Source organism: Bartonella sp. MR168JLCBS, assembly GCF_042194175.1.
In genome coordinates this window covers 173,015-288,357 of record NZ_JBHIMP010000001.1, presented here as the reverse complement: position 1 = coordinate 288,357, position 115,343 = coordinate 173,015, and the positions used below count along the sequence as shown (strand labels likewise).

The 115,343-nt window shown below is 37.8% G+C and carries 99 protein-coding genes, 1 tRNA gene and 1 pseudogene (1 of these 101 cut by a window edge); 37 read left to right on the top strand and 64 right to left on the bottom strand.

Going from position 1 to position 115,343, the window contains the following annotated elements; translation table 11 throughout:
- Positions 1–973, top strand: the 3' portion of a protein-coding gene (cobS, locus tag ACFIK8_RS01100; protein WP_375635300.1) for a cobaltochelatase subunit CobS. It extends 8 nt beyond the left edge of the window; only the last 973 of its 981 coding nucleotides appear in the window; the start codon falls outside the window, past its left edge; its stop codon occupies positions 971–973.
- A gap of 14 nt (positions 974–987) precedes the next feature.
- On the top strand, positions 988–2,883 hold the full coding sequence (gene cobT / locus ACFIK8_RS01095; RefSeq protein ID WP_375635301.1) for a cobaltochelatase subunit CobT: 1,896 nt from the start codon (positions 988–990) through the stop codon (positions 2,881–2,883).
- A gap of 50 nt (positions 2,884–2,933) precedes the next feature.
- On the opposite strand, the pseudogene ACFIK8_RS01090 reads toward cobT, so the two are convergent.
- The 8 genes and pseudogenes from ACFIK8_RS01090 to rpmB all read right to left on the bottom strand — a co-directional run bounded on the left by ACFIK8_RS01090 (position 2,934) and on the right by rpmB (position 6,369).
- Positions 2,934–3,470, bottom strand: a pseudogene (locus ACFIK8_RS01090) (HaeIII family restriction endonuclease).
- Positions 3,457–3,630: a HaeIII family restriction endonuclease gene (locus ACFIK8_RS01085; protein WP_375661622.1), complete on the bottom strand. Its 174-nt coding sequence runs from the start codon at positions 3,628–3,630 to the stop codon at positions 3,457–3,459. Before ACFIK8_RS01085 ends, ACFIK8_RS01090 begins: the two are co-directional and overlap by 14 nt.
- 50 nt (positions 3,631–3,680) lie before the next feature.
- Complete coding sequence (locus tag ACFIK8_RS01080; RefSeq protein WP_375635302.1) at positions 3,681–3,830, bottom strand: hypothetical protein; 150 nt, start codon at positions 3,828–3,830, stop codon at positions 3,681–3,683.
- A gap of 8 nt (positions 3,831–3,838) precedes the next feature.
- Positions 3,839–4,279 carry a DNA adenine methylase gene (locus ACFIK8_RS01075; RefSeq protein WP_375661614.1) on the bottom strand — a complete coding sequence of 147 codons (441 nt, stop codon included), beginning with the start codon at positions 4,277–4,279 and terminating at the stop codon, positions 3,839–3,841.
- Positions 4,280–4,388: 109 nt separating this feature from the next.
- A complete protein-coding gene (locus tag ACFIK8_RS01070) occupies positions 4,389–4,691 on the bottom strand; it encodes a DNA adenine methylase (RefSeq protein WP_375635304.1) in 303 nt (100 codons plus the stop codon).
- A gap of 41 nt (positions 4,692–4,732) precedes the next feature.
- On the bottom strand, positions 4,733–4,900 hold the full coding sequence (locus ACFIK8_RS01065; protein WP_375661621.1) for a transposase: 168 nt from the start codon (positions 4,898–4,900) through the stop codon (positions 4,733–4,735).
- Between the two features lie 349 nt (positions 4,901–5,249).
- Positions 5,250–5,933: a VUT family protein gene (locus ACFIK8_RS01060; RefSeq protein ID WP_375635305.1), complete on the bottom strand. Its 684-nt coding sequence runs from the start codon at positions 5,931–5,933 to the stop codon at positions 5,250–5,252.
- A gap of 118 nt (positions 5,934–6,051) precedes the next feature.
- Positions 6,052–6,369 (bottom strand): 50S ribosomal protein L28, encoded by a 318-nt coding sequence (gene rpmB / locus ACFIK8_RS01055; RefSeq protein ID WP_273787609.1) that lies wholly within the window; start codon positions 6,367–6,369, stop codon positions 6,052–6,054.
- A 297-nt stretch (positions 6,370–6,666) separates the two neighbouring features.
- On the opposite strand from rpmB, the gene ACFIK8_RS01050 reads away from it, so the two are divergent.
- The 3 genes from ACFIK8_RS01050 to ACFIK8_RS01040 all read left to right on the top strand — a co-directional run bounded on the left by ACFIK8_RS01050 (position 6,667) and on the right by ACFIK8_RS01040 (position 10,297).
- Positions 6,667–7,449 (top strand): SURF1 family protein, encoded by a 783-nt coding sequence (locus ACFIK8_RS01050; RefSeq protein ID WP_375661613.1) that lies wholly within the window; start codon positions 6,667–6,669, stop codon positions 7,447–7,449.
- Positions 7,450–8,175: 726 nt separating this feature from the next.
- Positions 8,176–9,795, top strand: a complete 1,620-nt coding sequence (gene purH, locus ACFIK8_RS01045; protein ID WP_375644321.1) for a bifunctional phosphoribosylaminoimidazolecarboxamide formyltransferase/IMP cyclohydrolase — start codon at positions 8,176–8,178, stop codon at positions 9,793–9,795.
- A gap of 349 nt (positions 9,796–10,144) precedes the next feature.
- Positions 10,145–10,297, top strand: a complete 153-nt coding sequence (locus tag ACFIK8_RS01040; RefSeq protein WP_375635308.1) for a DUF1127 domain-containing protein — start codon at positions 10,145–10,147, stop codon at positions 10,295–10,297.
- A 910-nt stretch (positions 10,298–11,207) separates the two neighbouring features.
- Here ACFIK8_RS01040 and ACFIK8_RS01035 read toward each other — a convergent pair.
- The 3 genes from ACFIK8_RS01035 to htpX all read right to left on the bottom strand — a co-directional run bounded on the left by ACFIK8_RS01035 (position 11,208) and on the right by htpX (position 15,476).
- Entirely contained in the window at positions 11,208–12,953 is a 1,746-nt protein-coding gene (locus ACFIK8_RS01035) for a heparinase II/III family protein (RefSeq protein ID WP_375655529.1), read from the bottom strand.
- A 64-nt stretch (positions 12,954–13,017) separates the two neighbouring features.
- Positions 13,018–14,382, bottom strand: coding sequence for an RsmB/NOP family class I SAM-dependent RNA methyltransferase (locus ACFIK8_RS01030; RefSeq protein WP_015857053.1), 1,365 nt, complete (start codon positions 14,380–14,382; stop codon positions 13,018–13,020).
- Between the two features lie 47 nt (positions 14,383–14,429).
- Positions 14,430–15,476 (bottom strand): zinc metalloprotease HtpX, encoded by a 1,047-nt coding sequence (gene htpX / locus ACFIK8_RS01025; protein WP_375644323.1) that lies wholly within the window; start codon positions 15,474–15,476, stop codon positions 14,430–14,432.
- An 83-nt stretch (positions 15,477–15,559) separates the two neighbouring features.
- Here htpX and ACFIK8_RS01020 point away from each other — a divergent pair, with 83 nt between their 5' ends.
- Complete coding sequence (locus ACFIK8_RS01020; RefSeq protein WP_375644324.1) at positions 15,560–15,775, top strand: DUF1674 domain-containing protein; 216 nt, start codon at positions 15,560–15,562, stop codon at positions 15,773–15,775.
- Between the two features lie 136 nt (positions 15,776–15,911).
- Here the strand turns inward: ACFIK8_RS01020 and rpsP are convergent, their stop codons facing one another.
- The 4 genes from rpsP to ACFIK8_RS01000 all read right to left on the bottom strand — a co-directional run bounded on the left by rpsP (position 15,912) and on the right by ACFIK8_RS01000 (position 19,112).
- Positions 15,912–16,286, bottom strand: coding sequence for a 30S ribosomal protein S16 (rpsP, locus tag ACFIK8_RS01015; RefSeq protein ID WP_273787601.1), 375 nt, complete (start codon positions 16,284–16,286; stop codon positions 15,912–15,914).
- 16 nt (positions 16,287–16,302) lie between these two features.
- Complete coding sequence (locus ACFIK8_RS01010) at positions 16,303–16,632, bottom strand: chorismate mutase (RefSeq protein ID WP_273787741.1); 330 nt, start codon at positions 16,630–16,632, stop codon at positions 16,303–16,305.
- Positions 16,633–16,656: 24 nt separating this feature from the next.
- A complete protein-coding gene (gene ffh / locus ACFIK8_RS01005; protein ID WP_375635463.1) occupies positions 16,657–18,225 on the bottom strand; it encodes a signal recognition particle protein in 1,569 nt (522 codons plus the stop codon).
- A 230-nt stretch (positions 18,226–18,455) separates the two neighbouring features.
- A complete protein-coding gene (locus ACFIK8_RS01000; protein WP_375635309.1) occupies positions 18,456–19,112 on the bottom strand; it encodes a carbonic anhydrase in 657 nt (218 codons plus the stop codon).
- Between the two features lie 275 nt (positions 19,113–19,387).
- On the opposite strand from ACFIK8_RS01000, the gene ACFIK8_RS00995 reads away from it, so the two are divergent.
- Positions 19,388–24,097: an NAD-glutamate dehydrogenase gene (locus ACFIK8_RS00995; protein WP_375646898.1), complete on the top strand. Its 4,710-nt coding sequence runs from the start codon at positions 19,388–19,390 to the stop codon at positions 24,095–24,097.
- A gap of 861 nt (positions 24,098–24,958) precedes the next feature.
- On the opposite strand, the gene ACFIK8_RS00990 is transcribed toward ACFIK8_RS00995, so the two are convergent.
- From ACFIK8_RS00990 to ACFIK8_RS00975, 4 genes are all read right to left on the bottom strand, one after another.
- Entirely contained in the window at positions 24,959–26,014 is a 1,056-nt protein-coding gene (locus ACFIK8_RS00990; protein ID WP_375635464.1) for a DUF2125 domain-containing protein, read from the bottom strand.
- Positions 26,015–26,436: 422 nt separating this feature from the next.
- A complete protein-coding gene (locus tag ACFIK8_RS00985; RefSeq protein WP_375635311.1) occupies positions 26,437–27,183 on the bottom strand; it encodes a glutamine amidotransferase in 747 nt (248 codons plus the stop codon).
- A 145-nt stretch (positions 27,184–27,328) separates the two neighbouring features.
- Positions 27,329–28,888: a heme biosynthesis protein HemY gene (locus tag ACFIK8_RS00980; RefSeq protein ID WP_375635312.1), complete on the bottom strand. Its 1,560-nt coding sequence runs from the start codon at positions 28,886–28,888 to the stop codon at positions 27,329–27,331.
- Positions 28,889–28,899: 11 nt separating this feature from the next.
- Positions 28,900–30,084, bottom strand: a complete 1,185-nt coding sequence (locus ACFIK8_RS00975) for a mitofilin family membrane protein (RefSeq protein WP_375635313.1) — start codon at positions 30,082–30,084, stop codon at positions 28,900–28,902.
- A gap of 385 nt (positions 30,085–30,469) precedes the next feature.
- Between ACFIK8_RS00975 and tsaD the strand changes: the two genes are divergently transcribed.
- The 3 genes from tsaD (at position 30,470) to ACFIK8_RS00960 (ending at position 34,082) form a co-directional block, all read left to right on the top strand.
- Positions 30,470–31,564, top strand: coding sequence for a tRNA (adenosine(37)-N6)-threonylcarbamoyltransferase complex transferase subunit TsaD (gene tsaD, locus ACFIK8_RS00970; protein WP_375668855.1), 1,095 nt, complete (start codon positions 30,470–30,472; stop codon positions 31,562–31,564).
- Positions 31,565–32,173: 609 nt separating this feature from the next.
- Entirely contained in the window at positions 32,174–32,608 is a 435-nt protein-coding gene (locus ACFIK8_RS00965; RefSeq protein ID WP_375635314.1) for an EVE domain-containing protein, read from the top strand.
- A gap of 793 nt (positions 32,609–33,401) precedes the next feature.
- Positions 33,402–34,082, top strand: coding sequence for a response regulator transcription factor (locus ACFIK8_RS00960; protein ID WP_375668854.1), 681 nt, complete (start codon positions 33,402–33,404; stop codon positions 34,080–34,082).
- A gap of 143 nt (positions 34,083–34,225) precedes the next feature.
- On the opposite strand, the gene ACFIK8_RS00955 is transcribed toward ACFIK8_RS00960, so the two are convergent.
- From ACFIK8_RS00955 to argH, 5 genes are all read right to left on the bottom strand, one after another.
- On the bottom strand, positions 34,226–34,996 hold the full coding sequence (locus ACFIK8_RS00955; protein ID WP_375646904.1) for a class I SAM-dependent methyltransferase: 771 nt from the start codon (positions 34,994–34,996) through the stop codon (positions 34,226–34,228).
- Between the two features lie 222 nt (positions 34,997–35,218).
- Positions 35,219–37,648 (bottom strand): TIGR02302 family protein, encoded by a 2,430-nt coding sequence (locus ACFIK8_RS00950; RefSeq protein WP_375646906.1) that lies wholly within the window; start codon positions 37,646–37,648, stop codon positions 35,219–35,221.
- 116 nt (positions 37,649–37,764) lie between these two features.
- The gene (gene lysA / locus ACFIK8_RS00945; RefSeq protein ID WP_375635318.1) at positions 37,765–39,039 is read right to left on the bottom strand and encodes a diaminopimelate decarboxylase; all 1,275 of its coding nucleotides are present in this window, start codon (positions 39,037–39,039) and stop codon (positions 37,765–37,767) included.
- 9 nt (positions 39,040–39,048) lie between these two features.
- Positions 39,049–39,228 (bottom strand): LPS translocon maturation chaperone LptM, encoded by a 180-nt coding sequence (locus ACFIK8_RS00940; RefSeq protein WP_375635319.1) that lies wholly within the window; start codon positions 39,226–39,228, stop codon positions 39,049–39,051.
- A 51-nt stretch (positions 39,229–39,279) separates the two neighbouring features.
- A complete protein-coding gene (gene argH, locus ACFIK8_RS00935) occupies positions 39,280–40,680 on the bottom strand; it encodes an argininosuccinate lyase (RefSeq protein ID WP_375668853.1) in 1,401 nt (466 codons plus the stop codon).
- Between the two features lie 32 nt (positions 40,681–40,712).
- Here argH and ACFIK8_RS00930 point away from each other — a divergent pair, with 32 nt between their 5' ends.
- Positions 40,713–41,408, top strand: a complete 696-nt coding sequence (locus ACFIK8_RS00930; protein WP_375635321.1) for a TlpA disulfide reductase family protein — start codon at positions 40,713–40,715, stop codon at positions 41,406–41,408.
- Between the two features lies 1 nt (position 41,409).
- Here the strand turns inward: ACFIK8_RS00930 and ACFIK8_RS00925 are convergent, their stop codons facing one another.
- From ACFIK8_RS00925 to ACFIK8_RS00895, 7 genes are all read right to left on the bottom strand, one after another.
- Positions 41,410–41,886 (bottom strand): YaiI/YqxD family protein, encoded by a 477-nt coding sequence (locus tag ACFIK8_RS00925; RefSeq protein ID WP_375635465.1) that lies wholly within the window; start codon positions 41,884–41,886, stop codon positions 41,410–41,412.
- A gap of 31 nt (positions 41,887–41,917) precedes the next feature.
- Complete coding sequence (locus tag ACFIK8_RS00920; RefSeq protein WP_375635322.1) at positions 41,918–42,772, bottom strand: YihY/virulence factor BrkB family protein; 855 nt, start codon at positions 42,770–42,772, stop codon at positions 41,918–41,920.
- Between the two features lie 410 nt (positions 42,773–43,182).
- Positions 43,183–44,112, bottom strand: coding sequence for a prephenate/arogenate dehydrogenase family protein (locus tag ACFIK8_RS00915; RefSeq protein WP_375635323.1), 930 nt, complete (start codon positions 44,110–44,112; stop codon positions 43,183–43,185).
- A gap of 1,782 nt (positions 44,113–45,894) precedes the next feature.
- Complete coding sequence (gene holA / locus ACFIK8_RS00910; RefSeq protein ID WP_375668852.1) at positions 45,895–46,935, bottom strand: DNA polymerase III subunit delta; 1,041 nt, start codon at positions 46,933–46,935, stop codon at positions 45,895–45,897.
- 4 nt (positions 46,936–46,939) lie between these two features.
- Positions 46,940–47,734, bottom strand: a complete 795-nt coding sequence (locus ACFIK8_RS00905) for an ABC transporter ATP-binding protein (protein ID WP_015857078.1) — start codon at positions 47,732–47,734, stop codon at positions 46,940–46,942.
- Positions 47,727–48,623, bottom strand: a complete 897-nt coding sequence (locus tag ACFIK8_RS00900) for an ABC transporter permease (RefSeq protein WP_375635326.1) — start codon at positions 48,621–48,623, stop codon at positions 47,727–47,729. Before ACFIK8_RS00900 ends, ACFIK8_RS00905 begins: the two co-directional genes overlap by 8 nt.
- Positions 48,624–48,681: 58 nt before the next feature.
- The gene (locus ACFIK8_RS00895; RefSeq protein ID WP_375635327.1) at positions 48,682–49,659 is read right to left on the bottom strand and encodes an ABC transporter substrate-binding protein; all 978 of its coding nucleotides are present in this window, start codon (positions 49,657–49,659) and stop codon (positions 48,682–48,684) included.
- Positions 49,660–49,844: 185 nt separating this feature from the next.
- Here ACFIK8_RS00895 and ACFIK8_RS00890 point away from each other — a divergent pair.
- Positions 49,845–49,919: transfer RNA gene (locus ACFIK8_RS00890), tRNA-Gly, on the top strand.
- A gap of 553 nt (positions 49,920–50,472) precedes the next feature.
- Here ACFIK8_RS00890 and ACFIK8_RS00885 read toward each other — a convergent pair.
- On the bottom strand, positions 50,473–50,601 hold the full coding sequence (locus tag ACFIK8_RS00885) for a hypothetical protein (RefSeq protein ID WP_375668851.1): 129 nt from the start codon (positions 50,599–50,601) through the stop codon (positions 50,473–50,475).
- Positions 50,602–50,725: 124 nt separating this feature from the next.
- Here ACFIK8_RS00885 and ACFIK8_RS00880 point away from each other — a divergent pair, with 124 nt between their 5' ends.
- Positions 50,726–51,208 carry a GNAT family N-acetyltransferase gene (locus tag ACFIK8_RS00880; RefSeq protein WP_375668850.1) on the top strand — a complete coding sequence of 161 codons (483 nt, stop codon included), beginning with the start codon at positions 50,726–50,728 and terminating at the stop codon, positions 51,206–51,208.
- A gap of 1,330 nt (positions 51,209–52,538) precedes the next feature.
- On the opposite strand, the gene thiD is transcribed toward ACFIK8_RS00880, so the two are convergent.
- Complete coding sequence (gene thiD, locus ACFIK8_RS00875) at positions 52,539–53,393, bottom strand: bifunctional hydroxymethylpyrimidine kinase/phosphomethylpyrimidine kinase (protein WP_375635329.1); 855 nt, start codon at positions 53,391–53,393, stop codon at positions 52,539–52,541.
- Between the two features lie 129 nt (positions 53,394–53,522).
- Between thiD and ACFIK8_RS00870 the strand changes: the two genes are divergently transcribed.
- From ACFIK8_RS00870 to ACFIK8_RS00860, 3 genes are all read left to right on the top strand, one after another.
- Entirely contained in the window at positions 53,523–54,320 is a 798-nt protein-coding gene (locus tag ACFIK8_RS00870) for a 1-acyl-sn-glycerol-3-phosphate acyltransferase (protein WP_015857082.1), read from the top strand.
- A gap of 706 nt (positions 54,321–55,026) precedes the next feature.
- Positions 55,027–56,118, top strand: a complete 1,092-nt coding sequence (locus ACFIK8_RS00865; protein ID WP_375635330.1) for a D-alanyl-D-alanine carboxypeptidase family protein — start codon at positions 55,027–55,029, stop codon at positions 56,116–56,118.
- A gap of 416 nt (positions 56,119–56,534) precedes the next feature.
- Positions 56,535–57,596, top strand: a complete 1,062-nt coding sequence (locus tag ACFIK8_RS00860; RefSeq protein WP_375635331.1) for a CobW family GTP-binding protein — start codon at positions 56,535–56,537, stop codon at positions 57,594–57,596.
- A gap of 878 nt (positions 57,597–58,474) precedes the next feature.
- Here the strand turns inward: ACFIK8_RS00860 and ACFIK8_RS00855 are convergent.
- The 3 genes from ACFIK8_RS00855 to ACFIK8_RS00845 form a co-directional block, all read right to left on the bottom strand.
- On the bottom strand, positions 58,475–59,224 hold the full coding sequence (locus ACFIK8_RS00855) for a L,D-transpeptidase family protein (protein WP_375635332.1): 750 nt from the start codon (positions 59,222–59,224) through the stop codon (positions 58,475–58,477).
- Positions 59,225–59,264: 40 nt separating this feature from the next.
- Entirely contained in the window at positions 59,265–60,221 is a 957-nt protein-coding gene (locus tag ACFIK8_RS00850) for an acetyl-CoA carboxylase carboxyltransferase subunit alpha (protein WP_375635466.1), read from the bottom strand.
- 78 nt (positions 60,222–60,299) lie between these two features.
- Complete coding sequence (locus tag ACFIK8_RS00845; RefSeq protein WP_375652534.1) at positions 60,300–61,238, bottom strand: site-specific tyrosine recombinase XerD; 939 nt, start codon at positions 61,236–61,238, stop codon at positions 60,300–60,302.
- 259 nt (positions 61,239–61,497) lie between these two features.
- Here ACFIK8_RS00845 and ACFIK8_RS00840 point away from each other — a divergent pair, with 259 nt between their 5' ends.
- The 4 genes from ACFIK8_RS00840 to ACFIK8_RS00825 all read left to right on the top strand — a co-directional run bounded on the left by ACFIK8_RS00840 (position 61,498) and on the right by ACFIK8_RS00825 (position 64,465).
- A complete protein-coding gene (locus ACFIK8_RS00840; protein ID WP_375647004.1) occupies positions 61,498–62,130 on the top strand; it encodes a shikimate kinase in 633 nt (210 codons plus the stop codon).
- Positions 62,105–63,238: a 3-dehydroquinate synthase gene (aroB, locus tag ACFIK8_RS00835; protein ID WP_375644335.1), complete on the top strand. Its 1,134-nt coding sequence runs from the start codon at positions 62,105–62,107 to the stop codon at positions 63,236–63,238. Before ACFIK8_RS00840 ends, aroB begins: the two co-directional genes overlap by 26 nt.
- Before the next feature lie 424 nt (positions 63,239–63,662).
- Positions 63,663–64,058 (top strand): MliC family protein, encoded by a 396-nt coding sequence (locus tag ACFIK8_RS00830; RefSeq protein ID WP_375635334.1) that lies wholly within the window; start codon positions 63,663–63,665, stop codon positions 64,056–64,058.
- A 17-nt stretch (positions 64,059–64,075) separates the two neighbouring features.
- Positions 64,076–64,465, top strand: a complete 390-nt coding sequence (locus tag ACFIK8_RS00825; protein WP_375635335.1) for an MliC family protein — start codon at positions 64,076–64,078, stop codon at positions 64,463–64,465.
- Positions 64,466–64,481: 16 nt separating this feature from the next.
- Here the strand turns inward: ACFIK8_RS00825 and mnhG are convergent, their stop codons facing one another.
- The 7 genes from mnhG to ACFIK8_RS00790 all read right to left on the bottom strand — a co-directional run bounded on the left by mnhG (position 64,482) and on the right by ACFIK8_RS00790 (position 71,262).
- Positions 64,482–64,892: a monovalent cation/H(+) antiporter subunit G gene (gene mnhG, locus ACFIK8_RS00820; RefSeq protein ID WP_375644336.1), complete on the bottom strand. Its 411-nt coding sequence runs from the start codon at positions 64,890–64,892 to the stop codon at positions 64,482–64,484.
- Complete coding sequence (locus ACFIK8_RS00815) at positions 64,889–65,170, bottom strand: K+/H+ antiporter subunit F (RefSeq protein WP_375635337.1); 282 nt, start codon at positions 65,168–65,170, stop codon at positions 64,889–64,891. The genes mnhG and ACFIK8_RS00815 overlap by 4 nt, the downstream gene beginning before the upstream one ends.
- Positions 65,167–65,652 (bottom strand): Na+/H+ antiporter subunit E, encoded by a 486-nt coding sequence (locus ACFIK8_RS00810; protein WP_375644337.1) that lies wholly within the window; start codon positions 65,650–65,652, stop codon positions 65,167–65,169. Before ACFIK8_RS00810 ends, ACFIK8_RS00815 begins: the two co-directional genes overlap by 4 nt.
- Positions 65,649–67,271, bottom strand: coding sequence for a monovalent cation/H+ antiporter subunit D (locus tag ACFIK8_RS00805; RefSeq protein ID WP_375635339.1), 1,623 nt, complete (start codon positions 67,269–67,271; stop codon positions 65,649–65,651). The genes ACFIK8_RS00810 and ACFIK8_RS00805 overlap by 4 nt, the downstream gene beginning before the upstream one ends.
- Positions 67,271–67,612, bottom strand: coding sequence for a Na+/H+ antiporter subunit C (locus ACFIK8_RS00800; protein ID WP_015857096.1), 342 nt, complete (start codon positions 67,610–67,612; stop codon positions 67,271–67,273). Before ACFIK8_RS00800 ends, ACFIK8_RS00805 begins: the two co-directional genes overlap by 1 nt.
- Positions 67,612–70,533, bottom strand: a complete 2,922-nt coding sequence (locus ACFIK8_RS00795) for a monovalent cation/H+ antiporter subunit A (protein ID WP_375646923.1) — start codon at positions 70,531–70,533, stop codon at positions 67,612–67,614. The genes ACFIK8_RS00800 and ACFIK8_RS00795 overlap by 1 nt, the downstream gene beginning before the upstream one ends.
- Positions 70,534–70,764: 231 nt before the next feature.
- On the bottom strand, positions 70,765–71,262 hold the full coding sequence (locus tag ACFIK8_RS00790; RefSeq protein WP_375644339.1) for a BA14K family protein: 498 nt from the start codon (positions 71,260–71,262) through the stop codon (positions 70,765–70,767).
- Positions 71,263–71,429: 167 nt separating this feature from the next.
- Here ACFIK8_RS00790 and ACFIK8_RS00785 point away from each other — a divergent pair, with 167 nt between their 5' ends.
- A complete protein-coding gene (locus ACFIK8_RS00785) occupies positions 71,430–72,527 on the top strand; it encodes a carboxynorspermidine decarboxylase (RefSeq protein WP_375644418.1) in 1,098 nt (365 codons plus the stop codon).
- Positions 72,528–72,580: 53 nt separating this feature from the next.
- Positions 72,581–73,819 carry a saccharopine dehydrogenase NADP-binding domain-containing protein gene (locus tag ACFIK8_RS00780; RefSeq protein WP_375644340.1) on the top strand — a complete coding sequence of 413 codons (1,239 nt, stop codon included), beginning with the start codon at positions 72,581–72,583 and terminating at the stop codon, positions 73,817–73,819.
- A gap of 1,142 nt (positions 73,820–74,961) precedes the next feature.
- Here ACFIK8_RS00780 and lpdA read toward each other — a convergent pair.
- From lpdA to ACFIK8_RS00740, 8 genes are all read right to left on the bottom strand, one after another.
- Complete coding sequence (gene lpdA, locus ACFIK8_RS00775; protein WP_015857101.1) at positions 74,962–76,368, bottom strand: dihydrolipoyl dehydrogenase; 1,407 nt, start codon at positions 76,366–76,368, stop codon at positions 74,962–74,964.
- A 31-nt stretch (positions 76,369–76,399) separates the two neighbouring features.
- Complete coding sequence (odhB, locus tag ACFIK8_RS00770; protein WP_375644341.1) at positions 76,400–77,611, bottom strand: 2-oxoglutarate dehydrogenase complex dihydrolipoyllysine-residue succinyltransferase; 1,212 nt, start codon at positions 77,609–77,611, stop codon at positions 76,400–76,402.
- A gap of 32 nt (positions 77,612–77,643) precedes the next feature.
- On the bottom strand, positions 77,644–80,643 hold the full coding sequence (locus ACFIK8_RS00765) for a 2-oxoglutarate dehydrogenase E1 component (protein WP_375652541.1): 3,000 nt from the start codon (positions 80,641–80,643) through the stop codon (positions 77,644–77,646).
- A 164-nt stretch (positions 80,644–80,807) separates the two neighbouring features.
- The gene (gene sucD / locus ACFIK8_RS00760; protein WP_375635345.1) at positions 80,808–81,710 is read right to left on the bottom strand and encodes a succinate--CoA ligase subunit alpha; all 903 of its coding nucleotides are present in this window, start codon (positions 81,708–81,710) and stop codon (positions 80,808–80,810) included.
- A 3-nt stretch (positions 81,711–81,713) separates the two neighbouring features.
- Complete coding sequence (sucC, locus tag ACFIK8_RS00755; protein ID WP_375635346.1) at positions 81,714–82,910, bottom strand: ADP-forming succinate--CoA ligase subunit beta; 1,197 nt, start codon at positions 82,908–82,910, stop codon at positions 81,714–81,716.
- 90 nt (positions 82,911–83,000) lie between these two features.
- Complete coding sequence (gene mdh, locus ACFIK8_RS00750; protein ID WP_375635347.1) at positions 83,001–83,963, bottom strand: malate dehydrogenase; 963 nt, start codon at positions 83,961–83,963, stop codon at positions 83,001–83,003.
- A 288-nt stretch (positions 83,964–84,251) separates the two neighbouring features.
- A complete protein-coding gene (gene zapE / locus ACFIK8_RS00745) occupies positions 84,252–85,451 on the bottom strand; it encodes a cell division protein ZapE (protein ID WP_375635470.1) in 1,200 nt (399 codons plus the stop codon).
- 98 nt (positions 85,452–85,549) lie between these two features.
- Positions 85,550–86,095 carry an AprI/Inh family metalloprotease inhibitor gene (locus tag ACFIK8_RS00740; protein ID WP_015857108.1) on the bottom strand — a complete coding sequence of 182 codons (546 nt, stop codon included), beginning with the start codon at positions 86,093–86,095 and terminating at the stop codon, positions 85,550–85,552.
- A 227-nt stretch (positions 86,096–86,322) separates the two neighbouring features.
- Here ACFIK8_RS00740 and dapF point away from each other — a divergent pair, with 227 nt between their 5' ends.
- From dapF to ACFIK8_RS00710, 6 genes are all read left to right on the top strand, one after another.
- A complete protein-coding gene (gene dapF / locus ACFIK8_RS00735; protein WP_375635348.1) occupies positions 86,323–87,174 on the top strand; it encodes a diaminopimelate epimerase in 852 nt (283 codons plus the stop codon).
- Entirely contained in the window at positions 87,174–88,457 is a 1,284-nt protein-coding gene (mtaB, locus tag ACFIK8_RS00730; protein WP_375644345.1) for a tRNA (N(6)-L-threonylcarbamoyladenosine(37)-C(2))-methylthiotransferase MtaB, read from the top strand. The genes dapF and mtaB overlap by 1 nt, the downstream gene beginning before the upstream one ends.
- 14 nt (positions 88,458–88,471) lie before the next feature.
- A complete protein-coding gene (gene ftsY, locus ACFIK8_RS00725; RefSeq protein ID WP_375635350.1) occupies positions 88,472–89,725 on the top strand; it encodes a signal recognition particle-docking protein FtsY in 1,254 nt (417 codons plus the stop codon).
- Positions 89,722–90,408, top strand: a complete 687-nt coding sequence (locus ACFIK8_RS00720; RefSeq protein ID WP_375635351.1) for a septation protein A — start codon at positions 89,722–89,724, stop codon at positions 90,406–90,408. The genes ftsY and ACFIK8_RS00720 overlap by 4 nt, the downstream gene beginning before the upstream one ends.
- Before the next feature lie 62 nt (positions 90,409–90,470).
- Complete coding sequence (gene gloB, locus ACFIK8_RS00715) at positions 90,471–91,232, top strand: hydroxyacylglutathione hydrolase (protein WP_375644346.1); 762 nt, start codon at positions 90,471–90,473, stop codon at positions 91,230–91,232.
- A 65-nt stretch (positions 91,233–91,297) separates the two neighbouring features.
- Complete coding sequence (locus ACFIK8_RS00710) at positions 91,298–92,137, top strand: hypothetical protein (protein ID WP_375644347.1); 840 nt, start codon at positions 91,298–91,300, stop codon at positions 92,135–92,137.
- Between the two features lie 558 nt (positions 92,138–92,695).
- Here the strand turns inward: ACFIK8_RS00710 and ACFIK8_RS00705 are convergent.
- The 6 genes from ACFIK8_RS00705 to rho form a co-directional block, all read right to left on the bottom strand.
- Positions 92,696–93,601: a ParB/RepB/Spo0J family partition protein gene (locus tag ACFIK8_RS00705; RefSeq protein WP_375644348.1), complete on the bottom strand. Its 906-nt coding sequence runs from the start codon at positions 93,599–93,601 to the stop codon at positions 92,696–92,698.
- A gap of 32 nt (positions 93,602–93,633) precedes the next feature.
- Positions 93,634–94,431, bottom strand: coding sequence for a ParA family protein (locus tag ACFIK8_RS00700; protein ID WP_375644349.1), 798 nt, complete (start codon positions 94,429–94,431; stop codon positions 93,634–93,636).
- Positions 94,432–94,437: 6 nt separating this feature from the next.
- Entirely contained in the window at positions 94,438–95,085 is a 648-nt protein-coding gene (rsmG, locus tag ACFIK8_RS00695; RefSeq protein ID WP_375635355.1) for a 16S rRNA (guanine(527)-N(7))-methyltransferase RsmG, read from the bottom strand.
- Positions 95,085–96,953: a tRNA uridine-5-carboxymethylaminomethyl(34) synthesis enzyme MnmG gene (gene mnmG, locus ACFIK8_RS00690; RefSeq protein WP_375661332.1), complete on the bottom strand. Its 1,869-nt coding sequence runs from the start codon at positions 96,951–96,953 to the stop codon at positions 95,085–95,087. Before mnmG ends, rsmG begins: the two co-directional genes overlap by 1 nt.
- Positions 96,954–97,059: 106 nt before the next feature.
- A complete protein-coding gene (gene mnmE / locus ACFIK8_RS00685; protein ID WP_273787546.1) occupies positions 97,060–98,367 on the bottom strand; it encodes a tRNA uridine-5-carboxymethylaminomethyl(34) synthesis GTPase MnmE in 1,308 nt (435 codons plus the stop codon).
- Positions 98,368–98,398: 31 nt separating this feature from the next.
- On the bottom strand, positions 98,399–99,664 hold the full coding sequence (gene rho / locus ACFIK8_RS00680; RefSeq protein WP_015857121.1) for a transcription termination factor Rho: 1,266 nt from the start codon (positions 99,662–99,664) through the stop codon (positions 98,399–98,401).
- Positions 99,665–100,218: 554 nt separating this feature from the next.
- Here rho and ACFIK8_RS00675 point away from each other — a divergent pair.
- The 6 genes from ACFIK8_RS00675 (at position 100,219) to polA (ending at position 107,042) form a co-directional block, all read left to right on the top strand.
- Positions 100,219–101,043, top strand: coding sequence for a pyruvate, water dikinase regulatory protein (locus tag ACFIK8_RS00675; RefSeq protein ID WP_375644351.1), 825 nt, complete (start codon positions 100,219–100,221; stop codon positions 101,041–101,043).
- Between the two features lie 12 nt (positions 101,044–101,055).
- Complete coding sequence (locus ACFIK8_RS00670) at positions 101,056–101,652, top strand: Maf family nucleotide pyrophosphatase (RefSeq protein WP_375668849.1); 597 nt, start codon at positions 101,056–101,058, stop codon at positions 101,650–101,652.
- Positions 101,645–102,517 (top strand): shikimate dehydrogenase, encoded by an 873-nt coding sequence (locus ACFIK8_RS00665; RefSeq protein WP_375668848.1) that lies wholly within the window; start codon positions 101,645–101,647, stop codon positions 102,515–102,517. Before ACFIK8_RS00670 ends, ACFIK8_RS00665 begins: the two co-directional genes overlap by 8 nt.
- A complete protein-coding gene (gene coaE, locus ACFIK8_RS00660) occupies positions 102,514–103,098 on the top strand; it encodes a dephospho-CoA kinase (RefSeq protein ID WP_012754436.1) in 585 nt (194 codons plus the stop codon). Before ACFIK8_RS00665 ends, coaE begins: the two co-directional genes overlap by 4 nt.
- A gap of 4 nt (positions 103,099–103,102) precedes the next feature.
- Positions 103,103–103,810: a DNA polymerase III subunit epsilon gene (gene dnaQ, locus ACFIK8_RS00655; RefSeq protein ID WP_375644354.1), complete on the top strand. Its 708-nt coding sequence runs from the start codon at positions 103,103–103,105 to the stop codon at positions 103,808–103,810.
- Between the two features lie 322 nt (positions 103,811–104,132).
- The gene (gene polA, locus ACFIK8_RS00650; RefSeq protein WP_375668847.1) at positions 104,133–107,042 is read left to right on the top strand and encodes a DNA polymerase I; all 2,910 of its coding nucleotides are present in this window, start codon (positions 104,133–104,135) and stop codon (positions 107,040–107,042) included.
- A 5-nt stretch (positions 107,043–107,047) separates the two neighbouring features.
- On the opposite strand, the gene ACFIK8_RS00645 is transcribed toward polA, so the two are convergent.
- From ACFIK8_RS00645 to ihfB, 7 genes are all read right to left on the bottom strand, one after another.
- Positions 107,048–107,911, bottom strand: a complete 864-nt coding sequence (locus ACFIK8_RS00645) for an endonuclease/exonuclease/phosphatase family protein (RefSeq protein WP_208439356.1) — start codon at positions 107,909–107,911, stop codon at positions 107,048–107,050.
- Between the two features lie 112 nt (positions 107,912–108,023).
- Positions 108,024–108,797 (bottom strand): Bax inhibitor-1/YccA family protein, encoded by a 774-nt coding sequence (locus tag ACFIK8_RS00640; protein WP_012754440.1) that lies wholly within the window; start codon positions 108,795–108,797, stop codon positions 108,024–108,026.
- Positions 108,798–109,801: 1,004 nt separating this feature from the next.
- Positions 109,802–110,305 (bottom strand): signal peptidase II, encoded by a 504-nt coding sequence (gene lspA / locus ACFIK8_RS00635; RefSeq protein ID WP_375635362.1) that lies wholly within the window; start codon positions 110,303–110,305, stop codon positions 109,802–109,804.
- Positions 110,295–111,149 carry an RNA methyltransferase gene (locus ACFIK8_RS00630; RefSeq protein WP_273787537.1) on the bottom strand — a complete coding sequence of 285 codons (855 nt, stop codon included), beginning with the start codon at positions 111,147–111,149 and terminating at the stop codon, positions 110,295–110,297. The genes lspA and ACFIK8_RS00630 overlap by 11 nt, the downstream gene beginning before the upstream one ends.
- Positions 111,150–111,151: 2 nt before the next feature.
- Positions 111,152–112,084 carry a class I SAM-dependent methyltransferase gene (locus ACFIK8_RS00625; RefSeq protein ID WP_375635363.1) on the bottom strand — a complete coding sequence of 311 codons (933 nt, stop codon included), beginning with the start codon at positions 112,082–112,084 and terminating at the stop codon, positions 111,152–111,154.
- A gap of 172 nt (positions 112,085–112,256) precedes the next feature.
- Complete coding sequence (locus ACFIK8_RS00620) at positions 112,257–112,553, bottom strand: lipopolysaccharide assembly protein LapA domain-containing protein (protein ID WP_375635364.1); 297 nt, start codon at positions 112,551–112,553, stop codon at positions 112,257–112,259.
- A gap of 7 nt (positions 112,554–112,560) precedes the next feature.
- Entirely contained in the window at positions 112,561–112,839 is a 279-nt protein-coding gene (gene ihfB, locus ACFIK8_RS00615) for an integration host factor subunit beta (protein ID WP_012754445.1), read from the bottom strand.
- Positions 112,840–113,023: 184 nt separating this feature from the next.
- Here ihfB and lptC point away from each other — a divergent pair, with 184 nt between their 5' ends.
- From lptC to lptB, 3 genes are all read left to right on the top strand, one after another.
- Positions 113,024–113,668: an LPS export ABC transporter periplasmic protein LptC gene (lptC, locus tag ACFIK8_RS00610; RefSeq protein ID WP_375644358.1), complete on the top strand. Its 645-nt coding sequence runs from the start codon at positions 113,024–113,026 to the stop codon at positions 113,666–113,668.
- A 76-nt stretch (positions 113,669–113,744) separates the two neighbouring features.
- Positions 113,745–114,341, top strand: a complete 597-nt coding sequence (locus tag ACFIK8_RS00605) for an LptA/OstA family protein (protein WP_375635366.1) — start codon at positions 113,745–113,747, stop codon at positions 114,339–114,341.
- A 6-nt stretch (positions 114,342–114,347) separates the two neighbouring features.
- Entirely contained in the window at positions 114,348–115,142 is a 795-nt protein-coding gene (gene lptB / locus ACFIK8_RS00600; RefSeq protein WP_375635367.1) for an LPS export ABC transporter ATP-binding protein, read from the top strand.
- The last annotated feature ends 201 nt before the right edge of the window (positions 115,143–115,343 follow it).

Here is a 115,343-nt window from a genome sequence, read left to right as displayed (position 1 = left end):
TCTTACCGTTGAAAATTTGCCCGATATTACACTTTGTGCTCGCGATCTATTTCATATTGAAACAGATATGGAAATCCCTGCTTTTAGCACAAAAAGTTCCCATGTTCCTGATATCGATCCTGATTATCTTTTTGATCAGCAAACAACTTTAGCGATTCTCGCAGGTTTTACCTTTAACCGTCGTGTAATGGTTTCTGGCTATCACGGTACAGGGAAATCAACGCATATTGAACAAGTTGCTGCACGTCTCAACTGGCCTTGTCTTCGCATTAATCTCGATAGTCATGTAAGTCGTATCGATCTTGTAGGAAAAGACGCTATCGTTTTAAAAGATGGTTTACAAATCACTGAATTTAAAGAAGGCATTTTGCCATGGGCTTATCAAAATAATATTGCTCTTGTTTTCGACGAATATGACGCGGGGCGTCCCGATGTTATGTTTGTTATCCAACGCGTTCTTGAAACTTCTGGAAAACTAAGCTTACTTGATCAAAGCCGTGTCATCTCTCCACATCCAGCCTTTCGTCTTTTTGCAACAGCAAACACCATTGGTCTTGGTGATACAACCGGTCTCTATCATGGTACCCAACAGATCAATCAAGCTCAAATGGACCGCTGGTCTATTGTTACGATACTCAATTATTTACCCCATGATAAAGAGGTTGATATCATTTGTTCAAAGGTCAAATCTTTTCAAACGGCTGAGGGGAAAAAGACAATTTCACAAATGGTTTATGTTGCTGATATGGTACGCCAATCTTTTATCAATGGAGATCTTTCAACTGTCATGAGTCCACGTACCGTTATTACTTGGGCAGAAAATACAACAATTTTTCAAGATGTCGGCTTTGCCTTCCGATTAACCTTTCTCAATAAATGTGATGAACTCGAACGTGCCACTGTTGCAGAATTTTATCAACGCGCCTTTGGACAAGAGCTTCCCGAATCACTCATTCATGGTGTTTCGCCTTAAGGAATTTGTCACTCATGGCTACCAATATTGGCGACAACAAAAATCCGGTAAAGGACTCTTCCAACAACACTCTTAATGCTGAAGCTTTTAAAAAAGCACTTTCCACCTGTATGCGTGCAATTGCAGGCACAAACAACCTTGAAGTTTCCTTCAGTCATAACCGACCATCTTTAAGCGAAAGTTGTGCACGTTTACCAGAATTACCTCAATACGCAACGAATAAAGACATCACCATTACTCGCGGATTAGGTGATTCCATGGCTCTACGCAAAGCATGGCATGATAACCGTATTCACATGCAATTTGCTCCACTAGAATCAGAAGCACGTGCTGTCTTTGATGCCCTCGAACAAACACGTGTTGAAGCAATTGGCACTTTAGCCATGGAGGGACTTGCAAAAAATCTTGATATCATGCTCGCCGATAAATACAAAAGAGCCCATTATGATAAAATTAGCAACCAAAGTGAAGCCCCCATCCAAGAAGCGATTGCACTTTTATTACGTGAAAAAGTAACAAAGCGCACAGCTCCAAGAGAAGCAGGTCCTGTCTTAGAATTGTGGCGTCAAGAACTCGAACAAAAAGCAGCGGCAGAACTCAATGAGCTCCCACATCATATTTACAACCAACAAGCTTTTGCGCAGATTGTTCGCCAAATGCTTGTTACACTCAAAATGACAGTGCAACAAGCTGAAGCTTCTAACAGTAAAAACAATAAAAAATTAAAAAACGAATGTGCACCTCAAGACCAAGCAGAAGAAGAGAGTAAAAACAAAAAACACGCTCAAAGTGAAGAACAAACCAGCACTGAACAAGAAAGTGATGTGCAAGACGACGGAAAAACACAAGCGACACAATCAAACAACAATGATCAAGCTGACGGCGAGCAAAAAAATGGACCTTGGCAAGAAAAGCCGAGCAGACCCAAACACCTTTTTTCCGATTCGGAACAAATGGAAAGACTTGGCAATTATAAAATCTTCACCCATCAATTTGATGAAATTTTGGAAGCAACAGATTTTTGTTCTGAAAACGAGTTAGATCACTTACGCCGTTATCTTGATAAGCAAATCAATCATCTTCAAAACATCGTTGGACGTTTAGCAAACCGTCTCCAGCGCCGCTTGATGGCGCAACAAAATCGCAACTGGAACTTTGACCTTGAAGAAGGATATCTTGATACAGCACGGCTTCCACGTCTAATTATTGACCCCATGCAACCCCTTTCTTTTAAAATGGAAAGCAACACCCAATTTCGGGACACGGTTGTTTCACTCCTCATTGATAATTCGGGCTCAATGCGCGGACGCCCCATTAGCGTTGCCGCAAGTTGTGCTGATATTTTGGCACAAACTCTTGAACGTTGTGGTGTCAAAGTTGAAATTTTAGGTTTTACCACTAAAACTTGGAAAGGAGGAAAATCGCGCGAACAATGGCTTACCCAAAACAAACTCCATAATCCTGGACGCCTTAATGATTTATGCCATATCATCTATAAAAGTGCTGATACCCCATGGCGTCGCGCACGACGCAATTTAGGTTTGATGATGCAAGAAGGATTATTAAAAGAAAATATCGACGGAGAAGCTTTAATTTGGGCTCATCAACGCCTTTTATCGCGGCGTGAACAACGTCGCATCCTCATGGTCATTTCTGATGGTGCTCCTGTTGATGATTCGACACTATCGGTCAACGCCAGCAATTATCTAGAAAAACACTTACGCGCAGTGATTCAAGAAATTCAAACACATTCCCCCATCGAACTCATTGCCATTGGAATTGGTCATGATGTCACACGTTATTATCAGCGTGCTGTAACAATTATGAATGCTGAAGAACTCGCCGACGCCATAACAAAACAATTAGAAATACTTTTTAGTGATAAAATGCCTCATATTCATAAGAAATAAACCTAACTTGAAACAGCCAACAGTTACATCTTAAAAAATTATTTCTATCATTAAACCATCGGAATTTGATGACTAACAACCTGGGAAGATAATTCCACAAATTGAACATCAAACTTTAAAGAAGTTTCTACTTTACTGGATGCATTATGAATTCTAAAAGAAATGCTCTAACCATCTTCAAAAATTATAATGAGTTTGTTTTTACTTTCTGGTTTTAGTGCAACTGATAAAATTTTGCTTGGAATTTTCCATTTACGATCATATCCCAGAGTGCCATTTAAATTAAAAGACTGAATAATAACCCGTTTTTGTTTAGATCTTGTATCTATCATAATCTTATAAAAATCATAAGAACCTATAACATACTAAAACAATAGCTTCACAAATTTATCTTGATAATCTAAACAAAGCCTTTAAAGTTCTTTAGAAAAAGCTTCCAGGATTGGAAGATAAACTCTGCTGTCTTTATCCTCTATATATCTAAAAAACATCTTCTTATCTCTGAGCTCTGCTAAATAATCAAAAATAGGTCTAACTTCATTGAAATAAAGGCTGCTACAGGGGGTAACCTGTCTATTCTTTACCAAAATCTATTTTACCGGAAAGGTGAGGATGTTTGATAGCGCTATGATTATGTTTTGCAGAAATACCAATGTGATTTTCAGGAACTTTTAAAATAATATCACGGACATCTCCTTTGATCCCAACAAAATCTTCCTGAAGAACAATAGTTTTCGTGTTTCTAATATTTTTATCATGTAACTGTAAGAAAACAACTGCTTCAATAGAAGCAAGATTTAAAAGCCTTTTTCAGTATCATTAAATAAATTATAAAAAGACTCGACTATTTGAAAGGACGAGTTAAACTCTATAGAAGCCTTTGTTGCTTTTTTAAAACCCATAGCCAAAGCATATTCAAAGGCTTTTCCATTTTCTACCTGATTCATGCAATTTCCTAAAGATCCTTACTTAAAGTTACGAGTTCATTTGATTTTTTATTGTTTCCCATACCGTCAGTCCATTCAGGGTTAAGTATTGTATGTCCTTTATAAAGTTCTCTAACTTCCACACAATCATTATAAGATAAAACCCATCTGTGATGCTTTCTTAAAAGTTCAGCAAGAGATTGATGATCAAAAGAATTATGTTTATCGCCTTTTTGACCATAAAGTTTTTGATTAATAAGATATGGAGGATCACAATAAAGAAAATCGTTAAAGTGTTTAGGAATACTTTCTGTAAAATCTCTATGTTCCACTGTGAAATTTTCAATCTTAAAATCTTTAAGCCGTTCAATAGAACGATAATTGAATCGAAGATGTCTTGGAGACATACCGCCAGAAAGTGTTGTTCCTGAAAAAGAAGAGCGATTAAGAGTAAGAAAAAACGACAGCAATTTCTAATTGATTTTTAATATTCCCAAAAGTTTTTTGGAGATTATAAAACATTACGGGAGTCATATCTTCATATTCTCTCACTTTTTCTGCAAGAGCTAAAGCATCTCTCTAAAGCATCTGCCAAAAAATAACAAGCGGCTTAAAAGCATCATAAGCATAAACCTTTGTTCCTCTTTTTGCTAAGGTTAATTCAATTGCCCCTCCTCCTACAAAAGAAGAACATAAAGTTTTTTGTTTCCTTATATAGTTATTAATAATCATAGGAACAGCACGACTTTTCCCTCCCGGATAACGAAGAGGTGATTTTACAATAGGCAACTCCCTAGTCTCTCTCTGTTTTTTCGAGGAAGTTAATACCAAATTATCCAATAAAGCCTTTGTATGATCTCTTTGATTTATCATTTTGTTCATATTATCAGCTCCAAGTATCGCATTTTCTAACCTACAATTATCTAAAATAAATACTTGAAGCGTTTGCCAAATTCTACAGAGATCGCATTATAACGAATTGTAAATTCATTAACATATCTGCACAAACATTTGTTACTAAAATAATGATAAATAGCAGTATAGCCAAATTTTAAAACTGTCAAAAAGGACTTGATACCATTGGTATTTATTTTTCTATTTATATACTACCCAAATGTATATCGAAATGTTTTTTCCTATATAAGAACCAAGTTTCTTATAGCTCAAATAATCATAAGTAAGACATCACAATTCTTAACAAGACATTTTTTGGCCTTCATAAGAGCTTTATTACCTGTTTTTAATACTGATAAGATGCTCTTATCTCATACTGAATCAGTCAAAAATATCTCCTTACACATCATAAGCATAGATGATGTATGGATAAATACAACTTGAGAAAAGAAGCAAAATCCCTTTTTTGAATCCACTCAAATTCTATTCTTAGAAGACATAACGCACAACCTTTTCTTCTTTAGCAAAACAAAAGGACAAAGATCATTATTTGTTACAAACAAAAGAAGAATCATCCTTTGAATGACTTTGATAAAGAGGAAGCTTTACAATATTAAGAATTGTTCCATAGGGAATCAACATAAACAGGCTCATAACAATTTTTACCGAAAAATCACCAAAAGCAAGCGAGAGCCAAACTGGCATGCCTACCCCTCCCAAAACAGTACTCTCCACCAGTGAACTATCAGCATAGCCTGTTATCTTATCAAGAACAGTAAAAGAGCTAGAAAAAGCAAGAGCAAAAAACAGTACTGTATCCAAAGCCGAACCAACCAACGCTGCTGCTAAAGGTGCTTTCCACCATGTTTTACGTCGCAAAGGAGTAAAAACAACAATATCAATGAGTTGCCCAAATAAAAATGCAAAACTAGAAGCAAGTGCAAGCCGTGGTGTCGCCAATATCCAAGAAACAAAGACACCCGCAAAAAAACCAGCATAAACCACACGCCGCGCAGCAGATGGACCATAAAAACGATTGGTCAAATCATTGATCAGAAAAGCAAATGGATAGGTAAAAGCCCCATAAGTCAACAGCTCATTTAAATCAAACCAGTAGACAGGATATTGAACAAAAATATTAGAAGCAGTGACAGCAAGGCACATTGCTAAAATAGAAAAAACAATGTACCTCTTCTTTTGCTGTTCTCGTAAAGGACTGCTTGAGGGCATTTTTTTAACCTATGATACGGAACCAATAAAATTAAACGATCAACCTGAAAAAACTTAACTTCTAGAACAGAAAACCGGAATAAAAGCGTCAATAAACCAAAAAGAATGGCGCTAACAATTACGCTGCTTGTTCAGCCTTTTGCTCACCTTCTTGCTCAGCTTTTTTCTTAATGATTTGTCGTTTTAGCAAACGCGCACGTTGCGACAACTCTTTATCATCTGCTTTGACCAAAAAACCATCAAGGCCACCACGATGCTCAACAGAACGCAACGCACTTGCTGAAATGCGCAAGCGGTAACTTTGCTGTAACACTTCTGAAATCAATGTCACATTGCAAAGATTTGGTAAAAAACGACGCCGAGTCTTATTATTCGCATGGCTAACATTATTACCATACAGAACCGTCTTCCCTGTCAATTCACATGCACGAGACATAAACTTCACCCTTAAACTCTAAGAAACTTTCAAATCCCCATACCCAAAGGACACAATGAACGCAAAACACGCACAATGCAACCTTGAACGGGCATCATTAGGAAGTCTCTTTCTAATAGGGGGTCGACAACAAAAGGTCAAGTCTTTTATAAAACCTTTTTCATATCTTACTAGCTCATTCTTCATCTTTTTCCTCAACAAGGCGTGCAAATTCCACCAAAAAGCGTACAAAATGTTTTTTTTAAATACATACCATGTTAGAATGAAAACTTATTGTCCCGAAAGGAAGCATAAATCATGAACAAAAAAGAGCCCCCCATGACAAAGCTTCAAGAAGATTCTTGCCGTTTTTCTTCTTTTTTGTTTGGGACTTTATGTATTTGTTTTTTTCTTCTCTTCAGTGCATTAGGTATATGGCAAGTACAACGGTTAAACTGGAAAACAAATCTCATCACCAGTGCCAATCAGCGCATTCATTTGCCCCCCATAAAAGCCCCCCCAAAAAATCAATGGTCAGATGTTACTTTTGAAAAAAACGAATATCAACCTGTTGTTACCACAGGAAAATTTTTAACAGATAAAAATATTTTAGTCACTGCTGCCGCTCAAAATACTACAGGCTATTGGGTTTTGACCCCTTTACAAACTGCTGATAATACACTGATCTTTATCAACCGTGGCTTTATCCCTATGGATGAACGTAACAATTTTCAAAACTCAGAGCAATCGCATACAAATGCCTCATCTCAGCAAAATTCTACCACAGACACAGAACAAACAACAATTATAGGTTTATTACGCATGAGTGAAAAAAATGGATTTTTCCCGCGTAAAAATAATCCGGACAAGAATTTATGGTATACGCGCGATCTCCCTGCTATGGCACAAAAACTTGGTTTGTCCACTGTTGCCCCTTATTTCATTGATGCCAGCAAAACATCTCCACAAGCAAACCTTCCTGTCGTTGGTCTTACGATTATCCATTTTCGAAATAATCATCTCGTTTATGCAATCACGTGGTTTATTTTAGCTGCTGGTGTATTAGGAGCTTTTCTTTTTCTGCTACGGCAAAAAAACTAAAAAAAGACCTCTTCCATCTCAAGTAACAAAAATTTTTAGAATCTTGAAAACTGATAAAGATAACAGAATCTACTAACTTGCGCCTTTGTTAAATAAAGATCATAGGCATACAATGGACTTTATACCATCCACAAAGGATTTACGCGATACTCTTCAAAAAACCATCATAAAACGAGGGCTTTAACAGGTTAATTCATTAAAAATTGTAATGCACAAAAATGTGAAGCAATGCATTATCTCCACTCTTAAAAAAATTCACTCTAAAACATTATCATAAACGCTTTTGAAAAACATACAGCCAAATTTAAAAATGATAGGAAAGATGAGCACTCATTTTTGCCTTTATAATTTTATATTCTTGCTTCGTTAGGTTGTTTCCCATTTCAGAGATTACTCCAATTGATATACGCAATACTTTCGCCTTCATCTAGCATAAAAGCTAATATAGCAGAGAACATACGGATGCGTTTTTTGTTTCAAAACTGCTATGAAGATGAAATATTGAGTTATAAGCAACAAAAAAACATTTAATGTCTCAATGAGACTTTTACACCTACCACAACACCTCAAATGAGAGTGTTTTTACAGGATAATAAAAAAGGTGAGGCATCCCATATTCTAAAAAGACAGTTTATCCTTTCAGTGTATTTTGCTAAAGGCTTATGCTATAAATCTATAAGCGTGTTTTACTAGAATTTTAACTCTTTCATTTTTAAGGCTTCTGTTATGGGTGTTGTTGCCAAAAATTTTCCCATACCTGATCTTCATCGGGTTCGTCGTGTTCTCTTTTCTGTGTCTGATAAAACGGGTGTGGTTGCTTTTGCACAAGCCCTTCATGCTACTTACAATGTTGAATTGATTTCAACAGGGGGAACAGCCAAAACCCTCATAGCAGCTGGTTTACCCGTAAAAGATGTTGCTGAAGTTACCGGATTTCCTGAGATAATGGATGGGCGTGTAAAAACACTCCATCCTTTGATTCATGGTGCTTTGTTAGGGGTAAGAGAAGATCCTAGCCATAGGGAAGCTATGGAAAAGAACAGCATTCATGGAATTGATCTTTTGGTGGTGAATCTTTATCCTTTTGAAGAGACGATCCTATCGGGAGCCGATGGGCAAACGATTCTTGAAAATATTGATATCGGTGGACCGGCGATGATTCGCGCCGCGGCAAAAAATTATGCTTATACTGGTGTTGTAACAACGATAAAAGATTATGATTCGATTCTAGCTGAATTAAAGCAGCATAATGGATGTTTAAGCTTATCTATGCGTCATCAGCTAGCAATGCGCGCTTATGCACACACCGCCGCTTATGATACGGCAATAGCATCGTGGTTTGCACGGGATTTAAAAATTGAAATTCCATCGTGGCAGAGTTTTTCTGGTCATCTTGAGAGTGTTATGCGCTATGGGGAAAATCCACATCAACAGGCAGCATTTTATCGCAATAATGAAAAACGTTTTGGTATTGCAACAGCAAAACTTTTACAAGGCAAAGCGCTTTCTTATAACAATCTGAATGATACAGATGCAGCCTTTGAGCTTGTGGCAGAATTTGATCCGCAAAAAACCGCTGCTGTCGCTCTTATTAAACATGCCAATCCTTGTGGTGTTGCGGAAGGAGAAAATTTGAAAGAAGCTTATTTGAAAGCTCTTATGTGTGATAATGTATCGGCATTTGGTGGAATTGTTGCTTTAAATCAAACCCTTGATGAGGAATGTGCTGAAGAGATTGTTAAAATTTTCACAGAAGTGATTATTGCTCCTGATGCCACAATGGCGGCACGTGAAATTATTGCCAAGAAAAAAAATCTTCGTTTGCTCATTACAGGTGGAGTTCCTGATCCACGCTGTGGAGGACTTCTTGCGAAAACACTTGCAGGAGGCATTTTAGTGCAATCGCGTGATAACGTAGTGGTTGATGATCTTAAATTGCAAGTAGTGACAAAGCGGGCACCAACTCAAGATGAAATGCGTGATCTTCAATTTGCTTTTCGTGTAGCAAAACACGTTAAATCAAATGCTATTGTGTACGCGAAAAATAGCGCAACAGTTGGAATTGGAGCCGGACAAATGAGCCGCATCGATTCAGCAAAAATTGCTGCAAGTAAAGCAGCAGAAAGTGCGCAAAGAGCAGGCTTAACAGAAACTCTCACAAAAGGATCGGTTGTTGCATCAGATGCATTTTTTCCTTTTGCAGATGGTTTATTAGCAGCAGCTGAAGCAGGAGCAACAGCAGTTATTCAACCAGGAGGCTCCATGCGTGATGAAGAAGTTATCACGGCTGCTGATGCACAGGGTTTAGCGATGGTTTTCACAGGAACACGACACTTCCGCCATTAATAATTTTGCTGATTCTCTCTATTATATGAGACAAATGTTTCAAGGAATTTTTCATAATCATCGTATGACTATTGATCACTATTGAAATGGAAGCAGTTATTCAATCCAAAGAATCTACTTGTGAAGACGTTTATCACCACAGAAAATGCACATAATTTAACCATTATTTAGGGATAAGATATCGTTGTTGTTAATACTTTAATGGCTTCCCTTTCACATGAGCAAAATGTTAAAGGGATATTATCTTGTATGTAGATGCATACCTGTTATGATATTATAACACAACTCTTTTTAGTAATATGCTCTATTCTTAAACCAAAGAGTGAAATGAAAAGTTTGAGTAGAGGATATGAATATTCTACGTTTTTATAGTAATTGGCGCCGTTATCGTCGAACCGTTAATGCATTAAGGTGTCTTTCAACATATGAACTCAGCGATCTTGGAATTTGTCGCGGTGATATTAATTTGATTGCACGACGTTATTCGCGTAAATCTTTATAAACGTTGTTTGAAGCATTTGAGAGAGTGCTTTGCTGTGAAAAAACGTGCATTTTGTGGCTTGTTATTATGACTTCATTTATAATAACAAAGAGCAGAAGGATTGTTTTTCTCGGGCGTTGCTATGTGTTGTTTCTTGAATTCTCAGTGCTTCTATGATGTAAAACATTTGATTTATAATGATAATTTAGCGTTATTCATATTGAATTAGAACCCCGAATACCGTAAGATTCTCCCATTTAAAATCTATGTATGTTGAATACAAAAACCATTCGCTTGCACGTTACAAGCGGGGGATCCTGTGTGGATAAAAACTATTAAGAAAAGGCTAAAAATGCCTCTTATGAATCATCTCTAGTGCCAAGAGCTGTTACAAAAATTGGGCACTAATAAATAGTGTGATGGTGCTAAATTGCTCCTTGCGTAAAGATGGGGTGCTTCATGGATTTACCGTTATACCCATCACAGACATCATCACGAAATAGGCTTGGAAGTATTAAGGGATTTTTCTTTAATATACGTCCGTGAATACGCAATAAATAGCGCTCTGTTTTTCGTGAGGAGCGTAACCCTATTAATGCAACTCTCTCAGAGAGAAATATTGATCCCAACAGCACACTTAAGAACTTATCGAAGATAAGCAACAGCTTTATTTTCTCTCCACATCTTTAAAGAATGAAGATCCTTAACCAGTACTCATCTATCAACAGTGGTCTGTCAAAAACTCTTTTTTCGGGAGCCAATCCCTCTTAGCATCACCTCATGAGATTCTATGAGCAAACCTTGCCTAAAAACATCCAACCTATACTCTAATAAAATGCTTCATGTATAAAATTTATATGATCTTCAAATTTTGAGAATATTACCACAATAAACGATGATGTTTTGCGACACGAAGATAAAACGCAATATACTATGGGTTGGAATAATGTTCTGATTTTTTATCAAACGCTTTACGGATAAAACGCCAACGAACTTTTTCCTGAAATGCAGGACGAAAATATAAAACAATCTGTTGTGTCCGCTGTGGACCTGTTAATTCTGCAAAATCAATCGAATCTTCAAGACAAATATCTGCGTCAGGCGATATAAAATACCATACTTGTTCGCTCTTCACGTTCTCGTTCTTTACAGCTAAACACACACGTTTGCCATCATAGTTAACTTCAACTTGTGGATGAAGATGAAACCGAACAGCAACATGATCTTGTTCATTTTGCACACTCTTGTGTCTCTTTCCCCCTTTATTTGGCATAAAAAAGCGATCAAAACCTTCGATCATATCTCCATTTGTTGCCAAAATAAGACCACGCTCATGAATAAAATTAAAGGGTCGCACATAACCATTATGACTCGCAATAAAACCCGTCTTCTCTGAATCCTCTATACGGCGCACTTGAACATCCGTTGGTCCATCAAACAAAAATGGCGCGCCATTTTTCTTTTTCTGATAAAAAGCACCCACTGAACAATCATTAAGCGTAGCTGTTGAATGTGCTGCAGTAACACGCCCTAAATGTCGATAATCTTCCCGCCCATCAGGATTAACACCGGTATTGATAATAAAACGGTGCCCTTGTGAAGACATTTCAAAAGACAAACACCCCGAACAAGCCTGCTGTGCTACAAAGCGGGGTGGAAACTTTCCTGTATCTGCAAGCACTGTTGTTTGATTGGCTTTTAAGCGCTGAAATCCTGAATAACGGGCATAACTAAAAGGATGCCCTCCTGTTTCATCAAGCTCCAAAAGGGACGATAACCGTTCCGACACAAGGGGACCAACCCCATTAAAATGAGCCAACGTTTGATCCTCATGGATAAAGAATCGTAAAGCCGGCAACATACGCTCAACAGAATCAATCAAAATACGTGGTGCTGTTTCATTGCTACGCATAAAAAGATGCCGTAACGACAATAAATCCGATAACAAATTCAGCAAAATAACAGGACTACGAGAAATATGCCCACCATCAACTAGGATTTGACGGGAAAGCTCTTTTATAAGTGTGGTTTGTACCTTTTTTTTCACTGCCACAGAAACAGGCAAAGCAAGAGATGCGAACGTCAAAGCCGCTGCTGCTTGTAAACGTCGGTCATCATGCTCCATACTGCAAATTGTTACGCGCAAATAACGAAATTGCAAACCAAGCGCACGTAAAAAGCGTTTTTCAAACCGCTCACTTGCTCCTTCTAACAACATTTTCGAATGACAAATCCATGAAATCAAGCGCCGCGCCACAACAGGACCACTCCAAGCAAGCCCTTTTACCTTCTTGCCAGCATGGTCAAACCAATCTTCTAAAAGAGAGCGTGCATGTGCAGAAGCTAAATCACTTCCTGCTGCCTCCATATGGCGCAACCAATGAAAATCATGTAGAGCTGCTTCCCATTCTAGCGTTGGTGGAACCAATGCAAACGGCGAAACAGCACCAGAATGAACAATGTGACCAGCAAAAGCAAAACGACCATGATAAAATTCATGCGCCATCATAGGATCAGCCACATGCAAATCCATGGGATGCGCTAAAATTTTATGAGGACGAAACCCTGAAAACCGCCAACGAAACAATGGTCCAACCCATAAACGCCGCATAACATTCTGTATCGTATCGATACAGGCTGCCACTTTTACCTGAGGAGCTTTTACCGCAACCGCCAAAATTTCATCTCCATTTATGCTGATTCAAATACAATTTCGACCATTTTTGTAAATGAAGCGTTAATTAAGCAATTTTTCGTAAGCGCGCAGCGAAAAAACCATCCATTCCTAAAAATGCGGTTTTCTCAGCATCAAAATTTTTATGACAAAAATCCGCAGGCGTTGTACGTAACATCCCCCCACAAAGCAAATGTGCCAGTGCTCCCATTTCCTCTGGATAAATAGGTTCTAAAACAATGTCATTGCGTGTCGATAAAATTTTTTCAATAAGATCTTCACCTTCTTCTCTTGCCAATGAACAATTGGAAAAAACAATCCGTCCCCCCACCTTTACCAAAGAAATTGCTGCGACAAGCAAATCATGTTGCAACGCCGCTAACTTGACGATATCATCCCTCGATTTCGTCCATAAAATATCTGGATGACGACGGATCGTTCCAGTAGAAGAACAAGGAGCATCGAGAAGAACCGCATCAAAAAGCTGTGTGGGATGGAAATTTCTCACATCGCCCTGCCAAATGTGAACTGAAAAATGAAGCCGTTCCATATTTTCTTTTAAACGCTTTACGCGGTTAGCAGAAAGCTCAATTGCTGTCACCTGCGCTCCTTGCAAAGCCAATTGTGCTGTTTTTCCCCCAGGGCTTGCACAAAGGTCAGCAACTCGCTTACCCCGAAGTGTTCCTAGTAAACAAGCAGGCAACGCTGCAGCAAAATCTTGAACCCACCAAGTTCCTTCACTATAGCCTGGTAAATCAGAAACAGAACACTCCAGACGATTCAATCGAACAGAACCATTGGGCAACACCAAACCGCCAAGCCTTTCAGCCCATCCAACACTATCAGATTTCACTGTCAAATCAAAAGGGGGTTCTACACTTTGAATTGCTATAATCTGATGCGCCTTTTCTGTTCCATAAGCTGACATTAAAAGCTGTCCAAACCACGCTGGCACACCTTCAATGGAAGGAATTTGTTGGCGTAAAGACACCGCCTCACGTGCAATATTGCGTAAAAGAGCATTCACCACCCCTGAAAAACGGCGCATTCGAGGGTCAAGTTTCGCCACACGCACAGCTAAATCAATAGCCGCATGATCTGGAATATCAAGATAAAGAATTTGTGCAACACTGATATGCAAAAGATGCTGGAGTGAAAGTGCTTGTGAAGGCAAAGGACGCGCTAAAAGGCGTGAGAGAGCTGCCGTAATCTGCCCTCGATGACGCAATGAAGCTGTTAAAATAGCCCGACATAACAAACGATCTCGTTGTGAAAGCTTTAAATATTGTGGATGTCCGTGTTCATTATCCGTCAAACCAGACAGAGGCGTGTGCTTATCAACTACCGCCCCCAAAAGACGCACACACACCTGTCGAACAGCTAATCCTGGAACATTTTTTTCAGACACATGCCCCGCTTTTTTGTGTTTCAAAACACCACCTTTATATCACTGTTTCCTTAAAAACTCCCTCAGTAACTCTATGAACGAGATCTTTTTGAATTTTCATAACGAAGCCAAGAAGGACGTTTTGTAACACGCTGAAAAGAACTGTTTTCTTGCTCACCTAATGCATGAGCCCGACCACTATGAAAATCTCCATAGTTCATCCCGTTGCTTTTTTCATGTATAGTATCTTCTTTATTCCATCCCACACTTTTGGCAAGAGCCCCTTTCATCTCTTCTGCTTGCTGATAAAGAGCAGCAATACGGTTTGCAGTTGCTGGATGTGTAGAAAAAAGACTATCCGCTCCCTCACCGCTCAAAGGATTAATAATAAACAGATGCGCGGTTGCTGGATTATGCTCTGCTTCTTCATTATATACCCCACGTCCCCCATCAGCAATCTTACGCAATGCCGAAGCCAACCATAAAGGATTACCACATATTTCAGCCCCTCTCCGATCCGCAGCATATTCCCGCGTACGACTAATCGCCATTTGCACCAGCATTGCTGCAAAAGGTGCCACGAGCAGTGCAATAAATCCTCCAATTGCCCCAGCGCCATGAGAATCTTCTGAAGAGTTACGCGGTCCTCCCATAAAGAAAGCAAAATTACCAAGCATTGAAATTGCCCCTGCAATCGTTGCGGTTAGAGTCATTGTTAAGGTATCACGATGCTCAATGTGTGCGAGCTCATGCGCCATAACACCGGCAATTTCCTCTGAACTCAACCGCTCTAACAACCCAGTACTTGCAGCAACAGCAGCATTTTGCGGATTACGTCCCGTCGCAAAAGCATTTGGCTGTGCATTCTCAATAACATAAACCTTTGGTTGAGGAAGAGAAGCCCTTTGTGCTAAATCGCTTACAATCTTATAATAAACTGGTGCTGAATGCTGATCAACTTCACGCGCCCCGTACATGCGTAAAACGATTTTATCCGAATTCCAATAAGAAAAAAAGTTTAAACCACTTGCCATCAAAAGAGCAATGACCATGCCACCACCCCCTCCAACAAGATAACCAACTCCCATAAAGAGAGCAGTTAAAAAAGCCAAAAGCATGGCTGTACGCATTATATTCATTACTCAAAAAACTCCATGATAAAAGCCAATCAATATTATATGATGGTGTTTTCTTTCTGCTTCTTCAATGGAATAGGTGTAAAATGAATAAAAAAGATGAGAAAACAAGCAAAAAAAATGCAACTGTTGTTAAACAGCAATCTCTTTCTCCCGCAGCACAACGCGCCCTTAAAGAAGCTGAAGAAAGGCGAAAAAACGCAGCCAAAAAAGAACAACCTTTAGAAAACGGCGGACGCGGCGGCAAAGACCCTTCCCGCTATGGAGACTGGGAAATTAAAGGCCGCGCTATTGACTTTTAAAACCATTGATTTTTATAAAACCAGCGCTGTTTAAACAAGCAGCTTTTTAAAGAAAATCCGTTTTTGATAGACAAAAACGGATAATATTTATTTTTCTAAAGCTTTTAAAGACACGTTGATTAAACAATCATGCTTCTCATGCTGAAGCAGATTCTGCTTCAGCCGCTGCCGCTGCTTCTTCTGCCGCTTGCTTTGCTGCTGCTATACGTTCTTGTGCTTTTTTACCCGGTTCACCTTTATGTGGATTATTACGGGTTGGACGCTTTTTCAAGCCAGCTGCATCTAAAAACCGTAAAACGCGATCTGTTGGTTGAGCCCCTTGTCCAAGCCAATATTGGATACGTTCTTCATTAAGTTTTACCCTCGGTCCATCTTTAGGCAACATTGGATCCCATGCACCAACACGTTCAAGAAACCGCCCATCGCGCGGACTACGAACATCTGCAACGACGATATGATAGTAAGGACGTTTTTTTGAACCTCCACGGGACAAACGAATTTTCAATGCCATATTTTATCTCCTATTGTCAGCTCTGGCTTTCGTTTAAATTAACTTTTTTTGTTTTTTGCTCTTCAGCAATAACTTCATGATGACGCACAACTTCTTTAATAATAAATTTTAAAAATCTTTCAGCAAAATCAGGATCAAGATGACTATCTATAGCCAATTGCCGCAAACGCTCTACCTGATATTGCTCACGCAGAGGATCTACTTTAGGCAAATCATAACGCGCTTTTAAGCGCCCAACAGCTTTCGTACAACGAAAACGCTCTGCTAAGATATGAATCAAAGTTGCATCAAAATTATCAATAGATGCTCGTAAATGTGCCAATTCGTTTAATACTGTTTCCTGCATCATATTCCTTTCCCTCTTTACATCTTATTTTTTCTTAGGATGCTGAGGAAATTTTCCCCTATCAGCAATGTCATTGGAAAGACCAGGAAATGTAGGTCCACGCTTGGGAAGTCCGGGCAAGAGCTTCCCTCCATTACCATTTTCAATTTGCTTTTGAAGTGTTGAGAATTGCTTTAGATCCAATCCCGACAAATCAGGCATAGCTGGAGAATCCCCCCCCAAATTTCCCATACCACCAAAACCCATTTTGGAACCAAGTCCTCCCAACATTTTTCCCATAAAACCACTTTTTCCTTTACCACCCATAGCTTTCATCATATCAGCCATTTGGCGATACATTTTCAAAAGTTTATTAATATCAGCTGCCGTTGTACCAGATCCCTTAGCAATTCGTTGTTTGCGGCTATGTTTTAAAAGCTCTGGATTCGCCCGCTCTTGCGGTGTCATAGATGAAATAATGGCCAATTGACGATCAAACAAACGATCATCAAGCCCCGCGGCCGCAATCTGCTCTTTGACCTTCCCCATTCCTGGCAACATGCCCATAATACCGCCCATTCCACCCAGTTTTTTCATTTTCTGCAACTGTTCTGCAAGATCATTCAGATCAAATTTTCCGGCTTGCATTTTTTTTGCAAAAGCAGCAGCTTTCTCATGATCCATTGTTTCAGCAGCTTTTTCAACCAAAGAAACAATATCCCCCATTCCGAGAATACGATCAGCAATACGGCTGGGATGAAACTCTTCTAAAGCATCTATTTTTTCACCAGTTCCAATTGCTTTGATTGGTTTACCTGTAACCGCACGCATAGAAAGAGCAGCACCACCACGCCCATCACTATCCATACGTGTTAAAATAATCCCTGTAATCCCTACACGCTCATCAAAAGAACGAGCAAGATGAACGGCATCTTGCCCTGTCAAACTATCAGCCACCAACATAATTTCATGAGGAAGGGAACATGCTTTAATTTCAGCCAATTCGAGCATCAAAGCTTCATCAATATGATTACGTCCTGCTGTGTCAAGAAGAAGCACGTCATAACCACCCAATTTAGCAGCCTGCACGGCACGTGATGCAATATCAACGGGCAGCTGTCCCGCAATAATAGGCAAGCTTGCAAGTTTCGCCTGTTCTCCCAATTGGCGCAACTGCTCCTGTGCAGCGGGACGACGTGTATCTAATGACGCCATAAGAACTTTTTTATTGTGCTTATCAGTGAACCGTTTCGCAAGCTTTGCTGTTGTAGTTGTTTTTCCGGAACCTTGCAAACCAATCATCATGATAACAACTGGAGCTGGTGCATTTAAATCACTCAGAACGCTTTCATTTCCAAGAATATGAACCAATTCATCATGAACAATTTTAACCACCATCTGGCCTGGTTTAATTGATTTAACGATTTCGGCCCCAACGGCTTTTTCCCGAACCCTATCGGTAAAAGAGCGTACAACATCAAGAGCAACATCAGCTTCCAATAAAGCGCGACGAATTTCACGCAGCGCCTCTACAACATCCTGATCCGATAAAGCGCCACGTCCCGTCAAATGAGACAGGATAGAACCAAGTCGCTCTTGCAAGGATTCAAACATCATTTACCTCATTGTTGCATAACAAACAAACCAAAATAGCATCCGAGAACGCATCGCGCCGTCGGATGTTGACCTCTGAGATCTCTTTATACCCTTAAACTGGGGTCTCAGTCGGTGGCTCCAAGTTAATTTTGTCACTGAAAGCTTGCTCCTTCAAACAATAAAACCCCAGCTTTGTCAAGTTTTATCATAAAATGTCTTTTTATACGAAGAAATAAAAACAGCAAATACTATACTTCAAAACTTTCAACTTCAACACGCATAAAACAACCTGTTTCCTGTTCCATACTCCATAATTTCCCGCTAGAGATATCAAACCAAACCCCGTGTAATGTCAAAAAACCTTGATCTTTGCGAAGCTTTATCCACGGAAACGTCTCTAAATTTCTCAACGAATGGCGAATAGAAAGCTGCTCTAATGCCGTCTGTTTTTCTGGCCAAGACAGCGACTTATTATTCAAAACGATTTCTGCTGCTGGTGCTAAGAGACTTATCCATTGACCAATAAAATCATTTGATGATAAAGATTTACATGTCTCTTTAAGAGCAGTACGAATGCCTCCACAATGGGCATGACCAAAAACGACAATATGTTTCACCTCGAGCAATTGCACAGCATATTCAAGAGCTGCTGATGTTGCGTGATATTGATCATCAGGAGAAAAAGGAGGAACCACATTTGCCACGTTGCGCAAAGTGAAGATTTCCCCTGGCTTAGCATCAAAAATCATTTCTGGCACTGCACGCGAATCACAACAAGCAATGACCAAAACTTCAGGTTTCTGCCCTTCAATCACCAATTGCTGATAATGTGCTATTTTATATAAAAAATGATTGTTTATAAAATTTTGGTAACCACTTAAAAGTCTTGCTGGTAAACGCGCCATTCTCTCTTTACTTCTGCTTCTTTTTTTACTTTACATTTTGTATATTTAAAAAAACAAACTATTAACATACAAAAATACTAAAAATGCCCTTTCTCTGACGCAAAATATTTCTTTAAAGTACAAACTATTACTAAAAAATAGCAAAAACAAACTCATTCTTTCCAAATAAAGAGCTGTTTTCTTCAGGAAGAAGGTGTTACAGTATACGAAAATATGATGGTCAGCTTTCAATAAAGAGAAGAGAAGACCCCTAAGAGCAAAAAGGGAGAGTGGATGTGTTGCAACCAAAAAAAACAGAAACAAAAAACACCCAAGATAAAATAGAACAAATCCTTTTTGCTCAAACCGATGAAGAAGATATTGTTTATTACGAAAATAAAGAACTTCAAAAAGCCGCAGCCGTCGCAGTAAAAGCTTTTAATCTCCATCAGACGGGAAAAAATACTATCTACTTTGAACAAAATTTGACCCGTAATAACAAGCCTATAACCGCTATCACGCTTGTCAATGATAACAAACCCTTCCTTCTCGATTCTATTTTAAATGTTTTCAATCAACACAAAAACCATATCTATTTGATTGCGCATCCTATTCTTGATTGTGCTTCTGGAAAACGCATCAGTCTGATGCAAATTCACATCGAGTCATTAAACAAACAGCAAATACAAAAACTTGAAAATGAACTCACCTTAGTTCTTGAACAGGTGAATGCTGCTGTACAAGACTGGAAGCCTATGCTTGAAGAAGTTAAAAAGCATATTCATGCCTACCAAATAAGTCTTCCCCCGCACTACAAACAAGAAGGCGAAAAAGCTATTGAATTTCTTCACTGGCTAATGGACGATAATTTCATTTTCCTTGGTATGCGCACCTACAACTTCATCAAAGACCAAAAACCCCTAAAATCCTTTACAGCGAGTAATATTGAACTTGGTATACTCACGGATGCTTCTATTCATATTGTTGACGATGAAAGTATGAAAGAACCTCCTCAAGAAGTTTTATCCTTCATGGAAAGCGATAATCTGTTTATCGTGACAAAAGCTAACAGCCGCTCCAAAATTCACCGTTCTGTTTGGCTCGACTATATTGGTCTTAAAATCTTTGATAAAAAAAACCAACTCTGTGGAGAATTACGCATTGTAGGGCTTTTTACCTCCTCAGCTTATACACGTTCTATTTTGCAAATTCCTTTCTTAAAAGAAAAAGCCCAAACTATTATTCAACGTCTTGGACACAATCACGCCGATTATTCAGGAAAAGCACTTATCAGTGCTTTAGAAACCTATCCAAGAGATGAAATGTTTCGCTCTGATGTTGATACATTGACAGAAAACACCAAACTTATTCTACAATTAGATGAGCGCCCACGTTTACGGGTTCTTGCCCACACTGATTCTTTTGGGCGCTTTGTTTCTATACTTGTCTACGTACCGCGTGACCAATATAGCAGCAGCCTGCGTGAAAAAGTTGGCGAACATTTTGTTGAGCTCTATAAAGGCGACTTTTTTGAATCTTATCCGCTATTTTTGGAAAGCACCCTTATACGTGTCTATTATATCATCCATCGCAAAGGAAACGAAACTGTTCCCCTTCACGAGCGCTCCACACTTGAACAACATGTACGTTCGATTGCACGAAGTTGGGAAGACAGCGTTCAAGCCATCGCTCTTGCCCAGAAAACAACAGAGCAACAAACACGTCTAGCCAGCGAATTTCCCAACAGTTATCGTGATTTATTTTCAGCTGAAGACGCTATTAACGATGCCGGACATATTTTAAATCTTCATGATGAGAAGCCCCTTTTCGTGAACTTTTATCACGCACAAAACAAAGAAAAACGTACCATTTCTCTTCGGCTTTTTCACCGCCATGAAGCTCTTGCCCTTTCCAAACGTGTACCACTCCTTGAAAATATGGGATTTCGCGTTATCGCTGAACAAACCCTTGAATTACCAGATGGCTATGGGCACTCTGTGTATCTTCATGATATGCAGCTAGAAAGCACTTTCCAACTCTGTATCGATTTTGAAAAAAACGGTCAAAAACACGCCGAAACCTTTGAGGCCATTTGGGCACAAAATGCTGATAATGACGCTTTTAACGCGCTCACCCAAACAGCTGAACTTGATTGGTATGAAATTGTTATTTTGCGCCATTATGGGCGCTATCTCCAGCAAGCTGGTATTCCTTATTCGCAAGATCGCGTTGCCCAAACTTTAAATGCTTATCCTGACATTACCCAAGATCTTTATACTTTATTTCATTTAAAATTTCACCAAAGCCATACAGAAAAAGAACGGGAAAAAAGCCAACAGGTTATTCAAAAGCGTATTGGAGAAAAATTACGGAAAGTATCTGGTTTAGATGATGATCTCATCTTACGCCGTTATTGCAACCTTATCGATGCGAGTTTACGAACAAATGCCTTTACGCCTCTTGACGATGGAAGTCCACGGCGTATTTTAGCCACCAAATTAAATCCGCGCCAAATTGAGGGTTTGCCTGAACCACGCCCTTACCGAGAAATTTTTGTTTATGGACCGGAAGTTGAAGGGGTGCATTTGCGTTTTGGACCTATCGCTCGTGGCGGAATCCGTTGGTCTGACCGTGCATTAGATTATCGCACCGAAGTCCTCAGCTTAGTCAAAGCCCAACAAGTTAAAAATGCGGTTATCGTTCCTGCAGGTGCAAAAGGTGGTTTCTATCCCCATCGGCTTCCCCAAACAAATGACCGTGCTCTCATCGTAGAAGCAGCACGACAAGCTTATACAGACTTTATCACAGCTTTGCTCTCCATTACAGACAATCTGATTAACGGCAAAATAAGTTCTCCCCCCAATGTCATCTGTCATGATGACCCTGACCCCTATTTTGTTGTCGCAGCAGACAAAGGAACAGCAACTTTTTCTGATACCGCCAACGCCATCAGCCAAGCAAATCACTTTTGGCTCGATGATGCTTTTGCCTCTGGAGGCTCAGCAGGTTACGACCACAAAGCCATTGGTATTACAGCCAAAGGTGCATGGGAAGCTGTCAAAAGACATTTTAGAGAAACATTTGATCAGGATATTCAAACAACGTCCTTCACCTGTGTCGGTGTTGGAGACATGTCTGGCGATGTCTTTGGTAATGGGATGCTGCTTTCCAAACAAACAAAATTGATTGCCGCTTTTGATCACCGCGATATCTTTATTGATCCAGATCCAAGCATAGACGAAAGCTATGCAGAGCGTATGCGCCTTTTTAAACTTCCTCGCTCCAGCTGGCAAGATTACGATCAAAGCAAATTATCAAAGGGCGGTGGCATCTTCTCACGAAAAGAAAAAACCATTACTCTCTCACCTGAAGCAGCACAAGCCATTGGTTTTGAAAAACAAACAGGAACACCCTTTGAAATTATTTCTGCTCTTCTCAAAGCCCCTGTTGATCTTTTATGGTTCGGCGGCATTGGTACTTATATCCGCGCAGCAACAGAAAATGATGCCCAAGTAGGTGATCGTGCAAATGATGCGATACGCATTACCGGAGAGCAAGTGCGTGCAAAAATTATTGGCGAAGGGGCTAATCTTGGTGTTACACAACGTGGACGGATTGAATATGTCTTAAATGGTGGTCGATGCAATACGGATGCCATTGATAATTCTGCTGGTGTGAATTGTTCTGATATTGAGGTCAATCTCAAAATTGTTCTTGCATCAGCACTACGCGCCAAAACATTAACCCGCGAAGAACGCAATAAGCTCTTGAAAAAAATGACACCTCAAGTCGAGCAACTCGTCTTGCGCAACAATTATCTACAACCCCTTGCTCTTTCTTTGGCGGAAAATCAAAGCACTACTGATTTGCCCTATCAAATACGCTTTATGCACGATTTAGAACAAAAAAAGCTTCTAGATCGTAGAGTTGAAATACTCCCTGATGAGCAAATTTTACGACAAAGAACAACCCAAGGCAAAGGTCTTCTCCGTCCAGAACTCGCTGTTATTTTTGCGTATGCTAAATTAACCTTAAAAGAAGAAATTGCTAATAGCCCCATTGTTGATAATCACTATTTCAATACAACCTTGCTGAACTATTTTCCAACACAAATTCAAGAAAATTTTAAGAAGGAAGTCATTAACCATCAATTGCGTCGTAATATTATAGCAACGCTGATTGCCAACGATATTGTAAATCGTGGAGGCCCCACTTTTGTTAATAGACTACACGATGCAACAGAACAAAAAGCTGAAAATATTATTCGCGTTTTCATTGCCATTCGCGATGGTTTTGAAATTCCTCAATTGTCTGAGCAAATTGATAAGCTTGATAATAAAATACCCGGTCTTGTCCAAAACAAATTCTACGCAGCAATGACCCCAATGCTCTTTGAAACAACCAATTGGGGTTTACACAACATAGATCTCTCACGTCCATTAGAAGAAATTGTAAAAACAATAAAGCAAGCCCGTAGCGTTATTGAACAAGAGCTTATGCATTCTCACGACAACGATATTAAGCAAAAAATTGAAGAAAAAGCATTACACTACAGCGAAGAGGGAGCACCAAAAGCATTAGCGAAACAATTAGCTCTCTTAGAAGCTGCTTCAACAATCTGTGATATTTCTTTAATTGCAAAAAAAAGCAACAGTGATCTTATTAAAACCGCAGAGATCTATTTTTCACTTGCGCAAATCATTCGTATAAACCGCATTAACGAAGCAAGTCGTATAATTCCTGTAGTAGATTATTATGATAGTATGGCTTTAAGCCAAGCAAAAGAAAATGTTTCTGAAAGCTTACGGCAAATCGTTATGAAAATCCTCAAAAATTATGGAAAGAAAAAAGATCCTTTTGACACTTGGAAAAAAACAGAAGAAGATCATATTCACAAAATTACAAACCACATTAGTGCCCTTATTGAAAATGATCTCAATATTTCTCGTTTTACTTTTGCAGCAGGATTGATTTCTCAACTACAAAATACCGGCTTTCAAACCTAAAGCAAATACAAAACGACCCACTCAATCTCCCGTTCTATCCATCCATGACTAATCAGTAAGGAAAGAACGGAAGCGCTATCCCGCATTTTTAGACAAAGCACTTAAAATAAAAAATAAATTCAAATTTTACTGTCAAACATCCTTCAACATAAAAATATAATATATTGATTTACAATCATAATTTTATTATTTTTATGTTGAAGGAGAAGCTGATATTCTAAGTTTGTCTCATTTCAAATCTGTTTATATTCAATCAACTAAACGCATTTCCCCTTGCATATTGCAAATGGGAAAACCGTATAGATAAAAAATATTAAAGAAAGAACTAAATGCCCCTCATAAACCACCTCAAATGCCAAAAGCTGTATAAACATTAGGAGTGGGAAAATATAAATATGATGGTGCCCCCCTTAGCTTCTTACTCCATAAATGAAAAGATGGACGTCCATTTTCCCCTTTACAACTTCATATTCTCATCCAACTAGGCTGTTTTACCTATTTCAAAGGTCACCCTAAACAGACATATGCAATATACTCAAATTCCATACATAAAGAAAAAAGGTTCCTAACACGGCACCACACTACCTGTATAAAAAGGCAATTCAGCATACTTTAAAATGCCACTTTTTCCACACAAACACTGTTGCTATATGTAGTTTGACATAAGATTTTGTACTAAGTGAAAAGAGGTGGGATTAGTTAGGAGTAAGTGGTAATTTTTTATTTTTACAGCTATTTTTTTACCATTAAATACGCATTTTGTTAAAATAGATTTTGACACTCTAAAATTGCAAAAAAGTGTGAAAATCAGAAAAAATCGAAATTTGGTGGTAAAAATGAAAAAAGGCTTGGGTATAAAACCTAAAGTGGAGCGAGACGACCAAGTTTTAAAAAACCTAATTTTACCCACCCATTGTTAATGAGCAAGGGGAGAACGGGAGCGCCATCGGCATTTTTAGGCAGTGCACCCAAAATAAAAAATAACGCTTGAAGATTATTGTCCTGCGCGGGAAATAAGCGCTGCAAAGTGTTAAGAAGCTTCATGGGCTGAATATGGACAAGTTCGAATTCTGCTGTCAAATATCCTTCTTCATCAAAAGAAAAAGGTCCACTAATACGTAACCCACCGCCTGTATGAAAAGTCAATTCACCTTGCTTTAAAAGCCCACTTTTTCCATACAGTCGCTGTTGCCAATTTTTTCCTTCATCTTCAGACAAAAAAGAGATGTCATTTAAAATCACTTTCAAGTTACCATCAATTTTTGGGACATCAACAAAAGAAGATGTAAAAACCAGAGAAACATCAAAACCGTCAAAAGTTATATTTCCCAATAAATCATTATTTTCATGTTTCAGATCAAAGCGCAAAAATTCTGCCGTTATTTTTTGAGGCGTATCTTTTGTCTCTAACGGCTGAGTAATCATGTCATGCGTATTTTGCAAAGATGCCTGATCTTCTACATTTTCCTGTGTCGTTTTTTTATCTGTTGTTTGTGCTCCTAATGCTTCTTGAGGTTTTTTATCTTCAAGGGAAGAGGAAAGTGGTGAAATTTCAAGCCCTTCAGCTATAAACTTCAATGTTTTACCCGTTTTCCAATAAGGTTCTGTTTCAATAACCAAATTGCGCCAACGCGATACTATAGAAGTTTGTCCGGAAAAAACAATGGATGCAGGAGAATGAACATTAAACTCGACCAAATGAGGTGCATAAATTGGTGCACCAGCCGTCAAACGCCCCGTCGATAAAGAAACCCCATGTAAAGGCCAAGAAAATTGAAAATTGTCGCAAACAACACCGATACGTAAAGGATAACCATCCTTGCGCACATTCTCACATACCGCCGCCATATTATAGGAAGACGCTTTTGCAAATATATCAGAAACTTGCTCTTCTATTTTACGTGAAAAAAAAACCAGAGTGCGCTATAAATAAATATCAGAGCAAGACAAACGAGCCCACAAATTAAATAGCTCAAAGAAAATCTCTTTTGTGATGACGGTATTTGAAAGGATTTAGACAACATTAAAACTTTCTTTATCTCTTAACTTCCTCCCCACCCTAAAAAGGACAAAGATTCTTAACCACAGTCAGTTTATAAACAATACAACTTCTTAATCGACCGGATTTTATCTACTGATCACTTCAAGGAGTTCCTATACATCGTTCTAAAGTACAGTATCTCATAAGCCTAATCAGCAAGATCTTTTTAAGAAAATCCGTTACACTTTCTAACAAAAAATACCTCATGTGTAAAGTTTTACATGAGTTTTCTATCTCTACCTTAAACGATACTGTTTTACAGCACAACAAGAACGATAATGAATAGTGTTTCTAACACTCACACAAATGCGGGCGGTACACAAAAAATCTGTCGTAATGCACCTTCAAACCATTGGCTTAAAGCTTGATCATAAATTAAACGACCTTTCAAATGTGCACAAGCAGGTTGAGCACCTTTTTCAGTCAATTTATGTGCCGAACGCACGACCAAACGCCGCATCATAGCACGTGTAAACTCAGCATGAAATTGCAAACCCCATGCATTGTTTCCATAACGAAAAGCTTGTGTAGGATATGTATGCCCTGTTGCCAAAAGCATTGCCTCTTTCGGTAAATCATAAATACCTTCCTCATGGAAATGGTAGACCATTTCTGGCCAATTCATCAATTCCTTCCCTTGAGGGGTTGCTTCTAGTGGATACCAGCCGACTTCAACAGTCCCATCACTTCTTGTACCAACGCGCCCCCCTAGATTTCGCGCTAACATTTGTGCTCCAAGACAAATACCCAAAAAAGGCTTATTTTCCTTTAGTGATAACGAAATCCAATCAATTTCCTCACCAATATAGGCTTCGCTGTCATTCACACTCATCGGTCCCCCTAAAATAACAACACCGGCATAATGCTCTAATGTATCAGGGAGTTTTTGTCCAAAAATAGGACGATAAATATCAAGAACAAAACCATTTTGTTGTAAAAATTTTCCTAAACGACCAGTATAGGTAGACCGCCGATGAATAACAACAGCAATCCTTGGTTTGTTATTTTTTTGTTTTTTATCAAGACATCTCTGATTTAAAAACATTTTTTAACCAATCACCTCTGCAACTAAGCAAAACTTCATTTTTAAAGCATAAGAGAATAATTTTATTGGACAAGACTAATGATGTTTTTTCTTCTAGGTTAATTATTTCTTCTTAGAAAACACTCATATATCACATTGGCGCAATTTAAAATAAACGAAATTTTTTCCTCGATAAAGATGTTTCTTCTTCTGTTTTCACCCCTGGATCATCAACATTTAAGTGAGTTTGACTGAACATTTTTACATCTTGTTCTTTTATATCTTGTTTCTCCACCTGCACATTATGCAAAAGAGAATCGTCTATGGGTGTTAATTTTTCAAGCTTCTTATCTTCAACACCATCACTTTTTCCCATAACATACTCTTTGCCTTGCTTTTTCGGCACAATATTGTCCGCCTCTAATGTGAGAGAAGGCATACAGGGAGGCGCCTTCCATTCAAAACCGCCCAAACGTCCACTGATTGGAGAAACCGCTGACCAAGAAGAAAAAATGGACCCATCACACATCCATACTGGATCACGTTCAGCACGAAGTGCTAAAGAAAGCCATTGACGCACAGCACCTTGATTGTTTCCCTGTGCCTCTTCAATATCTGCCAACAATAAATAAACACTTTCCCGTGGATGACATTGTAATGCTTTTTTTGCCTGCTCTCTCGCTAATGCTGTTTCACCAGCATCTAAAGCTGCTTTAGCAATAAGGAAAGCCGATTCAAATGCATCTTTATTATAAGAAGCAAGTGTCCTAGCCCTTTTCAATCGCCCAATAGCTCCTTCTTCTCTTTCGAGATAAAGCGCCGCCAAATCAGGATGAGGATCCTTTTGCCAAGCCGCTATAATCATTTTATCCGCTTTACGCGTTTCATTTAACTTATAAAGAATATCAGCAGCAATAACTATTATTGGAACAAAATCAGGTGCCAATTTATGGGCTTTCAAAATGGCTTCACGTGCGTGTACAGGATGTGTATCAAACAAAGAAAGTGCCTGCCCACTTAATAGTAAAACCTGTATATGCTGCCGCTCTGGAGTCGCGCGAACAGAACGCGGAAGAGCTTTTTGCGCTCTTTCAAAAATAGTAAGTGCCTTATCCCATTTACCCTCAGTACTTAACCGATCAAGCACCGCCTGATGCGCCCATAAAAGTGCTGGCGATAAAGTCAGCGCCTCTTCGGCATATTGTTGCGCTGCCTCATAAGCTTTACTCTTCATCGCTTCACGAAACAAACCATAAAGTCCAACCAATTTTGTCGAATCTTCCTTTCTCATCCCCTCATAAAGACCGATGGCGCGAACAGAGTTATTTTGTAAAGACAAGGTTTGCGCTTGTAAGAGTTTTACCAATGGCTCTTGTTTTCCTGCAAGATATTTAGCAACCTGTGCTTCCATTTTTTGCGCAACCATACTATCACCAGCAAAAGTTGCAAGAATCCCCTTTGAAAGAGCTTCATAACCGCGCTTTTGATTGCGTTTATACAAATAATTGGAAAGAGCACGCGGTAAGGAAAAAAAGAAAGACAATAACCACCATAAAAGCACCAGCGTTACAAAAAGCAAAATAAGCACACTTAACACTGTAAGCAATGAAGCAGAAAATCTGAAATGCAAAAATGTAAGAACAAAAATACCATTGTGATTAGCAACCCACGCGAAAGCTAAACCGAGGATACAAACAACAAAAATATAAATAAAAACACGTATCATCTTGGGCCTATTTACATCTTTGTTGCCTTAAAAGATCCTTGTTGCACAGACAATAACAATTGCTGCAACAACTGTTGAATAGCAATATGTCTTTCAAGCTGCTTAACAAAATCCATTGAAACATCTTTTGCACTTTGAGGCAATGATTGCCATTCGCTCAAAGCCTTTTCGTAATCACCAGCTTGAATGGCAACTTCCATGCGTGCCGCAATAGCCCCCAGCGTCGTCCCTTCAACATTGCCAATCGGTCGCGAAACAATGAGCCCTTTTATCCACGCTAAAATTCGGTCAAAAAAACCAGCATCTGACGCAACAATATTTTGCGTACCAACAATTGCATCGGCAACATGAGAAAAATCAACAGAAAGTTGTGCTGAACTTGGAAGACCCACAGTAGCTGTTTTTTGCAACACATCAAGTCTATCAATCGAAGGCGATAATTGCTGTAACAGCTTTAATTCATTATTATAAGATCCACCACGCTCTATAGCATTTTTTAATGAACTAATTGCAGTAAAGAGCGCGGTATCTATTTCTTTTTTCTCACTATTTTTAACAGCAGTTTCTTCCTGTATAGCTTCTAACTGTTGTTTTAACGCAGCAAGATCATTTGCATTGCTCTGCCCAACAGACAAAGCCGTCTCTATCTCTTTCGACTCTCTAACAAAAGTTTGTATAGTTTCTTCAAGAGCTTTTACTTTTTCCTCTAAAATCGCAAAAGCTTTTTTGATTTCTTCTTTCGATAGTTCATCGTTTTTCGTTGTTTTAAACTGTTGTGATGAAAAAGAAGAAAACTCTGTTTTTAACGCATCGATTTCTTGAAACACCCGTCTCAATTGTTCCTTTGTGTCTTCACCTTGACTTTTTGCGGCTTCAGCAATCTGCAAAGCTTTTTCCCCTCCAGCAGAATTTTCCACAAAAGAAGAAGGAAAAAAACCAGCCCATTGAAGCCCCATAAAAATTCCCAAAGCAATGAATCCCCCCAAAATCCCAGAAAAGGACAAGAAAAACCAAGTTGTACGAGAGCTACTTTTATCCTGACCTTGCATATTCTGTTTTTCTCGCGCATGAGACTCTACAGAATCGTGGATTTTTTCCTCTGAATCATGGGGAACAGCTTCATGTTCAATAACTGGTTTCTTACGGCGCGTACCAGCATAATGTGGTTTAACTTTTGGTTTTGAAGAATCGACCATCTCTGTCACTTTTTGTGCACACTTTTTTTAATGATAAAATAATAAAATGAAAAAAGTTTTAAAAATGAAGCTTTTCTCAAATATCTTCGTTTGTTTTACATTCTTTTTATAAAGAGTATAACTTTATAGAGATTTTCCAAATCTCATTTTTTTCAATAATATTTACAATTATAGACTTTAATAGACAAGTTTTAAAAAACACATTTGCATTTTATACTCAAAAATACAGCTTTATTTTTTAATCAACAATATCATGAAATTCAAAGAAAATGCCAAAACACATATTTTTTCATAGAAAAATCAATTCTGAGAGAAATACTTTGCATCTTTTTCTGTTCATGGTACGCACGCAGAAAAGAAGCTTCAATATAAGGTTTTGTTTAAAATGCGTCTGCTGGGAATAGAAACAAGTTGTGATGAAACGGCAGCGGCTGTCATTGAATATAACAATGAATCAAACAGCCGAATTCTTTCCAATGTTGTTTGGAGCCAAATTGATCACCATGCACCTTACGGCGGTGTTGTTCCTGAAATTGCTGCTCGTGCCCATGTTGAAGTTCTTGATCATTTAATTCTGCAAGCACTAACAGAAGCAAACACAAAATTAAAAGATATTGATGGCATTGCAGCCACCAGTGGACCAGGCTTGATAGGAGGATTGTTGGTAGGCGTTATGAGCGCAAAAGCACTCTCTCTTGCCACTGGCAAACCATTTGTTGCGGTAAATCACTTAGAGGGACATGCTTTAACAGCTGTGTTAACGCACAACGTCAGCTTTCCTTATTTATTACTTTTAGTTTCAGGGGGTCATACACAAACAATCATTGTTCATGGAGTAGGTAACTACCAACGTTTAGGAACCACCATTGATGATGCATTAGGAGAAGCCTTTGATAAAACTGCAAAACTTTTAGGTCTTCCTTATCCTGGTGGACCAGCACTTGAAAAAGCAGCTTTATTTGGTGATAAAAATCGCATCCCCCTTCCACGCCCTTTAAAAGGTGAAAAACGGTTAGATTTTTCTTTTTCAGGACTCAAAACTGCTGTTCGACAAGCCGCAACAGCCATAGCTCCTCTTACGGAAAATGATATTGCTGACATTGCCGCAAGTTTTCAAGCCGCCGTGACCGATACAGTACATGATCGTATTCACCTAGCCCTACAACACTTTACCCACCAATATCCTCTCTCTCATGATCAAGGAAAGCGTTCTCCTGCTTTGGTTGTCGCAGGCGGTGTTGCTGCAAACCAAGCCATTCGTTCTACGTTGCAAGAACTTGCCTATCAACATGGTTTTGAATTTATAGCTCCTCCTCTTTCCTTGTGTACCGATAATGCTGCAATGATTGCTTTTGCCGGTGCACAAAAACTCGCACGAGGAGAAACAAGCTCTCTTGACATTGCACCCCGTTCACGCTGGCCATTAGATGAAAAAGCCACGCCCTTGATCGGGATGGGACGCCGTGGAACAAAAGCATAATAACACTGACGCCCCACACACATCTTAAAGAACGAAGATTTCTACTCAATCCGGTCTGTAGATAGTCCGAATTCCCTATCGAGCGGATTCCACCTGCTTCCCACTCACACAATTCACTTAATCCAAAGCTCGACACGCAAACCTAAATATGCACCACACATTCTAAAAAATTTCATGTTTCAAAAAACTGCCTTATATCATTACACTTCAAATGACGGTATTTTACGGCATAATAAGATCTATTCTCTCCCACGAAGTATAGATATGAAAACCATTCTTTGACCTCATCATCTTTGATCATCTATTCGTTTCATTGCCGTTGTAATCTTGAAGCTTTTTAGAATCAATTTTCTTAATTTTCTCCAAAAAACTCTTATAGTGACCGCATTTCAAACCATAGCTGAAAAGATAAACAAAGAGCAAAATACCTTTATACAACATGAAATATCAATGAATCGCGTTTCTCTGCTACACGTTATTTTGAAACAAGAAAAAACAGATAATGCCCGTTCTTTACCCCATTTTAAAAATCATCGTTGATGGTGTTACAAAGATGCTTATAAAAATGCACATGATGAATGCATAACAGTCTATGAAAAAGGAGAACTCATGGCTTATTGGCTTTTTAAATCTGAACCCCATAAATGGTCATGGGAGATGCAAAAGAAAAAAGGAGCTGATGGCGAACAATGGGATGGTGTACGCAATTATCAAGCCCGTAATAATATGCGCGCCATGAAATATGGCGATAAAGGTTTTTTTTATCACTCAAATAAAGGTTTAGAAATTGTAGGCATTGTAGAAATATGTGCTGAAGCACACCCTGATTCTACAAGCTCTGATCCACGCTGGGAATGTGTGGATATCCGCGCACTTTGTGACATGCCAACACCTGTTTCATTAAAACAAATTAAAGCCAATCCCAAGCTAGCAAATATGGTACTGGTTAATGCCAGCCGCTTATCAGTGCAACCCGTGACAGAAGATGAATGGAAAGAAGTTTGTTTGATGGGCAACCTTAAGATGGAAATGCTTTTATCTTAAAACAATAATTTTTATTCATTAGCTCATATAAAAAGATGCTTCATAGCATTGCATAAAAAACCTCTTTATGATGCATCTTTTCGGCATTGCTAAAGGCAAAGCTTACTCAACGATTATAATAAGCAACACCACAAACATCACACACAGACCCCTTCGCACACAAATGCAACGAAAAAACAAAACTGAACGTGGATAAAAAACAATAAAAATAACCGTGAAATTCTCCTAAACAGTGCATATGTGTAAGGTGTTGCACAGTTATCTTCACGCTTAAAAAACGCATCATATTGAGTGTTCATTGTTTTACATGTTGGATGAGAGCCCCTCATACCGCAGGATTCTCTCATTCCCAACCTGTTTATATTAAATCAATCAAAAGCTATTTTCTTGCACATTACAAGCAGGAAAAGTCCCGTATGGATAAAAAACGTGAAAGAAAGGACTAAAAATTCCTCTTATGAAGAGTCTCAAGTGCCAAGGTCTATCCGCAACACCCACGAGCTGGCAAAGTGTATGATAGTGCCGGCTTTATTTCTCCATAAGCGTAAAGATGATAACACTCAATAGCTAAAACACGTTCTAGAGCATAAACAAACGCTTCCAACCAATACGTAAAATACTCTGCAGACGGAAATACCTTCTTTTCGGCAAGCAACCATAGAAATTATAAAAGTTTATTTTTTAGAAACGCTCTTTTTTAATTTTCCTGTTTTAATTTTTCTTGCATGAAATCTCATTTTTCATGAAACTACTCTTTACCAATCAGTGCCTCAACATGCCTATAAGGAAAAACATGAACCACTATACTCTTTTAATTGTTGAAGACGATAATCTACGCCCCATTTTAGTAGAACAATTGCAAATGCATCAAGAGTTTGAAATTTTCCAAGCAAAAACAGCAGAAGAGGGAATGAAAATAATCCAAGAAGAAAATATTGATCTCGCTATTTTGGGACTTGAACTTCCTGATCTTGATGGTTTCAAAGCCGTGAAAAAATTACGCATCCAAGGATTTCGTGCCCCCATTATCATGATAACAAATCATGATACAGACTGCGATAATATTTTAGATCTTGAAACAGGCGCCAATGATTATGTGACAAAACCCTTTCGCTTTGCGGTGTTATTAGCGAGAATTCGAGCACAGTTGCGCCAATATGAACAAAATGAAGACGCAACCTTTCATATTGGCCCCTATACTTTTAAACTAAGACAAAAACTTCTTCTTGATCAATGCAACAATAAAATCTGTCTCACAGAAAAAGAAGCAGCAATTCTTAAATGTCTCTATTATGCTAATGATAAAATTGTCAGCCGTGAAACATTGTTAGAACAAGTTTGGGGTTATAATGAAAATATTGTTACCCATACTTTAGAAACCCATATCTATCGTTTGCGACAAAAAATCGAAAAAGATCCCTCCAATGCACAAATTCTCATTACGGATCAGAACGGATATCGTCTTAATCTTTAATTCGAGATTTACTATTTCAAAAACAATTTTAATATCTTAAATGAAAACAAAAACGAGATGAAAAAACCTTCACATATAATGTGCAAAAATTGAAATAAGGGAAGCCTTCTATATTTGCGGTTCTTATGCCAATGGCAGAATGATTAATTATCTTTATAAATTAAAATATTTCGCACTTGTGGTGATAAAGCAGGAATAAAAACACGTCGCGATTGACGACGCTGTACCAGCAAACCTTGATAAACACGTTTTTGTGCCTGACACATTAAGAGTCCACCAAAATAAGGCAAAAGATAGCGTGCAAATGGCTCATAAAAAAATGAGAACAACCGCGAAACATAACCCGTAGAGGGCATATAATGTACAATTTCTTGTATTGGCCCAGAAACAAAATTTGTTTTTTCGAACAAACGTGTAATTTGTTGCCGACTATAAGGCTCGCCATAACCAAAGGGCGTAGCAATACTGCGCGCCCAAAAGCCAGAGCGATTAGGTACAATAACGATCAAGTGGCCATTGGGTGCTAAAACACGCCATATTTCATTCAACGTTTCAAATGAATTTTCTGTATATTCTAATGCATGTACCAATAAAATACAATCAACTGACGCATCAGGAAGCGGCAAATCTTCTTCAAAAACAAGCGCTGTAGCAACTTGCTCAGCACAAGGCCAAGGCGAAGCACCCTGGGAAGCTGGCATAAAAGCAAAACATTGTTGGGCACGTTCACGCAATGTAGAAAGATAAGGAAGTGCATAACCCAACCCCATAATCCGTTTATCCGTAAGATTAGGCCACCATAAATTCAATTGGTCACACAGCGTCTTTTGCACACGCAGCCCAAGTGCAGAAGCATAAAAATCTTTCAGCGTAACGATATCCAATTCAACATACCATGTAGAAACAAATTCCAAACATTACAGATTTTCATATACCCAAATTATATGGACTTCTGCTCTTTTTCCGCAATAGCGAATATTTCAATATTTCATATTTTAAACTTAAATGATTAAAAAATCAGTACAGCAGGATGATTATTGCGTTACAAGCGCTTTAATCATTTTCTTGGAGATGAACCCCATAGAGGTTCTTCATACACTGTTTCTGACATCAATTAAGAAAAAAGCCAACACTGGTTAATTAAAATGAAGCAATCTTTCAAGATAGTTTTTTTCTTCTTCTGGAATATGCTCTTTACCAAGACGTTTGCGAATTTCATCCAAAATCTGCCGCGTACGCATTTGATCACTTTTTTGTGGTAGTGCCTCACCTTCTTGTCCTTCATCTGTTTTTGAAGAAAGTGGACGTCCTAACGGATCTTTAGGACCAGAATCAGCATTTTGATCATTTCCCGTTTCTTTGAGTGTCTCGCGCATTTTTTTCAAAACATTTTGTGCACCTTGCCTCAAAGATTCCAAAGCGTCAGACTGATTTTGTATAGATACCTGATGATTTCCATTATCAAGAGCATTTTCCGCAGAATTCATTTTTTCTTCTGCCCTTTTCAATGCGCCTCCTGTTTCAAATCCTTGTTCTGATAATTCTTTTTCTAATGTTGATAATTCAGACTGCAATTCAGCTTGACGTTTTTTTAAAGATTTTTTCTGTGTTTCCGGCACATTTTCTCCGCGTTTTTGTTCCATCTCTAACTGATGTGTTTCATTGAGAATTTCTTGCTGACGACGCATTAAATCTCCAAGCTGGTCCATCTTTTCTTTCATTTGTGCAGATTGGCTTTTTTCTCCCTCATTTTGATTGCCTTTTTGCACATGCAAATGATCAAGCGTCTGTTCAACTTCCGCCAAGAGTTGTTCAGCTGCTAAAGAAGAGCCCGTTTTAGCCATTTCCTCAATTAAATTTAGCTTTTCTTGTAGTGTAGCTTCAGAAAGATTGGTGCTTTTTGAGCTTTTAGAATTTTTAGAAACTTGAGTATCTGGTGCTTTTTCAGCCAAAGCACGAATATACTCATCCATAGCTTGACGTAAATCTGCCATAAGGCGTTCAATTTCTGCCGCTGAAGCACCGTAACGCAATGCATCACGTAAAGCAGCTTGTGCTTGTTTTAAATTTTTTTGCACGGATTCAAGCTGATTGTCTTCAATACCCAAAGCAATTTGCCATAAATAATCCACCACACCACGCAAATCCTCTTCTGTTTGTGCTAAAGAAAGTCTTGTCCACGCACTTTGTAGAACAAGAAAATGCATTACATTTTGCACCCCCCTTTCTGGACGCACAAGCAAAGCAGAAAGCATATCCAATACACGCTCTCTCGCAGAAGCATCAAGCGCTAATAAACGACGCGTTTCACTCACCGCACGCGCGACAGGATTTGAAAAAACGTGTTGCGGTAATGTCATAACAAAAGTTTTGCTACGCCCTTTCTGCCCCGCACCATCTTCTGCCACCAAAGTAATTTTGACTTGCGAACCCGCCCATGGATGCGCTGATATATCTTGCACCATCCGCATTTTCCCCTTTCCACCACGCGGAAGAAGAAGCTCTATTTCCGGAGCATTATAAAGAGAAGAAGCACTTTTATTCTGAGGAAGAAAAGGCTCTATTTCAACAAAAGCCTTTGTCACACCATAATCATCATCCACCACATATCGTAACTCTAACGATCCCGTTAAAATCCGCCCTGGTTTTTCCAGCCAATGAATTGTCGGAAGCGTGTCCTTGATCATCTGCAAATGCCACTGCTGTTTTTTACGACGTGATGATACAAATAAATTCATTGAATGATTTAAATGTGTTTCAAAATGAGCGATTGGATCATTCAAAGCTGTTTGTTCCGTTTTCTCTGAAAACGAAATTTCCCTCCCATCTTCTACAGACTTTGCTTTTACTGTAACGCCAGCCCCATTGACAACACGCACAACAACATTACTCCCTTCAGGGATTTCTAGTTGTGTTTTCTCATCTTTTGTCAAATAAATCGGTGCCACACCGGTATAAGCAGGTGGTGTTACCCAAGCATCAATCCGCATGAATTTTTCATCAACAACAGGACGAAAATCAAAGGCATCAGCCAAACGCCCCCCTTGTGAACCAAAAGAAAAACTAAAAGCGCAAACAAAAAGAAGAACACACAAAGCCCTCAAAGCCAAAGGATCATAATCCGCACTATTAAGAGAGATAAATCCAGTTTTTAAATGGTATAATTGTTTTGCCATTCGGCGTTGATGTTCACGCCAAATAACAGCACTAAAATCTTCATCATTTTCAGAACATAAACGATCTGTCTGAATATTCAAAGGCTGATGTCTAAGATCATTGACGCGTTCAAGACGGCAATTCACTTCCCGTATTGTGGGAAACCGAAAACGAACAAGAAAAAATAAACTCGCTCCAGCACAAACAAGTATAACCCCAAGTAAGAGCAAATGTGACCAATAGCCCAAAATGCCAAAAAGTCCCAACCAGCTAAACGAACAAAAGAGACTAACAACGAGGAAAAATGGCAACAACCGTACCCACATCCGTTCAAATGAAAGGATTCCCCACATCAAAATGCGCACACACAAAAGCTTCATTGCAAAGCCTTTGATGTTTTTATTTTTCATAAACAAGCATTTATCCCCTTTTATCGTGGTGCATTAAGATCATAAACCCCATACAAGACAATTTCTAGAAAATAAATTGTTTCATCAAAGTTTAGTAAAAATAAGACCAAAAACACTTAAGAATTCTCAACCCAATCAGGAATATGATCACATCCCATCAATTGAGCATAATCAAGACGTGGACGAATAACCGCATAACACGTATCTTGAACGAGAACTTCTGGGACCAAAAGTCGGCTATTATAAGTACTCGCCATCACAGCACCATAAGCTCCAGCTTGCGTAATTGCTAAAAGATCACCGGGTGCCAAAATCGGCAAGTAACGATCTAATGCTAAATAATCGCCAGTCTCACAAACAGAACCAACAATATCTGCACGAATAAGGGGAGCGTCTTTTGCTGCTTTTTTCACAAGGACGACATTTTGCCAAGCATCATAAAGCGTTGGACGCATCAGATCATTCATCGCCGCATCTACAATAACAAAATTCCGCCCTTGTCCCCTTTTTAAATAGAGAACAGATGTCATCAGTACACCAGCTTGACCCACAATGCTCCGCCCCGGCTCCACAACAATATTAATCCCTAAAGGAGCAATATATTTCTTTACCAGCGCAGCATAATCAAAAGGAGAAGGTACAGTATGTTGTTCACAACCATAGGCAATACCAAGCCCACCACCGATATCTATATGCGTTATTGCATAGCCATCGCTCCACAATTGACGCACACAATCTGCAATAAGAAGGAATGCCTCTTCAAATGGCTTTAAGTCACAAATCTGACTGCCAATATGCATATCAATACCGCAAACCTGCAATCCAGGTAAAGAGTCCGCTTTTTTATAAGCCTCTCTTGCCAACAACAATGGAATACCAAATTTATTTTCAGATTTTCCTGTTGTAATTTTCTTATGGGTCTTCGCATCAACATCTGGATTAATGCGCAATGAAACACGTGCTATCTTTGAAAGCGCAACAGCACGTTGAGATAACTGTTCAAGTTCCGGCTCTGATTCAACGTTAAAACAATAAATATCCTGAGCAAGAGCAAAATCTATCTCTCTCATGGTTTTACCAACACCAGAATAAACAATACGATGTGCCGGAATACCAACAGCAAGGGCGCGCCGTAATTCCCCTTCTGAAACCACATCAGCTCCCGCTCCATTGTTCGCTAAAAGCCGTAAAACTGCTTGATTAGAATTGGCTTTAACCGCATAAGCAAGCAGACTAGGCATCCCTTGAAATGCCTTTTTATAGTCTTTAAAACGTGTAACCAATGCATTGGCGGAATAACAATAAAAAGGAGTCCCCACCTCCTGCGCAAGAACAGCAAGTGAACAACCCTCAGCATGAAGCATACCTTGATGGTAAGAGAAAAAATCCACACTTTCCTCCTACTTTATCAAACGATCAAGAATAAAAGGTTTATCACCTTCACTTTGAGTAACAGATGTTCCTTGCACAGACTTTTCCACACTTGTAAGAGGCATTTCCAATGACCCTTTACGCCCACACCCAGCGACACAAACGCCTCCTAAAAGGACAATCATCAACCCCTTTAATATAATTTTCATCTGTCCTCTTTCCTCATCTCGATCTCTTTTTTACCTTTAAAATACAATCACTCAAGCGCTCACAAGACGCTTTTTCCAATACGTAATTTGCCGAAGAACCTCTGAAGGTGCTGTTCCCCCAAAGCTTTTGCGACTTTCAACAGATTTTTCAACGGTCAAAACATCAAAAAGTGTCGCATTGATATTAGGACAAATTGCTTGAAGTTCATCCAATGATAAATCCTGAAGGCGACACTGTTTTTTTTCTGCTAATGCCACAGCACGCCCTGTAATATGATGTGCTTCGCGAAAAGGAATCCCTGATTCGCGTACAAGCCAATCAGCAAAATCGGTTGCAGTTGCATAGCCAGAATCAGCGGCTTTTTTCATAGCTTCTTTATTAACTTTCAAATCAGCAATCATCCCTGTCATTGCTGCTAGTGATAATTCCAAACTCAAAGCCCCATCAAAGACATATTCCTTATCTTCTTGCATATCCTTCGAATAAGCAAGGGGTAACCCTTTCATCACCGTTAACAGCCCCATTAATGCGCCATTCAACCGTCCTACTTTAGCCCGCACAAGTTCGGCAGCATCAGGATTTCGCTTTTGCGGCATGATAGACGAACCAGTTGAAAAAGCATCTGATAAACGAATAAAATAAAACTGTTCACTTGACCAAAGAATTATTTCTTCTGCTAAACGTGAAAGATGTGTTGCACAAAGAGCGCCAGCGCTTAAAAATTCCAATGCAAAATCACGATCTGAAACACTATCAATCGAATTGCGTGTTGGTTCTCGAAAGCCTAGCGCTTTTGCTGTCATAAAACGGTCAATTGGAAAGCCTGTCCCTGCTAAAGCAGCCGCCCCTAAAGGCGATTCATTCATTCGCTCAAGAGCATCACGCATCCGCGATAAATCTCGACCAAACATTTCAACATAAGCCATCATATAATGGCCAAATGTTACCGGTTGTGCTGATTGTAAATGCGTAAAGCCTGGCATAAAGATATCAACATGTTGTTCTGCTCGAATAAGCAATTGCTCTATCAATCCTTTTAAAGCTTGTGCTATCTTTTGCGTTGCTTCACGCACCCACAAGCGAAAATCAACAGCAACTTGATCATTGCGTGAACGCGCCGTATGCAAACGCCCTGCTACAGGACCAATCAATTCGCTCAGCCGCGCTTCAATATTCATATGAATATCTTCAAGCTTTCGTGAAAAAACAAATTTACCGTCTTCAATTTCTTGGCAAATAAGTTTCAAACCATGAACAATTTTTTTATAATCTGATTGTGAAATGATTTTCGTTTGCGCTAACATAGCCGCATGAGAAAGGGAACCTTCAATATCTTGTCGATAAAGTTTTTGATCAAAATCAATTGAGGCATTAATTTCTTCCATAATTGCAGAAGGACCTGCCGCGAACCGACCACTCCACATTTGGTTCTTTAACTTCTCATCTGTCATATTCTGAAAACACCCATACAAAGGACAAAATTATGATTTCTCAAATTTTCACCAGCGAAAAAAACAATAAAAAAAGGCAATTCTCCCTTGCATTCTTTATCATTGCATTGAGTTTATACGCAACCACAAACTACGATAACAAAAGAGAGTCTTTCCTTTTCAATTTCATTTCAGCAGCAAAAGCACAAAAAATAAACATTGATAAAACACGAGAAGAAAAAATGATGGCAATCCGAAAAGCAGCAAAAGGCTTTTTTAGCCACATACGATTTGCTGATACGCCCTCAGATATGAAGAAACTCTCTTTCAAGGATATTCAAGGAAAAGAGCACACACTCAGCGAATTTATTGGAAAACCGATGCTGATCAATCTATGGGCTATTTGGTGTGCACCTTGCCGCACAGAAATGCCCGAACTTGCGCAATTAAAACACGAATTAGGTGGAGAAAACTTTGATGTCATAGCTATTAATATCGATAAAACTGCTTCTCCTGAAAAAATTCAGCAATTTTTACAGAATATTCATGCGAATAATTTGCTTTACTATCGCGATGAAACAATGGATATTTTCAACAATGTTAGAAAACAGGGGCTTGCTTTAGGACTCCCCATTACATTTCTCATCGATAAAGAGGGATATCTCATTGCTTCCTTCAATGGTGCAGCTCCATGGGCCAATGACGATGCCAAAGCACTTATAAAAGCTGTTATAAAAGAAGCCCTATAACCTAATAACCGCGTCTTTTTAAACGTTGTATAACGAGATCCAGTGCTGATAAAAAAGCAGAACGGTCTTTACGACAAAAAGGACGGAGACCACCCGTTATACTGCCCTGTCCCCGCAAATCTTCCATCAAATTGCGCATCGCCAAAGCCTGACCAATTGAATTTACATCAAAAATACGCCCCGTTGGCGAAAGACAAAAACCCCCAGCTTGCACAACCCGTGCTGCTAAAGGAATATCACTGGTAATAACAATACTTGCCTCATGCACATGTTCTACGATCCAATCATCAGCACCATTGAATTCACCAGCAACGACCACTCTTTCAATGAGTGCTTCATCCGGAAGGGACAAAAAACGATTTGCCACAACAAATGTCTTAAGCTGATAACGATTCATCACACGATAAACTTCATCTTTTACAGGACAAGCATCCGCATCAATCAACAAAGTGATAGCAGGCTTTATTGGGATATTCATACCTTGGCTTTCACGCAATAGTTAGGTTCTTTCATTCATCTGAATGTTGCAAATGCTTGCGATAAAACATTATCGCCGCGTTTATTTCTCCTCCCAAAATAAAAATTGCACTCAATATGTAAAGAAAAATAATAGCAACCATAATAGATGCTAACCCTGCATAGGTAGAAATATAATCAAACATTGTTAAATATTGAGCAAAAGCAATTGAAGCCATAAACCATACAAACATTGTCAGTACAATTCCTGGTAAAATATCTATAAACTTCCGCCGCTCTGCTGGTAGCCATTTATGAACAATCAAAAGGCTTACAAAGAGAACAACCGCTGCGATTATGTAACGCCATAGACGAATGATACCGATATATTCTGTAATGAAAAAAGAATGATTTTGCATAATCTTGATCAGCAGAGGTGTTAAAATCAACAAAACGCTGATCACAATAAGACCAACAGCTCCAAGAATCACAAAAAACAAACTTTGAAAACGACAAAACAACAAGCTACGCCGATCAACAACACGATAAGCTCTATTTAAAGCTGTACGTAACGCCTCTATCCCATTAGAGGCAAAATAAGCCGCTCCAATGACAGAAACTGTCAACACTCCTCCCCGCTGTATGGTTAAAACATTGATAATTTCCTGAGATAAAGGCTCTGCAATGACATCTGGTAATAACTGCACAAGTGCTTTGATTTTTTGCGGTGTATATGTAAAAGCACCAAGAAAACTGGCAAGAGAAGTTCCAAAAATAAAAAAAGGGAAAAATGCTAAAAGCCCAGAGAGCGCGACATGGCTTGCAAAAGCACTCCCATTATCACGCCAATAATGGCTTACTGCGTCAACAAGGATACGATAGCTATACCAAAAGATATTTCTTAACAAATCTCAATACTTTCTGGTAAAACTCTTCCTCTGTCTATTTCAAGCTTTATAAAAATCATCAAAACCCTGCAAACAAACATTTCCCAATGTTGCAATATAAAGGGCAATAATCAATACGGTCAAGCCTGACTTTATACTAAAACAAAAACAACAACCCACTATATGAAATTCTACAACGACTTCATTTTTTTGTCTCTTCTATAGATCCGTAACCTCTTCTGTACATCATATGCCCTATAGATAGTTAAGCACGATAATCTTGCGCACATAAGACCTTTTGAAGTCACGGTTATCTGTATCGAAGCAATCGCCACTCTTTTTTATTGCAATCTATGACTGAATAGAGAGAAAACTTCTTATCAATTTCTAGAAAAAACCAATGAAATTCAACAAAAAAACCTTGCTTTTACTCACCCTTTTTTAGAAACACTCTGACGTCCAAAATCAGGAGCATCAATTTCTTGTCCAGCATCAATAATATTGCGACGTACAGCACGCGTACGTGTAAAAAAGTTAAACAATGTCTCACCATCTCCTAAACGAATTGCCTGCTCTAAAAAAGCAAGCCCCTCACTAAAACGGCTCAACATTTCTAAAATAGCATCCTTATTATGCAAACAAATATCGCGCCACATAACGGGATCAGAAGATGCCAAACGCGTAAAATCACGAAAACCGGAAGCAGAATAAGCAATCACTTCTGAATTTGTCACCTTTTCTAAATCACTCGCTGTCCCAACAGTATTATAAGCAATCAAATGCGGCAAATGCGAAACAATAGCCAAAACAAGATCATGATGTTTAGGTTCCATCTTTTCGACACGCGCACCACAAGCTTCCCAAAACGCTGTCAATTGTGCGACAGCAGCAGCATCACTCTCAGCAAAAGGCGTTAAAATACACCAACGATTCATAAATAAATCAGCGAAACCAGCATCCGGTCCTGAATATTCCGTTCCAGCAATAGGATGCCCTGGAATAAAATGAACCGTTTTTGGCAATAAAGGCGCCATTTCCGCAATAACCAACGCTTTCGTAGAACCAACATCACTCACAATCGCTCCAGGTTTTAAATGATCATGAATATTTTTTGCCACCTCTGCACTCGCCCCAACAGGAACAGAAACAATAACCAAATCCGCTCCTTCAACAGCTTTTGCATTATCTGTCGTATAAAAGTCCCCAAGCTCCAATTCACGCGCTCTTTTCAGGGTTTCTGAACGACGCGTTGCAATAGAAATCTGAGCCGCAAGATTTTTCTTTTTAATCACCCTTGCTAAAGAAGATCCAATCAGACCGATCCCAATGAGCGCTATTTTTTCAAATTGAATATGGGGCATCTTTCACCTTCAAAGATTCTTTGCAAATGGCAATAAAGACAATTGTAAAATCATAATTTTCCGTCTGTTTGTTCAAGAATTATGCGTAAAACATTAAAAAACGACAACTAGAGAATAAAGAATAACGCAGTTTACCAATCATCACCTGCGCAAGCTGACAACAGATCATTTTACCTAGAAAACACATAAAAAATAAATGACGAGAAATCTAACATCACGCTCTAAAACTCCCACTTAATTACTGATCAAAGCACATCACTGAAACAAAATATAAATGCACTCTCAATTATGATAACAACGACTCTACATAAAATCTCATCAGTTTACTTTATCTTACTAATTTACTCATAAAAAAACACATCAAAAGCGTAAGCAGACACCAACTCTTTCCCAATTATCCCGATACATTTATTAATTTGTACATTAGACCTATATAAGAACGTATTACGCCTCCACCTACAACATCAACACAAGTTTTGTGAATATTGAAAACACCGTAAAACAACGCATACAAAAAATACCATTAAAAACATTTTCCTCTCCCAATTCCTGATACCGTAAATCAAACAAATACGAGAAAAACACCCCCTCTCAATAAAGAAAAAGTTTGATAACAAAAACACCAAACATCCCTTTAATGGAATCACAACCCTCACGTAAAATAGAACGCCCCAAACAGAATAGATTTGGATTACAAATTCATGCATTTGTTTTAAAAAGCATCTCGCTCCCCAGCCTATCTCACAACAGTGTTCGTAAATGTTATAACTATAAATCCATTAAGTACGAGCCTCTTTACACTTAATAAAACACTATCATTATATTTGCCTACCCCCCAATGTTGCGAAAATCCTTGGAATTTGAGAGCATTCATTGCTAAGATAATCATCCCTGTATCAAACATAAAAGTCTCCCCATAGGTACTGTCGTTTTCATCATAATCTATCTTGACTTTCTCCTCATCCCACGAAGATTCTTAATTCATACCGATCTGCAAACAATTCATTTTCTTATCTAAAAGATTCCACTGGTTCACTATTTTAAGTGATTCTATTAATCTATAATATATTGATTTATAAATATAATAATTGTTTTTCAATTTGAATCATAACTTCAAATACGGTAAAATTCTTCCATCACAAATCCTCTTATCAATTAAAATCTCTTGTCTGCACGTCACAAGAAGGCATGTGAGAAAAAAATGATGAAAAACGCTCTCTAATGCCAAAAACTGTAGCAAATTAGAGACTAGGCAAATATATGATAGTGCTCTGGCTTGCACTTTTATTAAGCGTAAAGATAGAGATGCTCTATGGATTTTATATTCTTCACGGAGAACTTTACCGTTATACCATTCACAAACGCCGTCGCGAAATAGATATGACGCGCATTGAAAAATATTTCTAAGAAAGCGTATGAATTTACCATACAAGTGTCTTCTGTTGTTTGAGATGCTCTGTTTTGCATGAGGGGTGTTACCCCAATTAAGGCGCTATGAACCAGCCTAATATTCACCACATACTCACACAAAAACACCGAATGCGTAAAATTTTACCTGAGCTCTATATCACGAACCAACAGTGTTTTACGGCACAACAAGATAATAAAACGGTGTAAAAACTGCCTTTCGAAGATAAATAATTTTTCTGAAGAAAAATTTCTATAAAACTTTCAAGCTCTTCAAAACTACAACTAACCTCTACTTGTTAACACAAAAGTTTTAATTGCTGAAAATACCTCTGTGGCGTACTAAAAATAAAAAATCATCATATTTTTAAACTGTTAAGCTGCCATCTGGCGTCGTGCAATAATTGTGAGCCCTAACAAAACTTGACGAATGGTAGCTTCACCCAAAAGTGGATTTTTACGACTGTCTAAAACAGCACCCTGAATTCTTTCCATTGCGTAGGAAATCTGTTCTAACTTCCAATATTTTAAAGCTTGTTCAACTGTCTTTTTCCGTTGAAAAAAAATGGGAGGCCGTGCTTGAGAAACCACCGTAAAAGGCGATTTTCCTTCAACCTCTACCTGATAACGCAATAGCTGTAATTGCTGAAAATGCCTTTGTGCTGTACTCAAAATAAAAAAAAGCGCCCCATGCAATGCTGCATGTCGATTAAAATGCACTTCAAAGCCTGATATATCACCTAATAAAAGAGCATCTATGACTTCATCTTGAGAAAGAGCACTGACATCGCTTACAACAGCTTTCACATCTTCAAGAGTAATATGAACATTTGCAGCATAAAGACAAAGCTTTTCTAATTCACCTCGTGATACAAGGCGATCCGCCCCTAAACTTTCATGCAACCATCTACGTGCATCCAAAGAAAGAGTCTTTTTAAACTGCTCTAAAACCTCATCAATCAAACCGTCAAGAGAACGCATATCATCCGCAAAACAGGGCAAAGCCATTGCTTTTGATGACGTTTCAACAGCATTGCGCAACCCTGTTCCTTTTTTTAAGTCCCCTGATTCAATGAGAATAAAACAGGCTTCTGGTGGCTTCTCAATTAAAATTTTCAAGGCAGCAAGAAAACCTTTTTGGTTAGCAGCATTAGAGATCCATATCAAACGATCTCCCCCAAAAAGCGATAACGTACGCGCTTCATTTTCCAAACGTGCAGGATCTTTATCAATTTCAGCAGCATCCAAACGAACTGTCGAAAATGGATCTTCTATTGCTACCTGTGTAAGTTTTGCAAAACATTGTGCACGCTCACAAATAAGACCACGATCTGGCCCATAAATGAGAACAATAGGAAAAGCACGTGAAAAACGCGTTAAAAACTGATCAACTTCATGTGCTTTTTTCTGAGCCACATTATTAATCCATTAACAGTTCATCATCATCAAGAACTTCCCCGCGAACTTTCTGAAACATGCCAATTAAATCATTGACATCCAAGCCCTTACGCTCCTCATGACAGACATCCAAAATCACTTTTCCACCATGCAACATCAAGGTGCGATCGCCATAATCAAGAGCCTGACGCATAGAATGAGTCACCATGATAGTCGTTAGTTTTTTCTCTTCAACGATTTTTTCAGTCAACCGCATCACAAAATCAGCCATTCCAGGATCAAGCGCTGAGGTATGTTCATCAAGCAATAAAACATCCGCATGGGCTAATGTTGCCATCACAAGGCAAACAGCTTGGCGTTGCCCACCTGATAAACTGTCCATAGGATTATGAATATATGCTTCAAGACCAATGCCTAATTGAGCAATTTTTTCTCGAAAAAATTGCCGTTTCTCATGGTTTAAAGCCGAACGCAAACCACGACGACTTCCTCGAAGAGCAGCAAGAGCCAAATTTTCTTCAATCGTTAAAGAACCGCAACTGCCTATCAAAGAATCTTGAAAAACACAAGCAACCTTTCCAGCGCGTTCACTGACTGATTGTCTAGAAACATTTTGCCCATTGATAACCACTTTCCCTGTTGAGGGAAGCGTTGCACCTGCTAAAACACTGAGCAAGGTTGATTTACCAGCGCCATTTGAACCGATAACCGTAACAAAACTACCCTGATCAATTTTAAGGTTAATATCAATCAAAGCCTGTTTTTCCAAAGGTGTTTGCGGTTTAAATGTAACCCCAACATGAGAAAACTCAATCACGTTTACGCCTCCTCCAATAGCGTGGCACAATAAGGGTTAAAATAACCAACAGTGAAGTAATCAACTGAAGATCTGTCGACGTATCAATACCAATTCCATTTGCCTCAAATGCAAATTGCACCGCCACACGATAAAGCACAGACCCCACAATACAGCTGATTATAATCCAAAAAATATTACGCGTACGAAACAAAGTTTCACCGATAATCACAGCTGCCAATCCAAAAACAATTGTTCCAATTCCACCGGTAATATCCGTTGCAATTGCAGTTTGAATATAAAGAGAACCACCAAGTGCAACACAGGCATTTGAAAGCCCCATACCAAAATAAATTAGCGCCGACGTATGAACCCCTTGAGCTGTAGCCATCCGTGGATTAGCTCCCATTGCACGCATAGCAAGACCTATTTCACTTTCCAAAAAACGCCAAATCAAAAACGCTACAACCAGCAATACAGTACCAATGAAAAGAGGACGCACAAAAATATCAGACAAACCAAACAGATTATAAAAGGGCGTTAACGCCGTATCAGCAAGCGCTAAATTAATATTAGATCCTCCCATAATTCCCATAATACGAAGATTAACCGTATAGAGCGCTGACATTGTTAAAATGGAAGCCAAAAGATTCAAAATACCAAAACGCAAATTCAACATAGCTGTTAATAAACCAGCTACCATGCCTGCACAAAAAGCACATGCCATAGCTGTCCATGCATTAAAACCTAAAAGAATCAAGACGCCACAGACACAAGATCCAAGAAGAAATGAGCCATCAACTGTTAAATCAGGAAAGTCCAAAACGCGAAAAGAGAGATAAACCCCTATAGCCACAAACGCATAAATAAGACCCAATTCCACAGCGCCAGAAAACGCAAATATATTCATGTAAAGACAATCCCCATGAAAACTTAACGTATTTTATTGTATCAACATCCTATCAAAGTTATTGAATCACTTTTGTCGCACGATCAATAACTGCCTGCGGAATAACAATCCCCGCTTTTTCTGCTGCTTTCATATCAATTCGAATGTCATTACTAGCCGCCTGCACAACATCAATATCACCAGGCTTTTCACCCTTTAGAATACGCACAACCAATTTCCCAGCTTCAACCCCTACATCATAGAAATTTACGCCCTGCGTCATAAAAGGACCGCGTCCAATAGAATTAGAATCGACAGTAAATACAGGAACATTTGCTTCCTGTGTAACTTTTGCTGCTCCTTCTAAAACAGAAAGAACCGTATTATCAGCGGGAATAAAAATAACATCCACTTTACCAATTAAAGCCCGCGTTGCCGCCTGAACATCAGAAGGTTTTGGTGCCGATGAAGGAATGACTTCAATTCCAACTTTTTTTGCCACATTCTTTAACACCTTAAGTGTTGAAACAGAATTTGCTTCAGAAGCATTATAAAGATAACCGAGTTTTTTCAAATCTGGTTTTACTTCTTGTAAAAGTTTAACACTTTCTGCAACATCTATACGATCAGAACTTCCCGTCATATTACCGCCAGGTTTGGTAAGCGAAGAAACGATTTTAGCTCCAATAGGATCAGAAATCGCAGCAAAGACGATAGGAATTGTTTTTGTCGCCGCAAGCATTGTTTGTGCTGAAGGCGTGGTAATCGCTACAATAACATCAGGTTTATCACCAACAAATTTACGTGCAATTTGCGTTGCTGTTGAAATATTGCCTTGCGCTGATAAAAAGGTAAGTTGAAAATTTTCACCTTGCTTATAGCCATTTTCTGCAAGAACATCTTCCACACCTTTACGAACGGTATCCGCAGCAGGATGGACCATAATCTGTGTAATTGCAACTTTAACGCGTTTAACTTGGTCATCCGCTTTTGCAACACTGTTCATCATAAAAACAGCTGCAATGATAATCCCTAATATTTTTATTCTCTTCAACATTATACTCCACCCCTCTCTATGCAAAATTAAAAAAGGAATAATCTATTACTGAAGAATCTTCTAAAATCAATCTTTATTTCAATTTATTAAAACATGTACAAAATAAATCAAACTAAAATGATATTTTTTTGTTGCAATTCGTAGAAGCCTACGCCATACAGGCAAGACATATATCGAATCGGTCAGCGGGTGTAGCTCAGGGGTAGAGCACAACCTTGCCAAGGTTGGGGTCGTGGGTTCGAATCCCATCGCCCGCTCCATTGAATTTTGTATTTATTCGCTCTTGCGTGTGTAGCTTGCCAGCGGGTTTTGTATATTTTGCCACTAGGTTTTGTGCCAATTTATTTTTTCTCAAAGAGTTTTAAGATTCGTAATTTCTTGTGAAGCATCTATTGGATTGGGGCTTAGATCATAAGATAACAATTTTTAACTTAGACGGATTTTTTCTGGAAGGTTACCGTTGTCTATTAGGTCGTTAAATCCGTGTAAAATAAGCTTGAAAAGCGAGATGGACAATTCCCATTGGTTCATGACGTTATTTGGCAACAATAACTTTATTTCTTGCAATCCCGAGAATAGTTTTTTCAGTATTCGCGGCAGATCTTTTACGACCTTGGCAGGTTATAGAGGCGTATTTAAAAGAATTTGGGATTACTTTTGAGCTAACGGATTTTCTTACAGCCCCAATATTAAAAGATTAATTAGAAATGATGAGCCATGACAAGAAAAACAAATGTTAAACAAATCAAAAATTGACTTATCATTAGAGAATAATTTTTGCTCAAAGGTACGTTTTTTTACCAAAATCATGCCCTAAAATGAAGGTTGTTGATTTTCCAAATGGAGTACTTCTGTTAATTCAACATTTGCTTCAGACACATTCAATATTGTCTCTGCTAAAAGTTTACAAGAAATTATACCTACAAACCAAGCAAAATCCATAATCCATTCCTTTAATGCACAAAAACTACCTTTAGCTTGGTGGGTTGGACCTCATTCGTCTCATTATAAAGTTGATGAAGTTCTCTTATCTATTGGTTTAGAGCATGTTGAAACAGAGGTAGGAATGGCAGCTTTAGCACAAAATATAGACTCACATGTTACTTCTACGCCAGATAATTTCAAAATCAAGGAAGTTGAATCACTTCAAGATTTTAGAGATTACGGAAATGTTACGGCATCAATCTTCGAGCCTTTTGATGAAGAAGCGGTTATATTTTATGAAACAATAGGCCGTTGTTATAAAAAAGGTCCCGATGTAGAGATGTTCGTTGGTTACATAAATAATAATCCTGTAGCAATATGTTTTTGTATTAAAGCAGATGGAGTTGGTGGAGTGTATGATATTGTCACCAATCCAGATTTTCAGAAAAAAGGTGTTGGGACATTCATGACAAAAATTGCTATTGAGCATTTAAAAAGAAAGAAATGTCATGTTATTGGTATGCAAGCATCTCACGAGGGAATTGGCATTTATAAAAAATTGGGTTTTATAAACTTTGGTGAATTTAAAGTTTATTCCAATAAACACATGATCATTGAGCGATGAATTCTTTTCATCGATAAGCGAACTTATTATTTTCAGCAAAACTCAAATACAGAAAACCAATCTATACAACCAAGAAAGTTTAGCCAATCTTCTTTAATACTGATAGTGAAAAGTTAAAAAAGTTATTACAAATATAATTGTTTCAAATGACTCACTCAAATTTTCTTACTTTTATAATTTTCAGGATCATTGTCTTAAAAAAGATATCTATCACAGATCTAAGTTGAACAAGTGAAAATTTTATTTGATATGATCGATAATTTACTGTCTGTTACTGATAATTATAAAAAACTCGAAAAAGCAAATATTTAAAACTACAGTTATATCATAGTTTGTTAGATGGTTAGTCTGTTAGTCAATTAATAGAAAAAATCTTCGCTTTATACAATAACCAAAGGAGCTTCAAAACCCTTTTAAAGGTCCTTTATGTATATTGTTTCTTTTTTTAGATTACAGTTGATGATGAGAAATCTCTTTAAAATAAACATGTTAATTAATAATATAAGTGCACTCTACTTGAAGCATACTATTTTATATGAGGAACAAAACTTCAATCAACGTAAAATAAGGTGTTGAACAGTCATAGTGCACAATAAAATCAAATCATTTTAAATACTTAATGGTGAAATCCATTAAATGACAGAATAAAAATTCAAGTTTGAAAAGATTAAACCACACGCTACAAGTCTATTGAAACTCCGATTGTGCGATCGACTACCTTCTCGCTAAAACTTAATCACTATAAATATAAAAACCTTAAAGCCGCTCTAAATCCATAAAAGTTTCTAGATCTTGCTGTATTAAATGTTGAAACTCCTCACGGCTGCTCATCTGAAACGCCAACAATTCCATAAAGCAGTTCCATAAAAAGAGGATAATGACGTTACGTATCAATTGCCATTTAGAAAACCCTACCCATGCCGACAAAAAATTCTGTAAATATTAGATATATTCAATAATTTTTATAACGACTTCGGCTCATCCTGTTTTGCCACCAATGTAAGAAACAGCAAATATGGCGGGATCAGCCAGCTTTAATATCGCCTTGTAAAAGGTCTTTCCCTCTACTCTTTTTGCTATCAAATCCTGATTTTACAATTCCCTGCTCTCTTTTTATACTCAAAATTGCCTCTGAAACAGGATAGATTAATCGTAAAAAATATATAAAAGAAATAGATTATAACATTTTTTTCTCATTCTTCTTAATACAAAATAACTGTTAATCTACAATGCGCTAACACTTATCAGTCATAAGTCCAAAACAGCATATACAGCATATAATGACGAAACAAATTCATAGAGTGAAGATTTTTCACAATCAATTATTGTATTAATCTTTCCATAATGCATAAAAATGATGAAGCGGCCCTCGCCCTTTCCCTACTTTTAAAGCATTTGAGGCAGTTAAAGCGCCATGCAAATAATCTTTTGCTTGTTTAACAGCGCAATCCAAAGGTTGGGTAGGTAACAGAGCTGCAATGGCGGCAGAAATGGTACACCCTGTCCCATGATCATGAGTGGTTGAAAGACGAGAAGCTTCAAGTATAACAAGGTTTTCACAATCACAATAAAGATCTGGACTAGAATAATCGTAATTTTCTGTACTATTCTTGGTAAGCGTATTCAAATGTCCCCCTTTTAACAAAACTGCATGACACCCTAGCGCCAAGAGTCGTGGAGCATATTGATACATAGTCTCTAAAGACCATTGCACTTCACCTCCCAATAACAGTGCAGCTTCAGGCAAATTTGGCGTGATCAAAGTTGACATCGGCACAAGAACATCACGCATAATTTCAATTGCATCAGACTTTAAAAGAACATCACCACTTTTTGCAACCATAACCGGATCAAAAACAATAAAACGTGCTTTATGATAAGCAAGACGTTCTGCAATAACCTGTGCAATCTGAGCATTTGCAACCATACCAATTTTAACGGCATCAACATGGATATCCTCAAAAACAGAATCAATTTGATCTGCAACAAAAGAAGCATCTAATGCCTGAAAAGAACGCACACCCTGAGTATTTTGTGCAACAACAGCTGTAACCACACTCATACCATAAGTTTTCATAGCTGAAAAAACCTTCAAATCCGCCTGCATTCCAGCGCCACCAGAAGGATCTGTTCCCGCAATAGATAAAATCCGTGGAATAAAAAGTTTATCTTTTTGTAATTCCATCAACCTCTTTCCTTCTGTTTTTAAATATCGGAAAATGAGTTACCGAAAAAATAGATGCTTGAAAAAACATAAAGAAGATGTTTTCTCATGTGAATTATATTATATACGAAGTCTTCTTATAGATATAAAATGGAAAATGTAGTGCTTATCCTTCGTTCTATTCTTTTTACGTTCGCTTTTTATACAACAACTTTCATACAAATGATCCTTTACGCTCCCGTTTATTTTTTAATGCCCCGCAAAAAGGCATGGATTGTCCCTAAAACATGGGCGCGCGTTACACTCTTTTTGCAAAAATACATCGCAGGTACAAGTTATGAGATTGAAGGTTTAGAAAATCTTCCCAAAGGAGCTTATATCATTGCTCCAAAGCATCAATCGGCTTGGGAAACTTTCAGTCTTGTTCCCTATTTAGATGATCCTACTCTCATTTTAAAACGTGAATTGATGTGGATTCCATTGTTTGGCTGGTATATGGCAAAAACACAAATTATCCCCATTAACCGTACAACGCCCATCAAAGCCTTAAAAATGGTTATACAAAAAGCAAAAGAGAAAGTAAAACAAGGGCGCCAAATCTTGATTTTTCCCGAAGGAACACGCCGACAACCCGGTCAAGAACCAGATTATAAGTCAGGAATTGTCGCGCTCTATAATGAATTAGGGCTTCAAGTTGTGCCTATTGCACACAATGCGGGTTTATATTGGCCACGCAATAATTTTCGCCGCTATCCCGGAACAATTCGTGTCCGTATTCTTCCCCCGATAGAAGCTGGTTTAAGCAAACGTGATTTTCTAGATCAACTTGTCCAAAAAACTGAAAAAGCATGTGATGAACTGCTTCTCTTAGCAGCTCAAGATCCTACCCCTCCTCCTATGCCACCATACGCTGTTCAGAAACTTCAAAAACTAAATCATTCATCATGAAACAATGTATTGATTGATCAGAATAATGCATCACTTTGTATATTGAGAAGAGTATATGGAACAAAAATATAAGAAAGATACTTCAAACTTTCTAATTCAAAATTATAAAACACATGTACATTATAAGAAATGACCAATGTATGAATTTTTTTTGAGAAAGAATTCTTCCTCTCTTTAAAATCGTTTAAATAACATACATAATATTGATTTATAAGGATATTTTATCGTTATTCAACTTGAATGAGACCTCGAAATACCGTAAGATTCTCTCATTTCAAATCTATTCCATATTGAATCAATTAGAATCATTTGCTTGCACATTACAAGCAGGGATATCTGTGTGAATAAAACGATACAAGAAAAGATTAAATGCTTTTTACGACCCCTCTCAAGTGCCAAGGGCTGTCCTAACAGGAGGACAAGAAAAATGTATGATTATGCCGATTCGTTCCTTCCTAAGAAACATCAATCCCCCAAGAACCTGAAATCTTGTACAATCTTCATTATTTAAAAAGTATTTCTTAAGATACTGTAAGTCATCAAACCAAATTCAAGGGGAAAATAAAAATGAGTATTGGTTTTTATCTCCGAGACACAACGGATACAGCAATTAACCATCTTTCCTTCCTAACCTAGACTTAAAAGCTTTGTGTGCTACATTAAAACAATTCTAAATAACGAATAAGAAGGAACTCGATTTAAATTAATGCAACGTCTCTTCTATAATTTATTTTTTTCTGTGATTTTGAGTTTATTCAGCGCTGTTGCTCTAGCGCAGCCTTTTATTTCTGTTGATGTTACAACGGGGCATATCTTAAAACATAATCAAGCTTTTGAGCGTTGGTACCCTGCTTCCTTGACAAAATTAATGACCGCTTATGTTATTTTTCGTGCCATGAGCCGAGGGGAAATTTCACCAGACAAACATATCACCATCAGCGAATACGCCGCAAAAGCTCCCTCATATCGTTCAGGCTATAAAGCTGGTTCTGTACTCACACTTGATACAGCCTTAAGTATCACCATGGTTAAATCTACCAATGATTTAGCCATTGCCATGAGTGAAGCTGTTGCAGGTTCACAGAAAAATTTTGTACGTAAAATGAATAGCGAAGCTAAACGTTTAGGCATGTTTGGAACGCATTTTGCGAACGCAAGTGGTTTACCAGACCCTCAAAACTACTCCACAGCGCGCGATATTGCTCTTTTAGCCGTTCAAATACGTCGAGAATTTCCACAATATGCTCATTATTTTTCTATTCCAGCCATTGATTTTGGTAACAATCGAAAAGTCCAGCATAACTCAAACAACCTCATTGGCCGTTTTTATGGAATAGACGGTATGAAAACAGGCTTTATTTGTGCCTCGGGTTTTAATCTTGTTGCCTCAGCCACACGCAATAAACGTACAATTATTACTGTCATTCTAGGTGCTAACAACATAACTGAAAGAGAAGAAAAAGCTGCACAACTTCTTGAAACAGGATTTTTGCACCAAGGAAGACCCCAATTAACACTAGCAACATTAAAACCTTATGGGAGAAATATAACACAAGCCAACAATATGAGACAACAAACATGCACACCTGAAGCCATAAAAATGCATGCAAATTCATATGATGATCAAGGAAATATTATTCTCACCTCACCTTTTATCACTGCTCCACCTCCTTTTTCTCATCCTTTACCAGTACATCTCATTCGTACGCCAAAAACACCTAAAATAACAGTAAAGCCACTAAGAAAGCCCTATAGTTCGTATAAAAGACGCGCAAACCATTCTATAAAAAAGCCATAAATCATAATCTACGATTAATTATAATACTTTGATTTATAATGATAATTAATTATTTTGTATCTTATGTTAGAACCACAAATGTTGTAAGATTCTCTCATTTCAAATCTGTATTTGTTGAATCAATAAAAACCAGTCTCTTGCACATCACGAGGTAGATGAACATGTAGATAAAATAATTAAAACAAGGAATAAAAATTCCTCCTATAAATTCTTTCAAGAACCAAGAATTATCATAACATTGACGCTAAAAAAGTGTATGATATACCCTGCATACACCTACCTTTATAAGCGTAAAGATAGTGGTACAATGGATTTCATAGGGTGTTAACCATTATATCCCTCACGGACACCATTATAAATTGGTTAGACGTACGGAAATATGTTTTTTTAAAACAAAACCACGGTTGATGATTAACATGAAAATAAAGCGCATCCCTCTCACGCTTATTACTGGTTTTTTAGGCTCTGGCAAAACAACTTTGCTCAACCGTATGCTACAAGACCCTATTTTAACAGAATGTGCTGTTATCATCAATGAATTCGGCGAAATCAGTATTGATCACCTTCTAGTTGAAAAAACGACAGAAGGAATTATTGAGCTTGCCAATGGTTGCTTATGCTGCAATTTACGCAGTGATCTCATCGATACATTAATTGATTTAATAAATCGCGTTCAAACAGGACAGATCAAACAACTCAATCATATTATCATTGAAACCACAGGGATGGCTGATCCCGCCCCTATTTTACAAATACTTTTAAGCCACCCGTTATTTATTCAAACATTATCCATAAATGCTGTTCTTGCAACATTTGATACATTAAGCACACTTTCCATATGTGAGCGCTACCCTGAAATATATAAACAATTAATATTTGCTGATAAAATTATTCTCACCAAAACAGATCTTAGAGACCCACAAACGCTTTCAGATACGCTCCTTAACACACTTAAAACGATTAATCCTACAGCACAAATCATTGACGCCCATTCTGAAGATTTTTGTTCAAATCTGTTAATAAATAACACATTATGGGATGAAAAAGTAGAAAATACAAAACTTAAACAAAATCTTACGACTACCCCACATGATCATACCCCCCATAAAACCATTCGTACCTTTTCACTCAACTGTGAGGGTCCTGTTGATTACGCCACAATTGAAGCTTTTTTAGATCTCCTACAAGAGCGTTATGGTACAAAACTATTACGTATTAAAGCAATTATCGCACTGCATGATGACCCTTATCGCCCACTTGTATTACATGGCGTACAAACATTTTTTCATCCTCCCATAAGATTGCCAGCATGGCCAAAAGGAATAAAACAAACACGTTTTGTCATCATTGCCGATGGTGTTGAAAAAGAAGCAATACAAAAGCTCCTCAATGCTTTCTTTAATAAACCAGCAATAGATACTGCAGACAAAACAGCTCTCTTAGAAAATCCTCTGATCATTCCAGGAATAAAATTTTAATTTTTTCTCACCCTCAATGATATAACATTAAATTCATTGGCACCACCATCTTTATGCTTTTAAAGGAGCAAACTGATAGCCTCATACTCTTGCCAGTTAAAAATGTTTTAGAAAACTTGGCACTTTAGAGTACTCATGAAAACTATCTGTGCTCTTTTCTTTAAGAGTTTTATTCACATGCTAATCCAATTTTATGGTGTGCAAAAAATGGTTTCGATTGATTCATTATAAACAGATTTTAAGATAAAAGGATCTTATGATATTGAGTCCCTCAATTCAAACTAAAAATAATAAACTGTCATTGTAAATCAAATTGTTATGATAAAAATTTTAATATCCATAAATCTGTAATCAGATTGTTTTCTCTCTAAATGCACTTCATCTGCGAACCACTTCATGCGATTCATTTCACAGACCGATTGGACAAATTCTTGGTTCTAAAATATTCTGCTCAACTCTATATTTACTCCAGCTAAGTGAAATCAAAATCCCTGTTAAGAAAAAAACAAAATCAGACAGAGGCAATATCGCATTTTAAAATGTGTGAATGTATCTTATATAATAGCACGACAAGATAATATTTTACAGCATGAAAGAATAAAACTCTTTGAAAGAAATAAAAAGAGAAGTACATTTTATATTAACTTACTCTTCACTAAAAATGAAGATTGACCGATGTGCAAACAATCCAACTTCTTTGAGAAAATTCCTCTTGGCTTCCCACTTCATCTGATTTACTTACATAAGACTCTATGAAAAAACTCTAGGCTTTAAAAGACTGACTACTCACTTAAACACCTTATGCGTAAAGTTTTTGCATATCCTGTATCGCCATTTATAAGTGATAGTGTCTACGGTCCATCAGGATACAATAACACTCACTGCAATAGAGAAACTGAAGTTTTATCAATATCGCGATTAAAAACGTAACGTTTTCCATAAACTTCAACAGTTGGAGGCTGACGATTTTTTTCAAAAAAATCATAACCTTTCTTAAGCATAACCCAGAATTGATAATGAGGATCATTGCTATGACGTAACATATTATCCTCGGTCATGCGGAAAGGAAAGGCCTGCAACTGAAACTCTCTTTGTCCTCCTTTAAAAGCATCCCGTGCAAACGCATAAATTTGAGCCATGTTCTTATCACTCATAGAATAACAACCTGCGGAAAAGCAAGAACCGTGCACCATAAGATTGCTTCCTGTACGACCATTTTCCTGATCATAAAGGTTAGGAAATCCTATATTAAAAGAAAGATAATATTTTGAATAAGGATTCATTTGGTTTGCGCTAATAGTATAAAAACCCTCTGGTGTCTGAAGATCCCCTTCTTTATATTTAGGTCCAAGCTTACCAGACCATTTGCAAATGCCATAGCGAGCAACCAAGATAAAAAGCCCTGAACGAGATTGCTTCCAAACTTCAGCAAGATTTTCTTCCTTGAAAAATCGCATTACAATTGGTGCATAAGGATCAATATCGTACAAAGCCATTCTGTTCTGGATTTCTTGTGGCAACGGCTGCTCAACTTTGGCACGAATAGAAGCTGGCAATCTTCCCCCACATGCCGCCAATATTCCCATTACAAACAACACACACACAGCGAGGAATCTGCTAAATGTCATCGAATAAAACTCCAATCCAACACCCCTCACAAAAAATAACCTATGTTAGAGATCGACCAATTTGAAGGTATTTTTCCCTTCGCTCTTGTTTAAGAGCTTCACCATCTTTTCCAGCCATAACTTTTAAAGCCTCCGAAATAACATCACCCGTTGCATCAATGACAATCTCTTTGCCACGATGCGCTCCCCCTAAAGGTTCCGAAATAATGCCATCAATAATCTTTAAGCGATATAAATCTTGAGCGGTAATACGCATATTCATTGCAGCATCTTTTGCACGAGCTGGATCACGCCATAAAATAGAAGCTGCTCCTTCTGGTGAAATAACAGAGTAAATTGCGTGCTCCAACATATAAACTTTGTTGGCAGCCGCGATTGCTATCGCCCCTCCAGAACCGCCTTCTCCAATAACAACGGAAACCACAGGAACTTTCAAACGCAAAGTTGCAGCTGTTGATTGAGCAATTGCTTCCGCTTGCCCACGTTCTTCAGCACTCACACCAGGATAAGCACCTGCTGTATCAATAAAAGTGAGAAGTGGCAAACCAAAGCGGTCAGCCATTTCCATAATACGTACAGCTTTACGATAGCCTTCTGGACGTGCAGAACCAAAATTATAACGCAAACGTGTTTGCGTATCGTGACCTTTCTCTTGACCGATATAAGCAACTGCTTCTCCCCTAAAGCGTGCAAACCCAGCTTGAATAGCCTCATCTTCAGCAAACTTGCGATCTCCTGCCAAAGGTGTAACATCATTCAATAAGCGTTTAGAATAGTCCATAAAATGGGGACGATCAGGATGACGAGCGACTTGTGTTTTTTGCCACGGCGATAATTTTTTATAAATATCGCGCAACGCTGTTTGGGAACGCGTTTCAAGACGAGCAATCTCATCACTCATATCAAGACTGCCTTTTTCCTGAGAAATTTTTTTTAATTCAAGAATTTTCCCATCAAGATCAGCAACTGGTTTTTCAAAATCAAGATAATTATACATTTGTACCAACTCATTCAGTGTCACTTATACACTTATAATTTGCTTTATAAAGTCTTTTTCAAAAACATCACCTTTTCTTTAACGAGCCTTTTGCTCATCGGCAAGTGGATGATGCTCATTAACTAAACGATAAAGTCCCTCTTCCAACACATGGGTATAAATCTGAGTGGTAGAAATATCAGAGTGACCTAACAAATGTTGAACGGCACGCAAATCAGCACCATTTTGCAAAAGATGGCTAGCAAAAGCATGGCGCAACACATGGGGAGAAAAGTGTTTACTTTCAATTCCTGCCCTTGTGGCGAGATTTTTCAACTCCCGTGCAACAACTTGACGCGCAATATACCCTGTTTCTGAATGCGCTGGAAAAAGATAAGAACTTGCGGCATCCTTTCCCTGATCACGCAAATTTAACCACTGCAAAAGAACTTGATATGCTTTTTTTGATAACAGCACCATTCGTTCTTTTTTGCCTTTACCACGAACCAAAATGCTGTATGCTTTCCCCCGAACAGCCTGCACAGGCAGACTCACCAATTCACTAATGCGTAATCCTGTTGCATAAAGCATTTCACTCAATAGCTGAAGACGCAATGCACGCAGATAATCCTTAGATCCATAATGAGCTTGATTAACTTCTAACTGTGCTAAATCAAGCAATTTTATCACTGCATCTTCACTCATGATTTTTGGCAAAGGACGCCCTTGGCGAGGTGCATCAATATCATGAGAGGGATCATCTGCTCTCAACCCTTCAGCATAAAGGAATTGATAAAACTGACGTAAAGTTGATAAACGGCGCGCTTGCGACGATGCCGCAAAACCAAAAGTATGCATAAGCGACAAAAGGGCAATTAAATCTTCTTTTTGTGCTGAAAAAAGCGAAACAGAGTGTGAAGACAATTCGTCTTGTGCCCACTGCAAATCATGCTGATAAGCCGCAAGCGTATGAGGTGAAGCCCCTCTCTCCGCGCTCATCATCTCAAGAAAATGATCTATCACAGCACCACTTTTCATTTCATTGATTCGCTTCCGTAGAAAGATTCCATGAATCCAAGGGGACATCAATGTACATATCCACAGTTACTGGTTCAACCCAAACCACAAGAGCACCCATTATAATGAAAAGAACAGAAAGCAAAATGAAAAGAATCATCAAAAATCTGGTCAATGTTGGCATAAGATAATAACCTACCAAAAATATTCTATCTCGTATTATGCCTCACAAAGATTAACAGGAATTGACTTTAAGATGGATAAATGCCGAAATAAAGTTATGAAAAGCAATCGACCAAAACGCGTCCCCATAACACAAATAAAGAATCAGCTCTTATCGTCCCTTGATAAAAGAGTACTTGTCCTTGTTGGTCTTATGGGGGCAGGAAAATCAGTGATCGGAAAACGCGTCGCCACCATGCTCCGTTTACCCTTTTATGATTCTGACCAAGAAATTGAAAAAGCTGCGCAAATGACAATCACTGAACTCTTTGAAATTTATGGTGAATCAGAATTTCGTGCTCTTGAACAGCGTGTTATTCTAAACCTCATAAAAAAAAGTCCCCTTGTTTTAGCAACAGGTGGTGGTGCCTACATAAATGAAAATATCCGAAAAGCCATTCACCAAAATGGTATATCCATATGGCTAAAAGTCGATCTTGATATCCTCATGAAACGTGTCTCAAAACACCCAGCACGCCCCCTGCTTCAAACAGCTAATCCTAAAGAAACCATGCAAAAACTCATGGAACAGCGTTATCCTATCTATGCAAAGGCAAACTTAACAATTAACAGTCATAAAGAAAGCCGTCATACCGTAGCACAAAATGTTATACGATCTGTACAGCACTACCTATACACAGAAATTAACAATAGGGACAACCAGCATGCAAACAAAGACCGTCACTGTTAAACTGGACAAACACTGTTACGATATCATCATTGGTCCGAATCTGATTGCACAAGCTGCTTCACAGATTAAACATGCTCTTAACAAAAAAGATCCTCATCCAACGCGCTTGGCACTTGTTACAGATACAAATGTTGCTTCTCTTCATTTGGAAATATTACAAGCAGAGTTAATAAAAAATAAAATTCATACTGTCCCTATTATTGTAGAAGCAGGAGAACAATCAAAATCATTTTCAACCCTGCAAATTGTCATCGGTCAAATTCTTGCTGCGCGTTTAGAAAGAGGCGATTGTGTTATTGCTTTTGGTGGTGGTGTCATTGGCGATCTAGCAGGATTTGCGGCAAGTATAATCCGCCGTGGTATGAACTTCATTCAAATGCCCACAACGCTTCTTGCACAAATTGATTCCTCCGTTGGTGGAAAAACTGGAATCAATAGCCAATATGGTAAAAATCTTATTGGTACTTTTTATCAACCGCAATGCGTTATTGCTGACACATGTCTTCTTGATACCCTACCACCGCGCGAATTTCGTGCTGGTTACGCAGAAATGGTTAAATATGGACTCATTAACCAGCCTGATTTTTTTGAGTGGCTTGAAAAAAATGGGAAAGAAATTTTTTCCAATGGCCCAATACGAACAGAAGCTATTGTCCGCTCATGCCAATTTAAAGCTGCCATTGTAGCACGTGACGAACACGAAGCAGGAGAGCGCGCGCTCTTAAATCTCGGCCATACATTTGGACACATGCTTGAAACAGCAACCGCCTATGACTCAGACCGCTTAATCCATGGCGAAGCTGTAGCAATTGGAATGATTCTAGCGCATCAATTCTCTGCTCAACTAAATTTGATAAGTCCCACACTTACACAACGTATTGAAGCACACTTCAAATCTATAGGGTTGCCTACACAATTAAAGGATATCCCAGGGAAGTTACCAGATTCTGACACTTTAATGACTCTCATTGCCCAAGATAAAAAAGTTTCGCAAAACAATTTGACCTTCATCTTAACACGCGGACTTGGTCAATCATTTATTGCAAAAAATGTCTCTCCGGAAGCAGTTTTGACTTTTCTGGAACAAAAATTAGCAGAAATTCGTTAATTCATATTGAATATAATTGATTCGTTTTTATACTTCTATTAAAGGAATAAGTATGATGATGTCTGCGTAGCTCAGTAGGATAGAGCACAGGATTCCTAAAGAAATTGGGCGCTTTAAGGAGAAATCCTCAAAGTGGATCTGCTCAAATTCGGGGAAAGCTTCATGGGAGACTATATGCCAATGCCAATCCCGAGCCAAGTCTCTCCTCAAATGAGAGAAAGGTGTAGAGACTGAACGGGCAGCACCTAAAGAGCTAAAAGCTTCAAGGTGAAGAGACAGTCCAGACCACAAACAGCCATGAAAAGCTGGCGGTGAAAATCGAAGTGGTATGAATCCTGGGGTCGCAGGTTCGAATCCTGCCGTAGACACCATTGTATCAATCAAATTATTCTTTGTGAACAATATAGGAATATAGGGAAGCATCATGAAAAAAACTTTACATTTTTTAGGATTTTTCACCGCTTTAAGTTTATCAATCTTCAGCTCAAACAATAGCTTAGCTGGTTCTTTTATCATTGAGGTACCAGACAACCCAGAGCCAAAAACAGAGACCATTACCTATCAGTGTGATACTGGAACAGGTAAAGAACGCGTTGAAGCGGTCTATCTCAATGCTGATAATATTTCGTTGGTTGATTTCAAATGGAAAGGAGAGCGCGTCGTTGCTGCAAATGTAGTCGCAGACACAGGGGAAAAATACGAAGGAAGCTGGTATATTTGGTGGAAAAAGAACAACGAAGTCACACTTTACGATCATCTTCGTGATCCAGAAAGAAAAACCCCCATCCACTGTAAAGATGAATCAACATTGTTGTTCTAAATAACGAAGGAATCATTATGAAAAAAACTCTTTTTAATTTACGGTTTTTAGTCGTTTTAAATCTATCGCTTTTTAGCTCAACGAGTGCCTTTGCCGGCTCTTTAGTCATTGAGGTACCAGACGATTCAGAACCAAAAAAAGAAACCGCTGTCTATCAATGCAGCAATGAAACAAAAAAAGAACGTGTTGAAGCAACCTACTACACTACCAATGATATTGCATTAGTTGATCTCAAATGGAATGGAAAGCGCATCATCGCTTCCAATGTCGTTTCTGCTTCTGGAGCAAAATATGTAGGGGGTGAATATGTTTGGTGGACAAAAGGAAACGAGGCCTCATTCTACAATACCCTTACTGAAGACCACGCAACGTCCCTCACGTGTGTAGAAGAAAAAAGCACAGAATAAGGAAGGTTCTTACATTTCAAGAACCGCGCTGGCTCTCATCGCTTGATGTTCCTTCTGACGTGAGTAACTTTTCCTCCGTCTGGTTTAATAAAAGAGCCAGCGGTTTTTCTGACTGTTCTTCTGAATGATGTCGATAAGCTGCTGTATGTGAGAGCAACATAGAAGCTACCGGTGCTGTTAAAAACAAAAAAAACATCAGCAACACTTCATGAAAAACAAAATAATGGTCCACAAATATTGAATAAAGAAATGAAGAAATAAGAATGCTACCAACACCCCAACTCGTACACACTGAAAGCATATGCAAACGCTCATAAAAACTGGAAAAGCGCACCAAACCTATCGTTGCGATCAGTGTCAATCCAGACCCTAATATTAAGAAAACCGTGATAGCAATAGCCACCACAAGCGATACGTCATCTTTCATTCAATAACCTCCCCCCGCATAAGAAACTTCGCTAAAGCGATGCTTGAAACAGACCCCAACAACCCAATAATGAGGGCAGCAACAAAATAAATGGTTGTTCCTGAACGGATATCGAATGTAAGAAACAAAAGAACAGTGGTTATATAAAGAGCATCCAAACCAACAATTCTATCCTGTGCCCGTGGACCACGAATCAACCGAAACAATGCGAAGACCACCGCCAAACTTAAAAAAAACTGTGAAAAGAAAAGCCCCCAATAAAGGATCACCATACTCATAAGAAAATCTCCAAAAGTAATTGCTCATACCGTTGTTTTATCAATCGTTGATAATTATATCCTTTTTTTAAATTTAAGACATGGAGCAAAAGCTCACCCTTTTTACTATTATAGGCAACCCAAGCCGTTCCAGGAGTTGCCGAAAGGATGCACGCTAAAATAGCCAAAGCAGTGCGATTATGAAGCAGAAGAGGCACTACAATAAAGCCAGATCGCTGTTTTCGAGACCTTTTTGTTAAAACAAACCAAGCCACCGAGATATTTGAGGATATAGAATCTATCAAGACTCGAAAAATAAGACGAAAAACCGCACTCCAGTTTTTAATAGCAACCTTCTCCGGCTCAAGAAGCCGTATCATCCAACCACAAAACAAAGCGGTTATAATACCTAAAAACAATTGCCCTAAACTAAAACCATTTAAAATAAGCCACATAAGGACAATGACACCACTGAAAAAAGGAGAAGGACAAAAACGATTCATTTATTCATCTCCCTCTTTTCGAGAGAAAAATCCGTTAAAACGCTCCCAATATAATTCTGAGGTTCATACAAAGTCTTAGCAGTTTCAGACATATAATGACTAACAGGACCGGCTACAATTGTTATAAGAAAACACAAGGCAAGAAGAACAGCAATAGGCGCAAATTCTATCACCTGCACACGGGGAACGCGACCTTCAAGAGAAACCCAAAAAGTTCGAATCCCCGTTCGTGTCAGTGCAATCAAAGCTGCAAAACCTGAGAGGGTGACAAAAACCACAAAAAGCCAATCATGATAAACCGGAAGAGAGGCAAAAAAATCCTCTCTACTATGGTTTAAAACTGCCATGAACATCATAAGTTTAGCAACAAAACCAGAAAAAGGTGGCAATCCAATAATCAAAATGGCACAGATACCAAAACAAGCCCCAAGAATTGCCAAGGTTACAGGGAGATATGTGCCAACTTCATCTTCTTCCTCCTCTTCATCATCACCATAAACCTCCATTGTGACAGCCAGAACATTAGCAGCCACATCTTGACAGCGTTCAACCAACTCTACCAAAAGAAAAAAAGCTCCCAGTGCTAAAGTTGAAGAAACAATATAAAAAAGTGCACCTGCTGTCAGTGCTGCATTGCCAATCCCTATTGCTGCCAACAATGTACCAGAAGAGACAAGAACACTATAAGCTGCCAAACGCACCAAAACTTGGCTCGCCAATACCCCAATAAAACCAAAAATCAAAGTGGCAAGCCCACCATAAAACAAAACCGTATGACCAAAATGGTTAAAATATTCACTTTCAGGACCAAACCACAGCAGCGTTAAACGTAAAATAATATAAATACCCACCTTGCTCAAAAGTGCAAAAGAAGCTCCAACGGGCGCTACTGCCGCGCTGTAAGTTGGCACCAACCAAAAATTAAGCGGCCACATACCAGCCTTAAGCAAAAAAGCAATACCTAGAAGTGCAACACCTATTTCGAACAAAACAATATCTGTAGAAGATATATATTTTATTTTAACAGCCAAATCGGCCATATTAAGAGTACCAGCGACTCCATAAATAAGTGCTGTACCAACTAAAAAAAGTAATGAAGCAACAAGATTAACCACAACATAATGCAACCCTGCACGCACGCGTGTCTGACCAGAACCATGCAAAGCAAGCCCATAGGAAGCCGTTAACATAACTTCAAAAAATACAAATAAATTAAATAAATCACCGGTCAAAAAAGCGCCGTTCATTCCAACCATGAAAAATTGCATCAGTGACTGAAAATGAGAACCCGCTTTGTACCAATGAGCCCGCGCAAAAACCAGTACGCTAGTCACCAATAAGCTTGAAAGTAAAAGCATCATGGCGCTTAAACGATCAAGGACCAAAACAATTCCGAAGGGAGAGAGCCAATTGCCAAGCCGATAAACATCGCAAGCCGGCGCTATTTCAAGAGTACGTATAATCAGTAAAACAGCAATAACGACCGACAATCCCGCCGAAAAAAGACTAATCAATGATTTAAATTTCGAACGCCGTTCATCATAAAAAAGAAGAAGTGCTCCAGTGATTAACGGCAAAAGAATAGGCAAAATAAGGAGATGGTGCACCCCTACTTCCATCACTGCACCTCACGTCCATCAACGTGATCTGAACCCGTTAAACCGCGTGAAACCAAGAGAATAACTAAAAATAAAGCTGTCGTTGCAAAACCAATCACAATCGCAGTTAAAACCAAGGCTTGAGGAAGAGGATCGACATAATTAGCTGGATTAATAACAGTAGTAGGATCAACAATTGGAGCGGCATTACTACGCGGTCTACTCATTGAAAACATAAAAAGATTGACACCATAGGAAATCAAAGACAAACCAAGAATGACTTGAAAAGTGCGTGGACGTAAAATAAGCCAAATTCCTGATCCAACAAGAATACCAATACCTAAAGAAAGAACAATTTCCATTAATTTTCCTTCTCTTTCAAAACAGGTTTCTTACCGATTCGGTAACTCCGAATTGACTGGTGTGCAAGTGCAATTAAAATGAGAACAGTTGCTCCTAACACAAGAGAAAGCACACCAAAATCAAACAAAAAAGCAGATGCCATGGGAACTTTTCCAATTAACGGAAAATGAATATATCGAAAAAAGGATGTTAAAAAAGGATATCCAAAAAACCAAGAGCCCATCCCCGTTACGACTGACAACAATAAACCAAAGCCCATCCAACGCAAAGGTAAAACTCTCAAATGCGTTTCCACCCACCGAATATCGCGTGCAAGATATTGTAAAATAAATCCTATCGCCAAAGTAACACCACCGACAAATCCACCTCCTGGCAGATCATGCCCTCGCATAAATAAATAAATAGCAAAAGCGATAATAATCGGAAAGAGCCAACCCATAATAACAGCAGGAACAGCTAAATAATTCAACACTGTATCTCCCACATTTCGATTAGGCTGTGCCATATCAAAGGCTTTCTGGACACGTTGCTGAAAAGGTGCATCAATACTTTCAGGGGCAGGACGAAACCGCCGTAAAAGGGCAAAAACAGTGAGTGATACAACACCCAAAACGACAATTTCTCCCATAGTATCAAAACCACGGAAATCAACCAACAACACATTCACAACATTGCGACCACCAGCATCAGAGTAAGCCTTGGTGAGAAAAAAATCAGAAATCGTCGTACCTTGAGGACGTGTCATCACTGCAAAAGAGAGCCATGCTACACCAGCACCTCCCACAAGGGCTATGATAAAATCACGGATACGACGCAAGCGCACGAAAAAACGAACAGGCGTTGGTGTAGGATTATGCAAACGTTTAGGCAACCACCGTAAACCAAGCAATAATAAGACGACTGTAACAACCTCAACAACTAATTGTGTTATTGCTAAATCAGGAGCAGAAAGCCATAAAAAGGTTGCACAAGTCATCAAACCAGCTCCCCCCAACAACATGAGTGATGCAAGACGATGAAACTTCGCTTGCCAAGCAACTAAAAGTGCACATAATCCGCCAACTAACCAAAGAGCGAGAAAGGGAATATCAACTGGGAAAAGCGGTAACGCCCCCGCTGAAATAAAACCATCGCACCAAAGTAAAAGACCAACAAATGCAAAACACACCCAAAAAATCCAGTGCAACTGTATCTGCAAACGACGTGTTGACAAAATAGATTCCACCGCACGTGCCCATTTCCAAGAAATAATCACGAGAATGCGTTCAAAAATACGCGGTCCATTTAAGTGACGAAAAAAAGGCGCTCCATCATCACAGGATAAAAAATAACGGTGCCCGACAGCGTAGAGTAATCCGCCTCCTAATAACGCAACAAAACTCATCACTAATGGAGTATTAAACCCATGCCAAACAGCTAAACTATAAGGGATTGTCATTGATCCTAAAACAGACACAACCGCGTTATCTAAAATAGGTCCTATTGTTAAATTAGGAAAAATACCAACTGCTAAACAAATAAACACCAAAAGCTCCATTGGTAAACGCATGAAATGCGGTGGTTCATGGGGAGTTTTGGGTAAATTGACAGGTTTTGGTCCCAAAAAAACGCCATGAATAAAGCGTATAGAATAGGTTACACTAAACAGACTAGCCAGCGTTGCTACATAAGGTGCAATCCAATCGAGCCATGATTCCATATGCGTTTCAACAGCTTCAGCAAAAAACATCTCTTTCGATAAAAAACCATTCAACAAAGGAACTCCAGCCATCGCTGCGCTTGCAACTAAAGCGAGAGTTGCTGTAATAGGCATAGAGCGATAAAGCCCTGACAATTTACGCATATCACGTGTTCCCGTCTCGTGATCAATAATACCAGCAGCCATAAATAAAGAAGCTTTAAAAGTAGCATGATTAGCCATATGGAAGATCGCTGCAACACAAGCAAGTGGACTACCAAGGCTTAAAAGCGTGGTAATCAATCCAAGATGACTAATAGTTGAATAAGCAAGCAGCCCTTTCAAGTCTTGCTGAAACATGGAAAAATAGGCACCAAGCAGCAATGTAGAGAGTCCTGAAAAGCCAACCAGCCAAAACCAAGATTCTGTCCCAGAAAGCACAGGCCATAAACGAACAAGCAAAAACAATCCCGCTTTTACCATGGTTGCTGAATGCAAATAAGCCGATACAGGGGTTGGAGCAGCCATCGCATTGGGCAGCCAAAAATGAAAGGGAAACTGCGCACTTTTTGTTAATCCCCCCAATAAAATACAAATAAGGACAGGACTATAAAGAGAACTTGACCGGATCATATCTCCAGACTGCAGCACTTTATCCAAATCAAAACTGCCAACAATATACCCGATCAATAAAACCCCAATAAAAAGTGCAAAACCGCCAAAACCTGTGATCGTTAGAGCCATACGCGCACCCTCACGCGCACTTGCATTATGATACCAATAGCCGATCAACAAAAAAGAAAAAATGCTGGTGAGTTCCCAAAAAATAACCAAAAAGACGAGATTACCTGATAAGACTATTCCCGTCATTGATCCCATAAAGGCCAAAAAAAAGGAAAAAAATCGCGGTACAGAATCTGCTGGATCCATGTAATAACGTGAATAAATGACAACAAGCAACCCAATTCCTGTAATGAGCAAGCAAAAAAGCCACGACAAACCATCTATACGGAGAATCAAATCGCTCCCCCATTCTGGAAGCCAAGAAATATCTAAACGCACTACGTGGTTTCCGCGAACTTCCGGATAAAGCATTATTGTAAAAATAAGACAGAAAAGTGCAACAATCCCAGCAAACCATGCTTCATTATTTTTTGCTGTCGAGCGAAAAAAGCCAATGATAGCACTTCCACCAAAGGGAAGCAAAACGAGCAATATCAACATTGCTTCCCGTGTTGTCATTCTTTCAACTCCATCCTGTCCTTAATATTTTGTCATCGACAAAACAAAAACTTATATCCTCACCCCCCATTCCACACTTAATGATAATAAGATTTAATAAAACTTAAAAGTATTTAAATTTTTCAAAAAAAACGCTTTCATGAAAATGCTGCGCACCACGCAAGTTTTCTCTTTATTGTAAGAACAATAACGCCCACGACAAGAAGCAATTAAAAATTTATTTAATAATTTCTATCCTTTAAAAAAGCGTGATAAACACTGTTTACGCCCCCCATGAAAAGGCTGAAAACTATTATCATTTTTATTATAAGAGCGATAACGCGCACGGCAAGATTCAATATGTTGTTTAAGCATCCATGGCTCTTTTTTTTCTAATTTTTCCGAAGAAGACGTTAAAAACACTTTTTTAGCATCTGGTACAGCTTTTAATGATGCGCTTTTTGTGCTTAAGTGCGGTGACGTAACAAATGCCACTTCAGGATACCACCAATTATCACTATATTTACGATAACCACGCCGATAATGACGATAACCTTTAAAACCATTAAGTTCTCTACGCCCCGTAAAAATCAAAGGCACCGAACTATCTTGGACAGAAGTCTGAGTAACCAGTTTGGCTTTAGCATCACTCCTATTTTGCCCCCAATTAACAAGAGTAGTTGTTATAATGAAAAAACTGCTAACCAATACAAAAGCTAAAGCATAATATAATTTTTTTTTCATACTCATAACGCAAAACTCAAAATAATAAACAACAGTAATTACAGAAAGCCTTTCTCTTTCTAGACAGAAACAGATTCTTTTCTTAAGACTCTTTTTTCTTGAGACATTCTGTTACTCTTTGTACTAAACGTTGATCTTGGTAATAAGATCCTTCAAAAAAGAATGAATAAATGATGATAAAAACCCCCTACTACCTTATAGACAAATCGAAACTCATCAAAAACATGCAAACAATTTCTCGTTTACGGGAAATGTCTGGAGCTAAAATTTTACTTGCTTTGAAATGTTTTGCTACATGGAGTGTTTTTGATTTAATGTCCGAGTTCATGGATGGAACCACATCATCATCCCTTTATGAACTGCGTTTAGGAAGAGAAAAATTTGGCAAAGAAACACATGCCTATTCGGTTGCTTGGGCCGATCATGAAATTGATGAAGCCTGTAGCTATGCAGACAAAATTATCTTTAACTCAATCCAACAGCTTCAACGTTTTTCTAACGCTAGCAAAACCATCCTACGGGGTTTGAGGTTAAATCCAGGAATCAGCGCATCCAATTTTGATCTTGCCAATCCCTCCCGCCCTTTTAGCCGCTTAGGCGAAACCAATCAAAGCGCTATAAAAGAAGTTCTACCCCTCATAAATGGCCTAATGATCCACAACAATTGCGAAAATGCTGATTTTAATCTTTTTAACCAAATGCTGAATCACATGGAAGAAAAATTTGCAGAACTTTTCGCTGCGGTTGACTGGATAAGCCTTGGTGGCGGAATCCATTTTACAGCTGAAAATTATCCTTTAGAATCTTTCGCAAAACGTTTAAAACAATTTTCTAAAACCCATGGTGTTACTCTTTTTCTAGAACCAGGAGAAGCTGCTATCACCAAAAGCACCACATTAGAAGTCAGTGTTCTTGACACATTGTATAATGAAAAGAATCTTGCCATCGTTGACAGCTCAATTGAAGCACATATGCTTGATCTTCTCATTTATCGTGAAAATGCCAAATTAGAACCCAATCAAGGACCACACGAAATTATGATTTGTGGAAAATCTTGTCTTGCCGGCGATATTTTTGGAACATTTCAATTTCAAAAACCTCTTAAAATAGGCGATCGGCTGTCTTTTCAGGATGCAGCAGGTTATACAATGGTCAAGAAAAACTGGTTTAATGGCGTTACAATGCCTGCTATTGTTCTCAAAGAGTGCGATGGTACATTAACACTTCAACGCCAATTCAGCTATAACGACTATCAGGAAAGTCTTTCATAAAGATCAACCATAAAAACGTCATACAACAGTATTAAAAAGGAGATGAACCTACAATGAAAAAAAATGTTCTCATTATTGGTGCTGGAGGTGTTGCACAAGTTGTTGCACACAAATGTGCTCAAAACAACGATATTCTTGGTGAAATTCATATTGCTTCACGAACACTCAAAAAATGTGAAGCCATCATTGCTTCTATTAAAGAAAAAAACACAATGAAAGAACAGGGTGTTCTCAAAAGCCATTCGCTCAATGCCATGAATGTAGAAGAAACTATAAAGCTCATCCAAAAGACCAAATGCGAAATTGTCATTAATGTTGGTTCTGCCTTTCTTAATATGTCTGTTCTTTCAGCTTGTATTGAAACCAAATGCGCTTATATCGATACAGCGATCCATGAAGACCCCTTGAAAATTTGTGAAACACCTCCTTGGTATGGCAATTATGAATGGCCTCGGCGTCAAGAATGTGAAAAAGCTGGTATAACCGCTATTTTAGGAGCAGGTTTTGACCCAGGTGTAGTGAATGCCTATGCAGCATTAGCGCGCGATAATTATTTTGATAAAATCACAGATATTGATATTATTGATATTAATGCCGGAAATCATGGGCGTTGGTTTGCTACAAATTTTGATCCAGAAATTAACTTCCGTGAATTTACAGGACAAGTATGGTCATGGCAAAATAAAAAATGGACTTCCAATAAAATGTTTGAAATCAGCCATGAATGGGATCTCCCCATTGTTGGAAAACAAAAAGCCTATATGACAGGGCATGATGAAATTCATTCATTATCGAAAAATCTCGATGTGGAGAATGTCCGTTTCTGGATGGGATTTAGTGAACGTTATATCACTGTTTTTACGGTTCTAAAAAACCTCGGACTCTTATCCGAACAACCGATTAAAACGGCGGAAGGTCAAGAAGTCGTGCCCTTGAAAGTCGTGAAAGCCGTCTTACCCGACCCTTCCTCTCTCGCCCCAGACTACACAGGAAAAACCTGTATCGGAGATCTTATTAAAGGCGAAAAAGATGGACACCTGCGAGAAATTTTTATCTATAATATAGCCGATCACAAACAAGCTTTTCATGAAACTGGAGCACAAGGCATTTCCTATACCGCTGGCGTACCAGCTGCTGCTACAGCCCTTCTCATTGCTACAGGCGAATGGGATGTTAAGACTATGGTCAATGTAGAGGAATTACCACCCCGCCCTTTCCTTAAATATCTTGATCGTATGGGGCTTCCCACTTTTATAAGAGAACAACAAGAGGATAAAAAATTAGAATTTTAAATTTATACCTATAGAAAGCATATGCTTGATTTTTTAAGTTATCAGAAAACTGCCCAATGAAAACAAACTTAATATTCTCATGTAATTATGGTTTTCAAAAAAATTTTAGTTATTCGTTATATTTTGGCAACATTACGATTTCTTAACAACCTTAAAGAAGAAACATATCATCTTTCTAAGACATAACAAGCAATGATCAAGAAAAACAGAGAAGCAAAAACTAATTTAATCACACTGTATAACTTGTCATTATCATCAAAAAGATAGTGTGATAAAGAAAAGATATAAAAATACCGCTCTTTTAAAAAAGAGTGGTATTTTGTAGAATATTCAATCCCTCCCCTCTTCATCTTAAATGACAAATATCCTTAACCCACACCAATCATTAAACAATTCAATTTCTTTGAGCGAATTCCTCTTGGCTTCTCTCTTCATATGATTCATTATCATATATAACACATTGATTTATAACAATAAATATCACTTTCAACTTGATTCATAACGCTGAATATTATAAGATTCTCTTATCACAAACTCCCTCACATTGAATCAATTAATATCTTTTTCCTGCACATCACAAACAAAGCGAGCGTGTGAGTAAAAATTTCTCTTATAAAAACTCTCAAATAATAAAGAGCTTTAGTAATATTGAGAACTGAAAAAGTGCATTATAATGTCAGCGTATACTTTTACTAAACATAAAGATGATGATGCACAAATAGGTCTTATAACAATTTGAATGAATTTTATATATTTCAAGAGGAACTTTACAGCTATACCATTCACGAGCACCATCGTGAAATAGGTTTGCGCATTTTGAGAGATGTGTTCTTAAAACAAAGCACGCAAATAGGCTCAGAACCCTATCCTAAATATTTTATAATAGTATAAAAACCACCCCATATGTAAAACTTTACATAAACCAAACAAACACCACCGCTCTAAACAATAATACACAACAGGATAATCAATAAAAACTACACAACTGAATTTTAAAACAATAATTATAGAAAAGCATACAACAAACGGAATATTTCAATACAATTGGTTGTATTCCTTTTTAAAGTTTTAAAATGTTGTTGTATGCTTCACAAATATTTTCTGCCTCCTATGACTTTTAAAATGTACTTTTTAAAAGCTTTTTAAATATGAAGTGGTTTAGCAAATGTTGCCAAAGCTGCCTCACGCACGGCTTCTGATAAGGTAGGATGTGCATGGCAACAACGCCCCAGATCTTCTGATGAACCACCAAATTCCATTAAAACTGCAATTTCATGGATCATTTCACCAGCACCAAATCCAAGAATATGCCCCCCTAATACCCGATCTGTTTTTTTATCAGAAAGGATTTTAACGAACCCATCACTCTTTTGCATTGCACGAGCACGACCATTAGCCATAAAAGGAAATTTGCCAACATTATATTCAATACCAGCAGTTTTTAGCTCTTCTTCTGTCCTTCCTACACTAGCAATTTCCGGCTGTGTATAAACAACACTAGGAATAACATCAAAATTAACATGCCCTTTTTGACCTGCCAAAATTTCTGCCACAGCAACGCCTTCTTCCTCTGCTTTATGCGCTAACATTGGCCCTTTTACGACATCACCAATCGCATAAATTCCTGGAACATTCGTCTGCCAATGGGCATCAATTGCAATAAATCCGCGTTCATCTAACTGAACACCAGCCTCCCCTAAGCCAAGCCCCTCCGTATACGGAGAACGTCCAGTAGCAATAAGCACAACATCAGCCTCTAAAGTTTCAGCTGCACCACCTTTGACGGCTTCAAAAGTCACCTGAGCAGTTGAGCCAGATTGTGTAACAGCTGTCACCTTTGTTCCCGTCTTATATTCTATCCCCTGTTTTTCCATTAATTTCTGAAATTGCCGTGAAACTTCACCATCCATTGAGCCCAAAATTTTATTAAGATACTCAATAATGGTAACTTTAGCACCTAAACGGCTCCAAACTGATCCAAGTTCTGAACCAATAACACCAGCACCCACTACAATCATATGCTCTGGTACTTTTTCAAGTGAAAGGGCTCCCGTAGAAGAAACAATAGTCTTTTCATCAATTTCAACATTCACACCTGGAATGCCTGAACTCTCTGAGCCCGTAGCAATAATAATATTTTTTGTTTCAATTGTTTGTTTATTACCATCTCTGGCAACAACTTCCACATGACCCGCACTCAAAATTTTAGCTGTCCCCAAAAAAGTATCAACTTTATTTTTTTTCATCAAAAAAGAAACGCCACTTGTATTGGCTGTCACCACAGCTTTCTTATGAACCATCATTTGTTCAAGATTAAGCTTAGATTTGCCAATAGAAATACCAAGTGTTTCAAAACCATGCTGGGTTTCAGAAAACACTTCTGAAGCATGCAACAACGCTTTAGAAGGAATACAACCAACGTTGAGACATGTTCCTCCTAATGTTGTACGCTTTTCAATAATCGCTACTTTAAGTCCTAGTTGTGCAGCCTTTATTGCTGCTACATAACCACCTGGACCTGCTCCGATCACAGCCACATCATAAGACATCCGTTTCTCCTTTCATCCTGAAAACTGTATTTTACAAATCAAGAACAAGGCGTTCCGGATCTTCTAAGCTTTCCTTAACACGCACAAGGAAAGTTACAGCTTCTTGCCCATCCACAATACGGTGATCATAAGAAAGCGCTAAATACATCATGGGGCGGATCACAACTTGGCCCTCAACAACCATTGCTCGCTCTTTAATCGCATGCATTCCCAAAATACCAGACTGTGGTGCATTCAAAATCGGTGTTGACATCAACGATCCATACACACCACCATTGGTAATGGTAAAAGTTCCCCCTTGCATATCAGAAACGGCTAATTTTCCATCACGCGCAAGACGCCCCAAACGACCAATCTCTTTTTCAATCTCTGCCAATGACATTTGATCTGCATCTCGCACTACTGGAACAACAAGCCCTTTATCCGTTCCAACAGCAATTCCAACATTGACATAGTTTTTGTAAACAATATCTGTCCCATCAATCTCGGCATTAACAGCAGGAAGTTCTTTTAATGCATGACAAACAGCTTTGGTAAAAAAGCCCATAAAACCAAGTTTAACACCATGTTTCTTTTCAAAAAGGTCCTTATAACGCTTGCGCAAATCCATCACCGCTGACATATCAACCTCATTAAATGTGGTTAACATTGCTGCTACATTTTGTGCATCTTTAAGACGGCGAGCAATTGTTTGACGCAATTTCGTCATACGAACCCGCTCTTCACGTGTTTCTTGGACAGGAGCTGCCGAAGAACTCGTCGCAGAAGAAGAGGGTGTAGAGGCATTTGTACTTTGTTTTAATCCACCAAGAACATCTTCTTTAAGAATTTGTCCACGTTTTCCAGAACCTGAAATATCGCTTTTTGCAACATTATTTTCAGCCATCAATTTTGCTGCTGAAGGAGAAGGAGGCATTGTACTGCTCGAAGCAGGCTTCTCTGATTCAGATGAAGCCGCTGGAACAAGTGTAGCAGAAGGTGAAGATGATTGGGAGACACCAGCTTCTCCAGCTTCCACCACTCCTAAAAGAGCATTTACTTCAACCGTATCGCCTTCTTTTGCAATGATTTCAGATAATTTTCCCGCAACAGGAGAAGGAACTTCAACGGTCACCTTATCAGTTTCTAATTCAACCAAAGGCTCATCCATAGCGACAGCTTCGCCAAGTTTTTTAAACCATTTGCCAATCGTTGCTTCGGTAACCGATTCGCCCAAAGTAGGAACACGAATTTCAGTAGTCATAATATTTTTCCATACATCAGAGTAGTAATAAATTAAGAACCTAACGCGTCTTTAAGAAACGCAGCCAGTTGTTCAAGGTGTTTCACCATTAACCCAGAGGCCGGTGACGCACTCGCAGGACGTCCTGCATAACGAGCACGTGAATATTGCGCATTAATATGCGTCAAAACCCATTCCAAATAAGGCTCAATAAATGACCAAGCCCCCATGTTTTTTGGTTCTTCTTGGCACCAAAAAACTTCCGCCTGCAAAAAGCGCGACAACACATTCACCAAAACTTTAGCAGGGAAAGGATAAAGTTGTTCAACACGAAGGAGGTAAACATCATCAATACCCTTTTTTTCACGTTCTTCATAAAGGTCGTAATAAACCTTACCAGTACAAAGAACGACACGGCGAATTTTATTATCTTTCTGCAACTTAATGACAGAATCTTTGAGACATTCTGCATCATCAAGCAACACACGACAGAAACTTGTTTCTGGCCCCATTTCATTGAGAAGAGAAACAGCGCGCTTATGACGTAAAAGTGATTTCGGTGTCATCAAAATCAATGGCTTACGGAAGTCACGCTTAATTTGTCGACGCAAAATATGAAAATAATTTGCAGGGGTTGTACAATTAGCAACCTGCATATTATCTTCCGCACAAAGTTGAAGAAACCGTTCTAAACGTGCAGAAGAATGCTCCGGCCCTTGCCCTTCAAAACCATGAGGCAATAAACACACAAGACCAGACATACGAAGCCACTTACGCTCCGCGGATGAGATAAATTGATCAAAAATGACCTGTGCACCATTAGAGAAATCACCAAATTGTGCTTCCCAAAGTGTTAATCCTCGTGGTTCAGCAAGAGAATATCCATATTCAAAACCAAGAACAGCTTCTTCAGAAAGCATAGAATTAACAACTTCATAAAGCGCTTGCCCTTTTTGTAAATGATTCAAAGGAATATAACGCGCCTCATTTTCTTGGTCATAAAGAACTGAATGACGTTGTGAAAAAGTTCCCCGTTCAACATCCTCACCGGAAAGACGAACCGGTGCTCCTTCCAAACAAAGAGAACCAAAAGCTAGAGCTTCAGCGGTTGCCCAGTCAACACCCTCACCGGTTTCGAAAATTTTAGCACGATTATTTAAAAAACGTTGAATGGTTTTGTGAACGTGAAAATCTGCCGGAATTTCGACAATTTTCTGACCAATTTCCTTTAAAATTTTTAATTCAACACCGGTTGTTCTAGAATGTTGTTCATCAGAACTACTAAAAGCTTTGAGTCCCGTCCAGCTTCCATCAAGCCAATCAGCTTTATTAGGCTTATAAGAAGCACTTGCTTCAAATTCACCTTCAAGCTTATCGCGCCATAATTTTTTTTGTTGCTCAATCTCTTCTAAAGAAATCACCCCTTCTGCTACCAATTGGTCACTATAAAGTTGAAGTGTTGTTTTATGATTACGAATTGCTTTATACATAAGCGGTTGCGTAAAGGAAGGCTCATCACCTTCATTATGCCCATAACGGCGATAACAAAACATATCAATAACCACCGGTTTATGGAAAATTTGGCGAAACTCTGTTGCTATTTTGGCAACAAAAACAACTGCCTCAGGATCATCACCATTCACATGGAAAATTGGTGCATCAATCATTTTTGCAACATCTGATGGATAAGGCGAAGAACGTGAAAAACGTGGAGATGTTGTAAAACCAATCTGATTATTGATAATAACATGAAGTGAGCCTGCAACACGATAACCTTTAAGACCTGAAAGACCAAAAGTTTCTTGGATAACGCCTTGTCCCGCAAAAGCAGCATCACCATGAATAAGCAATGGCATCACTTTTGAACGCTCACTTAATGAGAGTAAATCAGTATGTGCAAGTCCCATAAGTTGATCTTGTTTAGCACGTGCTTTTCCCATAACAACCGGATCAACAATCTCAAGATGAGATGGATTGGCCAACAGCGATAAATGAACTTTTTTACCATCAAATTCAAGATCAGCTGAAGTTCCCAAATGATATTTGACATCACCGGATCCCTCCACATCATCAGGCTTATAAGATCCCCCTTTGAATTCATGAAAGATAGCCCTATGCGGCTTGGCAAGAACTTGTGAAAGAACATTTAAACGACCACGATGTGCCATTCCTAAAATAACTTCCTGTACCCCTAAAGCACTACCACATTTGATAATCTGTTCAAGAGCGGGAATCAGCGCCTCACCACCATCGAGTCCAAAACGCTTTGTACCTTTATATTTAGTGTCTAAAAACTGTTCGAATCCTTCTGCCTGAATAAGCTTTTTCAGGATAGCTTTCTTGTCTTGTTGTGTGAAAGAAATTTTTTCATCTCGCCCTTCAATGCGTTCTTGAAGCCATGCTTTCTGAACCGGATCAGAAACATGCATATATTCCACACCGATTGTTGAACAATATGTACGGTTGAGAATTTCAAGCATTTGTGGAATAGTTGCATATTCCAACCCTAAAACATTATCAATAAAAATGGGACGCTCGTAATCAGCTGGAGTAAAACCATAAGCTTCTGGAGAAAGTTCCTTATAATCTTCTTGTTTTTCGGCCAATTGAAGAGGGTCAAGCCGCGCACGAAGATGCCCCCGTGCTCGAAACGCACGAATCATCATAATTGCATGAACGGAATCACGTGTTGCACGAATAATATCTTGCTCACTGGAAGTTTTTCCCTTTTGTGCAGCACCTGTTATTGCTTTTTCCTTTAATTTATCACCAAGATATTTTTCAAGAGAAGACCAATCACCATCAAGAGCAGAAACCAATTCTCCATTTGCCTTTACTGGCCAATGATCACTTTGCCATGTTGCCCCTTCAGCATTTCTGAGAACATCTTCTTTATTATCATGAAGTCCTTCAAAAAAAGCACGCCACTGTGAATCAACACTGGTAGGATCTTTTTCATATTGAGCATAAAGTTGATCTATATAATCCGCATTGCCACCATAAAGAAATGATGTCTGTGCAAAAAGGCTATTTATTTCGTCCTGCCTTGCCATATACCTCTCCGGAACATCTATTCCGTCTCCTTATATCTCTTTTCGACCTTTAAATGCTTACAAAACAAGCAATGATTCAAACATTCAAAAAAGTTTTACCTTTTTATACTCAAGTTTTTTCACCTGAATCTAAGAATTTTTTCTTATTCAGGTGAAATTTTCTTTTAGCCCTTCAAAACTGACATCAAAGTCTTACCTATCTGTGATGGTGAAGGAGACACTCGAATCCCTGCTGATTCCATTGCCGCAATTTTATCTTCTGCTCCACCTTTACCACCAGAAATAACAGCACCAGCATGTCCCATTGTACGTCCTGGAGGAGCTGTACGGCCAGCAATAAAGCCAACAACTGGTTTTTTACGACCTTTTTTTGCTTCATCTTGCAGAAACTGTGCTGCTTCTTCTTCAGCAGAACCACCAATCTCCCCAATCATAACAATAGACTGAGTTTCATCATCCGCTAAAAACATTTCCAACACATCAATAAATTCAGTGCCCTTAACAGGGTCGCCACCAATCCCTATCGCAGTTGTTTGCCCGAGACCTTCCTGACTCGTTTGAAAAACGGCTTCATAAGTTAAAGTTCCCGACCTCGAAACAACCCCAACAGAACCTTTTCTAAAAATAGAACCAGGCATAATACCAATTTTACATTCATTTGGTGTAAGAATACCAGGACAATTAGGACCAATAAGACGAGACTTTGAGTTTTCTAATCGCGCCTTCACTTTAACCATATCCATAACGGGAATACCTTCCGTAATACAGATAATTAAACGAACTTCAGCTTCAATAGCCTCTATAATAGCTGCCGCAGCCCCTGCAGGAGGAACATAAATAACAGAAGCATCCGCGCCTGTTTTTTCCTTTGCTTCTGCAACATTAGCAAAGATAGGAAGAGTTTCGCCTTTTGAACCTTCCCATGTTTCTCCACCCTTTTTAGGATTAACACCCCCAACCATTTGCGTATCATGATAAGCAAGCGCCTGTTCTGTATGAAATGTTCCTGTTTTTCCTGTAAGCCCTTGAACTAGAACTTTTGTCTCTTTATTCACAAGAATCGACATAGCTTAAGCTCCCTTCACGGCTGCAACAATTTTTTGGGCAGCATCATCTAAATCATCAGCAGGAATAACATTCAAACCACTTTCATTAATAATTGCTTTACCCTGCTCAACATTAGTGCCTTCAAGACGAACAACTAAGGGAACCTTTAAACCAACCTCACGAACAGCAGCAACCACACCTTCAGCAATGACATCACAACGCATAATACCACCAAAAATGTTAACCAAAATGCCCTTAACATTTGGATCGGCCGTAATAATTTTAAAAGCAGCTGTCACCTTTTCTTTTGACGCTCCACCACCAACGTCAAGAAAATTTGCAGGCTCAGCTCCATAGAGTTTGATAATATCCATTGTTGCCATAGCAAGACCCGCACCATTAACCATGCAACCAATCGTACCCTCGAGAGCAACATAAGCAAGATCATGCTTTGATGCTTCAATTTCTTTTGGATCCTCTTCTGAAAGATCGCGTAATTCTAAAATATCTGGATGACGAAACAGAGCATTATTATCAAAAGAAACTTTTGCATCAAGAACACGTAAACGACCATCTTTCATCACAATAAGCGGATTGATTTCTAAAAGGCTCATATCTTTTTTACAAAATGCCTTATAGAGAATCGGAAAAAGCTTTTCACCATCTTCTCGCGCACTACTTTGTAGTTTCAATGCATCACAAAGTCTTGCACAATCAACCGAAGTAACACCCTCTACAGCATCAATGGGAAGCGTGAATATTTTTTCTGGTGTCTCTTCAGCAACCGTTTCAATATCCATTCCACCTTCTGTTGAAACAACAAAAGCAATTCGACCAACGCTACGATCAACCAAAAGTGAAAGATAAAGCTCCCTTTCAATATCAGCACCATCCTCAATGTAAAGACGATTGACCTGCTTACCCTCTGGACCCGTTTGTTTGGTTACCAAAGTTTTACCAAGCATTTCTTGAACATTTGCAACAACTTCTTCAACAGATTTTGCAAGCCGAACACCACCCTTTGCATCAGGACCAAGTTCTTTAAACTTACCCTTACCACGACCACCAGCGTGTATCTGACTTTTAACCACATAGAGAGGTCCGGGCAATTTTTCCGCCCATTTTTCAGCTTGCTCAACAGAATAAACAGCAACACCATTTGCAATTGGTGCTCCATATTCATGAAGCAGACGTTTGGCCTGATACTCATGGATATTCATGCATTTGTCCTTTTCTTTTATGGATCATTATTAATCCTAAAGTTTTAATATTCTAAATACTTAGTTTTAATGAATTAAATCTTGTTCAATTTACTTGAGACTAGGCACAAGAGCAATACAAGCTTCACAAAGCTTTTTAACTGCATTTACTGAATGATCAAAAGCACCTCTTTCTTCTTTATCAAGATCAATTTCAATGACTCGTTCAACACCACCTGCACCAATTACAACAGGAACACCAACGTAGGTATCATTAACCCCATATTCTCCTGAAAGATAAGCTGCAACAGGCACAACACGCTTAGTGTCCTTTAAATAGGCCTCAGCCATAGAAACAGCAGAAGCTGCTGGTGCATAATAAGCAGAACCTGTTTTTAACAAACCAACAATTTCTGCACCGCCATCACGGGTACGCTGGATAATTTGATCAATTCTTTCCTGTGTTGTCCAGCCCATCTTTATAAGATCAGGCAAAGAAATACCACCAACTGTTGAATAACGCACGAGAGGAACCATTGTATCACCGTGCCCCCCTAAAACAAACGCTGTCACATCTTTAATAGAGACCTTAAATTCCTCAGATAAGAAATGACGAAAACGCGCTGAATCAAGAACACCAGCCATACCAACCACTTTATGTGTAGGGAGACCTGAAAATTTCTGCAATGCCCACACCATTGCATCAAGGGGATTGGTAATACAAATAACAAATGCTGAAGAAGCGTATTTTTTAATTCCAGCTCCAACTTGTTCCATAACCTTTAAATTAATGCCCAAAAGTTCATCACGGCTCATACCAGGTTTTCGCGCAACGCCTGCTGTTACAATAACAACATCAGCACCTTCAATTGCTTCATAAGCATTAGCACCTTTTAGACTGATATCAAAACCATCAACGGGAGAAGATTCGGCGATATCTAGAGCCTTACCTTGTGGCACACCTTCTGCAATATCAAATAAGACCACATCAGCAAGCTCTTTAAGCCCAATAATATGTGCTAAAGTACCACCAATCATACCTGAACCAATGAGAGCTATTTTTTTCCGTGCCATTTTATTTTTTCCTAACTTTTAGATAATTCAGCGCACACCCATCAGCGTCCCTATACTGAATATTTTTGACTTCAACCATATTCAAACAATATCATAAAAAGGAGTAAAGAAATGAAATTTACAAATTTTTCTCCTTACAGAAACAACAACCCTCCGCTGAAACAACTATTAGAAAATTATCACGATGTATCGATAAAGTGAATTTTAAAAAAATACAACAGAATTATTACATTTCTTTAATTTCAAAGAGTTATTGTTTTTACAGTTTACGTAAAGGTAAAAGTATAATCAATGCTTCTTCTTCAAAAGAAAATGTTCTTCCCAAAGTTTTAAATAATCGTGGCTTTGCATTTCAAAAAGACGTGACTGTGTTCTTTGAAATTCAAATGTTTCCGTAATCTGCGCATGCCCTTTATACAAATCTCCCACCTCTGCCGCAGCCGACATAAATAACCGTATGTGGCGCTCATAAAGAATATCAATAAGCAAAATAAACCGTTTTGTTTCATTGCGACATGTATCATCCATGACCGGTACATTATCAATAAAAATCGTATGATAATTCTCCCCTAATACCAAATACTCAGCCGCTGCCAAAGGCTTTGCACATAAATCTCCATAATCAAAGCGTGCACATCCTGCACCAACCCGCGGAATAGGAATAAGGCGCCCTTTTATAGAAAGCTCATCAGATATCTCCTTATGTCCTTGCAATACAAGTGCCCATGCTTGATCCATGCATTCATCTGCTTTTTTCCCTAAAGGTGCTACATACACAGGCTGTAGATTTGATTTTTCAAGACGATAATCTGTTTTTGCATCAAGATTAACAACACGAACATATGCTTTCAAAACTTGAATAAAAGGCAAAAAGAGTTCACGATTTAAACCGTTATAATAAAGGTTATCCGGCGCCACATTTGAAGTCGCAATAAAGAAAATTCCTTTATCAAACAAAGCAGAAATAAGCCGCCCCAATACCATAGCATCAGCAATATCTGTTACACTAAACTCATCAAAACAAAGTACCTTTGCTTCTCGTGCAAGATCTTCAGCAACAGCTAAAATAGGATTATCTTGTTTAAACTTTTCACCCCCAGATGCTTGACGATAAAAATTAATACGCTCATGCACATCAGTCATAAAATCATTAAAATGAGCACGCTTTTTATGACCTTTAGGCAAACAAGAAAAGAACAAATCCATCAGCATGGTTTTGCCCCGTCCTACTTCACCAAAAACATACAACCCCTGAAAAGAACCTTTTTCATCCCCTTGTTTTACAACACAAGAGATATTTTGTTTTTTCCTCTTAAATATTCTATTAAAGAAAAAGCAAAATATCCAAGTCCAAGGACGAGAGATGTTTTGTTCCGCAATTTTTTTTAATAAATGGTCAAAATATTCTGTTATAGCTAATTGAGCGGGATCAAAACAAACCTCCCCTTTAGAGACAAGCTCTTTATAACGTGTTGAAACGAGAATCATCCAAATAACCTTTTTCAAACCGTTCTCAATGAAAAATACAAATACTTTTCACGAATCTGCCCGTCTAGCTTAGTTTTTCATAAACGATCAAAAATGATTTAACGACTTAAAACAACGGGATGATCATCAAGTGTACGTCCCTCAAAACGATCAACATTTGAAGAGTAGAGAGCAAGGATAACACGTCCAGAGTTATTATAAAAATATAATCTTTTTCCTTTAACAGCCCACGATCTCACTTGGGAAGCAATTCCTGGACAGTGTAAAGGACCAGCGCGGTACCCTTGTCCAAACTTTGTTTGCGGCGTTGCGATCCGACAAACTTTACCCCCCATAGAAAGATTCCATACACCAGCAACACTTGCAGGAAATAAATCAGTAGCATTACTTGGCAATTCGAGACTAGCCATTCGTCCATCACTCTGAGAATCTCCTTTTTCATACATCGAAGCGTTTGCTGCCTCAGATATCGACGAAGAAGTAGATGACAGATCAGACACTTCCAATGTTGTCATTTGTTGAGATGGATAAAAAACTTCTAATGCGTTACTACCGTCATTACTGTCAAACCGTGTTGTTGAACATCCCCCTAAAAGCATTACAGTTGATAGTGCAACGAAAAACGAAATTTTTGAAAACGACATATCTGTACTCTCTCCCACGACAATAAATAAGTTCACAAAAAAAATTAAGTGAATATTTGTTATAGTTACAAAGATAAATTAACAAATTAAAAAAAACAGGTTAAAATCACTTATTTTTAAACGAAATAATTTATGTACCCAATTTTATCTTTATTAAAGACTAGAAATTTATAAGATTTTCAGTCATATATTTCTTTATAAGTAATCATTAGAAATAGAGAAGTTTCATGAAAACGCCATTTAGCAAAATGGACGGTCTTGGAAATCAAATTATTGTTATTGATATGCGTGAAAGCACTCATGCTCTTACACTACAAGCAATCCTTGCTTTGTCAGCAGATCCCGAAATGCATTTTGATCAAATCATGGCTATCCACACACCAACCCAGAAAAAAGCCGACTTCCGCATAGAAATATGGAATGCCGACGGATCAATGGCTAAAGCTTGTGGCAATGGTACCCGCTGTGTCGTTGCATGGCTTAAAGATCACAATTTTGGTGAAAAATTTCGTTTAGAAACTCCCGCTGGAATTATTGAAGGGACATATCAAACCGATAATCTCATTTCTGTTGATATGGGATGCCCAAATTTCAATGCAAAAGAGATGCCTGTTTCACGTGAAATAGTTGATACCAATCACGTAGAAATTACGGCTGGTCCTCTAAAAGATGCTTGTCTCATATCCATTGGCAATCTCCATGCTATCTTTTTTGTTGAAAATGATATTCAACATATTCCATTAGAAAAATATGGACCAAAACTTGAACATGATCCCCTATTTCCCGAACAGTGCAATATTTCCATTGCTTGCATAACGTCAAAGAAAAGTCTAAATTTACGGACATGGGAGCGAGGAGCAGGATTAACACAAGCATGTGGAAGTGCTGCCTGTGCAAGTGCAGTGGCTGCTTATCGTCGTGGTCTTACACAACGCCATATTGATGTAAACTTACCAAAGGGAACACTTAATATTTTTTACCGAGAAGATGATCACGTTATTATGACAGGACCAATAAAATATCAATTTAGTGGTTTTTTAAGCCCTTTAACAGGGTGCTACAAAAAGGATCACTCCTGATGGCAATAGAAATTGTAACTTTTGGTTGTCGGCTTAATAGCTACGAATCGGAAATCATTCGCAAAGAAAGTACTTCTTCAGGGCTAGATCAGCTTAAAGATGGTGCTATTATCTTTAATACCTGTGCTGTCACTACCGAAGCCGTACGACAAGCAAAACAAGCTATCCGCAAAGCACGACGTGAAAATCCTCATGCACGTATCATTGTAACAGGGTGTGCAGCCCAAACAGAAGCACAAAATTTTGCCTCAATGACAGAAGTGGATCTCGTTTTAGGAAACGAAGATAAACTTCACGCCCATTCTTATCGTCAACTTCCTGATTTTGGTATTAACCATTCCGAAAAGGTGCGTGTCAATGATATTATGGAAGTACAAAAAATTGCTCCACATATGGTCAGTGCAATGCAAGAGCGCACCCGCGCTTTTGTACAGGTACAAAATGGATGTGATCATCGCTGTACATTTTGCATTATTCCTTATGGACGAGGACCATCTCGCTCTGTTCCCATGGGTGCTGTCATAGAACAAATTAAAAAGCTGATCGGTGAGGGTATCCAAGAAGTTGTCCTTACAGGTGTTGACCTTACAAGTTATGGCCACGATCTTCCTGGAAAAGCTACTCTAGGAAAATTAACTTCAGCAATTTTGCATCATGTCCCTGACTTAGCGCGATTACGCCTCTCATCTATTGACTCTATTGAAGCAGACGAAGAACTCATTAATCTTTTAGCTTATGAAACAAGGATCATGCCCCATTTGCATTTATCTTTGCAAGCAGGTGATAATATGATTTTAAAACGGATGAAACGGCGACACTTACGCGAACATGCCATTCAATTTTGCCAAGAGTTGCGTGCCAAACGTCCTACAATGGTTTATGGTGCCGACTTAATTGCTGGTTTTCCTACAGAAACAGAAGAGATGTTTCAAAACAGTCTTGTTTTAATCAAAGATTGTAATTTAACCCATCTCCATGTCTTCCCCTTTAGTCCAAGAGAAGGAACACCTGCCGCACGTATGCCACAAATCAACCGTAAAATAGTTAAGATGCGTGCTGAAAAATTACGTAAAGCAGGTGAAGAGGCTTACCAAAAGCATCTTGCTCATTTGCAAAACAGTCTACAAACAGTTCTCATTGAAAAAGATGAAATCGGACGAACAGAAGATTATACTCTTGTACAAGTTAAAGGTGCAAAAGCAGGAACAATTGTTCAAGCCCTTATCGTTGATCATGATGGCGATAAATTGATTGCTGTCCTTCCAAAATTAAACGCTGCTTGAGCAGGAAAATTCTTATGACGAAATCTTTTATTAAAAAAATATTCTCTTTTAACAAATCTCAAGAGCAGGAAATGAAACAACAGATTTCTATTCCTGATAAAAGCGATATAATGGAAGAAAATAAAGACAAAAATGAAAGGACAAAAAATAACCAAATCTCTATATACACAGAAAAAGAAGAGCAAACAAAAAATCGAGAGTTAACACTTACAAAATATGATAAAAAATCTCCATTTCTAGAATCCCATTCTGATAAAATTCCTCTTTCTGGTAAAATTATTGTCACAGACAACATCCGTGAAAAAAAGAATGAAGAAATTTTATCTGAACCTTCTGTTGAACAAAAAAAGATAGCGTGGTTTGGGCGCCTTAAAAAAAGTCTATCTCTTTCTTCACAACGCCTAAGCGGATCAATTGGCGACCTCTTTGTTAAAAGAAAACTTGATGAAGATACATTGCAAGAGCTCGAAGATATCCTTATCCAAGCTGATCTTGGAGTAGAAACGGCGACACGCATCACAAATACTTTAGCTTCCAGTCGTTACGGAAAAGATCTTTCCCCAGACGATATTCATACTATTGTAGCTGATGAGGTCAAAAAAGTTCTGGAACCTGTTGCAATTCCATTAGAGCTTGATCTCAGCTATAAACCTCATGTTATTTTGCTGGTAGGTGTAAATGGAACTGGAAAAACGACAACAATCGGAAAACTTGCAGCAAAATTAACAGCAGGGGGATTAAAAGTTATGCTTGCAGCTGGTGATACTTTCCGAGCCGCAGCTATTGAGCAATTGCATATTTGGGGTAAACGTACTGATTCTCCTGTTATTTCGACAAAATTGGGTGCAGATGCCGCCAGCTTAGCCTTTGATGCTTATGAAAAAGCAAAAAAAGCAAACAGCGATGTATTAATTATTGATACAGCAGGGCGTTTACAAAATAAATCTGAATTGATGGATGAGTTGGCAAAAATTATTCGTGTTTTAAAAAAACACACCCCCCAAGCACCCCATACAATCCTTCAAACGCTTGATGCAACTACCGGACAGAATGCACTCAACCAAGTGGAAATTTTCCGTGATATTGCTGGTGTTAATGGTTTAGTCATGACAAAGCTAGATGGAACCGCACGAGGAGGAATTCTTGTCGCTATAGCAGCAAAATATAAATTACCCGTTTATTTTATCGGTATAGGAGAAAATATTGAAGACCTTCAACCTTTTTCTGCTTCTGACTTTGCCGAAACTATCGCAGGAAAACATACATGAAACAGCCTTTATCTAACTCTAATTCACGCAATAATTCTGAAAAAAATATGAATAACAATAAGACCCCCCCTCTCTCACCAACCATAAAGTTTCTCTTAGAAATGGGTCCGTTGGTTGCCTTCTTTTTTGCCAATTATAAGGGAGAATGGTTAATAAAAAACATTGGATTTTTTCAAAATTTTAGTAAACCTATTTTCCCTGCAACAGCTATTTTTATGATAGCGATTATTATTTCTCTAAGCTTATCATGGATCCTTGCAAGACAAATTCCTATTATGCCTCTTCTTTCAGGAATCTTTGTTCTAGTCTTTGGATTTTTAACTCTTTGGCTTCACAACGATACTTTCATCAAAATGAAACCAACAATTATTAATAGCTTATTTGCGCTCATCCTTTTTGGTGGTATGTGTTTTAAAAAACCACTTTTACGTTATGCTCTTGATTCTACATTAAAACTTGATGATTTAGGCTGGCAAAAACTTACCTATCGTTGGGCATTCTTTTTCGTTTTTCTTGCCCTTTTGAATGAAATTATTTGGCGTAATTTTAGCGACAATTTTTGGACAAGTTTTAAAGTATTTGGCGTCATGCCCCTAACAGTCCTCTTTATGCTTACCCAAATGCCTATCATTATGAAACATTCAAAAGGACTTTTCACAGAAGAGGACAAATCTGATTCTTAAAAAAATTCACCACTATATATTATTCTATAGATTCATCACCAAACACTGTTCAGGAGAAAAACATGTTGATTGAACAGTTTATTTGTCGAAAAGATAACTTTGGTGTACTCATTCATGATGAAAAAAGTGGCTACACAGCTGCAATTGATGCTCCTGAAGGTGAAGCGATTCATGACGCCTTAAAACGCCGTAACTGGACACTTCAGACTATTTTTGTAACTCATCATCATCACGACCATGTAGAAGCATTGGAAGAATTAAAACAAGTATACAACGCTATGGTTATCGGACCAGAAGCAGAAAAAGAAAAGATTCACCATCTTGATCAAACACTTCAACCTGATGAAAAACTTCTCTTTGGTTCTCACCCACTTTTGGCTCTTTCAACACCTGGTCACACTTCGGGCGCATTATCTTATTATTTTCCTGAAGAAGGTTTACTCTTTGCTGGAGATACACTTTTCTCACTCGGTTGTGGACGCCTTTTCGAAGGAACACCTGCTCAAATGCTGAACTCTTTAAAAAAGCTTCGTCAACTTCCCGATAAGACACTTCTTTATTGCGGTCATGAATATACCAAAAACAATGCTCTTTTCGCGTTAACACTTGATCCACATAATCAGAAACTTCGTCAAAGAGTAGAAGAAGTTTTTTTGCTACATGCAAAAAATACTATGACTTTACCAGTAACCTTAGGGCAAGAAAAAGCTACCAATCCCTTTCTCCGCTGGGATGACAGTACACTGCGAAGAAGCCTTGCAATGGAAGAAGAAACAGATGAAAACGTCTTTGCTGAAATTCGAAGAAGAAAGGATAATTTTTAACCATGTTTAAGCTCGTGTTACATTTTTTTTTCCTTTTTCTTTTTGTAATACATACTCAACTAACAATGGCAAAGGAAATAGACAATCAATTTAATTTCCAGCATTTCATTGAAAATTACACCCTAACTGAAGACTTTCTTTTAAAAATGGAACAAATTGGAAAGGAATATGAAAATTTACTGCCAGAGTTAAAAACATCTAATACCCCATATAACAGTAGTATTAAAGAATTTACCGCTTATATTTTTGATCAACCAAAATTAATGAGTATTTTAAAAAACAATAACATCACACCTAAAGATTTTGCTGTTGGTTGCAATATGTTTGAAGGAATATTGATGGCGCTTAGCTGGGGTTTTGAATTTGATGAAAAAAAAACTGTGTTTTTAAGCAATTTGGAATTTGGTAAAAAACATATGTATAGAATATTGGCTGTTGAAAGCAAAATTTGTAACCCAACAAAGAAAAAGGAAACAGCCAATAAATTCAATTTCCCGCATGTCATCGCAAATTACATCTTAACGGAAGATTTGCTTTTTAAAATGGAACAAATTAATAAAGAAGAGTGTGAAAACTCACCACCAGAATCAAAAGTATCCAATACTGAAAAAGCATCTGATATTGAAATTGAACACGATGACAGTATTGAAAGATTAGTAGCTTCTATTTCTAATCAACCAAAATTAATGAATATTTTAAGAAAAAATAATATCACACCTAAAGATTTTGTTATAGGTCGCCTCGCCATTCAAGCAACATTAACAATGCTGTTATTTCCTCTTGAAGTTCTCAAAAAAGATGAGATTTCTTTTGATAAAAAAAATGCTGTAGTTTCAGATAATTTGGAATTTGGTAAAAAATATATGTATAGAATGCTTGTTGCTTTAAGAGGGCGTTGTAAATAGAATTCATGCTACTTTGAACAAATGATTAACTTCGCAAACGGAAAAGTCTTCACTGAAATTTGGAAAAGAAAGGATAAATTTTGATCATGTTTAAATTGGCATTGAGTTTGTTTTTTCTTTTCTCTTTTTTAACATATATTCAAATAACAATGGCAAAGGGAACAAACAATCTATTTGTTCTCTCCCTAGCAGCCATCCAAATATCACTGTAAATTATCCTTTAACAGAATATTTCCTCTTAAAAATAGAATAACTAAAACAAAGAAATTGAGGATTTACCTCCAGAGCCAGAGGTATCCAATACCGGAAATGATAACAGCATTAAAAGACTCATTGCTTCTATTTTTTCTAGATCAAAACTAACAGATCTTTTAAGAAAACATAATCTCTCACCTAAAGATTACATTATTGATCTCATGACTCTTCAAGCAACTTTGCTGCAATAATAGCCTTTGAAGATAAAGAAATCCTCTTCAATGAAAAAATACTATATCTTCAGATGATTTAAATTTCGATCAAAAATATATCGATAGAATTCGTACTATTTTAGACAATTAACTAGTTTTGCAAACGCCGGCAAATATCATCTAATTGTTCTAGTGAAGAGTAGCGTATTTTTAAATCACCACCTTTTTTGCCATGCCGGATAGTCACTTTCATTCCGATAACATCTGCAAGTAATTTTTCTAAAGATTTTGTTTCTGTATCTTTCTCAACAGCAGTTCGTTTTTTGACTTTTGGATTTGCTTGTTCATACGCAAGTATTTCCGTTTGGCGCACAGAAAGCCCTTCGCGAATAATTTTTTCGGCTAAATCCTGTGGATTCTCAACAGTGATAAGACAGCGTGCATGACCAGCGGAAAGTTGTCCATCGGTTAAGAATTGTTGTACTTTTGGTGGAAGTTTTAACAAACGAAGCGTATTAGCAACATGACTGCGACTTTTTCCAATAACTTGCGCTAAATCTGCCTGCGTATATCCATGCTCATTCAGCAAAATTTCATATCCCATTGCTTCTTCGATAGGATTAAGATCGGCACGTTGAACATTTTCAATAATTGCCAATTCCAAAGCCGTTTTATCATCTACATCGCGAACAATAACAGGTAATTTATTTAAATTAGCTCGCTGTGCAGCACGCCAACGCCGTTCGCCAGCAATTAATTCAAAACGATGAGGATGATCACGTGATGGTCTTACAATAACAGGTTGAACAACACCGTGCTGGCGAATTGATTGTGCTAAATTATCAAGTTCTGAATCGGTAAAATGGCGTCGCGGATTATGTGGATTGCACGAAATAGATTCAAGTGGAACAAATCGTTCAGAAACAGGAGAAGCTGTATCGGACTCTGTAAATTTGTCAGTATTTGATGAACGTGTAATATCGCTGTTTAAACTGATATCCCCAATTAATGCCGCTAATCCACGACCCAGCCTTTTTTTTGATTGATCATCATTCATAATTTTGCTCTTTAAATTTTTAGTTGATTTTTTTAAGCAGCAGCACGCGCTTGTTTTTCACGTTGAATCATTTCTGATGCTAGACGCAAATAAGCTTGGCTCCCAGCACATTTGAGATCATAAAGCAATACAGGTTTTCCAAAAGAGGGCGCTTCTGATACTCTTACATTTCGTGGAATAACAGTACGATAAACCTTATCTCCCATAAAAGAACGTACATCTTCAACAACTTGATTTGAAAGATTATTACGTCCATCATACATTGTTAGAACGATACCTTGGATTTCTAAAGATGGATTAAGTACGGATCGCACTTGTTTTACTGTTTCAAGTAATTGACTTAAACCTTCAAGTGCTAAAAATTCACACTGCATAGGCACTAAAACAGAATCCGCAGCCCCCATAGCATTAAGTGTTAAAAGATTAAGGGAGGGAGGACAATCAATTAAAATATAATTGAATTTTTTTTCCATTTCCGGATCATCATAGAAAGCTTTACGTAAGCGTTGTATGCGATCTTGTGATGAAGAAATTTCCATTTCCACACCTAAAAGATCAAGTGTAGAGGGAACTATATAAAGATTAGGTACTGCTGTTTTTAAAGCCGCTTGTGTAATTGAAACTCCCGAAACTAAAACATCATAAGAAGATAAAGGACGGTTATTACGATCAATCCCTAAACCTGTACTAGCATTACCTTGTGGATCAACATCCATAATAAGGACATTTTCACCAATAGCCGCTAAAGCTGTTGCAAGATTAATTGCTGTGGTTGTTTTTCCGACTCCACCCTTTTGGTTTGCAATAGCGATAATTCGTGTTTCGCTCATTTTGCTCTACCCTCTATATGATCGAATATGAGAAATTTCTAAAATAACAGAATTTTCATCAACTTTACTTTTATGTTTTAACAGATCAAAGTGCCAATTGGCAGAGGCATTTTTTATTTCTGTAGCGTAATCCCGACCTTTTTGCAAAAGAGCGATTGTTTTTTCTGTTAATAAAGGAAAAATAAGTTGTAAAAGACTATTGAGCGGCGCTAATCCCCGTGCCGTTATAATATCAGATACGGGAATTTTTTGATATACATCTTCAATTCTAGCGTGATAAACCGTTGCTGGAAGATTAAGTTGAGCAATAACTGTTCGCAAAAAAGAAACTTTTTTCCCATTACTTTCAACAAGATTAATATGTCCTACTTTTTTTTCTTTCAAAAAGATAGCAATCACAATTGCAGGAAAACCTCCTCCTGATCCTAAATCACACCAATGTAAAGAATGAGCATACAAAGGAAAAATTTGTGCTGAATCTAGAATATGCCGTGTCCATAGATCTGGTATCGTTGTAGCAGATATCAAATTAATATGCGCATTCCATTGAAGTATTAAAGACTCAAACTGAATTAAATTTTCCATCGTTTCACGTGAAACAGAAGGAACAATATTTAATAATTGTTGATATTTTTTTTCTGTAGAAAAATCCATTAAGCTGTTTTAGCCTTTTCACGTCGTTGACGTTGAATATATGTAATAATAAGCGATAACGCGGCGGGTGTCATGCCATCAATTTTTTGTGCATCAGCAATTGAACGCGGCGACACTTCTTGAATTTTTGATTTAAGTTCATTTGAAAGACCTGAAATTGCCTGAATATCAAGAGAAGAAGGAATTTCTAAACGCTCATCTCTTTGAAGAGAGGCAATATCTTGTGCTTGTTTATCTAAATAAACCGCATATTGTGCTTCAATTTCTAAAGATTCTGCTGTTTTAGAATCAATCATTTGTAATTGTGGCCAAAAATCTGAAAGACGCTCTAAAGTCATATGAGGATAAGCAAGAAAATCATAAGCGGAACGCCGAATTCCATCATGATTAACGTGTAATCCATGAGCAGAAGCTTCATTGGGTGTTAAAAAAAGATTTTGACATATTGATCGTGCTTGATCAAGGCGTTCTTGTTTTTTCTGATAACATTCCCAACGTATTTCACTCACAATACCACATTTTTGTGCCAAAGGTGTTAAACGCGTATCAGCATTATCAGATCGTAAAGATAAACGAAATTCAGCACGTGATGTAAACATCCTATAAGGTTCACAAACACCACGTGAAACCAAATCATCAACCATAACACCAATATAAGCGGTAGAACGACTTATAAGTATTTCATCTAATTTACCTACTTTACGTGCCGCATTTAATCCAGCTAAAAGTCCTTGTGCTGCTGCTTCCTCATATCCTGTTGTACCATTAATTTGGCCTGCTAAGAACAAACCCGGTAAAGAACATAATTCTAAGCTTCTCGTTAATTGTTGTGGATTAACAAAATCATATTCAATAGCATAACCAGGTTGCAAAACTATAGCATTTTCCAACCCTTCAATGGTTTTCAATAGAGAAATTTGTACATCTTCAGGAAGAGAAGTAGAAAGACCATTTGGATAAACAGTATCATCATTTAATCCTTCTGGTTCTAGAAAGATCTGATGTCCATCACGTTCTCCAAATTTCACAATTTTATCTTCAACAGAAGGACAATAACGTGGTCCTAACCCTTCAATATTTCCAGAATATAAAGCAGAACGATAAATATTCTCGCGAATAATTTGATGTGTTCTCTCATTTGTACGTGTTATTGCACATTCAATTTGTGGTTGTTCAATTTTCTCTGTTAAAAGAGAAAAGGGAATGGGATTTTCATCTGCTTGTTGTTTTGGAAGATGATCCCAAGCAATTGTTTTTTTACTCAAACGAGCAGGGGTTCCTGTTTTTAATCGACCAAGTTTTATATGATAATTTTTTAAACGTTTAGCAAGTTGCACACTTGACTGATCTCCCATACGTCCAGCAGCCCATGTTTTATCACCAATATGAATAAAGCCATTTAAAAATGTTCCTGTTGTTAAAACAACAGCACCAGATAAAATTGTTCCTTGTTTTTTTAAAATAACACCTGATACACAATTATCTTTAACAACCAGATCAATAACTTCATCCTCAATAAGAGTAAGATTTTCTTGTTCTTTTAATAATTTTTGAATTGCTTTTTTATAAAGTTGTCGATCCGCCTGTGTCCGTGGTCCTCTTACTGCCGGTCCTTTACGTCTATTAAGTAGTCTAAACTGAATTCCAGCAGCATCTGCTGCTCTTCCCATGAGACCATCTAACGCATCTATTTCACGAACTAAATGCCCTTTTCCAAGTCCACCAATAGCAGGATTACACGACATTGTTCCCAGTGCTGATATTTTATGTGTAACAAGCGCTGTTTTGGCTCCTACACGCGCTGAAGCTGAAGCCGCTTCACAGCCAGCATGACCACCACCAACAATAACAACATCATATGATTGCATTTTATTCATTCCGTAGAAAATATTCTAAGGTTTCACGTGAAACAGAATATAAATTACATAATCTTTATAATCTGTCTATGAAATAATCAATGTTTCACGTGAATCATTATTTACCAACACAAAACTCTGAAAAAATAATATCAAGCAAATCTTCAACATCAATATCTCCTGTAATTTTTCCAAGAAAATCACTTGCACAACGGAGATGTTCTGCACGTAAACTGAGATCAAGAGAATGATAATTAAGAGAATATTCAATCTCTTTAACAGCCTCCTTTAATAATTGAAGTTGTCTTTTACGCGCCGGAACAATATTTCCAATTTCAGAAGCACGATGATGACAAAATGATTCAAGTTCTTTGATAAAATAATCAAAATTTAAACCAGTTAATGCGGAAAATTGTATAGACCAATGCTGATCATTTTTTTCATAAAGATCAAGCTTATTGCCAACACACCATATTTCAGCCGATGTTTCTGGTAAATCAACTTGCTCAGGATTTCCTATATCATAAACCAAAATAACTAAATCAGCTTCCCTAACATGCTGTTTAGCAACTTCTATTCCCATTTGTTCTATTTTATTTTCTGTTTTTCTAAAACCAGCAGTATCCGTTAAAAAAATAGGTAAACCACCAAGAATAATTCTCATTTCTAAAGCATCACGGGTTGTTCCTGCTTCTTCCGTTACAATAGCAACAGATCTTCCTGAAAGACGATTCATAATGCTTGATTTTCCAGAATTTGGAGCACCAGCAATAACAATTTTTAATCCATCACGTAAAATACTAGCACGCTCTCCTTCAGTAATATATTCACGAATAGAAGTACAAAGATCCTCAACATCTTTCCAAACTTTATCAGATATTGCGTTAGGAATATCTGCTTCATCAACAAAATCAAGTTCTGCCTCAATAAAAGCACGCGCCTTCATAAGCTTATGACGCCAATCACGATAAAGTGTCGTTAAATGTCCACTTGTACCCATAACAGCTAAACGCCGTTGGCTTTCCGTTTCTGCTTCTATTAAATCAGCAAGACCTTCTGCTTGAACAAGATCTAATTTTCCTTCCATAAAAGCACGACGTGAAAATTCACCTGCTTCTGCAATACGGCATCCAGAAAATGTCGACAATTCATCGAGAAAACGACTAACAACGGCTTTTCCTCCATGTAAATGGAATTCTGCACAATCTTCCCCCGTAAAACTATGAGGAGCGGGAAAAAAAACAGTTAAACCAGAATCTAAAAAGCTCCCATCACGAGCAGTAAGATTTCCATAATGCATAAAACGTGCTTTAGGTAAACGACCACAAAGCGTTTTAACTATATCCACAACATGAGGACCAGAAAGCCGAATGACTGCAACCCCTGAAGGTAACAATCCACTCGAAACAGCAAAGATTGTATCCACAGGTTTTATCCTAATAAAAACTTTAATGACTCTACGTATTCATTGAATCAAAAAATTCACTATTGTTTTTTGTTTGCTTTAATTTATCAATCAAAAATTCAATTGCATCTGTTACATTCATAGATGCTAAAATACGACGAAGAACAAAAATTTTGTGCAAATCTTGTCGTTCTACCAGAAGTTCTTCCTTACGCGTTCCTGACTTTAAAATATCCATAGCAGGGAAAATACGCTTATCAGCAACTTTTCGATCAAGAACAATTTCAGAATTACCTGTTCCTTTAAATTCTTCAAAAATAACCTCATCCATACGACTTCCTGTATCAATCAAAGCCGTTGCAATAATGGTTAAAGATCCACCTTCTTCAATATTACGTGCTGCACCAAAAAAACGTTTTGGACGCTGGAGAGCATTTGCATCCACACCACCTGTTAAAACTTTACCCGAAGAAGGAACAACTGTATTATATGCACGCCCAAGACGTGTAATAGAATCAAGAAGAATAACAACATCGCGTCCATATTCAACGAGGCGTTTGGCTTTTTCAATGACCATTTCTGCTACTTGTACGTGACGTATTGCAGGTTCATCAAAAGTAGAAGAAACCACTTCTCCTTTTACTGAACGCTGCATATCTGTAACTTCTTCTGGTCGTTCATCAATTAAAAGAACAATGAGATAACATTCAGGATGATTAGTGGTAATGGAATGAGCAATATTTTGAAGTAAAACTGTTTTTCCTGTCCGAGGAGGAGCAACAATTAACCCTCTTTGTCCTTTTCCCAATGGAGATATCAAATCAATCACGCGTGATGACATATCTTTCTCTGTAGGATCTTGTATTTCCATTTGGAAACGCTCATTTGAATAAAGAGGAGTAAGATTATCAAAGTGAATTTTATAACGAATCTTTTCAGGTTTTTCAAAATTAATTGTATTAATTTTAAGGAGAGCAAAATAACGTTCTCCCTCTTTTGGACTGCGTATAGGGCCTTCAATGGTATCGCCTGTTTTTAAAGAAAATGACTGTATTTGTGCTGGTGAAAGATAAATATCATCAGGACCAGGAAGATAATTAGCGTCAGCAGATCTCAAAAAACCAAAACCGTCTTGTAAAACTTCAACAACACCCTCTCCTATAATTTCTACATCTTGTAGAGCAAGTTTTTTCAAGATAGCAAACATTAATTCTTGTTTGCGCATAAGAGAGGCATTTTCAACTTCTAATGTTTCAGCAAAAGAAACAAGTTCAACGGGATTTTTGCTTTTAAGTTCTTGTAGTTTCATTTTTTGCATGAAATATGCTCTTTGTAATTAAGGAGAAGATTATCTTAAATAATTTATGGAAATTTATGAATGAAATATTCTTAAGAAGAAAAATATTTTACACTCAATTTTTTTAATCTGCAAGTACCATTTATATGAAATTTATCCCTGTAATATTAAGTAATTGTATGAAAAACTTGAAAAAATATAAAAATACAAATAGTGTTTAATTTATTTTATAACAAAAATATGAGTTAGAGTTATAGCATTAATTAAATGCTATTCAAAAGTATTTTTTACAGAAATTTATATTAATAAATTTATATTAAAGAAAGGATTCTTCTTATTTATAACTGTGTTTAGTGTGGATTATTATTTATCCTCAATTTTATCCACAAAAGGGACTAAAAAAAGAATAAAAATAACACTATCTTAAAGATATTATCCCCTCTTTTTTATAAGAGGTATAAAATTATCACAAGCATTTAATTTGTGTATAAAAACGAAGAATTTTTCCTAAATTTTAGTTTTATAAAAAACGGTAAGGATATATACACATATCTTAACAAGGAGTTAAAATTTCTGTGACAAAAGAAAAAAAATTCTTTCATTTACACATGCTTTCTGATGCAACGGGAGAAACATTAATCTCTGTGGGAAGAGCTGTAGCATCGCAGTATACAATGAGTCAGGCAACAGAGCATATCTATCCTATGATTCGTAATAAAATACAGTTACAAAAAGCTCTTGATGAAATACAACAAGAGCCAGGTATTGTTCTTTACACAATGATCGATGAAGAATTTAAACTTCTCCTTCAAAAAAAGTGTAAAAAAGTAAAAGTTCCTTGTATTGATATATTGCATCCTGTTTTAAATGCTTTTCAGTCTTACCTTGGAATGCCAACACATTTACGTGCAAGCGCACAACATGATCTTAATGCAGATTATTTTCGCCGTATTGAGGCACTGGATTTTACAATAGAGCATGATGATGGACAGTCTTCCAATAGCTTATCCGAAGCAGATGTGATCCTTGTGGGAATTTCAAGAACCTCTAAAACGCCAACAAGTATCTATTTAGCAAATCGCGGAATAAAAACGGCTAATGTTCCTCTTATTCCTAATATTGATTTGCCAGAATCCCTTTTAGAGGCAAAAAATTCTTTAATTATTGGTTTAATTGCTTCAGCTGAAAGAATCTCACATATTCGCCAAAATCGAGATTTGGGAGAAGGTTTTGCTCTTGATAGTTATACAAATCGTATCAACATAGCTGAAGAATTAATCTATGCAAAACGCATTTGCGAACGTTTTGGTTGGCCTATTATTGATGTCACAAGACGCTCTATTGAAGAAACTGCTGCTGCAATATTTGAACTTTTATCACGATTTCGTGAAGGAAAATGAGAGAAAATTCTCATGAACGCAGATACGTTAATATTAGCATCTCTTAGTTTTTATCGTGCAAAATTATTAAAAAAAGCAGGTTTAAATTTTTTCATTGAAGGAGCTTCTTTTGATGAAAGAGAAGTAGAAAAAAAAGCAAAAGAAAAAACACCTAAAGAACTCAGCTGTTTTCTTGCGGGTGCAAAAGCAAAAAATGTTTCAGATCGTTTTCCTAATGCTTTCGTTATTGGTTGTGATCAAGTGCTTGATTTGGAAGGTAAAGTTTTTCACAAAGCAACAAATATTAAGGAAGCACATCAACGTTTATGTGAGTTATCAGGAAAAACCCATTCTCTTCATAGTGCGGTAGCTTTATTTAAAAATGGTCAAAAAATTTGGGTTGAAGCTTTTAGTGCACATATGTCCGTCCGTTTGCTCTCGTCAGAATTTATTGAACATTATTTAGCACGCGTAGGAAAAGATGTTCTAAACAGCGTGGGAGTATATCAAATTGAAGGGGAAGGGATTCATCTCTTTGAAAAAATTGAAGGAGATTTTTTTACCATTGTTGGTTTACCTTTGCTGCCTCTACTCATAAAACTGCGTCATTTAGGAATTATTGATGGTTGACTTAACAATAAAAAAAATAAATTATCCGCGTGCTTTTGTTGTTGGTTCTCCAATTCATCATTCAAAATCACCTAAAATTCACAATTTTTGGCTTAAACAATATGGTTTACAAGGAGAATATCTTGCACAAGAAGTAACATCTGAAGAATTCAGTCATTTTATTGCGTCTTTACAAAAAATAGGCTTTTGTGGAGGAAATGTTACTTTGCCTTATAAACAGGAAGCTTTTCGTTTAGCAGATTATAAAGATGAGAGAGCAATAATGATTGGTGCTGTTAATACACTTTGGTATGAAGGAAATAAGCTTTGTGCCACGAATAGCGATGCCTATGGTTTTAGCGCTAATCTTGATGATTTTGCATCTGATTGGGGAGGGGAAACAGCTCTTGTTTTTGGAGCAGGTGGTGCCGCACGCGCTATCATATATGCCTTAAAAAAACGCGGATTTGAACAGATTTATTTGGTTAACCGTACAAAACAACGCGCCGATAATTTAGCTCAGCATTTTGGAAAAACCATTAAAGTTTACGATTGGCATAAAATCCATGAAATACTCCATCAAGCTGATTTGATTGTTAATACAACCTCTATTGGCATAAAAAATCCAGAAGAAAAAAGTGATTCTTTTTTTTGCGATTTTCATAAAGCAAAAAAAACGGCGTTAGTAACAGATATTATTTATACACCATTGATAACTCCTTTTTTACAACAGGCAAAAGCTTGTGATCTCAAGACGGTTAATGGGCTTGGGATGCTTCTACATCAGGCTGTTATAGGGTTTGAACAGTGGTTTGGAATAAGACCACAGGTAACAAAAGCGTTACGGACAGCCATTTTAGAGGATATGAGTGAAAAAAGAGAATGAAGATCATAGGATTAACAGGATCAATTGCTATGGGAAAATCAACAGTTGCTGATTTTTTCAAGCAGGCGGGTATTTCTGTTTTTAGTGCTGATGAAGCAGTACAACAGCTTTATAAAAGTGAGCCAGCTTTGTCATTCATAGAGCGTATTTTTCCAGGTGTTGTTGAAAACGGTGAAGTTAACCGTTTGAAACTTTCTGAAATTTTGATTGATGATAAGGAAAAATTACAAACATTAGAAAAAATAATTCATCCTTTGGTGCAAGAAAAAGAAAGGGAATTTATTAATATAGCGCGTGAACAGGGGAAAAAATTAGTTATTCTTGATATTCCACTTCTATTTGAAAAAAATGGTGAAAGTCGTGTGGATAGCGTTATTGTTGTTTCTGCCCCACCAGAAATACAAAAAGAACGTGTAATGATTCGCAAAGGTATGAATGAGAAAAAATTTGCCTTTATCAATGCTCAACAAATGCCGGATGAAAAAAAACGAGAACGTGCTGATTTTATTATTTATACAGGGAAAGATTTAGAGAATACACGTCAACAGGTTTTTGATGTGATAAAAAAACTAAAGAATTGAAGTCATGCGGGAAATTATTTTTGATACAGAAACAACAGGTTTAGATAAAGAAAAAGATCGCGTAATCGAAATTGGTTGTGTAGAAATGGTTGATCGTTATCTTACGGGGCGCCAATTTCATGTTTATTTAAACCCTGAAGGCGTTATTATTCCTGATGAAGTTGTAGCAATTCACGGATTAACCAATGAACGCCTAAAAAACGAGAAAAGTTTTAGTGATATTGTTGATGAATTTTTGGAATTTATTAAAGGCGCGACAATGATTGCGCATAATGCGAGTTTTGATATTGGTTTTATTAATGCAGAATTAAAACGCGTCAACAAACCGCTCATCAGTGTTGATAATATTCTTGATACACTGGCTATGGCACGGCGTAAATTCCCTATGGGGCCTAATTCTCTTGATATTTTATGCAAACGTTTTGGAATTGATAACAGCCATCGTGTTCTTCATGGTGCTTTGCTTGATGCAGAGATCCTAGCCGATGTTTATATTGAACTGATCGGTGGAAAACAAGGTGTATTGGGTTTTGGTAATAGAAGGGGTGTTGATGAACATATCCAGAATGATAAAGATACATCTTATGCAGTTAAAATTCGCCCACAGGCTTTACCTTCAAGATTGAGTACGCAAGAAAAAAGGTTTCATGCCGATTTTATCAACACGATGGGTGAAAAAGCTCTGTGGAATAACTTCAAAATTCATGAATAACATCATCTTTTCTCTAAAAAAGTCACCATTTAAATTAAAGAATATGGATGTAAAAAAAAACGGTCGTTGTGGGGAGGGGAACACCACAACGACCCTGTCGCTACATCGTACCTCAGCTATCATAGGAGGAGCAAAATGAAAGCTATTAATCCTGTAACAGCAAAGAAAAGCTCTAGGTACTTAATATAAAGTGCAACGACTTCATGTCTTATGAAAAGAAAAAATGGCTTTTTAGAGGCAAAGTGAAAAAAATAAAATAAAAGTGAAAAAAATATATAAGGGTAATTTACGTTTTTAGCTAAAATGGAGAAATAAAATTGTCATGAAAGCAACAGATCATCTTTTTTTGGTTGACGGATCAGGCTATGTTTTTCGTGCTTATTATGCTTTGCCGCCTTTAAAACGTAAAAAGGATGGACTTCCTGTAGGAGCAGTAGCTGGTTTTTGCAATATGTTATGGAAATTACTTTGTGATGCTCGTAATACAGCGACTGGTATTGTTCCAACACATTTTGCTGTTATTTTTGATTATTCATCTGATACTTTTCGGAAACAAATTTATCCTGAATATAAAGCGAATCGCGCTGAACCTCCTGAAGATCTAATTCCTCAATTCGCGCTGATACGTCAAGCAACGAAGGCTTTTAATTTGCCTTGTATTGAAAAGGAAGGCTTTGAAGCGGATGATTTGATTGCTACCTATGCAAAATTGGCAACAAAGGTTGGGGCAAAAACAACCATTATTTCTTCTGATAAGGATCTTATGCAACTCGTAAATACGCATGTATCTTTATATGATGGAATGAAAGACAAGCATATAGGTATCTCAGAAGTTGTAGAAAAATGGGGTGTTGCACCTGAAAAAATGATTGATTTACAAGCATTAATTGGAGATTCAACGGATAATGTACCGGGTATTCCAGGCATTGGTCCCAAAACTGCAGCTCAGTTGTTAGATCAGTTTGATTCTCTTGATCTTTTATTGCAAAACGTAACAGAAATTAAACAAACAAAACGACGTGAAAACATTCAAGCTTATAGAGAACAAGTTAAAATTTCTCGTGAACTTGTTAGGCTTAAAACAGATGTTCCTATAGATAATGATTTAGATGATTTTATTTTGGAGCCACAAGATGGTCCACGTTTAATTGCTTTTTTGAAAGCGATGGAATTTTCAACATTAACGCGTCGCGTGGCAGAGGCAACGTCATGCGATGCGGCTGTTATTGATGCACTTGATATAGATGTTGAATGGGAAAAACTGAACCACGGGCATGACTCTGATATCAAGAATACTGAGCGCGCATCTCTTCATAATTTTTCTGAAAATTCTCCACAAGTTTTTGCACAAAAACGTAAAGATCAAGCGCTGACTCAAAAAATTACAAGAGATGCTTATACAACAATTCTTGATGAGGAAATTTTAAAAGATTGGTTGTCACAAGCACAAGAGCAGGGTTTCTTCGCTTTTAATACTGAAACAACATCTCTTGATCCGATGCAAGCAAAGCTTGTTGGTTTTTCACTCGCATTACAGCCAGAAAAAGCAGCTTATATACCTCTTGAACATTTTTATGAAGGAGAAGAGGACCTTTTGAGGGGCGGGCGCATTGCCTCGCAGATTGAGACCCGAAAAGCTTTAGCACTTTTAAAACCGATATTAGAAGATTCATCGGTGTTAAAAATTGGTCAGAATATAAAATATGATTGGTTGGTGATGAAGCAATACGACATTATTATAAGCTCTTTTGATGATACCATGCTTTTATCATATGCTTTTGATGCTGGAACATTAACTCATAATATGGATGATTTGTCTGAACGTTGGCTTGAGCATAAACCAATTTCCTATAAAGATTTAACGCATAACGGAAAAAAAATTACTTCTTTTGCACAAGTAGATTTAAAACAAGCAACCCTTTATGCGGCGGAACGTGCTGATATAACGCTACGCCTTTGGCAAGTATTAAAACCTCAACTTGTTGCTCGTGGAATGACAAAAATTTATGAACGTCTTGATCGACCCCTTGTAGAAGTTCTTGCAAGAATGGAAGAACGTGGGATTCTTATTGATAGGCAGATTTTATTGCGTCTTTCAGGAGAATTGGCACAAGCTGCTTTGATTCTAGAAGAGGAAATTTACAAACAAGCTGATGAAAAGTTTAATCTTGCTTCGCCAAAGCAATTAGGGGATATCCTTTTTGGAAAAATGGGATTACCTGGAGGCGCTAAAACTAAGGGTGGACAATGGTCAACTTCTGCACAGACCTTAGAAGAGTTGGCTGCTGAAGGTCATGTTTTACCGCGTAAAATTATTGAGTGGCGTCAACTTGCAAAGCTAAAATCTACCTATACAGATGCCTTGCCTTCTTATATTTTTTCAAAAACAGGGCGAGTTCACACGAATTATTCTTTGGCAATAACATCAACAGGGCGGTTATCATCATCAGAGCCAAATTTGCAAAATATTCCAGTGCGGACTGCTGAAGGACGTAAAATTCGAACAGCTTTTATTGCTCCAAAAGGACATGTGTTACTTTCTGCTGATTATAGTCAGATTGAATTGCGTATTCTTGCACATATTGCGGATATAAAAGCATTAAAAGAAGCTTTTGCTAAAGGGCATGATATTCACGCTATAACGGCATCACAAATGTTTGGTGTTGCGATAGAAGGAATGCATTCAGATATACGACGGCGTGCAAAAGCGATTAATTTTGGTATTATTTATGGTATTTCAGCTTTTGGATTAGCCAATCAATTGGGAATTTCACGCCAAGAAGCGGGTCGTTATATTCAACTGTATTTTGAAAGATTTCCAGGAATTAAAGATTATATGGAGAAGACCAAAATCTTTGCACGTGAAAATGGTTACGTAGAAACAATTTTTGGACGTCGTATCCATTATCCAGAAATAAAAGCAAAGAATGTAAAAATTCGTTCTCTTAATGAGCGAGCAGCTATCAATGCTCCAATTCAAGGTTCCGCGGCTGATATTATTCGCCGCGCTATGATACAGATGGAAAATGCTTTAAAAGAAGAAAAACTATCAGCAAAAATGTTGCTGCAAGTGCATGATGAACTGATTTTTGAAGTACCAGAAGAAGAGAGTAAAAAAACCATGGCTGTTGTTAAAAATGTTATGGAAAATGCTACAATGCCGATTTTATCTTTATCTGTACCGCTTGAAGTAAAAGTCATGACGGCTCAAAATTGGGATGAGGCACATTAATTTTTTTATTTATTTTTAAGAATGTTGATTGCGTTGGAAAGATTAAGATAGGCTTTGATAGGCAAATGATCTGAAGCAATGCGTGCAAGCGGTGAATGATGATTTTCAATACTTGTTACCAATTGGTGGGGAAAAGAAAAAACTCTATCAAGGGCTAAAAAAGGAAAGCGAGATGGAAAACTTGGTACAACTTCAAAAGTGCTATCAAAATAGGGAGAAAAATGATTTAAAGATGAGCCTTTTCCCATCCGCCATTCATTAAAATCTCCTATGAGGAGTGTAGGCATAAGGGAGCGTTTTTGGAAAATTTCAAGGAGCATTTTTGTTTGTTGTTTACGAGAGTAACGTAATAAGCCAAAATGAGCCGCAATAATACGAATAGGGCCTGCTGCCATTTCCAACTCTACAATTACAGCCCCACGTGGTTCAATACTAGGCAGAGTGACTTGTAAAGTATCACGTACATATCCCTTTCGCAAAAAAAGAGCATTCCCATGCCAACCGTGTCCATGAGGTGACATAGTATTAAGAGGTACAGGAATCAAACCGGTTTCAGCTTTTAATAGCTGAAGATTAATCAAACCGACGCGTTCTCCAAAACGTCTATCTGCTTCTTGAAGAGCAAGGATATCAACTTGTAATTCAGTAATAACACGGACAATTCTTGTAGGATTAAAAATTTTATCAACACCTACACATTTATGCACATTATAGGAAGCAACAGTCAGATCATAATTACTATTTTGATTGATGATGTTTGATTGATGATGAGAGCGGCTGTGAATTGCATTTAAAAGGGAGCTATGGAGTTTTTGTTGGATAAAACCGGTAAACCAAGGGAATTTTTGCTTATAAGGTATTTTTGTCATTTTGCGAAAAGAATAGTCCCTAAGAGGCAAAGGGTAAAGACTTACACTAAAAACAAAAGAACCTTGTCTCTTTTAGAAACAAGGTTTTTTAATTAAGTTATGATTTCTGCAATCAATCACGGTTTGAGCCAAGAAATTGTAGCAAGAAGACAAACATATTGATGAAATCAAGATAAAGATTCAACGCGCCCATAATAACTTTACGTCCTCTGGTGTCGCTTTCATCTCCTTCATAATACATCAACTTAATGCTTTGGGTATCGTAGGCTGTTAAACCAGCAAAGATCAACACGCCAATCACAGAGATAGCAAATTGCAAAGCGCTTGATCCAAGAAAAATGTTCACAATCATGGAAAGAAACAAGCCGATCAATCCGATGAATAGGAATGAACCGATTGCCGTGAGATCACGCTTTGTCGTATAACCATAAAGTGAAAGAGCTCCAAAAGCTGCAGCGGAAATGACAAAGGTTTGCACAACACTTTCTGTCGTATAGCGCAAAACGATTGAAGACAGTGAAAGACCAACCAGAGCAGCATAACCAAAAAAGAGGCTACGAGCAGCATTTGTGCTCAATGTATTAATTTTAAAACTGAGGAATAAAACTGCTATGAGTGGTGCAAACATAACAATGTAAGAGAATGGCGATGTATAAAATGTTACTCCAAATGATGTTAAATAAACACTGCTATTGATTTGAGCTGCTGCTTGGCTCATATCTGTTGTCGTTGCTAATGATACAATTACATAAGCGGCAGCAGCTGTAATAAGCAAACCAATGGCCATTGTATTGTAGACACCCAACATATAATCGCGCAATCCCTGATCAATTGATGCATCGGCGTGAGAAGTAGGCGCCGAACGTAAATTTTTAAAATTAGCCATAATATAAAATCCTTTAGCATATGTCCCGTCAGGTATAGGGCTTTAAAAGTGTCTCTGTCATTACACAGATAAGCTTGGCATAAGCCTTAATTGGGCAAATACAAAAACCCTTAAGAATCACTGACAGAATTCCAGCATATTTGCTCTTATTATGGAGATTTATTTAAAAATTACAAGAGATTTATATGAAGAAGGAACCTTACAAATTGGTAAGGAAACGGTTCATTTTAATAAAAAATATTTCCATTTTTTGCCATATTTTTACAAGATAAAAAGACTACACTCAAAAAATTTTTATTATTCACAGAAACTATGTAATACAATCCTTTATAAAATATCCACTATTTTTGCATTTGTAAGAAGAGCGGCAAGTATCTATAATACTATTTTTCAACCTTCAATATTGCACCTGTTTTGCACGGTTAGAAGAGCTATTGAATTGGATTTATATAACATATTGATATATAGTGATAAACTGTCTTTTTGTATGCTAAATGATATTTCAAATAAAAGAGATTTAGGCTATTAAGGGCTTTTATCCAATATAAAAAACGATGATTTATATTTATAATCAATAGGTTGCTTTAACAATACACCATTGAAAATAGTTGAAAAAATGTTTTTTATTAAACAATATATAAAATAAAAAAGGAGAGTTTTTTAACGAAGCACTTAAGAAAGGCTCTGTAAAAAACAATATCTGTAAAAACTAAAAAACATATGAAAAGCAAATGTTCTAAGCAAATAATAGAACTTTAAATGCTGTAAAATATTTTCTCTCTGAATTTGATAGAGGACATATGGATAAAAAATATTGATTTCTATTTGAGTTCATTTCTTTTGCATTGACCAAGTGTAGAAGTGTAAAGTTGAAAAATAAGATTTTATAATTTTATGAAAAGAAACACGAAAAACAATTAGCTGCAAGAATTATCCAAGAAAAATCAATTTACAATCAGGCTTATGATGGTCAATAAGCTCTGTTTTCTAAGACAATGAGCATATCAATGAGAAGATGTACTGTTAGAATGACGTTTTTCTTTCATCCAAGTGCGCAATTCTTCAATAAGAATGGCAATAACACCGAGAGTTATAAAACTATCTGCAAGGTTGAAAATAGCAAAATAAAAAATATCATCAATATGAAAGAGTATATAATCAGTGACATGATGAAAGCGAATACGATCAACGAGATTGCCAATTGCTCCCCCAATAATAAGAATAAGGCCAAAGCGCATTAAAGACTTATTATGTTCAGTATTTTTCCATAGCCATAGAAGGAAGATAATCACAATGATTGTGATGGCGATGATTCCCCAGTGAGAAAAGGAAGAAAAAAACGAAAATGCAATGCCAGAATTACGCACATGATAAAGGGAAAGAAAAGGTATAAGCGAAATTTCTGTTCCTAAAGGCATATTGTGCATAACCCAGTATTTGACAGCTTGATCAAGTACTACTGTAAAAGCCAAGCCCAAGAGAAGAAAAGGGAGTGATTTACGCATCATATTTTTCCTCACATGGTTCCAGTATTAAATAGGGGCGACGGATTTCATAAAGCATAACAGCTGTTGCTACAGCTAGATTAAGCGAGTCTGCACGTCCGCTTTGTGGAATACGCGCAAGTTTATCACACCGATTTGTAAGAAGATCTGATAATCCCTGTTTTTCATTTCCCATTAAAAGGATAATAGGGCCATTTTTGAAATCAAGTGTGCGATAATCCAGAGATCCTTTGAGATGTGTTCCAACGATCATACCTTTAAAGTGAGCAGACCAGTTTAAAAAGGCGCTTTCATCAAGACGATAAAGTGGTACAGAGAAAATAGATCCCATGGTTGCACGGACCGTTTCAGGCGAGAAAGGGTCTGTTGTTTCGCCAATTAAAATAACACCTTTAGCACCTACAGCATCAGCAGTTCGAATAATGGTACCAAGATTTCCAGGGTCACGTACACGATCTAGCGCGATGTAAACATCTTTAATCTGTCCTTTTATCATTTCAAGAGAGTGCCATTTTTGCTTGAAAATACCAATAACTGTTTGTGGATTATCGCGTCGTGTAAGTGATTCCATAACCTTTTGTGAGGCTTTAATAACAAAACCACCGTTGGCTACAGCACGTGCGGCAGTATTTTCGATAGCAGCATTACCGATTTTACTTTTAGAAAAAATAAGCGTCTGTATTGTCCAGCCGAGATTGAGAGCATCAATGACCAATTTCAATCCTTCTGCCATGAAAAGACCTTCTCTATTACGGTTTTTCTTTTGGCTAAGTGCTTTAAGGTCTTTTATGATGGGGTTGCTAAGAGAGGTAATTTCTTTCACTCTACCAGTTTTGGGTCTACACATATTCAAGCAATCCAACGGCTAAAAAGAGAAGTAGAAAGAGCACGTCCTGAAACTTCTTCACGCAAAATGAGTTCTCCTGATTCGACCGTACCACCAAGATTTACAAATGCATCACGCATTAAAGCATGAAGTGCAAAAAAGGAAGCACGAATAGAATAAGCTGTAAGGACAACAGAGAGCGGTTTATCAGAGAGAAGTTTACGACAATTTGAGATCATAGCGGGTAAATGATCAAACAGTTGCCAAATTTCACCATGGGGTCCACGCCCATAAGCAGGGGGATCAAGAAGAATCATATCATAGCTTTTCTTACGACGCAGTTCACGCTCGACAAATTTCATAGCATCATCGCAAATCCAGCGAATAGAATGATCTGGTAATCCTGCTTTTTCTTGATTAGCTTTTGCCCACGCAATGGCTTTTTTAGAAGCATCAACATGGGTAACATTCGCACCCGCTCGTGCCCCAATCAAAGAGGCAATACCTGTATAGCCAAAAAGATTCAACAATTTTATAGGACGTTCGGCTTTAACAATTTGCTCTTCCATAGAGCGCCAATGAGCATCTTGTTCAGGAAAAACCCCCACATGACGAAAGGAAGTAAAACGGCCTAGAAAAAACAATCCATTCCAAGAAAGAGTCCATGTTTCATCAAGTGGCTTTTTAGGAAAATGCCAACGACCAACCCCTTCTTCATCACGGTTTCCTGTGAAAATAGCATCAACATCAGCCCATTGTTTTCGTGGTAAAGCGGGTTTCCATAGTGCTTGACCTTCTGGTCGAATAATGCGGTAAGCTCCATAACGTTCTAATTTTTGTCCATGACCAGAATCAATGAGAGCATAGTTTTCACTTACACCTGTTTCTAAAATAAGGGGCAACTTTTCCTGCGGATATCTATTGTTATGGGAGGATTGAAAGCATTGTGCGGGCATGTTTTGTATCACGGTATATGAGGTATGAAAATATATTATAAAGCTCTTAAGTGTTTCGTAAAAGTGCAAAAGAGCTAAAGCCAATTAAAACATGTATAAAAAAAAGAAAAGAGCACTTTTAAATCTGTACTGAATATAAAATACAGAGAGAAAAGATTTAATTAAAATACCATTACACCAGATTTGTGATAGACGTTTTCAATTTCTCGATCTCTGCTTTACTTTTTTTGAGAGCTTTTTTGTATTTGTGATAGGAAAACCAACTGATCAGATTTCCTAATAAAATACCAAAACCAAAGAAAATAAAGAGCCATATAAAAAGGGGAGCATGATAAGTAAAACTTTCAGAATCTGCTCTAAAAGGATCAAGGGTTAACGGAACCATCTGACGATTAGCCACGATAAAAATAATCAAGAACGCTGTGAGAATCACACCGATACTTGTTAGAAGAATACGTTTAATTATCATAAGTTTCTCACTGATTAAGACGGTCGCGTAAATCCTTGCCAGTTTTAAAAAAAGGAATCCACTTTTCTTCAACAGAAACGGCTTCACCTGTTCGTGGATTACGTCCATTACGGGCTGAACGGCTTTTTACAGAAAAAGCTCCAAATCCACGAAGTTCAACGCGATTGCCATTTGCAAGTGCTGTTGAAATTTCCTCAAAAATAGCGTTTACAATATTCTCTACATCCCGTTGAAAAAGATGCGGGTTATGACGAGCGATAATTTGCACAAGCTCTGATTTTACCACAATAGCCTCACTTTCACACAAAAATTTTTTTGTAATTGTGCACTTCATGCATATTACAATATATAAACGGATAAAAGCAAAATAAAACCAAGAAAAAACAAATTGCAAGAAACAAAATTTGAAAATACCTTCTATAAAGGTTATACAGATTAAAAATGCGGAGTATTTAAGAGATTAGGAGAGTATGTCCGTACACAATAATTATGAAGCCTTTTCAACGCAATCATCTTTTGGAGATGTTTTTAAAAAAGCATCCCTTCATTCGCGTCGTATTAGCATATTAAAAATTTTTTTACCTCTCTTAGCGTTGATTTCAGCGCTGGTTTTTTGCTGGTTTACGTTTTTCTTGGTTCCCGTTACTTCTGATTCTATGCCTTTGAATAATGAAGAAAGTGGCGTGGTGAATTTGACAATGCTCAATCCAAAGTTAGAAGGGTATACGCGTGCTCATGAACCTTATTGGCTTAAAGCAGAAAAGGCATTTCAAGACCATACACACTCTGGAATGATTGGGTTGCAAAACATTACAGCTAAAGCATTTATGGGCCAACAAAAACAGGTTTTTCTCGCAGCACAAGGGGGGGTTTACGATAACATTAATGGTTTTTTACAGTTGGACAAGCCATTCACCATTACGACGAATGATGGGATGATGGCACAATTTATGTCAGCGAGTATTAACTTATCCGAGGGACAGTTAAAAACAGATCAGCGTGTTAATATTCAGCAAGCCGGTTTGCATCTTGCCGCAAATGCCTTACAAATTCGAGAAAAAGGAAAAAACATGTATTTCCATGGTGGTGTGCATTTAGTGCTTCAAAAGCAATGACGTAATATCAATACGAATCTTCAAAGGATATTTATAAAGAGAAGTATGTGTATATACAAACAGAAGAATTGAAATAATGAAATCGTACAAAAGATGGATAGGTGTGACCTTGGCTTTTAGCATGGGAATGTTAGGAGGAGCAGTTTTAGGATATGCCGAAGTGGCTCATTTTGGAATAAGTTTATCAAGCGACAAAGAACCGGTAGAACTTCATGCAGATTCTTTGGAAATACGTGATAAAGAAGGGATAGCGCTTTTTAAAGGTGATGTTTCAGTGGTGCAAGGTGAACGTCTTTTAAGAACGGCAAAATTAGTTGTTTACTACGATAAAGCATATAAAGAAATTGATAAAAACAAGGAAGATACAAAGGCATCATCTGTTTCTTTATTTGGTTCGTCGGGTATACAAAAAATGGAAGCTTTAGGAAAAGTTTATATAAAAATTGCTACGCAAATTGCTACGGGTGATAAAGGCGTTTTTGATGGAAAGTCAAAAATGATGAGTTTGACAGGGAGTCATGTTGTGTTAACTGACGGTGACAATGTGGCCACGGGGTGCAAACTAACGGCAAATATGGAAAGCGGAAAGGCTTTTTTAGAAGGTTGTGAGACGCCTAAGAAAAAAGGTCGTGTTTCTATTATTTTAAAACAAAATCAAAAGAATGGCCATTAAGATTTCATGTTTGGAATCAAAAGAAAAAAACAGACCGATAAATATAATCTTGAAAGTGAAGCTTCAAAAAATCCCTTAAAAGGGACCTTGATTGCCAGTAACTTGATTAAAGTTTATCGAGGAAGACGAACTGTTAATGGTGTTTCTTTTGGCATTCGTACGGGAGAAGCCGTTGGCATTTTAGGGCCCAATGGGGCAGGTAAAACAACTTGTTTTTATATGGTTACGGGGCTCATAAAATCTGATGGAGGATCCATTAAAATTGATGGATTTGATATTACGCATCTTCCGATGTATCGACGTGCGCGTTTAGGTATTGGATATCTTCCACAGGAGGCTTCTATTTTTCGTGGTCTTTCAGTAGAAAATAACATTAAAGCTGTTTTAGAGGTCGTTGAAAAAGATCGCCTTAAACAACGTGAAGAGTTAGATAGCCTTTTACATGAATTTAAAATTGATCATTTACGTAAAATGTCTGCACTTTCGTTATCTGGAGGTGAACGTCGGCGACTTGAAATTGCGCGCGCTTTAGCTTCTCGTCCCCATTTTATGTTACTTGATGAACCATTTGCAGGAATTGATCCTATCGCTATTTTCGATATTCAACAACTTATTCGTCATTTAACTAGGCGTGGCATTGGTGTTCTAATAACGGATCATAATGTGCGTGAGACATTAGGGCTTGTCGATCGCGCTTATATTATTCATACAGGGCGGGTGTTAGTTCACGGTTGTCCTAATGATATTATCAACAACGTTGATGTACGCAGAATTTATTTGGGAAATCAGTTTTCTCTTTGATTTTACAGCTTTCACGAGTTTCCATTTAAGTTTAACCAAACATTATTACTGAAAATCTCCTTATTTATGCCAAAACTTCTTTTATGACTATAACCTTAATGTTGTTATTGAGTGGTGAAAAAGACTTCATCATTAGAGGGTTAGTTTGTTGTTTTATAAGTTTAGCTTGCTCATGATTGTATCATAGAAAAGATATCACTA

Excerpts from the sequence above, each read along its gene's own strand:
- cobT (WP_375635301.1), top strand. The coding sequence starts at position 988 with ATGGCTACCAATATTGGCGACAACAAAAATCCGGTAAAGGACTCTTCC.
- ACFIK8_RS01080 (WP_375635302.1), bottom strand. The coding sequence starts at position 3,830 with ATGAATCAGGTAGAAAATGGAAAAGCCTTTGAATATGCTTTGGCTATG.
- ACFIK8_RS01070 (WP_375635304.1), bottom strand. The coding sequence starts at position 4,691 with ATGAACAAAATGATAAATCAAAGAGATCATACAAAGGCTTTATTGGAT.
- ACFIK8_RS01060 (WP_375635305.1), bottom strand. The coding sequence starts at position 5,933 with ATGCCCTCAAGCAGTCCTTTACGAGAACAGCAAAAGAAGAGGTACATT.
- rpmB (WP_273787609.1), bottom strand. The coding sequence starts at position 6,369 with ATGTCTCGTGCATGTGAATTGACAGGGAAGACGGTTCTGTATGGTAAT.
- ACFIK8_RS01050 (WP_375661613.1), top strand. The coding sequence starts at position 6,667 with ATGAACAAAAAAGAGCCCCCCATGACAAAGCTTCAAGAAGATTCTTGC.
- purH (WP_375644321.1), top strand. The coding sequence starts at position 8,176 with ATGGGTGTTGTTGCCAAAAATTTTCCCATACCTGATCTTCATCGGGTT.
- ACFIK8_RS01040 (WP_375635308.1), top strand. The coding sequence starts at position 10,145 with ATGAATATTCTACGTTTTTATAGTAATTGGCGCCGTTATCGTCGAACC.
- htpX (WP_375644323.1), bottom strand. The coding sequence starts at position 15,476 with ATGAATATAATGCGTACAGCCATGCTTTTGGCTTTTTTAACTGCTCTC.
- ACFIK8_RS01020 (WP_375644324.1), top strand. The coding sequence starts at position 15,560 with ATGAATAAAAAAGATGAGAAAACAAGCAAAAAAAATGCAACTGTTGTT.
- rpsP (WP_273787601.1), bottom strand. The coding sequence starts at position 16,286 with ATGGCATTGAAAATTCGTTTGTCCCGTGGAGGTTCAAAAAAACGTCCT.
- ACFIK8_RS01010 (WP_273787741.1), bottom strand. The coding sequence starts at position 16,632 with ATGCAGGAAACAGTATTAAACGAATTGGCACATTTACGAGCATCTATT.
- ffh (WP_375635463.1), bottom strand. The coding sequence starts at position 18,225 with ATGTTTGAATCCTTGCAAGAGCGACTTGGTTCTATCCTGTCTCATTTG.
- ACFIK8_RS01000 (WP_375635309.1), bottom strand. The coding sequence starts at position 19,112 with ATGGCGCGTTTACCAGCAAGACTTTTAAGTGGTTACCAAAATTTTATA.
- ACFIK8_RS00985 (WP_375635311.1), bottom strand. The coding sequence starts at position 27,183 with ATGTTTTTAAATCAGAGATGTCTTGATAAAAAACAAAAAAATAACAAA.
- ACFIK8_RS00980 (WP_375635312.1), bottom strand. The coding sequence starts at position 28,888 with ATGATACGTGTTTTTATTTATATTTTTGTTGTTTGTATCCTCGGTTTA.
- ACFIK8_RS00975 (WP_375635313.1), bottom strand. The coding sequence starts at position 30,084 with ATGGTCGATTCTTCAAAACCAAAAGTTAAACCACATTATGCTGGTACG.
- tsaD (WP_375668855.1), top strand. The coding sequence starts at position 30,470 with ATGCGTCTGCTGGGAATAGAAACAAGTTGTGATGAAACGGCAGCGGCT.
- ACFIK8_RS00965 (WP_375635314.1), top strand. The coding sequence starts at position 32,174 with ATGGCTTATTGGCTTTTTAAATCTGAACCCCATAAATGGTCATGGGAG.
- ACFIK8_RS00960 (WP_375668854.1), top strand. The coding sequence starts at position 33,402 with ATGAACCACTATACTCTTTTAATTGTTGAAGACGATAATCTACGCCCC.
- ACFIK8_RS00950 (WP_375646906.1), bottom strand. The coding sequence starts at position 37,648 with ATGAAAAATAAAAACATCAAAGGCTTTGCAATGAAGCTTTTGTGTGTG.
- ACFIK8_RS00940 (WP_375635319.1), bottom strand. The coding sequence starts at position 39,228 with ATGAAAATTATATTAAAGGGGTTGATGATTGTCCTTTTAGGAGGCGTT.
- argH (WP_375668853.1), bottom strand. The coding sequence starts at position 40,680 with ATGACAGATGAGAAGTTAAAGAACCAAATGTGGAGTGGTCGGTTCGCG.
- ACFIK8_RS00930 (WP_375635321.1), top strand. The coding sequence starts at position 40,713 with ATGATTTCTCAAATTTTCACCAGCGAAAAAAACAATAAAAAAAGGCAA.
- ACFIK8_RS00925 (WP_375635465.1), bottom strand. The coding sequence starts at position 41,886 with ATGAATATCCCAATAAAGCCTGCTATCACTTTGTTGATTGATGCGGAT.
- ACFIK8_RS00915 (WP_375635323.1), bottom strand. The coding sequence starts at position 44,112 with ATGCCCCATATTCAATTTGAAAAAATAGCGCTCATTGGGATCGGTCTG.
- ACFIK8_RS00900 (WP_375635326.1), bottom strand. The coding sequence starts at position 48,623 with ATGAATATATTTGCGTTTTCTGGCGCTGTGGAATTGGGTCTTATTTAT.
- ACFIK8_RS00895 (WP_375635327.1), bottom strand. The coding sequence starts at position 49,659 with ATGTTGAAGAGAATAAAAATATTAGGGATTATCATTGCAGCTGTTTTT.
- ACFIK8_RS00885 (WP_375668851.1), bottom strand. The coding sequence starts at position 50,601 with ATGGATTTTGCTTGGTTTGTAGGTATAATTTCTTGTAAACTTTTAGCA.
- ACFIK8_RS00880 (WP_375668850.1), top strand. The coding sequence starts at position 50,726 with ATGGCAGCTTTAGCACAAAATATAGACTCACATGTTACTTCTACGCCA.
- thiD (WP_375635329.1), bottom strand. The coding sequence starts at position 53,393 with ATGGAATTACAAAAAGATAAACTTTTTATTCCACGGATTTTATCTATT.
- ACFIK8_RS00870 (WP_015857082.1), top strand. The coding sequence starts at position 53,523 with ATGGAAAATGTAGTGCTTATCCTTCGTTCTATTCTTTTTACGTTCGCT.
- ACFIK8_RS00865 (WP_375635330.1), top strand. The coding sequence starts at position 55,027 with ATGCAACGTCTCTTCTATAATTTATTTTTTTCTGTGATTTTGAGTTTA.
- ACFIK8_RS00860 (WP_375635331.1), top strand. The coding sequence starts at position 56,535 with ATGAAAATAAAGCGCATCCCTCTCACGCTTATTACTGGTTTTTTAGGC.
- ACFIK8_RS00855 (WP_375635332.1), bottom strand. The coding sequence starts at position 59,224 with ATGACATTTAGCAGATTCCTCGCTGTGTGTGTGTTGTTTGTAATGGGA.
- ACFIK8_RS00850 (WP_375635466.1), bottom strand. The coding sequence starts at position 60,221 with ATGTATAATTATCTTGATTTTGAAAAACCAGTTGCTGATCTTGATGGG.
- ACFIK8_RS00845 (WP_375652534.1), bottom strand. The coding sequence starts at position 61,238 with ATGAAAAGTGGTGCTGTGATAGATCATTTTCTTGAGATGATGAGCGCG.
- ACFIK8_RS00840 (WP_375647004.1), top strand. The coding sequence starts at position 61,498 with ATGAAAAGCAATCGACCAAAACGCGTCCCCATAACACAAATAAAGAAT.
- aroB (WP_375644335.1), top strand. The coding sequence starts at position 62,105 with ATGCAAACAAAGACCGTCACTGTTAAACTGGACAAACACTGTTACGAT.
- ACFIK8_RS00830 (WP_375635334.1), top strand. The coding sequence starts at position 63,663 with ATGAAAAAAACTTTACATTTTTTAGGATTTTTCACCGCTTTAAGTTTA.
- ACFIK8_RS00825 (WP_375635335.1), top strand. The coding sequence starts at position 64,076 with ATGAAAAAAACTCTTTTTAATTTACGGTTTTTAGTCGTTTTAAATCTA.
- mnhG (WP_375644336.1), bottom strand. The coding sequence starts at position 64,892 with ATGAAAGATGACGTATCGCTTGTGGTGGCTATTGCTATCACGGTTTTC.
- ACFIK8_RS00815 (WP_375635337.1), bottom strand. The coding sequence starts at position 65,170 with ATGAGTATGGTGATCCTTTATTGGGGGCTTTTCTTTTCACAGTTTTTT.
- ACFIK8_RS00810 (WP_375644337.1), bottom strand. The coding sequence starts at position 65,652 with ATGAATCGTTTTTGTCCTTCTCCTTTTTTCAGTGGTGTCATTGTCCTT.
- ACFIK8_RS00805 (WP_375635339.1), bottom strand. The coding sequence starts at position 67,271 with ATGGAAGTAGGGGTGCACCATCTCCTTATTTTGCCTATTCTTTTGCCG.
- ACFIK8_RS00800 (WP_015857096.1), bottom strand. The coding sequence starts at position 67,612 with ATGGAAATTGTTCTTTCTTTAGGTATTGGTATTCTTGTTGGATCAGGA.
- ACFIK8_RS00795 (WP_375646923.1), bottom strand. The coding sequence starts at position 70,533 with ATGACAACACGGGAAGCAATGTTGATATTGCTCGTTTTGCTTCCCTTT.
- ACFIK8_RS00790 (WP_375644339.1), bottom strand. The coding sequence starts at position 71,262 with ATGAGTATGAAAAAAAAATTATATTATGCTTTAGCTTTTGTATTGGTT.
- ACFIK8_RS00785 (WP_375644418.1), top strand. The coding sequence starts at position 71,430 with ATGATAAAAACCCCCTACTACCTTATAGACAAATCGAAACTCATCAAA.
- ACFIK8_RS00780 (WP_375644340.1), top strand. The coding sequence starts at position 72,581 with ATGAAAAAAAATGTTCTCATTATTGGTGCTGGAGGTGTTGCACAAGTT.
- lpdA (WP_015857101.1), bottom strand. The coding sequence starts at position 76,368 with ATGTCTTATGATGTGGCTGTGATCGGAGCAGGTCCAGGTGGTTATGTA.
- odhB (WP_375644341.1), bottom strand. The coding sequence starts at position 77,611 with ATGACTACTGAAATTCGTGTTCCTACTTTGGGCGAATCGGTTACCGAA.
- ACFIK8_RS00765 (WP_375652541.1), bottom strand. The coding sequence starts at position 80,643 with ATGGCAAGGCAGGACGAAATAAATAGCCTTTTTGCACAGACATCATTT.
- sucD (WP_375635345.1), bottom strand. The coding sequence starts at position 81,710 with ATGTCGATTCTTGTGAATAAAGAGACAAAAGTTCTAGTTCAAGGGCTT.
- sucC (WP_375635346.1), bottom strand. The coding sequence starts at position 82,910 with ATGAATATCCATGAGTATCAGGCCAAACGTCTGCTTCATGAATATGGA.
- mdh (WP_375635347.1), bottom strand. The coding sequence starts at position 83,963 with ATGGCACGGAAAAAAATAGCTCTCATTGGTTCAGGTATGATTGGTGGT.
- zapE (WP_375635470.1), bottom strand. The coding sequence starts at position 85,451 with ATGATTCTCGTTTCAACACGTTATAAAGAGCTTGTCTCTAAAGGGGAG.
- ACFIK8_RS00740 (WP_015857108.1), bottom strand. The coding sequence starts at position 86,095 with ATGTCGTTTTCAAAAATTTCGTTTTTCGTTGCACTATCAACTGTAATG.
- dapF (WP_375635348.1), top strand. The coding sequence starts at position 86,323 with ATGAAAACGCCATTTAGCAAAATGGACGGTCTTGGAAATCAAATTATT.
- mtaB (WP_375644345.1), top strand. The coding sequence starts at position 87,174 with ATGGCAATAGAAATTGTAACTTTTGGTTGTCGGCTTAATAGCTACGAA.
- ftsY (WP_375635350.1), top strand. The coding sequence starts at position 88,472 with ATGACGAAATCTTTTATTAAAAAAATATTCTCTTTTAACAAATCTCAA.
- ACFIK8_RS00720 (WP_375635351.1), top strand. The coding sequence starts at position 89,722 with ATGAAACAGCCTTTATCTAACTCTAATTCACGCAATAATTCTGAAAAA.
- gloB (WP_375644346.1), top strand. The coding sequence starts at position 90,471 with ATGTTGATTGAACAGTTTATTTGTCGAAAAGATAACTTTGGTGTACTC.
- ACFIK8_RS00710 (WP_375644347.1), top strand. The coding sequence starts at position 91,298 with ATGGCAAAGGAAATAGACAATCAATTTAATTTCCAGCATTTCATTGAA.
- ACFIK8_RS00705 (WP_375644348.1), bottom strand. The coding sequence starts at position 93,601 with ATGAATGATGATCAATCAAAAAAAAGGCTGGGTCGTGGATTAGCGGCA.
- ACFIK8_RS00700 (WP_375644349.1), bottom strand. The coding sequence starts at position 94,431 with ATGAGCGAAACACGAATTATCGCTATTGCAAACCAAAAGGGTGGAGTC.
- rsmG (WP_375635355.1), bottom strand. The coding sequence starts at position 95,085 with ATGGATTTTTCTACAGAAAAAAAATATCAACAATTATTAAATATTGTT.
- mnmG (WP_375661332.1), bottom strand. The coding sequence starts at position 96,953 with ATGCAATCATATGATGTTGTTATTGTTGGTGGTGGTCATGCTGGCTGT.
- rho (WP_015857121.1), bottom strand. The coding sequence starts at position 99,664 with ATGCAAAAAATGAAACTACAAGAACTTAAAAGCAAAAATCCCGTTGAA.
- ACFIK8_RS00670 (WP_375668849.1), top strand. The coding sequence starts at position 101,056 with ATGAACGCAGATACGTTAATATTAGCATCTCTTAGTTTTTATCGTGCA.
- ACFIK8_RS00665 (WP_375668848.1), top strand. The coding sequence starts at position 101,645 with ATGGTTGACTTAACAATAAAAAAAATAAATTATCCGCGTGCTTTTGTT.
- coaE (WP_012754436.1), top strand. The coding sequence starts at position 102,514 with ATGAAGATCATAGGATTAACAGGATCAATTGCTATGGGAAAATCAACA.
- dnaQ (WP_375644354.1), top strand. The coding sequence starts at position 103,103 with ATGCGGGAAATTATTTTTGATACAGAAACAACAGGTTTAGATAAAGAA.
- polA (WP_375668847.1), top strand. The coding sequence starts at position 104,133 with ATGAAAGCAACAGATCATCTTTTTTTGGTTGACGGATCAGGCTATGTT.
- ACFIK8_RS00645 (WP_208439356.1), bottom strand. The coding sequence starts at position 107,911 with ATGACAAAAATACCTTATAAGCAAAAATTCCCTTGGTTTACCGGTTTT.
- ACFIK8_RS00640 (WP_012754440.1), bottom strand. The coding sequence starts at position 108,797 with ATGGCTAATTTTAAAAATTTACGTTCGGCGCCTACTTCTCACGCCGAT.
- lspA (WP_375635362.1), bottom strand. The coding sequence starts at position 110,305 with ATGATGCGTAAATCACTCCCTTTTCTTCTCTTGGGCTTGGCTTTTACA.
- ACFIK8_RS00630 (WP_273787537.1), bottom strand. The coding sequence starts at position 111,149 with ATGTGTAGACCCAAAACTGGTAGAGTGAAAGAAATTACCTCTCTTAGC.
- ACFIK8_RS00625 (WP_375635363.1), bottom strand. The coding sequence starts at position 112,084 with ATGCCCGCACAATGCTTTCAATCCTCCCATAACAATAGATATCCGCAG.
- ACFIK8_RS00620 (WP_375635364.1), bottom strand. The coding sequence starts at position 112,553 with ATGATAATTAAACGTATTCTTCTAACAAGTATCGGTGTGATTCTCACA.
- lptC (WP_375644358.1), top strand. The coding sequence starts at position 113,024 with ATGTCCGTACACAATAATTATGAAGCCTTTTCAACGCAATCATCTTTT.
- ACFIK8_RS00605 (WP_375635366.1), top strand. The coding sequence starts at position 113,745 with ATGAAATCGTACAAAAGATGGATAGGTGTGACCTTGGCTTTTAGCATG.
- lptB (WP_375635367.1), top strand. The coding sequence starts at position 114,348 with ATGTTTGGAATCAAAAGAAAAAAACAGACCGATAAATATAATCTTGAA.